This window comes from Streptomyces sp. NPDC058620 (assembly GCF_042717135.1).
Classification (GTDB): Bacteria; Actinomycetota; Actinomycetes; order Streptomycetales; family Streptomycetaceae; genus Streptomyces.
In genome coordinates, this window is record NZ_JBHXQO010000030.1 from 1 (window position 1) to 93,449 (window position 93,449).

Annotated in this window: 80 protein-coding genes and 13 pseudogenes; 50 read left to right on the forward strand and 43 right to left on the reverse strand. The window is 68.3% G+C overall.

The features are described 5' to 3' along the window. The 4 genes from ACFWSK_RS24280 to ACFWSK_RS24295 all read left to right on the forward strand — a co-directional run. A partial coding sequence (locus ACFWSK_RS24280) for a HAMP domain-containing protein (protein WP_383789893.1) occupies positions 1-3,597 on the forward strand: 3,597 nt, incomplete at its 5' end. 91 nt (positions 3,598-3,688) lie between these two features. Continuing rightward, positions 3,689-6,226, forward strand: a complete 2,538-nt coding sequence (locus ACFWSK_RS24285; protein ID WP_383789896.1) for a SpoIIE family protein phosphatase — start codon at positions 3,689-3,691, stop codon at positions 6,224-6,226. A gap of 247 nt (positions 6,227-6,473) precedes the next feature. Continuing rightward, positions 6,474-6,869, forward strand: coding sequence for a DUF2267 domain-containing protein (locus tag ACFWSK_RS24290; protein WP_383789899.1), 396 nt, complete (start codon positions 6,474-6,476; stop codon positions 6,867-6,869). A gap of 669 nt (positions 6,870-7,538) precedes the next feature. Beyond that, positions 7,539-8,117 carry a dihydrofolate reductase family protein gene (locus ACFWSK_RS24295; RefSeq protein WP_383789902.1) on the forward strand — a complete coding sequence of 193 codons (579 nt, stop codon included), beginning with the start codon at positions 7,539-7,541 and terminating at the stop codon, positions 8,115-8,117. A 465-nt stretch (positions 8,118-8,582) separates the two neighbouring features. Here ACFWSK_RS24295 and ACFWSK_RS24300 read toward each other — a convergent pair whose 3' ends face one another. Together ACFWSK_RS24300 and ACFWSK_RS24305 are read right to left on the reverse strand one after the other, a co-directional pair. Further along, positions 8,583-8,945 carry a hypothetical protein gene (locus tag ACFWSK_RS24300; RefSeq protein ID WP_383789905.1) on the reverse strand — a complete coding sequence of 121 codons (363 nt, stop codon included), beginning with the start codon at positions 8,943-8,945 and terminating at the stop codon, positions 8,583-8,585. Further along, complete coding sequence (locus ACFWSK_RS24305) at positions 8,836-9,393, reverse strand: RHS repeat domain-containing protein (RefSeq protein WP_383790094.1); 558 nt, start codon at positions 9,391-9,393, stop codon at positions 8,836-8,838. Before ACFWSK_RS24305 ends, ACFWSK_RS24300 begins: the two co-directional genes overlap by 110 nt. A 654-nt stretch (positions 9,394-10,047) precedes the next feature. Here ACFWSK_RS24305 and ACFWSK_RS24310 point away from each other — a divergent pair. Then, the gene (locus ACFWSK_RS24310; RefSeq protein ID WP_383789908.1) at positions 10,048-10,929 is read left to right on the forward strand and encodes a SigB/SigF/SigG family RNA polymerase sigma factor; all 882 of its coding nucleotides are present in this window, start codon (positions 10,048-10,050) and stop codon (positions 10,927-10,929) included. Between the two features lie 77 nt (positions 10,930-11,006). Here the strand turns inward: ACFWSK_RS24310 and ACFWSK_RS24315 are convergent. Beyond that, positions 11,007-12,976: pseudogene (locus ACFWSK_RS24315) on the reverse strand (amino acid transporter). Positions 12,977-13,393: 417 nt separating this feature from the next. Here ACFWSK_RS24315 and ACFWSK_RS24320 point away from each other — a divergent pair. From ACFWSK_RS24320 to ACFWSK_RS24330, 3 genes are all read left to right on the forward strand, one after another. Then, positions 13,394-13,708 carry a PRC-barrel domain containing protein gene (locus ACFWSK_RS24320; RefSeq protein WP_383789911.1) on the forward strand — a complete coding sequence of 105 codons (315 nt, stop codon included), beginning with the start codon at positions 13,394-13,396 and terminating at the stop codon, positions 13,706-13,708. A gap of 591 nt (positions 13,709-14,299) precedes the next feature. Beyond that, positions 14,300-14,728 (forward strand): ATP-binding protein, encoded by a 429-nt coding sequence (locus ACFWSK_RS24325; protein WP_383789914.1) that lies wholly within the window; start codon positions 14,300-14,302, stop codon positions 14,726-14,728. Between the two features lie 331 nt (positions 14,729-15,059). Then, positions 15,060-15,482 (forward strand): MarR family winged helix-turn-helix transcriptional regulator, encoded by a 423-nt coding sequence (locus ACFWSK_RS24330; RefSeq protein ID WP_383789917.1) that lies wholly within the window; start codon positions 15,060-15,062, stop codon positions 15,480-15,482. 33 nt (positions 15,483-15,515) lie between these two features. On the opposite strand, the gene ACFWSK_RS24335 is transcribed toward ACFWSK_RS24330, so the two are convergent. From ACFWSK_RS24335 to ACFWSK_RS24380, 10 genes and pseudogenes are all read right to left on the reverse strand, one after another. Beyond that, the gene (locus ACFWSK_RS24335; protein ID WP_383789920.1) at positions 15,516-16,712 is read right to left on the reverse strand and encodes a PP2C family protein-serine/threonine phosphatase; all 1,197 of its coding nucleotides are present in this window, start codon (positions 16,710-16,712) and stop codon (positions 15,516-15,518) included. A 611-nt stretch (positions 16,713-17,323) separates the two neighbouring features. Further along, positions 17,324-17,824 carry a MarR family winged helix-turn-helix transcriptional regulator gene (locus ACFWSK_RS24340; RefSeq protein WP_383789922.1) on the reverse strand — a complete coding sequence of 167 codons (501 nt, stop codon included), beginning with the start codon at positions 17,822-17,824 and terminating at the stop codon, positions 17,324-17,326. A gap of 354 nt (positions 17,825-18,178) precedes the next feature. Next, the gene (locus ACFWSK_RS24345) at positions 18,179-19,432 is read right to left on the reverse strand and encodes a PP2C family protein-serine/threonine phosphatase (RefSeq protein ID WP_383789925.1); all 1,254 of its coding nucleotides are present in this window, start codon (positions 19,430-19,432) and stop codon (positions 18,179-18,181) included. Positions 19,433-19,452: 20 nt separating this feature from the next. After that, complete coding sequence (locus tag ACFWSK_RS24350) at positions 19,453-20,469, reverse strand: SpoIIE family protein phosphatase (RefSeq protein ID WP_383789929.1); 1,017 nt, start codon at positions 20,467-20,469, stop codon at positions 19,453-19,455. Next, positions 20,466-20,852 carry an ATP-binding protein gene (locus tag ACFWSK_RS24355; RefSeq protein WP_383789932.1) on the reverse strand — a complete coding sequence of 129 codons (387 nt, stop codon included), beginning with the start codon at positions 20,850-20,852 and terminating at the stop codon, positions 20,466-20,468. The genes ACFWSK_RS24350 and ACFWSK_RS24355 overlap by 4 nt, the downstream gene beginning before the upstream one ends. Positions 20,853-20,937: 85 nt before the next feature. Further along, entirely contained in the window at positions 20,938-21,348 is a 411-nt protein-coding gene (locus ACFWSK_RS24360; RefSeq protein ID WP_383790097.1) for an STAS domain-containing protein, read from the reverse strand. After that, positions 21,348-22,223, reverse strand: coding sequence for an STAS domain-containing protein (locus ACFWSK_RS24365; RefSeq protein WP_383790100.1), 876 nt, complete (start codon positions 22,221-22,223; stop codon positions 21,348-21,350). The genes ACFWSK_RS24360 and ACFWSK_RS24365 overlap by 1 nt, the downstream gene beginning before the upstream one ends. A 689-nt stretch (positions 22,224-22,912) precedes the next feature. Continuing rightward, entirely contained in the window at positions 22,913-24,091 is a 1,179-nt protein-coding gene (locus tag ACFWSK_RS24370; protein ID WP_383789935.1) for a PP2C family protein-serine/threonine phosphatase, read from the reverse strand. 228 nt (positions 24,092-24,319) lie between these two features. Then, positions 24,320-25,153 (reverse strand): annotated as a pseudogene (locus tag ACFWSK_RS24375) (IS630 family transposase); the annotation flags it as partial. Positions 25,154-25,375: 222 nt separating this feature from the next. After that, on the reverse strand, positions 25,376-25,759 hold the full coding sequence (locus ACFWSK_RS24380; protein WP_383789938.1) for a VOC family protein: 384 nt from the start codon (positions 25,757-25,759) through the stop codon (positions 25,376-25,378). Between the two features lie 261 nt (positions 25,760-26,020). On the opposite strand from ACFWSK_RS24380, the gene ACFWSK_RS24385 reads away from it, so the two are divergent. Together ACFWSK_RS24385 and lepB are read left to right on the forward strand one after the other, a co-directional pair. Then, a complete protein-coding gene (locus ACFWSK_RS24385; protein WP_383790103.1) occupies positions 26,021-26,557 on the forward strand; it encodes a sigma factor in 537 nt (178 codons plus the stop codon). Between the two features lie 753 nt (positions 26,558-27,310). Continuing rightward, positions 27,311-27,976 carry a signal peptidase I gene (gene lepB / locus ACFWSK_RS24390; protein WP_383789940.1) on the forward strand — a complete coding sequence of 222 codons (666 nt, stop codon included), beginning with the start codon at positions 27,311-27,313 and terminating at the stop codon, positions 27,974-27,976. A gap of 18 nt (positions 27,977-27,994) precedes the next feature. On the opposite strand, the gene ACFWSK_RS24395 is transcribed toward lepB, so the two are convergent. From ACFWSK_RS24395 to ACFWSK_RS24405, 3 genes are all read right to left on the reverse strand, one after another. Next, positions 27,995-29,194 carry an MFS transporter gene (locus ACFWSK_RS24395; protein WP_383789943.1) on the reverse strand — a complete coding sequence of 400 codons (1,200 nt, stop codon included), beginning with the start codon at positions 29,192-29,194 and terminating at the stop codon, positions 27,995-27,997. Next, the gene (locus tag ACFWSK_RS24400; protein WP_383790105.1) at positions 29,191-29,736 is read right to left on the reverse strand and encodes a Chromate resistance protein ChrB; all 546 of its coding nucleotides are present in this window, start codon (positions 29,734-29,736) and stop codon (positions 29,191-29,193) included. The genes ACFWSK_RS24395 and ACFWSK_RS24400 overlap by 4 nt, the downstream gene beginning before the upstream one ends. Positions 29,737-29,918: 182 nt before the next feature. Beyond that, the gene (locus ACFWSK_RS24405; RefSeq protein WP_383789945.1) at positions 29,919-30,398 is read right to left on the reverse strand and encodes a lamin tail domain-containing protein; all 480 of its coding nucleotides are present in this window, start codon (positions 30,396-30,398) and stop codon (positions 29,919-29,921) included. A gap of 1,107 nt (positions 30,399-31,505) precedes the next feature. Between ACFWSK_RS24405 and ACFWSK_RS24410 the strand changes: the two genes are divergently transcribed. Continuing rightward, positions 31,506-32,138, forward strand: a complete 633-nt coding sequence (locus tag ACFWSK_RS24410) for a DUF2461 family protein (protein WP_383789948.1) — start codon at positions 31,506-31,508, stop codon at positions 32,136-32,138. A 107-nt stretch (positions 32,139-32,245) separates the two neighbouring features. Here ACFWSK_RS24410 and ACFWSK_RS24415 read toward each other — a convergent pair. The 3 genes and pseudogenes from ACFWSK_RS24415 to ACFWSK_RS24425 form a co-directional block, all read right to left on the reverse strand. Then, positions 32,246-32,377 (reverse strand): annotated as a pseudogene (locus ACFWSK_RS24415) (IMP dehydrogenase); the annotation flags it as partial. 286 nt (positions 32,378-32,663) lie between these two features. Beyond that, on the reverse strand, positions 32,664-33,230 hold the full coding sequence (locus tag ACFWSK_RS24420) for a dihydrofolate reductase family protein (protein ID WP_383789950.1): 567 nt from the start codon (positions 33,228-33,230) through the stop codon (positions 32,664-32,666). 464 nt (positions 33,231-33,694) lie between these two features. Then, positions 33,695-33,994 carry a DUF5959 family protein gene (locus tag ACFWSK_RS24425; RefSeq protein ID WP_383789952.1) on the reverse strand — a complete coding sequence of 100 codons (300 nt, stop codon included), beginning with the start codon at positions 33,992-33,994 and terminating at the stop codon, positions 33,695-33,697. Between the two features lie 440 nt (positions 33,995-34,434). Here ACFWSK_RS24425 and ACFWSK_RS24430 point away from each other — a divergent pair, with 440 nt between their 5' ends. Next, positions 34,435-35,688, forward strand: a complete 1,254-nt coding sequence (locus tag ACFWSK_RS24430; RefSeq protein WP_383789955.1) for an IS256 family transposase — start codon at positions 34,435-34,437, stop codon at positions 35,686-35,688. A gap of 199 nt (positions 35,689-35,887) precedes the next feature. Here ACFWSK_RS24430 and ACFWSK_RS24435 read toward each other — a convergent pair whose 3' ends face one another. Further along, complete coding sequence (locus ACFWSK_RS24435) at positions 35,888-36,544, reverse strand: response regulator (RefSeq protein ID WP_383789957.1); 657 nt, start codon at positions 36,542-36,544, stop codon at positions 35,888-35,890. After that, positions 36,541-37,680 (reverse strand): sensor histidine kinase, encoded by a 1,140-nt coding sequence (locus ACFWSK_RS24440; protein WP_383789960.1) that lies wholly within the window; start codon positions 37,678-37,680, stop codon positions 36,541-36,543. The genes ACFWSK_RS24435 and ACFWSK_RS24440 overlap by 4 nt, the downstream gene beginning before the upstream one ends. Positions 37,681-37,842: 162 nt before the next feature. Between ACFWSK_RS24440 and ACFWSK_RS24445 the strand changes: the two genes are divergently transcribed. The 3 genes and pseudogenes from ACFWSK_RS24445 (at position 37,843) to ACFWSK_RS24455 (ending at position 39,730) form a co-directional block, all read left to right on the forward strand. Continuing rightward, on the forward strand, positions 37,843-38,334 hold the full coding sequence (locus tag ACFWSK_RS24445) for a DUF6326 family protein (protein WP_383789963.1): 492 nt from the start codon (positions 37,843-37,845) through the stop codon (positions 38,332-38,334). A 267-nt stretch (positions 38,335-38,601) separates the two neighbouring features. After that, positions 38,602-39,294: pseudogene (locus tag ACFWSK_RS24450) on the forward strand (ABC transporter ATP-binding protein); the annotation flags it as partial. Between the two features lie 10 nt (positions 39,295-39,304). Continuing rightward, entirely contained in the window at positions 39,305-39,730 is a 426-nt protein-coding gene (locus tag ACFWSK_RS24455; RefSeq protein ID WP_383790113.1) for a hypothetical protein, read from the forward strand. A gap of 31 nt (positions 39,731-39,761) precedes the next feature. Here ACFWSK_RS24455 and ACFWSK_RS24460 read toward each other — a convergent pair whose 3' ends face one another. From ACFWSK_RS24460 to ACFWSK_RS24475, 4 genes and pseudogenes are all read right to left on the reverse strand, one after another. Further along, positions 39,762-39,947, reverse strand: a complete 186-nt coding sequence (locus tag ACFWSK_RS24460; RefSeq protein ID WP_383789966.1) for a hypothetical protein — start codon at positions 39,945-39,947, stop codon at positions 39,762-39,764. Then, the gene (locus tag ACFWSK_RS24465; RefSeq protein ID WP_383789969.1) at positions 39,944-40,741 is read right to left on the reverse strand and encodes a hypothetical protein; all 798 of its coding nucleotides are present in this window, start codon (positions 40,739-40,741) and stop codon (positions 39,944-39,946) included. Before ACFWSK_RS24465 ends, ACFWSK_RS24460 begins: the two co-directional genes overlap by 4 nt. Before the next feature lie 138 nt (positions 40,742-40,879). Then, positions 40,880-41,108: pseudogene (locus tag ACFWSK_RS24470) on the reverse strand (hypothetical protein); the annotation flags it as partial. Between the two features lie 45 nt (positions 41,109-41,153). Next, on the reverse strand, positions 41,154-43,304 hold the full coding sequence (locus ACFWSK_RS24475; protein WP_383789972.1) for an MMPL family transporter: 2,151 nt from the start codon (positions 43,302-43,304) through the stop codon (positions 41,154-41,156). A 324-nt stretch (positions 43,305-43,628) separates the two neighbouring features. Here ACFWSK_RS24475 and ACFWSK_RS24480 point away from each other — a divergent pair. Together ACFWSK_RS24480 and ACFWSK_RS24485 are read left to right on the forward strand one after the other, a co-directional pair. Further along, a pseudogene (locus ACFWSK_RS24480) lies at positions 43,629-43,676 on the forward strand (hypothetical protein); the annotation flags it as partial. Between the two features lie 18 nt (positions 43,677-43,694). Beyond that, positions 43,695-43,992, forward strand: a pseudogene (locus tag ACFWSK_RS24485) (hypothetical protein); the annotation flags it as partial. Here ACFWSK_RS24485 and ACFWSK_RS24490 read toward each other — a convergent pair. Further along, positions 43,993-44,649, reverse strand: coding sequence for a TetR/AcrR family transcriptional regulator (locus tag ACFWSK_RS24490; protein ID WP_383789975.1), 657 nt, complete (start codon positions 44,647-44,649; stop codon positions 43,993-43,995). It lies immediately after the preceding pseudogene. On the opposite strand from ACFWSK_RS24490, the gene ACFWSK_RS24495 reads away from it, so the two are divergent. After that, on the forward strand, positions 44,641-45,423 hold the full coding sequence (locus ACFWSK_RS24495; protein ID WP_383789978.1) for a hypothetical protein: 783 nt from the start codon (positions 44,641-44,643) through the stop codon (positions 45,421-45,423). The genes ACFWSK_RS24490 and ACFWSK_RS24495 overlap by 9 nt on opposite strands. Positions 45,424-45,851: 428 nt before the next feature. Beyond that, positions 45,852-46,267, forward strand: a pseudogene (locus ACFWSK_RS24500) (MBL fold metallo-hydrolase); the annotation flags it as partial. Here the strand turns inward: ACFWSK_RS24500 and ACFWSK_RS24505 are convergent. After that, entirely contained in the window at positions 46,206-46,679 is a 474-nt protein-coding gene (locus tag ACFWSK_RS24505) for an Lrp/AsnC family transcriptional regulator (RefSeq protein ID WP_383789981.1), read from the reverse strand. The pseudogene ACFWSK_RS24500 and the gene ACFWSK_RS24505 overlap by 62 nt on opposite strands. 94 nt (positions 46,680-46,773) lie before the next feature. Here ACFWSK_RS24505 and ACFWSK_RS24510 point away from each other — a divergent pair, with 94 nt between their 5' ends. From ACFWSK_RS24510 to ACFWSK_RS24580, 15 genes and pseudogenes are all read left to right on the forward strand, one after another. Beyond that, positions 46,774-47,637 carry an LLM class flavin-dependent oxidoreductase gene (locus ACFWSK_RS24510; protein WP_383789984.1) on the forward strand — a complete coding sequence of 288 codons (864 nt, stop codon included), beginning with the start codon at positions 46,774-46,776 and terminating at the stop codon, positions 47,635-47,637. After that, positions 47,634-48,062 carry a nucleoside deaminase gene (locus ACFWSK_RS24515; protein WP_383789987.1) on the forward strand — a complete coding sequence of 143 codons (429 nt, stop codon included), beginning with the start codon at positions 47,634-47,636 and terminating at the stop codon, positions 48,060-48,062. Before ACFWSK_RS24510 ends, ACFWSK_RS24515 begins: the two co-directional genes overlap by 4 nt. 855 nt (positions 48,063-48,917) lie before the next feature. Next, the gene (locus ACFWSK_RS24520) at positions 48,918-49,487 is read left to right on the forward strand and encodes a winged helix-turn-helix domain-containing protein (RefSeq protein WP_383789990.1); all 570 of its coding nucleotides are present in this window, start codon (positions 48,918-48,920) and stop codon (positions 49,485-49,487) included. Between the two features lie 13 nt (positions 49,488-49,500). After that, on the forward strand, positions 49,501-50,736 hold the full coding sequence (locus ACFWSK_RS24525) for an acyl-CoA dehydrogenase family protein (protein WP_383789993.1): 1,236 nt from the start codon (positions 49,501-49,503) through the stop codon (positions 50,734-50,736). A gap of 219 nt (positions 50,737-50,955) precedes the next feature. Continuing rightward, positions 50,956-51,039 carry a putative leader peptide gene (locus ACFWSK_RS24530; protein WP_383790108.1) on the forward strand — a complete coding sequence of 28 codons (84 nt, stop codon included), beginning with the start codon at positions 50,956-50,958 and terminating at the stop codon, positions 51,037-51,039. 278 nt (positions 51,040-51,317) lie between these two features. After that, a complete protein-coding gene (locus ACFWSK_RS24535; protein WP_383789995.1) occupies positions 51,318-52,388 on the forward strand; it encodes an ABC transporter substrate-binding protein in 1,071 nt (356 codons plus the stop codon). Positions 52,389-52,392: 4 nt separating this feature from the next. Then, positions 52,393-53,283: an ABC transporter ATP-binding protein gene (locus ACFWSK_RS24540; RefSeq protein WP_383789997.1), complete on the forward strand. Its 891-nt coding sequence runs from the start codon at positions 52,393-52,395 to the stop codon at positions 53,281-53,283. Beyond that, positions 53,280-54,230, forward strand: a complete 951-nt coding sequence (locus ACFWSK_RS24545) for an ABC transporter permease (RefSeq protein ID WP_383790000.1) — start codon at positions 53,280-53,282, stop codon at positions 54,228-54,230. Before ACFWSK_RS24540 ends, ACFWSK_RS24545 begins: the two co-directional genes overlap by 4 nt. Before the next feature lie 71 nt (positions 54,231-54,301). Next, entirely contained in the window at positions 54,302-55,657 is a 1,356-nt protein-coding gene (locus ACFWSK_RS24550) for an LLM class flavin-dependent oxidoreductase (protein WP_383790003.1), read from the forward strand. Further along, positions 55,654-57,276 (forward strand): FAD-binding protein, encoded by a 1,623-nt coding sequence (locus ACFWSK_RS24555; protein WP_383790006.1) that lies wholly within the window; start codon positions 55,654-55,656, stop codon positions 57,274-57,276. The genes ACFWSK_RS24550 and ACFWSK_RS24555 overlap by 4 nt, the downstream gene beginning before the upstream one ends. Next, a complete protein-coding gene (locus ACFWSK_RS24560; protein WP_383790009.1) occupies positions 57,273-57,641 on the forward strand; it encodes a 4Fe-4S dicluster domain-containing protein in 369 nt (122 codons plus the stop codon). The genes ACFWSK_RS24555 and ACFWSK_RS24560 overlap by 4 nt, the downstream gene beginning before the upstream one ends. 40 nt (positions 57,642-57,681) lie before the next feature. Next, positions 57,682-58,581 (forward strand): TauD/TfdA dioxygenase family protein, encoded by a 900-nt coding sequence (locus ACFWSK_RS24565; protein ID WP_383790012.1) that lies wholly within the window; start codon positions 57,682-57,684, stop codon positions 58,579-58,581. Between the two features lie 83 nt (positions 58,582-58,664). Then, positions 58,665-59,123 carry an RrF2 family transcriptional regulator gene (locus ACFWSK_RS24570; RefSeq protein ID WP_383790015.1) on the forward strand — a complete coding sequence of 153 codons (459 nt, stop codon included), beginning with the start codon at positions 58,665-58,667 and terminating at the stop codon, positions 59,121-59,123. A 465-nt stretch (positions 59,124-59,588) separates the two neighbouring features. Beyond that, the gene (locus ACFWSK_RS24575) at positions 59,589-60,695 is read left to right on the forward strand and encodes an aliphatic sulfonate ABC transporter substrate-binding protein (protein ID WP_383790018.1); all 1,107 of its coding nucleotides are present in this window, start codon (positions 59,589-59,591) and stop codon (positions 60,693-60,695) included. 38 nt (positions 60,696-60,733) lie between these two features. Beyond that, a pseudogene (locus ACFWSK_RS24580) lies at positions 60,734-61,049 on the forward strand (ATP-binding cassette domain-containing protein); the annotation flags it as partial. A 202-nt stretch (positions 61,050-61,251) separates the two neighbouring features. Here the strand turns inward: ACFWSK_RS24580 and ACFWSK_RS24585 are convergent. Both ACFWSK_RS24585 and ACFWSK_RS24590 read right to left on the reverse strand, forming a co-directional pair. Further along, on the reverse strand, positions 61,252-62,433 hold the full coding sequence (locus ACFWSK_RS24585; RefSeq protein ID WP_383790021.1) for a serine hydrolase domain-containing protein: 1,182 nt from the start codon (positions 62,431-62,433) through the stop codon (positions 61,252-61,254). A 377-nt stretch (positions 62,434-62,810) separates the two neighbouring features. Next, positions 62,811-63,785, reverse strand: a complete 975-nt coding sequence (locus tag ACFWSK_RS24590; protein ID WP_383790023.1) for a helix-turn-helix transcriptional regulator — start codon at positions 63,783-63,785, stop codon at positions 62,811-62,813. Positions 63,786-63,915: 130 nt separating this feature from the next. On the opposite strand from ACFWSK_RS24590, the gene ACFWSK_RS24595 reads away from it, so the two are divergent. Beyond that, complete coding sequence (locus tag ACFWSK_RS24595; protein ID WP_383790026.1) at positions 63,916-64,317, forward strand: RidA family protein; 402 nt, start codon at positions 63,916-63,918, stop codon at positions 64,315-64,317. 243 nt (positions 64,318-64,560) lie between these two features. Here ACFWSK_RS24595 and ACFWSK_RS24600 read toward each other — a convergent pair whose 3' ends face one another. Continuing rightward, positions 64,561-64,887, reverse strand: a complete 327-nt coding sequence (locus tag ACFWSK_RS24600) for an SsgA family sporulation/cell division regulator (protein WP_383790029.1) — start codon at positions 64,885-64,887, stop codon at positions 64,561-64,563. 1 nt (position 64,888) lies between these two features. After that, on the reverse strand, positions 64,889-66,004 hold the full coding sequence (locus ACFWSK_RS24605; RefSeq protein ID WP_383790032.1) for a PP2C family protein-serine/threonine phosphatase: 1,116 nt from the start codon (positions 66,002-66,004) through the stop codon (positions 64,889-64,891). 267 nt (positions 66,005-66,271) lie between these two features. Here ACFWSK_RS24605 and ACFWSK_RS24610 point away from each other — a divergent pair, with 267 nt between their 5' ends. Then, positions 66,272-66,517: a hypothetical protein gene (locus ACFWSK_RS24610; RefSeq protein WP_383790035.1), complete on the forward strand. Its 246-nt coding sequence runs from the start codon at positions 66,272-66,274 to the stop codon at positions 66,515-66,517. 41 nt (positions 66,518-66,558) lie between these two features. On the opposite strand, the pseudogene ACFWSK_RS24615 reads toward ACFWSK_RS24610, so the two are convergent. Continuing rightward, positions 66,559-66,792, reverse strand: a pseudogene (locus tag ACFWSK_RS24615) (hydrolase); the annotation flags it as partial. A gap of 66 nt (positions 66,793-66,858) precedes the next feature. On the opposite strand from ACFWSK_RS24615, the gene ACFWSK_RS24620 reads away from it, so the two are divergent. Together ACFWSK_RS24620 and ACFWSK_RS24625 are read left to right on the forward strand one after the other, a co-directional pair. Then, complete coding sequence (locus ACFWSK_RS24620; RefSeq protein WP_383790037.1) at positions 66,859-67,416, forward strand: TetR/AcrR family transcriptional regulator; 558 nt, start codon at positions 66,859-66,861, stop codon at positions 67,414-67,416. A 71-nt stretch (positions 67,417-67,487) separates the two neighbouring features. Beyond that, positions 67,488-69,167, forward strand: a complete 1,680-nt coding sequence (locus ACFWSK_RS24625) for an alpha/beta fold hydrolase (protein ID WP_383790039.1) — start codon at positions 67,488-67,490, stop codon at positions 69,165-69,167. Positions 69,168-69,241: 74 nt separating this feature from the next. On the opposite strand, the gene ACFWSK_RS24630 is transcribed toward ACFWSK_RS24625, so the two are convergent. After that, positions 69,242-70,447 carry an Ig-like domain-containing protein gene (locus ACFWSK_RS24630; RefSeq protein ID WP_383790042.1) on the reverse strand — a complete coding sequence of 402 codons (1,206 nt, stop codon included), beginning with the start codon at positions 70,445-70,447 and terminating at the stop codon, positions 69,242-69,244. Between the two features lie 180 nt (positions 70,448-70,627). On the opposite strand from ACFWSK_RS24630, the gene ACFWSK_RS24635 reads away from it, so the two are divergent. The 5 genes from ACFWSK_RS24635 to ACFWSK_RS24655 all read left to right on the forward strand — a co-directional run bounded on the left by ACFWSK_RS24635 (position 70,628) and on the right by ACFWSK_RS24655 (position 76,410). Then, positions 70,628-71,803 (forward strand): lipid II:glycine glycyltransferase FemX, encoded by a 1,176-nt coding sequence (locus ACFWSK_RS24635; protein ID WP_383790045.1) that lies wholly within the window; start codon positions 70,628-70,630, stop codon positions 71,801-71,803. Continuing rightward, positions 71,794-73,467 (forward strand): murein biosynthesis integral membrane protein MurJ, encoded by a 1,674-nt coding sequence (gene murJ / locus ACFWSK_RS24640; protein ID WP_383790047.1) that lies wholly within the window; start codon positions 71,794-71,796, stop codon positions 73,465-73,467. The genes ACFWSK_RS24635 and murJ overlap by 10 nt, the downstream gene beginning before the upstream one ends. Before the next feature lie 86 nt (positions 73,468-73,553). Then, a complete protein-coding gene (locus tag ACFWSK_RS24645; RefSeq protein ID WP_383790050.1) occupies positions 73,554-74,225 on the forward strand; it encodes a response regulator in 672 nt (223 codons plus the stop codon). Continuing rightward, entirely contained in the window at positions 74,222-75,751 is a 1,530-nt protein-coding gene (locus ACFWSK_RS24650; RefSeq protein WP_383790052.1) for an ATP-binding protein, read from the forward strand. The genes ACFWSK_RS24645 and ACFWSK_RS24650 overlap by 4 nt, the downstream gene beginning before the upstream one ends. After that, the gene (locus ACFWSK_RS24655) at positions 75,748-76,410 is read left to right on the forward strand and encodes a hypothetical protein (protein ID WP_383790055.1); all 663 of its coding nucleotides are present in this window, start codon (positions 75,748-75,750) and stop codon (positions 76,408-76,410) included. The genes ACFWSK_RS24650 and ACFWSK_RS24655 overlap by 4 nt, the downstream gene beginning before the upstream one ends. A gap of 185 nt (positions 76,411-76,595) precedes the next feature. Here ACFWSK_RS24655 and ACFWSK_RS24660 read toward each other — a convergent pair whose 3' ends face one another. From ACFWSK_RS24660 to eno, 5 genes are all read right to left on the reverse strand, one after another. Then, positions 76,596-76,862 (reverse strand): hypothetical protein, encoded by a 267-nt coding sequence (locus tag ACFWSK_RS24660; RefSeq protein ID WP_383790058.1) that lies wholly within the window; start codon positions 76,860-76,862, stop codon positions 76,596-76,598. Between the two features lie 232 nt (positions 76,863-77,094). Next, a complete protein-coding gene (locus ACFWSK_RS24665; protein ID WP_383790060.1) occupies positions 77,095-77,511 on the reverse strand; it encodes a universal stress protein in 417 nt (138 codons plus the stop codon). 1 nt (position 77,512) lies between these two features. Next, on the reverse strand, positions 77,513-79,012 hold the full coding sequence (locus ACFWSK_RS24670; protein ID WP_383790063.1) for an APC family permease: 1,500 nt from the start codon (positions 79,010-79,012) through the stop codon (positions 77,513-77,515). 118 nt (positions 79,013-79,130) lie between these two features. After that, the gene (locus ACFWSK_RS24675) at positions 79,131-80,351 is read right to left on the reverse strand and encodes a saccharopine dehydrogenase family protein (RefSeq protein ID WP_383790066.1); all 1,221 of its coding nucleotides are present in this window, start codon (positions 80,349-80,351) and stop codon (positions 79,131-79,133) included. Between the two features lie 580 nt (positions 80,352-80,931). Then, positions 80,932-81,978: a phosphopyruvate hydratase gene (gene eno / locus ACFWSK_RS24680; protein ID WP_383790069.1), complete on the reverse strand. Its 1,047-nt coding sequence runs from the start codon at positions 81,976-81,978 to the stop codon at positions 80,932-80,934. On the opposite strand from eno, the gene ACFWSK_RS24685 reads away from it, so the two are divergent. The 5 genes from ACFWSK_RS24685 (at position 81,952) to ACFWSK_RS24705 (ending at position 86,709) form a co-directional block, all read left to right on the forward strand. After that, a complete protein-coding gene (locus ACFWSK_RS24685; protein WP_383790110.1) occupies positions 81,952-82,302 on the forward strand; it encodes a MarR family winged helix-turn-helix transcriptional regulator in 351 nt (116 codons plus the stop codon). The two genes, eno and ACFWSK_RS24685, sit on opposite strands and share 27 nt — an antisense overlap. Before the next feature lie 233 nt (positions 82,303-82,535). Next, positions 82,536-83,519, forward strand: a complete 984-nt coding sequence (locus tag ACFWSK_RS24690; RefSeq protein WP_383790072.1) for a BtrH N-terminal domain-containing protein — start codon at positions 82,536-82,538, stop codon at positions 83,517-83,519. 880 nt (positions 83,520-84,399) lie between these two features. Then, a complete protein-coding gene (locus tag ACFWSK_RS24695; protein ID WP_383790075.1) occupies positions 84,400-85,590 on the forward strand; it encodes a serine/threonine-protein kinase in 1,191 nt (396 codons plus the stop codon). 154 nt (positions 85,591-85,744) lie between these two features. Next, on the forward strand, positions 85,745-86,332 hold the full coding sequence (locus ACFWSK_RS24700; protein WP_383790078.1) for a TetR/AcrR family transcriptional regulator: 588 nt from the start codon (positions 85,745-85,747) through the stop codon (positions 86,330-86,332). Further along, complete coding sequence (locus ACFWSK_RS24705) at positions 86,329-86,709, forward strand: hypothetical protein (RefSeq protein WP_383790080.1); 381 nt, start codon at positions 86,329-86,331, stop codon at positions 86,707-86,709. Before ACFWSK_RS24700 ends, ACFWSK_RS24705 begins: the two co-directional genes overlap by 4 nt. Positions 86,710-87,687: 978 nt before the next feature. Here ACFWSK_RS24705 and ACFWSK_RS24710 read toward each other — a convergent pair. Continuing rightward, positions 87,688-88,203: a M23 family metallopeptidase gene (locus tag ACFWSK_RS24710; protein ID WP_383790083.1), complete on the reverse strand. Its 516-nt coding sequence runs from the start codon at positions 88,201-88,203 to the stop codon at positions 87,688-87,690. 270 nt (positions 88,204-88,473) lie between these two features. Here ACFWSK_RS24710 and ACFWSK_RS24715 point away from each other — a divergent pair, with 270 nt between their 5' ends. Further along, on the forward strand, positions 88,474-88,806 hold the full coding sequence (locus tag ACFWSK_RS24715) for a glyoxalase superfamily protein (protein WP_383790086.1): 333 nt from the start codon (positions 88,474-88,476) through the stop codon (positions 88,804-88,806). Between the two features lie 36 nt (positions 88,807-88,842). Then, a pseudogene (locus ACFWSK_RS24720) lies at positions 88,843-89,030 on the forward strand (IS630 family transposase); the annotation flags it as partial. Here ACFWSK_RS24720 and ACFWSK_RS24725 read toward each other — a convergent pair. The 4 genes and pseudogenes from ACFWSK_RS24725 to ACFWSK_RS24740 form a co-directional block, all read right to left on the reverse strand. Continuing rightward, positions 89,030-89,554, reverse strand: a pseudogene (locus tag ACFWSK_RS24725) (transposase); the annotation flags it as partial. The pseudogenes ACFWSK_RS24720 and ACFWSK_RS24725 overlap by 1 nt on opposite strands. A gap of 35 nt (positions 89,555-89,589) precedes the next feature. Then, a complete protein-coding gene (locus ACFWSK_RS24730; protein WP_383790089.1) occupies positions 89,590-89,988 on the reverse strand; it encodes a DUF2254 family protein in 399 nt (132 codons plus the stop codon). Positions 89,989-90,428: 440 nt separating this feature from the next. Next, positions 90,429-90,558: pseudogene (locus ACFWSK_RS24735) on the reverse strand (cytochrome d ubiquinol oxidase subunit II); the annotation flags it as partial. 255 nt (positions 90,559-90,813) lie between these two features. After that, a complete protein-coding gene (locus tag ACFWSK_RS24740) occupies positions 90,814-91,356 on the reverse strand; it encodes a hypothetical protein (RefSeq protein WP_383790092.1) in 543 nt (180 codons plus the stop codon). Between the last annotated feature and the right edge of the window lie 2,093 nt (positions 91,357-93,449).

Consider the following 93,449-nt stretch of genomic DNA (forward strand, 5'->3'; position numbering starts at 1 on the left):
GTCGACGCGCGCGGTGAGATCCTGGAACTGAAGAACACCATCAACACGATGGTCGACCAGCTCTCCGCCTTCGCCGACGAGGTCACCCGCGTCGCACGCGAGGTCGGCACCGAAGGGCGCCTCGGAGGGCAGGCCGACGTCAAGGGGGTCTCCGGTACCTGGAAGGACCTCACCGAGTCGGTCAACGTCATGGGCGACAACCTGACCGCGCAGGTGCGCTCCATCGCCGAGGTCACGACGGCCGTCGCCCAAGGCGACCTCACACAGAAGATCCGCGTCGACGCGCGGGGCGAGATCCTGGAACTGAAGGAGACCATCAACACGATGGTCGACCAGCTCTCCGCCTTCGCCGACGAGGTCACCCGCGTCGCGCGCGAGGTCGGCACCGAAGGCAACCTGGGAGGGCAGGCCACCGTCCGGGGGGCCTCGGGTACCTGGAAGGACCTCACCGACAACGTCAACGTGATGGCCTCCAATCTCACGGGCCAGGTCCGCTCGATCGCCGACGTGGCCAATGCCGTGGCGCGCGGTGACCTGTCACGGAAGATCACGGTAGAGGCCAAGGGCGAGGTCGCCGCTCTGGCCGAGGTCATCAACACGATGGTGGACACCTTGTCCGCGTTCGCCGACGAGGTGACCCGTGTCGCACGGGAGGTCGGCACAGAGGGACGGCTTGGCGGTCAGGCCCGCGTGCCGAACGTCGCCGGCACATGGAAGGACCTCACCGACAACGTCAATTCCATGGCGAACAACCTGACCGGGCAGGTACGCAACATCGCCCTGGTCACCACTGCTGTAGCCAACGGTGATCTGTCGAAGAAGATCGACGTTGACGCGCAGGGCGAGATCCTGGAACTGAAGACCACCATCAACACGATGGTCGGCCAGTTGTCGTCCTTCGCCGCTGAGGTCACCCGGGTCGCCCGTGAGGTTGGCAGTGACGGCCGCCTGGGCGGTCAGGCGGAGGTCGAGGGCGTTTCCGGTACCTGGAAGCGTCTTACCGAGAACGTGAACGAGCTGGCCGGAAACCTGACCCGCCAGGTGCGTGCCATCGCGGAAGTCGCCAGTGCCGTCGCGGAGGGAGACCTGACGCGGTCGATCACCGTCGATGCCTCGGGCGAAGTCGCGGAGCTCAAGGACAACATCAACTCCATGGTCGGCTCCCTGCGTGAGACAACGCGCGCCAACCAGGAGCAGGACTGGCTGAAGTCCAATCTCGCCCGCATCTCCGGCCTGATGCAGGGGCACCGGGACCTGGATGTCGTCGGTGAGCTGGTCATGGACGAACTCACCCCGCTGGTGTGCGCCCAGTACGGCGGCTTCTACCTCGCAGAGGAGGCCGCGGAGGGTACGGAACTGAGACTCGTCGGGTCGTACGGGCGCCCGCAAGGCAGCGTCGGCCACCTCCGCTTCAAGCTTGGTGAATCCCTCGTCGGCCAAGCCGCCCGCAGCCGCCGCACCATAGCCGCCGAGGGAGTACCGGGCGACTACGTCAGCATTTCCTCCGGGCTCGGCCGGACAACACCCGGCAGCTTGATCGTCCTGCCGATCGTCGTCGACGATCAGGTCCTCGGCGTCATCGAGCTCGCCTCGTTCACCGCCTTCACCCCGGTCCACCGTGACTTCCTCGAGCAGCTGATGGAAATGGTGGGTGTCAACGTCAACACCATCGTTGCCAACGCCCGTACCGACGAGCTCCTCGGCGAATCGCAGCGGCTCGCCGGTGAATTGCAGTCGCGGTCCGAGGAGCTGCAGGTCCAGCAGGAGGAGCTCCAGCGCTCCAACGCGCAGCTGGAGGAGAAGGCCGCCCTTCTTGCGGCCCAGAACAGCGACATCGAGGGCAAGAACCTGGAGATCGAGCAGGCCCGGCAGGAGCTCGAGGAACGTGCCCAGCAACTCTCCCTCGCGTCCAAGTACAAGTCGGAGTTTCTGGCCAACATGAGCCACGAACTGCGGACTCCGCTCAACAGTCTGCTGATTCTGGCCCAGCTGCTCGCGCAGAACCCGAGCCGCAACCTCACCGCCAAGCAGGTCGAGTACGCAGGCATCATCCACTCAGCGGGATCGGACCTGCTCCAGCTGATCAACGACATTCTCGATCTGTCGAAGGTCGAGGCGGGCAAGATGGACATCCATCCGGAGCGCGTCGCACTGCGGCAGCTTCTCGACTACGTCGAGGCCACGTTCCGGCCGATGACCACGCAGAAGAGCCTCGGTTTCACGATTACCACCGCACCCGGTGTGCCGGTCGAACTGCTCACCGATGATTCCCGGCTCCGGCAGATCCTGCGCAATCTGCTCTCCAACGCGGTGAAGTTCACCGAACACGGAAGCGTGGAGCTGCGCATCGAACCGGCAGCCGCTGGTGAGCTTCCTGACCCCGTCCACCGCGGGGGCGCTGTCGTAGCGTTCCGCGTCAAGGACACAGGCATCGGCATCGCCGAGCAGCAGCTCGAAACCATCTTCGGTGCCTTCCAGCAGGCTGACGGCACGACCAGTCGAAAGTACGGGGGCACGGGGCTGGGGCTGTCCATCAGCCGTGAGATCGCGCATCTGCTCGGCGGAGCGCTCACCGCCGAGAGCACGCACGGCCAGGGAAGTTCCTTCACTCTTTATCTGCCCGTCGCCCGTGCTGACTTCCAGGAGCACCCGACCGACGCCGCGGCCGACACCGATGAGGCTACCGAGGAGTCCGAGGCACTGCGGCGCCCGATGGCTACGAAGGCCGAGCATTCGCGGCAGCCACGCCGCCTGCTCGTGATCGAGGAACGCCCGCGCGGGTTGCTCTCCCTCGTTGCCGAGAGCGCGGTGGCCGAACTGGCGGGTGGTCACGACCTCAGCGTCCAAGGGGACATCGAAGTCATCACGGCAGTGGGTCCGCAGGAAGCCGCTGGTGCTCTCGCCACCGAGCCGTTCCACTGCGTGGTCCTGGAGCTTGACATGGCCAAGGCCGAAGCCTTGCAGTTCCTGGATGCTGTGGACGGCGACCCGGCACTCAAGAACGTTCCTGTTCTCGCGCACAACAACCGCCGCCTCGACGCGGCAGACGAACAGGCGCTTCATTCTCGGGCGCAGGACCGGCCGCTGGAGCTGCTTTCGAGTCTGGACGAGCTGCGTGAACGCATCGCCCTGCACCTGTCGGCCGAGCAGCCCGGCGCCGTGGTGCCACTGATGCGGTCCGAGGAGACCCGTCAGCAGATGTCTCCACTCATCGACGCCGGCTTGCATGGCCGCATCGTGCTCGTCGTCGACGACGACGCCCGCAACCTCTACGCACTCAGTGGCATTCTGGAACTGCACGGCATCCAGGTCCTGCATGCCGAGAACGGTCGCAAGGGTATCGAGGCGCTCAGCGAGCACCCCGGTATCGACTTGATCCTGATGGACGTGATGATGCCCGAAATGGACGGTTACGAAGCGACCGCCCAGATCCGGCAGATGCCTGAGCACGCAGGGATGCCCATCATCGCGGTCACGGCGAAGGCGATGCGGGGCGACCGGGAGAAAAGCCTTGCCTCCGGAGCGAGCGACTACGTCACCAAGCCGGTGGACGCCAACGACCTCATCGCCTGTGTCCGCCGATGGCTGAACGATTGATAGACCAAGTCGGCCTGCACTCTGCCACAGGCATTTCCGTGCCCTTTTCGACGGCATCCCACCGCCCACCCACTGAGGAGTCAGCAGCGCCATGAGCACTCCTGAACATGACGGAGATCGCGCCGCGCACGACGCGCTGCCCACGTCCGGCCGCGACACGGGCGAGGGCTTCTCCGTAGCCTCGGTGATCCACACGGCCGACGCAGCTGCGCTGCTGCTACCCCGACTCACGGGGGGCAGCCCGGAGACCGTTTCCGCGAGCGGGCCGGCTGCAGCGTCCGTGCCCGGGAAGGACTCCCCCGTCGGCCGCCTGGCAGCCGCGGTCGAGCGACTTCGGGGGGAGGTGCGGGCGGCGCACGCAGCAGCCGACGGCCGCGCCCTGATCGAACTCGCCAAGGGCATCTTGGTCGAGCGGCTGCAATGCGGTCCGGCGCAGGCGATGCGCCAGCTCGCCGAGCTCGCCGACCAGGCCGGCGTGTCACAGCTGGAACTGGCCGCGGACGTCATCAACGAAGCCGCCCGTGACCGTGTCGCGCACATCGCAGGCGACTTCGTCCGACGGACGAGCGCCGATGACACAGCCCCAGCAGGGAACGGCTACTCCGACGCGGTGCGGCTGCGCACCGCTGAAAGCGCCGTACTGGCTGCCGGGGACACTCAGGTGGTCGCCGAGTCCCTGCTCGATCACGCCCTCGCCCCGCTGGGGGCCACAGCCGTCGCCGTCTGGGCCGCCGGTACGGACTCCTCACTCACACTCTGCGGCCACGCCGGCTTCGGCTCCGACGAGCCGGCACGCTGGCGATACGTACCGCCGGGAGTAGCGACCCTCGCCCGCCGAGCACTCAGCGAGCGCCGCACCATTCAGGTCTCCTCGCTCGCCGAAGCCAGTGTTCCCTCCATCGGGCACACGCAGACCCCCGACGGCGGCCGCGTCGCTCTTCCCGCAGGAACCGGCGGCCGTATCCACGGGGTACTGGAAATCTGCTGGCCTCAGCCGCTCAGCCCCCAGCCGCCGGCAGTGGTGCGCCAGATCGAAGCCCTGGCAGAACTGTGCGCCCACACCCTCGAGAGCCTCCCCGCTTCGGGTGTCCGTGTTTCGGCAGTGCAGGAACTGGCCGATGTCTCCGAACTGATCAATCTGTCCGACGGGCTTTACGACCCGGCGCTGGTCCTCACCCCCCACCTCGATGCGGAAGGTCACCTCAGCGACTTCCTCATTCGTCACGTGAACAGCGACTTCGTGGATCCGGCCGGGCGCCCCCGCAGCGCCGTCAACGGCACGCTGCTCCTGGAGGCCTATCCCATGGCCGCCGGTACCAGCGAACTCTTCGAGAAGGTTGAGCGTGTCTACGCCACCGGAGAGCCCTTCCGTGCGCGCCGGATGACGCTGACCGCACTCGTGGACCAGGTTCCACTCACCTCCGTCGCCGACCTGAGCATCAGTCGGCACGGCGGCGGCGTACTGCTGATCTGGCGCATAGAGGACGAAACCGCCCGGCTGGCCAGCCTGCTGCAGCACGCGCAGCGCCTCGGCCGTATCGGCGGTTTCGAGGAAAACTTCATGACGGGCGAGATCACCTGGAACGGGCAGCTCTTCGCCCTGTACGGGAGGTCGGCCGCTGAACATCCGGTGTCCCTGCAGGAACTCACCGACTATGCGCACCCGGACGATGCTGTCGCCATCGGCCGATTCCTGCAGGCAGTCCTTCACTACCGTCGGCCGACATCGACGGCCTTTCGTCTGTTGCGTCCCGACGGCGTCACCCGGCACATCCGGGTCATTGCCGAACCCGTCCTGGACGCCAACGACGGGCTCCTCGCGGTACGCGGCGCCTACCAGGACATCTCCTCCCAGCACTGGACCGAGGTGGCGCTCGCCGCCACCCGCGACCAACTCGCGCACACCGAACAAGAATCGGCCGAGCGCAGCCGGTTGGCTCTACAACTGCAGCACGCCATCATGCCGCCCGCCCGAGGCCCGCTCGACGCCCCCGGCCTGCAGATCGCCGTACGCTACCGGCCGGCGGAAACCGAGTCACTGGTGGGCGGTGACTGGTACGACGCTGTCGCCCTTCCGTCAAAGCAGATACTGCTGTGCGTCGGTGATATCGCCGGTCACGGAATCGACGCCGCAACCGGCATGGTAGTTCTGCGCAACGCCATGCGAGGTCTCGCCGTGACCGGCGCAGGACCAGGCCAGCTGCTGTCGTGGCTGAACATGGTGGCGCACCACTTGACCGAACACGTCACCGCGACAGCTGTCTGCGGCATCTTCGATCCGGAGACCCGAGTCCTGCGCTGGGCCCGGGCAGGCCACCTGCCGCCCGTACTGGTACGAGGACAGGAAGCCACCAGCCTGCCACTGCTCGGCGGGCTTCTCCTGGGCGTCCTGGCGGAGGCGGAGTACCAGGAGGCCGAAATCCAACTAGAGCCGCACGACACGCTGCTGATGTACACCGACGGCCTCATCGAACGCAGAGACACAGCTGTCCAGGAGTCCCTCACGCAGCTGCTCACCGTGGCCAAGGCACCGGCCCCCACACTCGAACGCCGACTCGACAGCCTGCTGACCCACACCCGTTCGGACACCGATGATGACACCTGTCTCATCGGTATTCAGGTGACGTGACGATTGCCGCAGCTGTAGGTGGAGCTGACTGGCCGGAACAGGGTTGCTTCCCGCCTGCGGACGCGCACCAATGCCGCTCGCCGTCGGTGGCAGTCACGTCGGCGCTGACCGCGAAGACCTCCTGGCAAGCGGGTGATTTCCCCGCCCCGGCCCCGGCGATGTACACGTCTCGGGGCTGAGGCGACCGATCGCGGGCAGGCGATTCCCAGAAGACAAGCACGCCGCACGTCGATGAAGGAGGCCCACCATGGGAAGCGCATGGGACGACTACCTGGCTCAGGTCCGGGACCGCGGCCAGTACACCACCGCACGGGAAGCAGAACGGGCCACCCGCGCGGTCATGACCGCGCTGGGCGCCCACCTGGTGGGCGCCGAACGCACGGAACTGGCCGACCAGCTCCCCGCCCCGTGCCAGCCGCTGCTCCTTGATCCACTGCCGGCCACCACACCGCTCAGCCCTCCGGACTTCGTGGAGGCTGTCGCCCTGCTCATCGAGGGCGCCACATCCCAGACCGCCCTCTGGGACACCGGCGCGGTCCTCAGCACCCTGGCCGACCTCATCGACCAGGACCTGCTGCGCCGCATCCTCATCCAGCTCCCACCCGGCTACGCGCCACTGTTCGGCCGCACCGAACTCGTCTGACGGCGGGCTCAGTGCACATGCCCGGCGCTTGACCTCACGCTCTGGCCGGGCTGTTCGGTCCGCAACGGTGTCAAGGCGGTTCCCTTTCCCGACTGAAGGGAACCGCCTTGACACCCTGCACATCGGAGATCTGTCGGTCGTTCATGCCGCGGGCCCACTGTGCCGGCCATAGATGGGGCCCCAAGCCCACAGCGCGGTGTTCGGGGCCCCGGAGCGCGCAATCCCCAACCCGTGGGTTTGCACGTTCCCCCAACTCAACGGTGGCCGGTGAACCTTCGGGCCAGGGCACCAGCCCGGCGGAGTGAAGCCTGGCCACACGCTGGCAGGGCGGCCGGCTCCAGGTACCTGTCAGCGTCATGGCTCCCTGCCATGCGGCGCGCGAAAGAATTCCTTCCGTACGGAACGGTGGCAGAGGGGACAGCACCCCAGCAGCCTCCCCCCGACGCTGGAATGCGGGCCCGCCTCCACGGTCCGCACCCCGCCCAGCCTCCCTTCCCGCCATCACGAAGGCCGGGATGGGGCTCCACCTGGGCCGCGTTTTGCAAGATCGCCGTCCTTCGTGATGATTCTCGCGCGGTCGGGGAGACCTGATGGGATCCGGCGAGCCGTGATGAGTCCTGCGGCGTCCGGCGGTCATACTGTCGAACCCGCTCCCGAGGAGGACTCCTGATGCGCAGCGTGACCTATTCGATGAGCGCCTCACTCGACAGCTACATCGTCGGGCCGGACGGCGGCTTCGACTGGACGGTCCCCGACGAGGAGGTCTTTCGCTTCTGGATCGACGAGATTCGACAGGTCGGCGTCCATCTGTTGGGACGAAGGCTGTACGAGACGATGCTGTACTGGGAGACCGCCGACCAGGATCCAACGCTCGACGACTCAATGCGCGAGTGGACCGCGCTCTGGAAACCGCTCCCAAAGGTGGTGTTCTCCACCACGCTGTCGGCGGTGCAGGGCAATGCCCGCCTGGCTTCCGGCGGCCTGGCGGAGGAGATCGAGCGGTTGCGAGCCGAGCCGGGGAAGGGCGACATCGCGATCGGTGGCGCGACTCTCGCCGCCGAGGCGGCCGCGTTGGGTCTGATCGACGAGTACCGGGCCATGGTCTACCCGGTGCTGGTTGGCGGTGGCATTCCGTTCTATCCCCAACGCGAGCGCCGGGTAGATCTCGAACTCGTCGAAACCCGCACCTTCAGCTCAAAAGTCGTCTACCTCCGCTACCGCGTGGCGCGCCAGGCTGCCTTGCTTTAGAAGATGCTGATGTGCAGGGTGGGCCGTCCAGAAGTGTCCCCGGCGGCCATCCCGATCGTGAGGTGGCGGGCAATCCGCCCGATGCTGGTCTCGGCGCGGACTGCCAGTCTGTCGAACCGGGGTGACCACGGCGCGGTTGCGCTTCAGCCGGCTGATGCCGGACTCAACTGCGTGCCGGGCCTTGTAGTCCACACGGTCGGAGGCCAGAGGCCGCCCGCCGGCCGTTCCCCGACGTCCGCTGTGGCTGGCCTGATCGACCGGCTCCGGGATCGTGCAGCGGATCCCGCGCCGACGCAGGTACGCACGGTTCGCGCGTGGTGAATACGCCCTGTCACCTGCACTCGCGGCCCGTATCTGTCCCGCTGCCAGCGGCGGAACAGCCCGCAGAGCGTCTGCCCTGGCCCGTAGTCGGCGGGCAGACTCCCTCGCCCGATACCGGGATCATCACGGCATGAGGCAAGACACCTAGGGGCGGGTCGTCGCACGTGCGGCCTGCGCCTGACGGAAGTCCAGGTACGCCAATGCCATGACGAGAACCGGGACGATCGTGCACATCAGCACCAGGCGAAGGCCGCCCTCCGCCAAGGTGACAACGGCAATTACCACCACGGCGGCGCCGACCACTCCGAAAAACTGCCGATAGGAGCGGAAACCACCTGTAGCCAACGCCGCGTTCGCCTCATCGGGCTCATCATCTGCGAACGCGGCACTCACCGGATCACTCACTCCGTCGCGGCGCGCCTGACGCCAGGCCAGGAACCAGCGGGAAAGCAAGTACAGGGCAGTCACACCGAGGAAGAACCACCACCCGGTGGCGGAGTCGGGCAAGCCGCGAGCCGTAGTCATGGACAGCCTCTACCCCCGCATTCGAAAGAAGCACACGATTCCGGACAGCTGAAGAGCCCGGTATACCTGCAACTTCTGAGGGTGTGCACCGGCGGAGGGCATCTGCCCGACCAGCCGGGTCCAACCCTCCGGGTACGAGGCGCCCGTCGTCGTGCACGTACTTTGTCGCGTGCTGCTCGGGGTCGGTCACTGCCGTCGTTCCCACTGCGGAGGAGGCGGTGGCCGAGTCGGAGTAGGTGTAGGTGTAGGTGTAGGTGTAGGTGAGACCTGTGTCCGCGCCGTTGAAGAAGTACCGCAGCATCGAAGTGACGCGGCTCTCAGCGTCGTAGGCGAAGACCGTGACCCGCCTGTCCGGGGTGGTGATCTTCGTCAGTGTGCTTGAGGAGTCGTAAGCGAACTGCGTCCCCTGTGTCAGTGGTCCCGGCCAGATCCCCGGACGCGTTCAGGCCGAAGACAGCGGTGCGGCCGGTGTGGCCCTTCGCCTGCCACGGCGACGCGTTCGTCTTGACCAGGTCCACCCAGCGGCCCGAGCGGGTCTCGGTAGCTTGAATCCCCTGTGCTCGCCGGTCTCGTCGGGCCTTCGACGGCGCGGCCTCGCTCTTGCTGGGCGGCGGTTTCGTAGCGCCGGTCTTGACTGGCGGCACCGAGAGTTTGCGGTCGTCCTTGAACGGGCCACTTAACGGGGTCCCATGTTTCCGCCTAACAACAGTTGCTACCCTACACACGTTGGGGCAGTTTCGAGAGGTTCGGTGAGCAGCTCGTACTGGCCTCCCGGCGGTCGCCATTCCTGTATTGACGGAGTGACAGTGCCTGTTGGGCATGAGGAACGGGCTGGTCCAGTCACACCCCAGGGCGCAGGGAAGTCCACGAGGTGCTCGGCGGGGCGTGCGGCTCGTGCGAGTTCACGTGCCACAGCGTCATCCTGGCGGGGCAGCAAGGTCGTGGCGCTGCCACTGCGGATCCCCGACAGGTAATGGCGCAGATATGGAGTAAATGCACATTTCATGACCTCGGCATGCCCGTGCTCCGGTAGCCGGAGGACGCACGCGCCATCCCAGGTGGCGCACGGTGAGAAGGAAAAGACATGACGGCCATCTCTGCAAGAAACGGTGCGACGAGGGTGGGGGCCATCACGGAACCCGCCGGCGACCCGGCCCGAAGGGGCGATCTTCCCTGGATCGAGGATGCGGGAAACGTTGCCCCGAAAGATGCACGGGCTGTGTCGAAGTTGTTTTTCGATCGGCTGCAGGTCCTCGAAGAGGGCACGCGCGAGTATCAGTACGCGCGTAACACCCTCATCGAGATGAACCTGACACTGGTGAAGTTCGCGGCACGCCGGTTCCGCACTCGGGGCAGCGGCGAGACCGAAGACATCGTCCAGGTCGGTACGATCGGACTGATCAAGGCCATCGACCGCTTCGACCTGTCCCGAGAGGTCGAGTTCGCCACCTTCGCCATCCCCTACATCGTCGGCGAGATCAAGCGGTTCTTCCGAGACACCAGCTGGTCCGTTCACGTGCCGCGCCGACTGCAGGAACTGCGGGTGGATCTCGCAAGGGCCAAGGAAGACCTTGCTGCCGCCCTGGACCACGCCGCCACCGTCAAGGAGCTCGCTGAGCGGCTTGGGCTGAGCGAGGAAGAGGTCATCGAGGGCATGGTGGCCTCCAACGGATACACCGCCGGCTCGCTCGACATGCCCAACGACCTCGGCGACGGGGTCCGCACCATGGCGGACACGCTGGGTGAACCCGACGCCGCGATGGAAATCGTGGAGGACCTTCATGCCCTGGCTCCCCTGCTCGCCCGCCTTGAGGACCGGGAGCGAAGGATTGTCGAGATGCGCTACGGCCGCGAGATGACTCAGGCACAGATCGGCAACGCACTCGGCATCTCCCAGATGCAAGTCTCCCGGCTGCTCAGCCGCATCCTGGCCAAGCTCCGGGCTGGCATGATCACCGACCACTGAGACGGCCATGACCATCCCTTGTTCTTTCGCAGGCGGCTGAACTACGAACGAACAAGGGATGGCCCGCCCGGGACCGGTCAGCCTCCGACGTGGATGCCGGGGCGTCGCTCGGGGTCGGATTCATACTTGCGGATGATCTCGCGGGTAACCGGAGCGGTGTCGCCGCGGCCGAGCAGAAAGTAACGGAACATGTGCGTGAGGGGGCTGCCCTCGGCCCAGGCGAAGTAGCAGTGCGGCTGAACACTTGTGGCGTCCCGCAGGGCGAGCAGGATCGCCGCGATGGCGTTCGGCGCGGCCGGGGCTTCGGCGCGCAGGATTCGATAGCCGTCGACTTCGACACCGCGGACGGTGAGCGTTTCGCTGAAGTCGGAGGGGTCGACGACGTCGATTTCCAGGAACAGGACGTCGGCGGGGCCGGGTACCGGGTTGGTGCCGCGCTGTTCGCGCTCCTTGTCGGTGTACTCCTCCAGGTCGCCGGCCTGGCGGCGGTTGGCGATGATGTTGATGGCGTTGTCGTGGGTGAGGGTGTCGGTGATGAACCGGCGGGCGGCGGGGTCGAAGACGATGCGGTCGGCGCGCAGTTCGGTGGTGCGCGAAACGCGGGAGATCAGTGACACGGCGATGGTGCCGGCGATGAACATGCTGGAGATGGTGATGCCGTCGGGCTTGTCGACGATGTTGTACACCAAGGCGTAGAGCAGGATCACGGTGAGCAGAGCGAAGCCTGTGGCGGTCGCGCGGCGGCGGCGTACGGCCGAGACTGTGACGGCGAATGCGCCGGAGACCATCATGGCCAGGATGCCGGTGGCGTAGGCACCGGCCTGGGCATCGACGTCGGCGTCGAACGCGATGGTGATGACGATGCCCAGGGCCGTGTAGACGAGCACGACGGGGCGTACCGCGCGACCCCACTCGGGGGCCATGCCGTAGTCGGGCAGGTAGCGGGGCACGATGTTGACCAGCCCTGCCATGGCGGATGCGCCCGCGAACCACAGGATCAGAATGGTGCTGATGTCGTAGGCGGTGCCGAAGGCTTCGCCAACGTGTTCGTGGGCCAGCCAGGCCAGCGCGCGCCCGTTGGCCGCTCCGCCGGGCTCGAACTCCTCGTGAGGGATGAGGACGGTGGTGACGAAGCTGGCGGCCAGCAGGTAGACGCTCATGATGAGCGCGGCGGTGGTGAGCAGCCTACGGGTGTTGCGGATACGCGAGCGCAGCCGCTGTTCGGGGGTCTGCCCGTCGGCGGCGACGAGCGGCATCATGCTCACGCCGGTTTCGAATCCGGACAGGCCGAGCACCAGGAGTGGGAACGCCAGCAGGGCAGGCACCATGAGATCCCCGAATCCGGCTCCGCTCTCGACGAGCGCGTCCGTCCACGCGGACCATGCCCCCGGAGTGGTGAGTACATGTGTCTCACCGACAGCGATGATCACCGCGTTGAGGACCAGGAAGACTGCGACCAGGGGGATGGCCACCTTGACCGCTTCGCTGAACCCGAGGAGGAATACCCCCCCCCGAGCACCAGCAGCAACGCGACCGTCAGGGCGACCTCGTGGCCGTGCAGGGCTGCGGGGAAGAAGGGGTTCTCCACTACGTGCACGGAAGCGTCCGCGGTGGACAGGGTGATGGTGATGATCCACGACGTGGCCACGAAGCCGAGGAGGACCAGCACGAACAGCTTGCCCCACCAAAACGGCATCAGGTCTTCCAGCATGGCCACCGACCCAGCCCCGTTCGGGCTCTCCCGGGTCACCCGTCGATACATCGGCAGCATGCCAAAGAGGGTGAGCGCCACGATTAGCAGCGTCGCCAACGGGGAAACCGCGCCGGCCGCCAGCGCGGCGATCGCCGGCACGTAAGCCAGGCTGGAGAAATAGTCCACCCCCGTCAGGCACATCACCTTCCACCAGGGATGCGACTCCGTGTGCCCCTCGCCTGCCGCCGGCCCCACCGGCTGCACCCGATGGCGCAACAACCACCGCGCGAGGCTTCCAGTTGGCTGGGCCCGGCGAGCAGGACTGTCCACCTCTTCCGGCACAGCCGACTGCATCGAGTCCTTCATATGTCCCCCATCAGCCTTTCCGCCTGCTCAACGCACCAGTCGTGCTCAGAGCAACTCCGCCAACCAGCGGGCGTGCAACCACACGGCAGTGCCAGCCCCTCTGAGGCCGTCACGCAGTGAGCGTGAGCTGTACGCGCCCCCGCCTTGTCCCCGTGCTCTGTTTCGCACGCTCCGGACGTAAGTCGCGTATGTCTGACAGGCCAGTTGTTCCGAACCGTCGGAAGGGTCGGGTAGCCATTTGCCCAACCAACGCGGTCCCGCATCTCAGAGGGAGCGTGTGGGACGCGGGCATACGCCCCGGGTACCGGGGCAGGTGCGCGGAACACATGACGCAGCCAATGAGCTGGCAATGACGGGGAGGCTGAAATGACCGATATCTGGGATTACATGCCGGGGCTCGAGCAAATGACAGACGAGAATCTGACCGGCTACCTCGTGGAGGCCGTGGACGGCAGCGTTGGCAGCGTGGACAGGCAGTCACACGTAACCGGCTATGACCACTTGGTCGTCGACACCGGCGTCTGGGTGTTCGGCAAGAGCGTCGTCATTCCTGCCGGCCTGGTGATCTCCATCGACAGAACCGCCCATGTCATCCGAGTCGGTCGCACCAAAGAGGACATCAAGCAGGCACCGGTCTTCGAGCACGACCAGGACACCAGCAGTACGTGCTACCTCGACACGCTCGACGCCTACTACTCCCCCGCCGCCGCCCACGCCTGAGCAGGCAGACGCCCTCTGGCTTGACCGGCACCGGCCGGGGTCGTCTTCACAGCCCCGCATCGACAACCGCCACGTCACCGCCGTGCATCCTTCAGCGTCGCTCAACGGACCGCGCGCCGACGCAGAGGCTGATGGCGGTGAGCAGGAGGCGGCCTCCGCCCCTGTTCGCCGGCGCCATGGCGCGTAGGGTCTCCAAACCATGCTGGCCGATGCCGCCCGGTTCGACCGCACGGGTACGGGCGTTGCACACCCTGAGGGCCTGTCCAGCCTGCGGATGACCAGACCACCTGGTCTACCAGTTCAGCTGGGATGCCGGGAATCGCTCACATGCGTCCGGCTCTGCTACACCACTGCCGTGCCACAACTCGCTCGAGCCTGCATGCGCGGCAGTTCATCTCTGCCGCGCCTCACTTGCTGTTCTGACTACGAGCCAAACACTACCCCGCCAAACAGCAATATCTACTACTGCCTCGGCAGCTTTTCTCCCGCCGGAGACGCCGGGATGCCGCGTTCCCCGTGTGGAAGCTGCTTGAGTGGGCACGCTACCCATTCTGCAAATCGGCATAACCGATCTAGGTGGGGTGTACGTGCATGAACGACACGAAAATCACCAACACGGTTGCCTCGCATCGAACGATGGGCGACAGCACGGCCGACGTCCATCGCGCCCGCGACGTCACCCGCGCATTCACCGACAGCCTCAGCCCCGCGCCACCCGCGGACGTGGCAGACACCCTCGTCCTGGTGGTGTCCGAACTCGTCACCAATGCCCTGCGCCACGGCGGCGGCCGCTACACCCTCGAGCTGTCCGCCAGCCCCGACGAGGTGAGCGCCGCGGTCAGCGACCCCAGTCACACTCTCCCGCGCGAGGTCAGCCCCGACCTCAACGGCGGCAGTGGAGGCTTCGGCTGGCACATGGTCCGCCGCCTGACCGACAGCGTGACCATCACAGCTGGCCCTGGCTCCGGTAAAACGATCAACGCCGTGATAGTCCGGACTCATGGCAACTCGACGAGGTAAGCACGTGCTGCAGAGCGGCAACGGGCGCTATTCCGGCGTGACAACGCGGTGCGTGCGTCGCTGGCGCAGGGGCACAAGGTGGCACGTACGACCTCAGACGAGGGGGGCCAGTCAGCTCAATCGTCTTGCCTGGGTTGCGGCATTCCAGCAAGCATGACGCTTGGGCAGGGATACTTTCGGCAGAGCGGGCAGACGACGAGTATTAGATTCGCCCAATGCGTGCCGCGAGAGAGTCTGCCTCGTGCAGGGGTGTGCATCTGTTCATGGAAGTGACGGCCATATGGACCGCGCGGGACCACCGGAGGACCCCCTGCACGACCAGGCGGTCCAGGTGGCTGAAGCCGCAGAAGCTGTGGTGGCCGCATGGGCACAGGCATCTCACGCCGCAACGCCCCGGCTGTCGGCGCTGCAGTTGGAAGCCCTGCTGATCACGCGGCGCAAGCCGGGTACCAACCTCACGCGGCTGGCCGATGAAGTCGGTGCCGCTCCCCCTGCTGTCAGCAGGCTCTGTGATCGCCTCGAAGCAGCCGGACTGTTGCGCCGCGAACCCGGCCGCACGAGTCGGCGCGAGATCGGACTGGTCCTCACTGCGGCGGGGCACGAACTGATCGATGCTCTACTCGCCCGCAGATACGCACGGTTCGGCGAGGTGCTCAGCCGAATGCCGTCGGCCGAACGTGCGGACCTCCTGACCGGATTGCTGGCCTTCTCGAAGGCCGCCCAGCTCGCCGAACCCGACCAGGCACAGGATTAGCCCGCTTGGTCCGTCAGAGCAGCGGAGAGCCCGTCACGCAAGGTCGGACCTCCCACGCCAGTCCATGCAGACGACGGCGGCGTCGTGGGGGAGGTCGTGACTACCGTGGTACTGCACCAATCCGTCGACTACGGCGCGGGCTGCTTCATGCGTCGATGAGCTGCTTGTGGCAGCAATGGTCTCGCGCAGAGCATCTTCGCCGAAGAACCTGCCGTCCCGCGACTGTGCCTGGTGCACGCCGCTGCTGACGATGACCAGGCGGTCTCCAGGTTCCACGGTCAGTGACTGCTCGTGGTATTCCGATTCTTCGAACATGCCCAGCGGCATCTGCGTTTCCAGTTCGATTCGCTCCACCGCCTCCCGCCGCTGGCGGAAGAGCTGTGGAGAGCCCGCGTCCACCACCTGCACGTGGCCCGTGGCCAGGTCGAAGCGCAGCAGCAGGGTCGCAGAGTAGCGCGCTCCTGCGTACTCGCCATAGATGGCCTGGTCAGCGAGGGATGCCTGGTCGGCGAGAGAGATCCCGGCTCTGCGCGCGTTGCGCAGTGCGCTGACAGTGAGGTTGGTCAGGAGAGCTGCTTGGATTCCTGTTCCTTCGCCGTCGGTCACCGTGATGGTGAGGTGGTCGTCGGTGCTGGTCCAGTCAAAATTGTCGCCGCCGATCGCATGATAGGCGGGCTCGAGGTGGGCACCGAGGGTGTACTCGTCCTGGGTGAAACCCCGGCCGGGCAGCAGCTGCCACTGCATTTCCGCCGCCAGGGTAAGGCGCCTGCGCCTGCGCCCCAGGAGGTACAGGTCGGTGTCTCGCTCGGCGACGAGCAATTCGTGCCCGATTGCCGTGGCGAAGGCCGCCAGTTCCAGCACCCCTGGAGCGCCGAAGGCCGGCTCCGGTAGATGCACGGACAGCACGCCCAGCCGGTCTCCGCGCACGGTGATGGGAAGGTGCACTGTGACCATGCCGGGCTCTGCAGAGACCTCGACGACCGCAGCCTGCGTCGCGAAGGCGCGGCCGGCCGGGTGCTCGCCGCGCACGGGCACCGCTTCTCCCGTTTGCGGCAGGCGGGTCACCGGCTGGAGCAGGGTCAGGCCGTAGTCGGCGAGCAGCAGGCTCACCCAGCGGGCGTCCAGGTAGGTGGCGAGCAGGGAGCGCGCCGTGGACAACAGACGGGTGGGCGGCGCCGTCCTCATGGCGCTTTCGGCAGCGCCGAGCCAACCGCTGGACCGATCAGTCATGATCTCTTCTCTCATCGTCCAGCATCAGACTGCAAGCGGATGGCGAAGGTGTCGGTCACCACAGCGCGTTCACCGCACCCTCCATCCTGTCTCTGCTGGACCCGCATGGCCACCATGAGTAGCGGGGCGGGGAGCGTCAGCCTCTGACCGGAGGCACGGCGGGCGATTCCACGCGGTACGAAACAGTTGCCGGGCAGCAACGATACCGGTCGTCGGAGCCCCGGGGCAGGCGGACCGTACACGCGCGTGCTACTTGATCACCGTCACGTACCAATGCCCTCTGACCAAGACAAGGGCTGAGCCCGGAACGGGGCCGCAGGATCGTCATGCCTTCACCAGATACGGCGGCACCAATCGTCATCTCTGGAGGATGCGGCCCCGGGCGTCGACTTACCCCCACTGCCCCTTGCCTCGCGGGTGATGGTGGCCGCGGAGGCGCGGCCGGCCACCCCCTCGGACAAGCACTCCGACCTGGACCCGGCCATGACCTTGTGGCAATATTCCGCGCGCTCAACGATTGAGGGGCTTGATATCGCTGTTCCGGCACCAGGCAGGCGTGAGCGTGATCTGGGACCGGCCAGGGAAGCCCCAGCAACAGGAATGTGGCAGGTCTAGGCGATGTCCGCGGAGCGCTCTTGCTGAGGTGCCTCGACGGCAAGGCCGAGGTGCGCGGCGGCGGCTTGGAAGGCTTCGAGGCCTTCGGCCAGCGCAGCCAATTTCGACGGGGACATTTCGTGCAGCACCGTCTCGACCTCACGCGCCCGGAACGCCCGGAACTCGGCAAGGACAGCACGCCCCCGACGACTCAGGCGCACCTTGATCTCTCTGCGGCTGGTCGTGCTCGGGTATCGCTCGACGAGTCCGGCCGCTTCCAGGCGGTCGCACAGACGGCTCACGGATGACGGCCGCGTCCCGAGTGCCTCGCCCAACGCGCGTAGGTTGACACCCTCCTGCCCTTCAAGTGTCGTGAGCGCGCGCAGCTGCGAAGGAGAAACAGGACCGGAAGGAGCGGCTTCCTGCCCACGCCCCCAGAGCATCTGAAGGAGCTCCGACACCGCGCATGCGGAGTGAGCCACCTGTCCATCGTCAGCGGAGTGCAGAGTGCGGGCCATTGGACCACTCTCTCACCCGGGAGAGTGGTTTGTCAGCTCCCGCCAATTCACCAGTCGATCGTGCGCGCACGTCATTCCGCAGTCGACCTCGCCGGCATGGCCTTCTGCAGCGATCTTCGTCCCACGTCCCAGTCTGGGGCCGGGTCATCAGGGGACGCCGGCGGCCAAGCCAGTCCAGCCATACGCGGCAGCCGACTGGAAGCCACACCCGGCGCCCCTGGGCGGCCCAACCATACGAAGGGCCCGGCCAACCCTTCCCATGACGTAATGCCTGTGGACGCGTGGAGAAGGCGCCCGGGTCTGTCCTTTCGTTCACCAGGAGGGGCGGCGGGACCGATCTTGAACCGGACTGCATTACGGATCGCTTCTGGTCATACGGATGGCCAGGGCGAGGGTGTCGTCGGGGTGTAGGACGATGGAGCGCATTTCGGCCGCGAGGGAACTGGGGATCTCACGCAGCGGCCTGGCCGCGAGTCGGCGTGCCGCCGCGGTAAGGCGTTTTTCGCCTTCGATGGGGTCTCTGCGGCTTTCGGTGAGGCCGTCGGTATAAAGGATCAGGAGGTCACCTGGGCCGATGTCGGCGTGCAGGACCTGCTCGCTGCCGGGCAAGGGGAAGCCGATGCCCCTGCCCTTCGCTTCAAGGTAAAGGGCCTCCCCGTCGGCGGGCACCAGCAGCGCGGGAGGGTGGCTGCCGCTGGCCAGCTGCAGCTTTCCGGAAGCGGGGTCCAGCCTGGCCAGGAGCACTGTTGCCATGAGGTCGGGTGCCAGGGGCATGAGGATCTCGTGCGTGCGGGCCAGGATCGACTGCAGTGGATGGCCCTCAAGCGCCAGGGTGCGCACGGTATGCGTCACGTCCAGGGCGCTGCGGGTGCTCCCCAGTCCGTGGCCGAGTGCGTCGACGACGGTGATGTGCAAAGTGCCGTCGGGCAGCGTGAACCAGTCGTAGAGGTCGCCGCCGGTGGGCGCGTGAGCATCGGCTGGTTCGTAGTGAACCGCGAGTTCGAGACCATCAACACTAAGCGGCGGTGGCCGCAGCGTGTCTTCAAGTTCCTGAAAGATCAGGCTGTGCGCCCGGCGCAGCTGTTCATCGCGTTCTTCCAGTTGCACGTAAAGCGCGAGGACGCCGGCGTTGGTCTCGGCAAGCTCGTGTTTAAGACGACGATGTTCGACGCCGAGCGCGTCAGTCCGGGCGAAGGCCGCGCGGAGTTCTTCCTCGACAGCCTCGGTCTCCGTCCATGGCGTCCGGTCCGGCCACGGATCACGTCGGCTGCTGACGTCGTCCGGAAGACTGCTGGACAACAGCCGACCTGGCGGTAGCGGGATCGTGAATCTCCAGGTCACAGAGCCGGGGGACAGTTTCGTGGCGGGCAACGGCAGACCTGACGCGGTGAGGGGGCCAGGTACCTGCGGGCACCGCAAGGTGACAGCAAGGACATAGGAGTCCGCGTCCGCTCCCGCTTCTTGGCCGGTCTCCAGGATGACGGTACGGCCGGCCTGTAGTTGGCCTTCGACCAGGTCGGCGACGGACAACACAAGGCGGGCTCTCACATCTGCCGGCAGCCGGTATGCGCGCGCGAGGCGACGCACGGCACGGAGCAGCGGCGGCATGGAATGAAAAGGGTGGCCTGTCATCGCGATTCCTGGTGTGCCCTGACGGCCAGCACGGTGGCGTCGTCTCGGCCGGAACGGTGACCGTGAGCGAGAGCCACGGTCAGCAGAGGTGGCGGCAGGCGCAGCATGGAGGGTGAAGGAGAGTGCGCCCATATGGCGTTGATGCCGTCACTATGGAGTACGGCGGCCGTGTGGGGGGTGAGCGGGATGCTGTGGGTCTGCGGGGTGGGCATCTTCCAGCCGACTATCCCTGGCTGGCCGGTCAGACGGTGGCCCACACCGCGAGGGGAAAATGCCAGGGCGCGGACGTTGCCTATCCCGCAGTACTGGGCTTGGTCGGTGGACAGGCGCAGTATGCCGACCGCTGCTCCCCTGGAGTGGCGCAGTGCTCGGTGCAGCACTGCCATGAGCTGGGGCAGCGGTTGGTCCGCCGCGGAGTGGAAGGCCCGAAGCGCGATCTGCGCAACTTCCGCAGCCTGTGGCCCGTGTCCGAGCCCGAGCCCGTCGACGACGATCGCGGTGCGGATCCTGTCGTTCTCCACGATCGCGCCGGTGTCACCGCACTCTTGTTCACCCTCGGCCGCCAGGCACAGGAACCCCACGTCCTGCCCCGGGTACGGCTGGCCGGGCAGGGCGAGGCGGGCGGAAACCAGAGTGCCGACGCCGGCCTCGGTGCGGATGATGAGATCGGTCGCGATCCGGCTCACCGCCCCCAGGCCTGCGCCCAGCGTGCCGGTAGTGGTGTATCCGTCGGTGAGGCAGCGTTGCAGTTCGGACATGCCCGGGCCACGGTCTGCCGTAAGGATCTCCAGGCCGGCGCCCAGCCGGAACGGCTGTACATACAGGGCTCCGTCCTTGGCGTGCTTGGCGAGATTGCTGGCGAGTTCGGAAGCGATGACTGCGGCCTGATCGGGCATCGCTCCCGGCAGACGGCACTGCTCGGCGCACGAACGGGCCACGTCCGCGGCCAACTGGACAGCACTGTGGTGATCGATACGCACGAAGGCGGTCGGCCCGATGGCCGTCCGCGTCACCTGTGCGCCCAGCGCGTAGCGATCACTGTCGTCCCGGAGCCCAACTGACTGTGGACCTCGAAGTCGTCCATCAGGCGACGCGCGCCGCCCAGGCCATGGCCGAGTCCCGCCCCGGTGGTGAATCCGTCGATCAGCGCCGACTCGAGATCGGAGATGCCCGGCCCCTCATCGCTTATGGTCAGCCGCACACCCTGTATGCCATCACGGTGCGGGTGCTCGATCACCAGGGTGCCACCCCCGCCGTGGATGTAGGCGTTGCGTGCCAGCTCACTGGCGGCCGTCACCACCCGGGTCTGGTCGACGAGGCCGAAGCCGGCAGCGAGGGTGGCGGCCCGTACCGCATGGCGAACCGCAAGCAGGTCTTCCTCGGTGGTCAGTGCCACCTCAGTAGTGGGTACTGTGACGGTGCCGCCGAGCGTGGCGCAGCCCCCGAGAGGGGCAGGAGTAGTGGCGCCGGGGGTGGTTGTCCTAGCGAGTTGCGTCATGTCGGGCCCCTTCCGGGGGCTGCGAACTTTGATGCCAGCCCAGGGCAGCCATGCCCTGTTCAGCATTGAGAGCCGATTCCACACCGACGAGTTCAATCCCGAGTTCGACCAGTGTGATAGCAACGGCCGGCCGCATTCCGGCCACGATCACGCGTGCGCCCAGCAGTCTGGCCATCATGGTCAGTTCCATGAGCGTACGTGCCACGAACGAGTCGATGATCTCCAGTCGGGAGATGTCGATCAGGACGCCGCGTGCACGGTCGGCCGAGACGCGCTCCGTGAGCTCGTGGGTGAAGACGAGGGCGGCCTTGTCGTCCAGCTCGTTAAGCAGCCCGGTGACCAGGACGTTCCCCAGTCGCAGGATGGGAACGCCCGTTGAAAGTGCCCCGTTCATCACGAAGTCATCGCATCGGACAACGGCAGGGTGCCGGTGGTGAGTTTGATGGCCTCGGACAGGGCATCGGCGAGGGTCGCGCGGGTCATGATGGTGGACAGATCGATGCCCAGCTGGGCGATGGTCTGAGCGATCGGCGGCCGGATGCCGCTGATGATGCAGTCCGCGCCCATCAGCCGGACGGCGTTGACGGTCTGCATCAGGTGCTGCGCCACCGCGGTGTCCACCGTCGGTACGCCCGTGATGTCGACGATGACGACCTTGGCCTCCTGGACCTGGATGGCCTGGAGCAAGTTTTCCATCACCACCTGCGTGCGCGCGGTATCGAGTGTGCCGATGAGCGGCACACCGAGAACCTGTCGCCAGAGTTGGACGACGGGGGTCGAAAGCTCCAGCAGTTGCCGGCTCTGCCTGCGGATGATCTCCTCGCGCCCTTCGACGTAGGTGTCGAAGCACAGAGCACCTGCCGCGTCCAGGAGCTGGTTGATCAGCAGTGCCGCAGAGAAGAGCTCTCCGCTGTTCTGCGTGCTCTCCTGCACGGCTTCCAGCAGCGCCTCCTTCAGAGCGAGCACTGCCAGTGATGTGGCCGTCGGGGACTCGCCGCTCCTGGCTCTGCGCAAGGAGAGTTCGGTGACCGTGCGGTTGAGATCGGCATGGGAGGCAACGAGGCACTCAACCGGCAGAGGACTCTCGAGGCCGGCGGCGACAGCAGCGACCAACGCGTCGGCCTCCTCGCGCAGTTCAGTCTCTCGTATACCGGCACTCAGAGCGGCCTGCTGCACCTGAAGCTGCACCCACCGGTCCGCTATCTCATCGATACGGCCCTCCAGGGCGCTAACAACACACTTACGCGCCGCCACCTCGCTACTGCTCACCCGGACTCCCCCGCGCACCGCCGACGGCAACGCCCGGCCGGGTGTCCCACTCAGTTCGATTGTTGCCATGCGGCAAATATAACCATGCGGCACACGTCTATGGGAAGCGAATGCGGGCCTCGCGGCGAACGACCCGGCGGCGCATTGCCTCAAACGGCTGGTCAGGGCGCGCCCGCGCCGAGGGGCGCCGGTGCACCCCGAGACTCTCGCGGCTTGCCCCGCGACCAAGCGGGCTCGGGAATGGAAGGCACCTCAGTGGCGAAGAGCCTCCACGTGAGCCCGATGCGCGGTGGATGGTCACGGCGGGGGGCGTGCCTCCGCCCGTCGGGCACCGGCAAGTGACAAAGGCCGGTCGTTCGCCGGCGGAACCGCGACGGCTGCACAGCGGGTGATGGCCGGCAGGGGCTCAGTGCTGGCATGGCTCAGCGGTAGGTGCCGGTGAAGCTCGGGTTGAACGTCCCCCTCATGAGCACAGTTCGGCACAACAGGAGCTCACTGGGGACACAGCCTCACCCGGGCGCCACCGGCACCTCCTACGGTGAAGTGGGAATTCCCGGGGTATGGCGTCGGAGCCCCCAATGCGCCGTGGCGAAGAAGATCAATGGAGGAAACCACCTCACCCCTGCCCAGGACAGGATCGCAGGCCAGCCCTCCGTCACCCACGGGAAACGACGCATCGGGCCATACAGTTAGTTCGACGGCGGGTCGGTGCGTCCGAACCAGTCCAGGCACAGGATCAGCGCGTCGTCTTCAGCGTCAGCGTCACGGTGAGAAGCCAGTTCCTGCAGAAGTGCCCGCGGCACCGCAGCAGCCGGCAACAGGCCGACAGACTGGATGGCGCGCGCCAGAGCACGCTCCCCATACGCCTCGCCAGCCCCGGAGAGAGCGCTGTACACGCCGTCGCTGACGAAGATCAGGCGGTCGCCGGGCAGTGCCTGGAAATCCTGGGCCGCATACGCGGTCTCGTCGAACATCCCCAACGGGAGCTGCGCCTCGAAGTCGACGTGCTCCACGACCTTCTCTCTTTGCCTCCACAGTTGAGGTGATCCGGCATCCACCACCTGCCCGCGCCCGGTGGCCAGTTCGAGGGACAGGAGCAGGGTGGAAACGTATTCCTCTCCGCGGTGCTGCGCATAGATGGCCTGGTCGGCCAGCGCAGCCTGGTCGGCGATGTCGATACCGGCCCTGCGGGCGTTACGCAGGGCGTTGACGGCCAGGTTGGTGAGCAGGGATGCCTGAATCCCGTCACCCATGCCGTTAGTGACGCTGAGGGTGAGGCTCTCGGCCGTGCTTGACCAGTCGAAGTTGTCGCCGTGGATGTCGTAGGCAGGCTCAAGCTGTGCACCGATTGCGTACTCGGGGCGCGCGCAAGCCCTGGCGGGCAGCAGCTGCCACTGCATCTCTGACGCCAGGGTGAGGCGGCTGGCACGGCGTGCCTGCAGATACAGGTCGGTGTCGCGCTCGGCGACGACGATTTCGTGCCCGAGTACTTCAGCGAGCTCGGTCAGTTCCTCAACGGTGTCAGGAGTGCATCTGTGTTTGGGTAGACGCACGGTCAGAATCCCGAGCCTGTCTCCCCGGACAGTTACGGGCAGATGCAGATCGACGGACCCGCCTTGAGTCACGTACTGCCCGAATGGCTCCTGACTGCCGAACGCGCGGCCTTCGGGGCTGGATTGCACCGACAACGGTTGCGCCGCATGAGGCAAGGCCGTCAGCGGCTGCAGGCAGGTGAGGCTGTAGTCGGCCATCAGCAGGTCGACGTCACGGGCTTCGTAGTACTCGATCAGGGCGGCCCGCATCGCGTCGAAGAGTGCATGGGGTGCAGCCGACCGTACAGCTCGCCCGGCAGCCAGAAGGTTCGTCACGATAAGACCATTTCGTAGAAAAAGTGGATGAATTGCATAGCTTAGGCAGGCGCCCTGCCAAGGAGGGCGGAGCGCTTACCCCTATGCCCCCAGTTGCCCCCCACAGGGGCCCTCTACGACTACAGGAGCCGCATCAAAATATTGCCGCATGGCAAATATCGACTCTACCGAGGCGCCGGCGCACACCAGGCAGGCAGGTATCCGCGCCACGCGGCCCACCCCTAGCCAGTGACCTGAGTCACAGATTCGCGGACAGTAGGAGGCGACCTTGTCGAGGATTTCGTCGGCGGTCTTGGTCCAGAGGAAGGGGCGGGGGTTGTCGTTCCAGTCCGCGAGCCAGCTACGGATGTCTCGTTCGAGGGCCTGGAAGTGAAGGCGGTGGATCGAGCCGATCACCTTTCCGGCGGCGGCGAACAGGGTGGTGGTGCCGGCACGGACGTAGTCGTGGCTGCGGCGTTCGGGAACGCCGGGCATCATCGGCAGCACGGGTTGGGACCGCACCAGGGCCTGGATCTGCGACTTCCCGTCCACGCAGAGAACCAGAGCCCTTTCCGGCGGACGCAGGTAGAGACGCACGATGTCGCGCACCTTGTCGATGAAGTACGGGGCCGTGGACACCTTGAACGTCTGTGAGCGGTGCGGGGCCAGGCGAACGTCCGCCAGATCCGGGAGATGGCCGCCTGTGACATGCCCGTGACGGCCGCCATCGACCTGGTCGACCAACGGGTGGCGTGCCTCGGCGGCTCCTCCAGCGGCTTGACGATGACCCGCTCCACATCCGCGTCGGTAATCTTCCACGGGGCGCCCGGCCGCGGTTTCGTCGAACAGGTCGTCCAGGCCGCGATCGATGGAACGCCGCCGCCAGGTACGAACTGCGTCCGCGGCAACATCCAGCCGCCGTGACACCTCCAGAATCGAATGCCCCTCGGCGCACTCCAGAACGATCCGCGAACGCTGAGCCAGAGCCTGGGCCGTCGTACGACGACGCACCCAACCCTCCAGCACAGCCCGCTGCGCATCAGTCAACGACAAGGGCGCAATCATCGGACCTGGACGGCTCATACCCAAGCAACGACGAACCTTCGACTCAGGTCACTAGTTCGATCACTGGCGCATTCAAGCAGCGCGCAACCTGCGTGCCCAGCCCTCCGAATGCTCGCCACCAGGGCGTGCATCGAAAGCGGATGCTCGCCGTCCGCTACGAAGCGACCGTGCTCGTTGCGGGCATGAACGAGTGGCTGTGCCCAGCTGTCATACGAAACCGGCCAGGACGGCGCGTTAGCGTCACGAGTTCGTAGCGGCTCGGTCGGACTCACTGCGCAGAACGCAGAATTCGTTGCCTTCGGGATCAGCAAGGATTGCCCAGCCTGCACCATCGGGATTCCGGTGATCGGAGACAAAGGTGGCACCGAGGCCCAGCAGCCGGGCCACCTCCTGATCACGCGAGGTCTCAGGGCGCAAACACAGATGGATCCGGTTCTTGATCGTCTTGGCCTCGGGCACCTGGTTGAAGTACAGAACCGGGCCCTCCGCCAGCAACACCTGAGTCTCCCCGGCGCCCGGTGCATCCTCCGGATGCAGCGGACTGCCAGTCACACTGCTCCAGAACCGAGCCAGCTCGTAGGCATCCGCACAGTCAATCGCCACGTTCTGCAATATCGAGACCATGCGCGCAAGCCTTCCTGATCTCCGCGCCAGACGCCACCGAGTGCGCTCATTCTTCGGTACACAGCGCAGGCCCCCTGGCAGCACTTTCGATACGGGTCCAACAGACCAGTCGGTCGCCGCACATGCCTGTGTCGTGCGCTCCGGGGCGTTGGTCGGCCAGTGGGGGAATGGATCTTGGGAATGGGAGGGCACGCTCAGCGCGTCTGGCGCTGAGCGTGGCGGCTGCCCGGGCCCCAGGACGGTGATGAGGCCGCTTTCTTGGTGCTGTACCGGTTGGTCCAGCCGGGCCTGCTCGGCTACCTGCGCGGGACCGTGGATGAGGGGGCCGAGGACGTCGCCGCCGCTGCCTGGCCGGAGATCGCCCGCGACTTGCCACAGTTTCGTGGCGACGCGCACGGATTCCGCGGCTGGACGACGAGCATCGCTCGGCGCCACGCGCGCGGCCGCTTCCGCCGCCGCGGCGCACCTCACCGCTCGACAGGACGTCCGTCGACGCCTCCGACCGGGGACCACATCGCCCACAACAAACTGGGAGCCACACTGCCCGCCGAAGCGGCCCCGTTCGCCCGGCCGCCCCGGGCCGAGGCCGAGACGGTCCTCCCGCGCCATGTCGTGCGTCTGGACGAGTCCGCGGTCGCCTGGGTGATGCACAGGCCCAGCGCCGTCGTACGGGTCCTGGCCCGCCGTGGGGTGAGGAGCCTGGACCGGCTGCTCGGACCCGATGATGGGAGACATGATGTCGCGCGGACGCCGGGGGAACCGAGAGGAACTCCCGCCGGAGCGAAGACGAGCCGTTGAGCGGCGACGCCCGCCAACGCGGGGCCCGCCCCACGCCCCGGCCATACGACTGGTGACGGCCCGTCCGGCCCGGACAGCACGGCCGAGCGGATCGGTGAGGCTCTGCGGCACCAGCCCGTGGACGACAGTGCCGGGCAGGCCGCCCTTGCTGCGTTCCGAAGCGCACGCACGGCGAGCGACGGGGCCCCGCGTATTCGACGCAGGGACGACTGGCGCCCGAGGACCCGGAAGCAGCGCTGGGCGCGCGGCGGCGCACTCACCCTCGTGACGAGCATGCTGCTGGGCGGCATCGCCGTAGCCTCCATCGGCGCGGTGAACAGCGGGCGGCACCACACTCCCCAGCCCCGCACCGGCCATGGCCCGCTTCGGCCGCCCACGCCCACGCCCGGCGAACAGGGCTCTCCTTCCACCAGCCCCGGTTCCACCAGGTCCGCCACGGCACCCACCGCACCTTCCTCATACTCCGGTGCGCCAAAGGCCATTGAGGCACACTGCCGCACCTACGAGAACGTCAAGGGCCGCGGCCGCGCCCTGGACGCCACCCCATGGCAGCGCCGTCCCGAGGCGGGCCTGTGCACCCATCCAGGTGCGCGATCTTCCAAAGTGGTGCTCCCGGGTTCCTGCTCCTGCACTTGACTGGACCAAAGACTGCACCGACCTGTGAGGCCTTGGGAGTGAGGTGCGTTTCCGTCTCGGGACCGCTTAGCCTCTGCTGGTCCGCCCGGCCTCGGGCGGTTCGATGGAGGGGTGTTCATGCAGCAGCGGGGAGTGGGCAGCGGGCTGAAAGCCGCTGCCTGGGTACTGGTGCCATTTGGGCTGGTCCTGGCACTGGGGGGCATCGGGTACTTCTTCACGAATTACCAAGGGGTCGCCGTCATGAGCGAGGCGATGGAGCCCACGTACCGTTCGGGCGAGCGGCTGGTCATCGAGCGCATCGACGCGGGCGAGATACGCAGGGGTGATGTCGTACTCGTCCATGTGCCCGATCGCTTTCAGGGCGGACCCGTCCTGCAGCGGGTCATCGGGGTGGGCGGCGATTACGTGGTGTGCGACGGAGATCGGATCACGGTGAACGGGAAGCCGGTCGACGAACCGTATGTGATGCGCGGCGAAGTGAACCCGGGGACCGGACCGTACGACGTGCAGGTGCCGGACGGACGGTTGTTCCTGCTGGGCGACCACCGGGGAAACTCGAACGACTCGCGGTTCTTCCTCGACGAGCAGTCTGGCAGCGTCGCCGCCTCCGGGGTGCTCGGTCGAGTGCAGAAGGGTTACACCGTGCCAGCGGTGTTGGTGGCGCTCGGGGTCCTCGGGATCGTGCTGACCCTGGTCGGGATCGGCCTGGGGATCGGGGGGTACGCGGCCGGGCGGCGTGCCCGGCGGCAGCTCGCGGCTGTGCCGCCGTGGCCCGTGACCTGAGACCGTGTCCTACATGGTCTAAGCCTGTGCATCTCCTGCGTGCACGGGTGCCTCACGGCGCCCGCCGGCGAGGGCGAAGGCGGGGATGACGGCCAGGAGGAGAGCGAGGGCTGCGAAGCCGTAGGTGAGGGTCGTGAGGGTGGCGACCGCTGCGACCAGGAGTGGGCCGCCGACGTCGCCGAGTTCGCGGCCGAGTTCAGCGGATCCCATCGTCTGGCCGAGGCGTTCCTGGGGGGTGGCGGCGGCCAGGGCGGCGAAGCCGAGCGGGGTGATCAGGCCCGTTCCCGCACCGATCAGGGCCGCTCCGGTCAGGATGCCGAGCAGGCCGGGAAGCATCGCGCAGCCCAGGCCGACGGCGGTGGTCAGGAGTCCGGCCGCCAGACCGGTCCGGGTCGTCACACGTCCGGCGTCCAGGGCCCGCCCGGCGGCCGGCTGGACGACGGCGGCGCATGCGGCGAGGACGGAGACGGCGGCGCCGGTGGCCACCGTGCCAAGTCCGGCGGTGGCGCCGGAGACGGGCAGGAAGCCGACGCCGACAGAGAGCGCGGCGGTCGCTCCGGCGAGGGCCGCGGTCGGGGCGAGGAAGGAGCGGGAGGTGAGTCGCCGCGCCAGGTCGATCACGGTCTGGCGCTTGCGGGGCAGCGGAGGCACGGCGGGTACGGCGAAGGCGGCCCAGGCCGCGACCGTCACGCCGAGCGCCGCCATGACCGCGAAGAGCAGTTGCAGTCCGCCCGCCCAGACCAGCACACCGCCCAGCAGCGGGCCGAGAGTATATCCGATGGACTTGTAGAAGCCGTAGCTGCCGAACGCCCGGCCGTGCTTGGCGGCCGGGTTGAGCCGGGCGACCAGCGCGGAGGCCGAGGGCGAGAAGGCGGAGGCGGCGGCGCCCTGGCCGAGGCGAGCGGCCCAAAGCCAGCCGGGGCTGTCCGCGATGGCGTAGAGCGCGGAGGCGGCAGCGAAGGCGATAAGTCCACCGATCATGACGGGGCGGGCGCCGACCCGGTCGGCGAGGGTGCCGAAAAGGGGCTTGAGCAGAACCTCGGCCCCGTCGTACAGGGCGAGCAGCCCGCCGAGCACCAGCAAGGAGGTGACCGCGTCGTCGGAGAAGCCGCCGAGGTTGGCGGCGATGCCGTGGGCGCCGAAAGCGGTGGTGAATCCGGCCGCGTACAGGGGCCACATCTGCCTTGCGGGTGCGGGATGGCCCGTCGTGGTGGTCATGCGTTGTCACCCTCGCTCTGGTGCAGGACGTTGAAAACCCGCTCCGCGTAGTCCTCGCAGGCTGCTGTGCACTGCTTCAGCCGCTCAGTGGCCTCGGCCGCCTCCGGAGCCCCGAACACGTCCCGCGCTGTCAGGTCCCGGTGCCAGCGGCGCAGCCGCTCCATGCTCTGCTCCTCTTCCTCCAGCTCGGCCAGGGTGAACTTTGCGACGCTGATTTCCTTGGCGATCTCCGCCTCGAACTTGCCGCAGTCCGCGAGGAACTCCGTCCAGTCCTCGGACCGCGCCGCGGTGAACAGTGCCTCGAAGCGAGCTGCGTCCTCGGGCCCGCGTCCGGACGCTTGCAGCGTCACGACCTGTCCTTCAGCGCGCTCGGTAAGCCTCACCGCCCTCCGCACCCCGTCGGCGAAGACCTGCACATCGGGCACCGCCCAGATCCCCTGACCCAGCGACAGGGCGCCGACCTTGCGCAGCTCCCGCCAGACCGCTACCCGGTGTTTCGAGGGCTCCGCAGGCAGCTTGATCACCAGGACAAGCCACTGCATTCCCGATTGGTTGTTCGTCACGCATGGGAATGTAGCAGGCGTTACATCGACCCGGGGCGGCCCGGTGCCCTGCCGTCCAAAACCGGCCGGAGCCTGCCCCTGTCGCCACGCCAAGGGGCGGCGCGCCGTTGGCGTGCCGCCCCGTTGTGTCGGGTGCCCGTGGTCAGGTGCGGGCGGTGTGGTCAGCGGTGGTGGTGTCGGCCGCGGCCCCAGGACTCGGTGTCGACCTCGTCGCGGTGGTCGTTGCGCAGGGTCGCGGTGTCGGAGTGGTTGTCCCACACGTAGTGGCGGCGGTCCTGGTAAAGGTCGGTGTGGGTGTCGCGGCCGACACCGGTGTGGATACGGACCGTTGCGCGGCCGGCGAGGCGGACGTTGTCGAAGCGGTAGCGGTTTCCGTCACGGTCGCGCAGGGTCCAGCCGTCCAGGTTCACCGCGCGCCGGTGGTTGTTGGTGATCTCGATCCACTCGCGGTTCAGCGACCGGTTCGAGCCATTCTCGGGGCCGGGGCTGTCGGCCTGGACGGCGCTGATCTCGACGCTCGAGCGACGCTGATGCCGGTCCCCGTCACGGTCGTAGGCCATGGCCGGCAGGGCGGCGGCGGAAACGATGGCGCCGGCCGCGAGAACGGTCGCGGCCAGACGGCGGGCGGAAGAAGCAGACATAGGTGATGTCCCCTCAAAACGTATGCACCACCAGCCAGAACAAGGCCGGGGCGCGGTGCGGGTCTCGGCCCCTGTCGGTACCGAGGACCCAAACTCTGGACCGCCGACACCGGCCCGTGGGGGACGCCTGACTCCGCGTTACCAATTGCGGACATTTACGTAACCTACACATGTACAGCACATCAGTGGACAGATAAGCGTGACCCTGACATTCCCTGACAGCTACACCCACCCGTTGAACCATCAACGGAAAGCGGTTACGCGCTCCCCCGCACCAACCCACACGCCACCCAACGCGCCACCACGCCAACAGAGCCTGATCTTGGTAACAACCACTCCGCACGCTTCCTCGCACACCCGCACGCACACCGCAAAAACGCCCGAAGAAGGATGGGCTCCCGCGTCGACCAAGAGGGAGCGAGCGCAGGAGGTAGAGCGCACAGGAGGTAGAGCCAGCCCTGGCCGGCGCCTGCCCTCCAATCCCGCGCGCATACGGAACCACTGGGCGGGAGACAGGCAGCGCCGTCCACCACATCCCCTCCGTACGGACCTCTCCTCGCTCGTACGGATGGCGTGCACGATCGAAAAGCCGGCGTGGCGATGGCGGCGCAAGAAGCGGCATGAAGATCGATACTCAGCACATTCGTGAGTCCGGCCTGGCGGTTCTCGGCATCACCGGTGGCGACGAGGCAACCACCCGCGCCGTGGGCCGAGCTGGAGTTGTGGTGGGCAACGTCCGGCATCGCCCAAAACGCAGCCCGCAGAGCGGTACAGCACCCGCGGCCCCGGCCAGTTAGCCGTCTTTAGCCGTGCAAGGGCACAAACTCTGCCCCGCCCGCCTTGACCCAGCCGCCCCGCACCCCAGCGGACCGACACCCACCCCGACGGCTCAACCGTCTGGGCTGCCTGCGGCCACTCCCCTGCACAATCTGACCGCCCGCTTCATATCGACGGCACCCTCCGAGTTCCTCGACGAACTCGCCACCGCGCACGGCGCATCGAACTGGCCGACGAGCCCCGCCGCAGCACCTCCCACCTTGTCTGGGGTTACGCCTTCCTGCGGTCATACTCTCCGCGCGCGGAGTATGGGTGAGCTATCCTGCGCGCATGCGCGGACAGTTCACTGGCTGGCCGGAGCAAGCCATGGACGTGTTGTGGCAGCTCCAGGGCGAACCGACCCACGCGACCCGCCAGCGCTACCGCGCGGACCGCGAACGCCTGGTCCGGCAGCCGATGATCGCCCTGCTCAGCGAAGTCGCGGACACCGACCCCCGGTACGAGGACTTCTCCGTCTGGCACTACCGCACCGACTCCTGGTGGTGGCAGCACCAGGGTGCGGTGATCCGGCTCGGCCGCAAGATCGAGATCGGTCTCCGGTTCTCCCTGGACGGCCTGCGGATCCAGGGCGCCTGGTGGTACCCCGATCCCGGCCAGGTGGACATGTTCCGCAAAGCCGTGGCCTCCGAGGGGAGCGGCCGCGAACTGTCCGCCATCGTCGAGGACGTGCGGAAGAAGGGCTACGACATCTCCGGGGACGTGATGAAACGCCCCCCGCGCGGCTATCCGACGGACCATTCCCGTACGAACCTGCTGCGCCACCGTTCGCTGATCGCCGCCCGTCCCCTCGGCTGCGAGGAGTGGCTGCACACCCCCGAGGCGGTCGACCGGGTCCTCTCGGCCGCCGCCGACCTGGACGCCCTGCTGATGTGGCTGGTCCGCCACGTGAAGCGCGCCACCTGACATCACGAGGGCACCACCCGGCACAGGAGAACCCCACCCGTGCCGCCGACCCCACGCGCTCAGAAGGTAATGCGCACCTTCAGCACCGACCGGTCGTCCATCGCCCGCTAGCCGTCCGGCGCCTCGGCCAGGGGGACGGCACGGTCGAAGACGGGCCCCGGATCGAGGGCCCCGGAGAGCACATCCGGCAGAAGTTCGGGAATGCGGGCGTGGACCGGGGCGATGCCCCCGCGCGCAGCGCGATGCGGTCGAACATCCGACGGCAGAACGACCTCTGCGCGTCCCGCCGTCCGGCACACACAGCCGACGATCTGCCCATCCGGAGCGGCAGGAGTAAACCTGGCGGGGGTGCACCGAGAGCCGAGATAACCGCAGATGAAGCAGCATGAGACACCGCGAGAAGTCGCAAGTCACAGCCTCGATGTATGCAGCGAAGCGCGAGACCCTACATCGTAATCTCACGGGCCGTGTCGTACCGGTGTCGTATACGACATCGCCGTGAGACTAGCGCGTGGGTGCTGCTGCTCAGCGCCTCGTCTCGTACCTGGTCAGGACCACGCCGCCGGGGAACGTCCGCGTCTCCACCAGGTTCAGGTTCACCCAGCTGTCCAGCGCGGTGAAGAACGGCGTGCCGCTGCCTACCAGGACCGGATGGGCGGCGATCGCGTACTCGTCGATCAGCCCGGCGCGCATGGCCGCCCCGGCGAGCGTTGCGCCGCCGATGTTCATTAGGCCGCCGTCCTCGGCCTTGAGCCGGGTGATCTCGGCGATCGCGTCGCCGGTGACCAGGCGGGTGTTCCAGTCGACCTTGTCGATCGTCGAGGAGAACACCACCTTCGGCGTGTCCCGCCAGTTCCGCGCGAACTCGATCTCCGCCGGGGTGGCGTTGGGCTGCTGGTCGCCGGTCGGCCAGTAGGAGCTCATCGTCTCCCACAGCTTGCGCCCATACAGCGACAGGCCGCTCGCCTGCTCGTGGTCGAGCCACCACTGGAACAGCTCGTGGTTCGGCGGTCCGCTCCAGCCGATGTCGTCGCCGGCCGCGGCGATGTAGCCGTCCAGGGTCAGGTTCATGCCGTAGATCAGTTTCCGCATGGCCCAGCCTTCCGTCCGTGGGTGTGGGACGTATAGACCAGCGCGGCGCGGGAAACTCATCGGTGCGCGATCTGGTCTTGTTGGTAGTCCTCGTGCTTGAGGCTCAGCGTGGTGTACTCGGCCGACTTGGGCAAGCCGCCTGATCTCGCCCTCGCCCTCGCCCTCGCCCTCGCCCTCGCCAGGAAATGCCACGGGTTTGAGACGAATCACGGGTGACAAGGCCGTGAGACAGCCAAGAACGCCCAGGTCACGCAAGATCGACGGGCACGAGCGGCGAGACCCTACAGATCTCTAGGAGGCGCCTGTTCGACCGGCCCTGGCCTGCGCGCTCATCTGCTGGCGGGGGCTGACGGCAGTTCAGCGCCGCCACTCGTAGGCGCCAGGGGAAGTCTCCACGGCCTCCTGAGGCCAGGACGCTCGGCCGTGCTTGAGCCCTTCATCGTGCTCATCGGTCCATCCGTCGGCTACACATAGCGGGACGCGGACCGATGTCCCCGATCGGCCACGTCCTCCACCACAACCTCCGCAACCCCATCCTGCCCGGACGATTCGAATCGGATCTCGGCATTCCGTCCGTCGTCCATCCACGCGGCGCTCCGACCTGCGGCGAGCGCGCTTAGAACCTGGGACCGGCTGTCCAAATCGTCCGGCGCCAGACACACTTCCAAATGTCCCCCGGCAGGACATGAACCGTGAGACTGCTCTGCCCATCGGCCAGGTGAACGAGATCCACCTTGCTGCCCTCGACCATCCCCGCTCCCCACTCGCTTCGACTGCCGACATCATGCACGCACTGCAGTGCTCGGCCCGATACGAGGCATCGCGATAGGAGTTCCAAGGGTTATCGCTGGCGGGGGCTCTGCTGCCATGAGGGGCTTTGCTGCTGCGGGGGGGTTCTGCTGGTGTGCCGGCAGAACCTCGGACACCTCACGCATGGTCGGCGGTGGCAGTGCCTGGGCGTACGCCTGTGAATCGAATGTGTGAGCCTGGCGGCCAGCGCCGCGATCTCCGCCTCGCGCCCGGCGTACGGGTGACCGGCGTCGGCCCGCCGTGGGCCCTGGCCAGGCAGCAGTTCGCCACCCTCGTCGAAACGGAGCAATGCTCAAGACCTGTGGATCGGGCTCGGGAGGCGTACCTTCCCGAGTGATCGATTGATGGTCATCGAGTAGGCCTACGTTGCACCGTCGGTCGGGAAGGCACGCCCGTGCTCACGGTAGTCAACGCCGACGGCACCACGCCAAACGGCTCCCTGATCGACGAGATCGTCCGGGAGGGCGCGCGGCGGATGCTGGCCGCCGCGCTGGAGGCCGAGGTCAACGCCTACATAGCCGAGTTGGCCGGTCAGCGGGACGAGAAGGGGCACCGCATGGTGGTCCGCAACGGCCACCACCAGCCGCGGAAGGTCACCACATCCGCCGGCGTGGTCGAGGTCAGGGCCCCACGCGTCAACGACCGCCGCGTCGACGAAGTCACCGGGGAGCGCAGGCGATTCTCCTCGGCGATCCTGCCGCCCTGGTGCCGCAAGTCACCGAAGATCAGCGAGGTGCTGCCGCTGCTCTACCTGCACGGCCTGTCCTCGGGTGACTTCGTGCCCGCACTGGAGCAGTTCCTCGGCTCCTCCGCCGGCCTGTCCCCGGCCACCGTCACCCGGCTCACGCAACAGTGGCAGGCCGACCACGCCGCCTTCAGCGAGCGCGACCTGTCCACCACCGACTACGTCTACGTGTGGGCCGACGGCATCCACCTGCGCATACGCCTCGACCAGACCAAGGCGTCCGTCCTGGTGCTGATGGGCGTGCGGGCCGACGGCACCAAGGAACTGATCGCGATGAGCGACGGCTACCGCGAATCGACCGAGTCCTGGGCCGGCCTGCTGCGGGACTGCGCCCGCCGGGGCATGCGCGCCCCCGTCCTCGCCGTCGGTGACGGCGCGCTGGGCTTCTGGAACGCGCTCAGCGAGGTCTTCCCCGAAACCCGCCACCAGAGGTGCTGGGTGCACAAAACCGCCAACGCCCTCGACAGCCTCCCGAAGTCCGCCCAGCCGGCCGCGAAGAAGGCCCTGCAGGACATCTACAACGCCGAGGACCGCGAGCACGCCGAGGCCGCGGTGAGCGTGCTCGCCAGGCAGTACGGGGCGAAGTTCCCCAGGGCGGTCAGGAAGATCGTCGACGACCAGGCCGAGCTGCTGGCCTTCTACGACTTCCCCGCCAAGCACTGGATCCACCTGCGGACCACGAACCCGATCGAGTCGACCTTCGCGACCGTCCGGCTGCGGACGAAGGTCACCAAGGGCGCGGGCTCCCGCGCGGCTGCCCTGGCGATGGTCTTCAAGCTCGTCGAGTCCGCCCAGGCCCGCTGGCGGGCCGTGAACGCACCCCACCTCGTCGCCCTGGTCCGCGCCGGCGCCCGGTTCGAGCGCGGCCACCTTATCGAGCGTCCCGAGACCCTCGCGGCATGAACGAACTCAACCGATCCACAGGATTTGACAATTACTCCTCACTTTCGGCGGAACGCCGATCATCAGATCAGTGGCTGGTCGACTCTAGGTGCGTCGCCTGAGCTCACTGCCGATACCAAGGACGACTGTCAAGCGCAGGCCGCCGCCCTGCAGCCACCCGGCCGGGAACCAGTCGTCGTGCATGCTCGTCAGGTTCGGTTCAGTTCCCGACCCGGCCGGTGTCGTACGCCCACATCGCGATCTCGACCCTGTTTCGGGCGCCGATTTTGGTCAGCAGGCTGGCGACGTGGGTCTTGGCGGTCGTCAAGCCGATGAATAGCTCGGCGGCGATCTCGGCGTTCGTGCGGCCACGGGCGACCAGCGTCAGTACCTCCTCCTCGCGTTCGGTGAGCGGCTCGATCGGTTGGGTCCGTCGGCTCGACGGTTCCCTGGCGGCGAGGGTGGCTAGCAGCCGCCGGGTGATGTTCGGCGCGATCAGGGCATCGCCGACGGCGGCGGCATGGACGGCCTGGACGAGCAGCGCCGGCCCGGCGTCTTTGAGCAGAAAGCCTCGGGCGCCGGCCCGGAGCGCGCCCTGGACGTACTCGTCGAGGTCGAATGTCGTGATCACCACTACCGCGATCGGGTCCGGTACGCCCCGCCCTGCGAGGAGCTCGGTCACCTCGATGCCGTCAAGCCCGGGCATCTGGATGTCGACCAGGCACACGTCGGGGCGGAGCCGATGCGCCAGCTCGACGGCGGCGTGGCCGTCGGCGGCCTGGCCGACGACCTCGATGTCGGGCTGCGCGTCAAGGATCATCGACAGGCCGGTGCGCACCAGATCTTGGTCGTCGGCCACCAGCACGCGCACCGTCATCGGCGTACTTTCGTCGGCAGTTCGGCGTCGACCGTCCACCCGCCCTCGGGCGCCGGCCCGGCACGCAGCGTGCCGCCGAGCAGCTGCACGCGCTCGGTCATCCCCAGCAGCCCGAAGCCGTGGTTCACCGACCGTGCCGGGTCGATCTGTCCGTCGTCGGTCACGCGTAGTCGCAGCCTTCCCGCGCCCCCGACGACCCGGATCTCCACACGCGAGGCGTTGCGGGCGTGCCGCAGGGCGTTGGTCAGCGCCTCTTGCGCCAGCCGGTAGACCGCCGCGTCGACCTGGGGCGGAAGTTCGTCCAGGTCATCTGGCAACTCTACGTCGACGACCGGGACCGGGGCGCGTCGGGCGAGGGACACCAGGTCGGCAATGCCGGGCTGGGGGGCGTACTCCGCCGGCGCTCCGTCGCGCAGCACCCGGACCATCGCCCGCATCTCCGCGAGTGTCCGCGACGCTTCCCCTTCGATGACCGCCAGCGCCTCGAGCGCCGCTTCAGGTCGCTGCCCGGCCATCGCCCGGCCCGCCTGCGCCTGCACAGCGATCGCCGAGACGTGGTGGGCGACCATGTCGTGCAGCTCGCGCGCGAGGCCGACCCGCTCCTCGCTGCGGCTCTGGTCCAACGCCCGGCGCCAGCTCTCGGCGCGGTAGCGGAACGCCGCTCCGTCCGCCGCCGCCGCCAGGATGGCGAACCCGCCGATGACGTCGGCCGGCCCGGTGTAGTCAGCGACCGTACCGATTCCCGCAGCGACCGCCACCACCGCCAGGCCGATCACGATCTCGCGCCCTGAGCCCCAGCGGGCCAGCGCGTAGACGAGCACCAGGATGTAGATCATCGTGTCGAGGCCCACGCTCGGGGCCCCGCCCAGCAGGCTGGCCAGTCCCAACGCCATCACGGTGCCGAAGGCCACCACGACACAGGCCAACGGGTGGGTACGCCGCCACAGCAGCACCGGCGCAAGTCCGACCGCCACGATCGTCGCGAACGGCCGCCAGGCGACGTCGTCCCGGAGGACTCCCTCGAGCAGCGCCGTCACCATCAACACCCCGACCAGCACCCAGTCGCGCGACACCCGTTCGGGAGCGTCCGTGGCGCGGGGCTCGGCCCACAGCGAGCTCAGGGCGTTGGTAGTCACACACCCAGCCTAGGGACCGCCGAGGCGTCGGGGACCGACCGAAAGAACGAGAAGCCGCTCCTCCCAACGGCCGAGGCGGGTCCGGCCTCGACGCTGATGTGCCCGCCGCCGGGCTCGGCGATCGTGGACCTACCGATTCTCACCACAACAACGGAGCCTACGATGAGAACACGTCAACCCACCGCCACCGCACTGGAAGACCCGCGGATCCCGGTGAGAGCCAAGCTCGCCGCGGCGTGGACAAGCTTCATGTTCCTGTACGTCTACGTGGACATTCTCGCCTTCTTCAAGCCCGGCGTCATCGATGACATCGAGGTTGGCGTCGTCTGGGAGTTCGACATCAGCCAGACGTTGTTGACCGCCTTCCTCGCGCTCATGGCGATCCCGATCCTCATGGTCGTGCTGTCGATGACGCTGCCCGCCCGGGCGAACCGCATCACGAACCTCATCGTGGCCTCGGTACAGGTCCCCTTCGTGGCATTCAACGCGGTGGGCGAGTCCTGGACGTACTTCTACGGCCTTGGCGTCGCACTGGAAGTGATCGTTCTCGCCCTCATCCTGCGGTACGCCTGGACCTGGCCCCGCACCACACCGTCGGCGACCATGGCGACCAGCCCGGACCGTGAAACCGTTCGCGCCCAGCAGCAAGCGTGAACCCAAGAGCAGTCCCCGTCCTGTTCGGAGCCATCTGCCTCGGTGCCGCGGTGTGGGCCTCCTGGCGGTGGGACACCAACTACCACTGGGACGTCGCGTAGGGGCCTTCCAAGGCCCCTACCGGCAGGTCAGGTCATCGGACGCGCACACAGGCCCACCGCATCGTCGACACCGACCCCAAGCGCGGCAACGTCACTGGCACCCGCCACGACGAGCCGACGTATCAGGTCCGCCAGTCCCCACCGAACACCCAGTAGGTCCCCGGTCATGATCCAGGCACACCAGCTCACCATGCGCTACGGCGACAAGACCGCCGTGCACACCCTCAGCTTCACCATCGCGCCCGGCACCGTCACCGGGTTCCTCGGTCCCAACGGTGCCGGCGAGTCCACGACCATGCGGTTGATCACGGGACTGGACCGGCCGACTTCGGGCACCGTCACGGTCAACGGCAAGCCCTACGGGCAGCACCGTTCCCCGCTGCGGGAGGTCAGCGCCCTGCTCGACGCCAAGGCCGTGCACCCCGGCCGCAGCACCCGCTCGCACCTGCGCACGATGGCCGCCACCCACAACATCAAGACCTCCCGCGTCAGCGAGGTCATCGAGATGACCGGCCTGGCGGGGGCCGCGACCAAGCGCGTCGGCGGGTTCTCCCCCGGCATGAGCCAACGCCTGGGCATCGCCGCCGCACTCTTGGGTGACCCCCGAACGCTCATCCTCGACGAGCCGGTCAACGGGCTCGACCCCGAGGGCGTGCAGTGGGTTCGCCAGCTGGTGCGCGACCTGGCCGCCGAGGGACGGACCGTGTTCCTGTCCTCGCACCTGATGAGCGAGATGTCCCAGACCGCCGACCAGCTCCTCGCGATCGGCCGCGGTCACATCATCGCCGCCGGCTCGGTCCAACAGGTCATCGACTCCGTCGCCAGCGGCGCTGTGCGGGTGCGCTCCCCGCGCGTCGGCGGACCCGTTGGTGGACGCGCTGAACACGTGGATCGGGACGGCGTTCGCGCCGGAGAACCTTGATCGGACCGTTCAGGCGCTGGTCGAGTCGCAGGGTGGTGCACGGGAGACCGGCGACCATGACCAGGCGCGGCAGCGACGGGACGAAGCTCAAGCCAAGCTCCGGTGGTTCCAAGCGGCGATCGCTGCGGGGATCGACCCGGCAGCACTGGTCGACGTGATCAACGAGGCCGAGGCGGTTCGAGCGGCGGCGCAAGCCGAACTCGACAACACTCCGGTGCCGAACCTCGTCACGGCCGCCGAGGTGTACGCCATGGTCGATTCCCTCGACGACATCCCGGTCGTGAACGCACCCCACCTCGTCGCCCTGGTCCGCGCCGGCGCCCGGTTCGAACGCGGCCACCTTATCGAGCGTCCCGAGACCCTCGCGGCATGAACGAGCTCAGCCGATCCACAGGATTTGACAATTACTCGTCGAAACGAGCGGTGTACCGCAGGCTGGAGTTGCTCCAGCGCTCAGGCTCGATGGCGGCGCCGATCGGCGGGGTGAAGTCCGCCCTGTGCGTGACCCACGGCGTCTGAGGGGACCGCCAGGACATGCTCGTCAGCTCCACCTCGATGCCCGGCGAGTCAAGGTATGTCAGCCAGGTCATCCGGGCAGGTCGTGCCGCGGAATGTCCTGCCCGGATAGCAGCCACACCCGGAACGCGAGGTGTGTGACCTCTTTCCCGAGGGCCGGATCGCGTACCTCCTCCTGAGCCATGTCCTCGAACGCAGCGTGCTGCGTGGTGTTCCAGCCAGCGTCGTACGGAAGGGCGCAGTGCCCAATCTGCTCGAGCAGCATCTCGGCCCGCTCACCGCAGTCGCGCCGCCCGTCGTGTACCAGCCGATGCAGCCGCGGCGGCAGCACCACCCGGAGCCCGCCGTGCAGTTCCTGTACGGCCGGGTCGGGCCCCTGCGCGGCGGCCTCACGGAAGGCAGGCGCCCATTCCAACGCCTCCTGCTCCAGCCGTTCCCCGTACCGATACTCAGCCGCCCGGTGCCCGTCCAGGCCGAAGCGTTCGTTCTGGTACGCGTTCTTCCTACGCTGCGCGGCCACCTGGAGGGCGTCGAAGTACGGCGCCCACTCCCCCGGGGGTCGATTATGAACGTTCCGCTCCGGCGCGGGATCGGTGTACCGGTCCCACCACCGAACGCCGTCCGGCTGCCGGCCGCCGTGATCGATCCACGCCGTCGGATGCGCTGAATTCAGCGCGTCCATCATCACCGAGGCGAAGTTCCGGCGCTGGAACTCCGGCTCCACCTCCAGCCCCCACACAGACGCGGCCTGCCCGTCGGGATGGACCAGGAAGTCGATCCGGCCGGCCATCTGACCGTTGACCAGTGCCATCACCCGCCGGGGCGTCCAAGCCCCGGGGATCTTGACCTTCCAATCGGCCAGCCACACGGCGACGCCAGCCTCGTCAAGTCGTGCCTCGGCCCCCGCAACGTCCGGCTACTTCCCCGCAGGGGGCAGCCCTACCGGTGAGACGACGCGGCTGCTCGCCCTCCGGACGCCGGCGCGGTGGTGTACCGCTTCGCGATAGACGTGGCCCACCCTGCGCATGCTCGTGGTGAGCGTGGAATAGAGGGTGTCCTGCACGACGAGCAGCGCGGTCAGCGGCGACGCGGTGAGCGGAGCCGGTTCGCTGCTCAGCATGAGGGCCACCGACGTAGGCGATCACTGCGGCGAACTTCGACCGGATCGTCTGTACGACCACCGGCTCGTTGTGCCGCCGGACGAGATCAACGAACGGGTCGGTGACGTCGGGCACTCTGCGAATCCTCTGGGGCCTACGGGCGCAAGGGGCGACGGCGAACTAGGAATCCGTGGCCGACGCCGCTGGCCTCGCCGTCGCGGCGCCGTCCTCGCGGGCGAGCCGGTGCGGCCACCAGACCTTCGGACCGATGTCCAGGAACAGGGACGTGACGAGGATGGACCGCACGACGAAGGTGTCCAGCAGCACGCCAAGCGCCACCGCGAAGCCGATCTCCGCGAGACCCACGATCGGCAGGGTTCCGAGCGCCGCGAAGGTGCCCGCCAGGACGAGCCCCGCCGAGGTGATCACCGCCCCGGTGGCCGCGAGACCGGTCACCACTCCGGCCCGTGTGCCCTGGTGGAAGGCTTCCTCGCGGATACGGGTGGAGAGGAAGATGTTGTAGTCGATCCCGAGTGCCACCAGGAACACGAACACGAACAGCGGGAAGTCCGTCGACTCGCCCGCGTAGTCGAAGACGTACCGGAAGAAGAGCGCGCTGATGCCGAGCGCGGCGGCGAAGGACAGCACAACCGTCGCGATCAGCAGCAGGGGAGCCACCACCGCGCGCAGCACCAGTGCGAGGACGCACAGCACCACCAGCAGCACCAGAGGGATGATCAGGATGTTGTCGTGCCGCGTGGCGGTGTCCATGTCCAGCAGGGCCGCCGTGCCACCGCCCACCTGCGCGTCGGCGCCCGGCACCGCATGCACGGCGTCCCGGACGCGCTCCACGGTGTCCTTGGCCGCCTCGCTGTCCGCGGGGTCGGTCATCGTCGCCTCGAAGAGCACCTGACCGTCGTGCACCGGCTTCGAGCCGAGAGGTACGCCGATGGATCCGGGCACCACGCCCTGGGTCGACGCGACCGCCCTGCGCACCTGGGCGTTGCGGTCCGCGTCGGCGATGATCACTAGCGGGTTGCCGCTTCCAGCCGGGAAGTAGCGGTCCTGGACCTCCTGGCCGACGATCGAGTCCGGCTTGTCGGTGAAGGAGTCGGCGTTGCTCAGCCCCGCGGCACGCAGTTGCGTCAGCCCCAGGGACAGGGCGGCGAGCACCAGCGCCGTGGCCACCCAGATCGCGCGGGGACGGTGCGCGATCCGCGCCCCCATCCGCGCCCAGACGCCGTGCTCGGTGGGCTCGGCGGAACCGAAGTGGGGGACGGCCGGCCAGAAAACCCTGCGGTCGAAGATGACCAGAAGGGCCGGGAGGAGGGTGATCATGGCGACCAGGGCCACGGCCACGCCGATCGCGGCGACGGGGCCCAGGCCCTTCGTGGAGTTCATCTCGGCGGTCAGCAGGACGAGCATGCCGAGCACCACGGTCCCGCTGCTCGCCAGGATGGCGGGGCCGGCGCGGTGCAGCGCCCGGGCCATGGCCTCGTGACGGTTCTCGTGTCGGCGCAACTCCTCGCGGTAGCGGGCCACCAGGAGCAGGGCGTAGTCGGTGCCCGCGCCGAAGACGAGCACGGTGAGGATGCCGGCGCTCTGGCCGTTGACGGTCAGACCGGTGTGCGTCGCGAGCAGATAGATGACGGCCTGCGCGCTGAAGAGCGCGGCGACGGCCGCGAGCACCGGCAGGATGAGCAGGGTCGGGCTGCGGTAGGTGATCAGGAGCATCACGACCACTACGCCGAGCGCGGCGAACAGCAGGGTCGAGTCGATGCCCTCGAAGGCGTCGGCGGAGTCGGCCGTGACACCGCCGGGCCCGGTGATGTGGACGGCGAGGCCGTTGCCGCCGGTGCCCACGACGTCCCGGATGGAGTCGACGGCGGGCCCGATGCGCTCCCACCCGTCCTCGTCCATGGTGACGGGAACGAAGACCTGGGCCGCCTGGGGCGGGATGGTCCTGTTGTAGACAGGGCCCCGGGTCTCCCAGCCTCTGACGCCGTCCGCCCGCAGCGTCTTCAGCTGCAGGGTGTCCGCGGCGATCTGTGCGCGGTCCTTCGTGGTCAGCCCGTCCTCACGGGCGTACACGACGATCGCCGTGATGATCTCGGGTCGGAAACCCTTCGAGGTCTCCAGTACCTGGGTGGACTCGGCGCTGCTCGGCAGCCAGGAGGTGGCGTCGTTGTCCTGTGCGCCGGTGAGCTTCTGGGCGAGGGGCGCCGCGACGACGAAGACGATCAGCCACAGGGCCACGACCAGCCATTTGGTGCGTGGGCCGCAGATCAGCCAGGCCACGCCGTTCCGTCGAGGCCGCTGTACGTCCGGCATACCATTCCCCATCGCTTCGTCATGAGTGGCATGGCTGCCCTCGGGACGGCGGCCGTCGACGTCGCCCTCGCGCGGCAGCGAAAAGCCCCGGCCGCCCGCGGGCCCGGCCCGTGCGGGAGACAGTAAGTGGCGCTGTGCCAGGCGGGCCCGCGACATGCCGTCCGCGCCGCCCCGGGCCCCGGTTGGGCTATGAGGCGGGGGTCGGTGAAGGTCTTGGTCCAGCTTGACCGCCCTCCGCGTGTGCGGGCGAGGCCGCCGCGCGGCCGTCAGCAGGGGCCACCATGTCGGAGTACCGCCCGACCGCACGTTGGAGACGAGAACTGGATGACGACCGAGGATCGCGGCGCCGCAGGCCCGTACACCGAGTACGACGGCCTGCCCGTCCTGCACGTCCGCCTCACGGCAGTCCGGTTGGGACGCTCGCGCGGCGGCCTGACCAGCAAGGTCCACCTCGCCTCCGATATCCACTGCCGCCCGCTCTCTCCTTCGTCCTGACCGAGAGGCAGGCGGCCGACAGCCCCCACTTCATCCCGGTCCTGGACGAGATCAAGGTCCGCGGCCCCGTCGGTCGCCCAAGGCGTGGCGCGGTCTGGCCACGCGCTACGGCAAGACACCCGAGAGCTACCTTGCCGGGCTCCACCTGCCCGGGGCGAAGATCTGGCTTCGCAGCCTCCGCCCCACTACGTGATCACGACTGGTGCGGGCCGTGGAAGGCTGATGTGCCGCCGTGGGGGCCCCGTCCATGGACCAGGGGCAGGAAGACCTCGTCGACGATCTCGGCGAGGACGGCGTCGGGCACGGTTGGGACTCCGAGCATCACGTACTCGTTGCGCAGCAGCGCCATGGGCGCGTACGCGACTCGCGGGTGCAGTGCCTCGGGCGCGGCGTCTCCGCGGGCGGCCGCCCGGCCGAGCATGGTCAGCCAGGCTGCCTCGTGCGCGCTCTCCGCCGCCGGGTCGCGCAGTTCGGCCAGGAGCTCCGGAGTGCTGCCGGCCGCCGCGATCAGGCCGCGCAGGATCTCCCCGTACGGTGATGACCAGGTGCTGTTCGCGCGCCGCAGCATCTCCAGGGTGTCGCCGCGCAGCGAGCCGGTGTCCGGCAGCACAGTCTCAGTCGCGGCCAGCCGGCGGTACGCCGCGACGCCGAGCGCGACGCGGTTGGGCCAGCGCCGGTACAGCGTGTTTTTGTTCGTCCCGGCCCGCCGGGCCACCTCGTCCATCGTCAGGGCCGGTGCGCCGGACTCCTTCAGCACCTCGGCAGCCGCTTGCAGGATGGCCTCCTCCAGTTCGGCCCCGCGTCGCCGCGTCGCCGATGTCTGCCGCAGTTCCTTCCCGGCTTGTGCCACCGGCCGTCCTCTCTGCGCCGTGAAGGCGCTGAGGTCGTCTTCCTTACCGGCTCGGAGATCTCCCTCTTCACCATCGGTATGCTCCCCGGCGACACCTATGAGGAACGCGCCGCCGTCCTCGCCAACCCGCAGCAATCACGGGCCGCACTGCCCGGGCTCCCCGCCCAGGCCAACGCTTTCCTCGGCAAGGCGGTCGCTGCGGTGCGCGCCCGGTTCGGGTACGCCTCACTTCCGTTCGAGGGTGTGGACTGGGCGCCGTTCGACATAGTTGCCACCGACGCCGGCTACCGAGACGCGCAGACCGCCGACCGGCTCGCCGAGGGTTTGCGGGCATTGACCGCACACGGCAAGCCGGCCGCCGTCACGGAGTTCGGCTGTACCACCTACCGAGGGGCCGCCGATGCCGGCGGCCGGGGAGACGCCGTCGTCGCGTGGGACGACCGCGCCCGTCCGGTGCGGTTCACCAGCCCCGTGGCCCGTGATGAACAGGAACAAGCCGACTACCTGCGTGAACTCATAGACGCCCTCGACGAGTCCGCCATCGACGCGGCCTTTGTCAACACCTTCGCCCGCTACGACCTCCCGCACGCGGGCGCCGACGACGACCGTGACTTCGACAAAGCGTCCTTCGGCGTGGTCAAGGTCCTCGACGGCGGCCGCACCGGAATCGCGTACCCGAGCCTGCCCTGGGAGCCCAAAGCCGCTTTTCACGCGCTCGTGAAGTATGGCCGCAGCCGGATCCGCACAAGCTCCGACCCAGTTGCAGGAGGGTGAAGGTCGGGTGGCTGCCGTCCGTGACGGCAACCACCCGACTGCTTGATCGCGGCTGAAGACAGGCCCTAACTAGTGCTGCTCAGGTCCAGAGCTGCTGGAGCGACCGTCCGTGCTCCCGGACGCGGGCGGAGACGATGGCCGGCGGAGAGCGGCCATCAGATACGCCGCAGCCGTAAGGAGCGGCCCTGAGCAGGCGGCCGCCAGGCCCAGCGTTTTGATGGTCTGCCGTGCCGTACTCACTGTGGGCCGACAGGTCGGGTCACACTCCCACTCGGTCGCCCAACCCGTCCTCGCAGCAGTGAGCGCGGCACACCCTGTGAGGAAGAGTGCGATCCCGAACCAGAACATTCTGCGAGCGGCGCGCTCTTACCCTCGCGAGTATCTGTCGACCATTCCAATACGGTGCCACTCATGATGCTTTGTCGGCAACGGCGCGGGAGGCGCGCCATGGCCCCGGGACCCGTGAGGAGCTCGAGCCGATCACCGGCCAGGTCGTCGGTTTCGTTCTGACCGGGAGGGCCTGCTCAAGGTCTACGTCAGCGGCGACAACGCAACGCTCGACCTGGTCAAGGAGATCGCCGAACGCTTCGGCACGGTGGACACCGCCATCCTGTTCGCCGGGGCCCCTGCTTTCCCCTGCTCTTCGGCGGCGCGCTGATCGTCCTCGACAGCGCGCAGGCCGCCGACGCCGCCAAAGCACTCGGCGCCCGCCGGGTGGCCCCCCGTCCACTACGACAGCTGGGCCCACTTCACCGAGGGCCGAGACGAACTCGTCGCCGTCTTCACCGACGCCGGCTGGCTGGCCGAGGGGCTCGCGGACCGCGGAGCGGGAGCGTCCGGCTGAGGACGAGGTTGGTGGTAGTGCTGCCGAACTCGGCCAGCTCGTCGACGATCTCCTCCAGGTGTGCCATCGATGTGGTCGCCACCTTCATGACGTAGCAGTCGTCTCCGGTGGTGCGCAGGCACTCCAGGATCTCCGGGCGCTCCCCGAGCAGCCGGCGCAGCGGCTCATGCCGGGTCCCCGGCCCCGGGTACTTGAGCCGGACCACCGCCATCACCGGGTACCCGGTCCGCTCCAGGTCCACCTCCGCCCGGTACCTCGTGATCACCCCGGCCGCCTCAAGGCGTCGCACCCGCTCCGTCGTCGCCGAGGTGCTCAGGTTCACCCGCCGCGCCAGCTCCGTGAACGCGATCCGTCCGTCCCGCTGGACTTCATCCAGGATCGCCCAGTCCGTCGCGTCAAGACTCTCGGTCATCCGGCCAGATTACCGGTAGATCCACGGAGGAACCGCGCCAGTACAGGCAGGAATCCCTTCTGTCGGCCCTTCCGGCCTGGCTAGGCTCGGCATCATGAAGATCGGCGTCAACGTCCTCAACTTCGGCCCCGGAACCGACCCGGGAGTCCTGCGAAACTGGGCTCGGACCGTGGAAGGCCTGGGCTTCGACCTACTGATGATCTCGGACCACGTAGCCATCACGCCCGACGTCGCCGAGCGCTATCCCGCACCCTTCTACGAGCCGTTCACCACCTTGTCCTGGCTCGCCGGCCTCACCACTCGTATCCGGCTCGGCACGACGGTCCTCATCGCTCCCTACCGGCACCCGCTGCTCACCGCACGGATGGCGGCCAACCTGGACGAACTGAGCGGGGGCCGGCTGGTCCTCGGCGTGGGAGTGGGCTGGGCACGGCAGGAGTTCGCCGCCCTCGGCATCCCGTTCGAGCAGCGCGGACGGCTGACCGACGACCACCTGCGGGACATGCGGGCCGCCTGGAAAGACACCGCCTCATACGGAGACCGCGAGATCCCGGTGTGGGTCGGCGGCAACAGCGACGCGGGACTACGCCGGGCCGTACGCCTCGGAGACGCATGGCACCCGCTGCGCCCCACCTCGCCGTGGTTGCGCGAAGCCGCGGTCAGACTGAAGGCGTACGCGGACGAGCAACACCTCCCCGTCCCCGCCCTGGCCCCCCGGATCGCCCTCAAACCCACCAAGGAGCCGGTCAGCGGACCTGACCGGCTCGCCGGTGAGGGCACCATCGACCAGATCATGGACGACCTCGACCAACTGCGGCTGCTGGGCGCCGAGACCGTCGTCCTCGACACGTACAACGGCGACCCCCGCGAGACCCACCACCCGCAGGCGGCCTGGCAGGCCCTCGCCACCGTGGCCGCGCACTTCCATGCGCCCGGCACCAGAATGGAGCAGTCATGACCACACCAGAAGACCAAGTCCTCCTCCGTCAGGCCATCGAGCTCGCGGCCAAGGCACGAGCGAACGGCAACCCGCCGTTCGGATCGCTGCTGGCGGGACCGGACGGGACGGTCCTGGCCGAGGAACACAACACGACCCGCACCGACAACGACGTCACCGCGCACCCGGAACTGAAGCTGGCGAGGTGGGCCGCGCGGGAGCTGGACGCGGACACGGCGGCGGGCACCACGATGTACACAAGTTGCGAGCCGTGTGGGATGTGCGAGGCGGTCATCCAATGGGCGGGGCTGCGGCGGGTGGTGTTCGCGCTGTCGAGCGAACAGCTCCTGGACATCAGGCCAGGCAGCCGACGACCGCCCGTGCCGAAGGACGGCCCCGCGCTGCTCGACGAGGTGCGAGCCGTGTTCGAGGGGTACTACCGCTGACCGTCGGGCACGAGAGAGACGGGCCCCTCCAGAGTGAAACGCACTTGCCCCCCGGCCGGCATCCACGGACGGCCGGGATCAGGCGGTGAGCGCGCTGATATCGGCGAGCGCGATCATGGCGGGTGCCGCCGAGCCGCATGAGGCGGGCGATGTCCGCGTGAAGCGCGCGGCCGAGATGGCGACCTTGTAGTCGCTCGCGAAAGAGCGTCTTCGAACGGCTGCCGATCGCGGCGAGTATGTCTACCTTTTGGAAGACGGACTGAGCTTCGAGGGCGTCGTCGGCTGGAGTGAAGTCGTGGCGCGGGGGTTCACGAACGTGGAGTACGAGGTCTCCTGCCATGACTGTGCAGCGGGCCCTCATTGGCCTCGGCGAGCGTGGGTTCCTCTCGACCAGCGGTGATTACCCGATGTCGGACGATCACGTGGAGACGCTCGTAGCGTCGGTGGCGACGGCGGCAGCCGGCGAGCCAGGAGCCTTCGTCCACTCGGAGAAACGCCGATGAGCCGTCGCCCCCGACGGGCCGAACGAAGCAGTGGGCAACCCAACTCGTCCGGCACCAGCCGCTCAACGATCCCCGCCGTGTTGCGTTCCCTACATTTCCCATCGATTCACTAGGAAAGCATTGACGGCCCGCCCAGCGGTGCGCAGGATGATGCACATGGCCCACACACAGCAGCGACTCGTTCGTCGTCGGCATGTCGACTTTGGTCACGTCGTCAGCGCCGCCTGCTGTCGCGTGTAGGGCACGCCGCTCACACGTTGCGCGTGCCGCTCCGCTCCTTCTCTCATCACAGGTGATCGGCAAACCCACCAGTGCGCCTGATGGCGCGACGTACTCCTGAAGGACGACCGCCATGACCACGGCACTTCCGGCCCAGGCCACTCCATCGGGTTCGCCACTCCCCGACATGCGCCATCTCCGCCTCGTGGGCGACACCTGGCGGTTCGGCGACGAGGGAAACGGTTCCTCTCCCCTCATCGGCTACCTCGTGCTCGTCCCCGAGGGCACCGATCCCGCCCAGATCTTCGCGAAGAACGTGACGCGACCGGAGATCCGACCGGTCACCTATACGGACGCGTCTCCCGTGCAGCAGACGGGAGGCGGTGCCGTCCGCATCGATCCCGCGCGACATGTCGCAGAACTGAACGGACGCGAACTCGATCTCACTTACCTGGAGTTCGGGCTGCTGGCCCATCTCGTTCGGCATCCTCACCAGGTGCACTCGCGCGAACAACTGATGGTCGACATCTGGGGCTACGACCACATCGGCGACGGCCGCACCGTCGACGTCCACATCGCGCGCCTGCGCCGCAAGCTGGGCAGGGCTCACCGGCACCGCATCGTCACCGTACGGCGCGTGGGCTACACGTACGTGCCCGACCAGCAGGAGAGCACCAACACCGCACCTTGCCGCCGTCCTTGAGGAGACCACCACCATGGGCGTTGCCACTGCGCCGTCCGGCCCCGCCCCGGAATCCGACCGGAGCGGGCCCGGCCGCGCGCACTGGCTGCGCGTGGGCCGCGAAACTGCTGACGACCTGGCCACTGACGCGGTGACCAGGGAGCAAGCGGGCAAGGCCCCCTTCGACGAGGTGGCCCGACTGCGTGAAGCGGGGCTGCTGACCCTCCTCATACCGGCCGAGCTCGGGGGAGGCGGCGCGGACTGGCCCACGGCCTACGCGGTCGTCCGCGAGATCGCCGCCGCCGACGGCGCGATCGGTCAGCTGCTCGGCTGTCACTACTTTCTGTCGTCGAGCGCCCGGTTCTTCGCCGGGCCCGCCCTCGCCGCTCAGGTCGAGCGGCAGTCCGCGGCGGAGCAGTGGTGCTGGGGTGGTGGCTTCGCCCATCAGGAACTGCCTCTGACGCTGGTCAGGAAGGCCGGTGGCTATGTGCTCGACGGTCGCCAGAGCTACGCCACCGGGATTCTGGTCGCCGACCACCTCGCCGTGCGAGCCGAGCTGGCCGACACCGGCGAACCACTCGCCGTCGTCGTCCATTCCGCCCGGCACGGCGTGAGGATCGACGGCGACGTCGACACCTTCGGCCAGCGGCTCGCGGCCGGCGGGAGCGTGGAGTTCGACGCCGTACCGGTCGCCTCCCACGACGTACTCGGCTCCCTGTCCGCGGACGAGGACGTTCTGTCACCCCTGGCTGCTCTGACATCGCCGGTCGGGCGGCTTCTCTCGGTCCAGGTCCTTCTCGGCATCGCTGAGGGAGTGCTCGCCGAAGCCCGCGAGTACAGCCGGGTGGGCCACTCGCCCTGGCACCCGGCCTGGCCGGACGGCTCGCCCCAGGACCCGCAGGTGCTGACCGTCTACGGCGAACTCACCGTCCTGACCCGCTCCGCGTCCGCGCTCGCCGATCAAGCACGGGAAGCCGTGCACGGCGGGCTGGCACGCGGCGAAGACCTCACCTACGACGAGTACGCGGAGATCTCCGTCCTCGTGGCCATGGCCGAGGCCGCCGCTTCCAGGGCTGCGCAGGAGTCCACCTCCCGCGCCCTCGACATCATCGGCTCCCGCTCCGCGTCCTCGCGTCTGGGCTTCGACCGCTTCTGGCGCAATGCCAGGACCCACACGTTGTACGAGCCCGCCGCCCACCGGCTCCGCGACGTCGGGGACTACTTCCTCAACGGTGCGCACCCTCCGTTCGTCCTGCCTGTCCGGCCTTGAGGACCCGAAACTCCGGATCTGCGACAAGGGGACTGCTCCGAATAACGAATTGGCTCGGCATCTCCCGGCCGGACTCGGCGTGATCGGGATTCGCCACGCAACCTGACATCAAGGCAATTGTGAACGCCTTACTTCGCTTGCATGTCGGGCTGTTCAGGATATGAGACATAGGCGCACGCGGCGTTGACGTGGCCAGATATCGCTGCAACTCTCTTGGCTGTGAGCAACTTCGAGAACCTCGCCGCGCGCCTGCACGTCGATCTGCGACGTCAGGCCAGCGCCATCTGTGCCGTCGGCCACTGAACCCGCTGACGGGCGCTGCTCTCTCCCGCTCCATTTCTAAGTCTGCTGCTACGACCCTGCCACTTCTGTCGTAGATCACTGATTTCTCGCAGGCATTCCTGCCGAGGTCTCTTTCCCCATTCTGTGTCCGCCTTGCCGCGCTCAACTGCCGAGGCACGCTTTCGGCTGGGGCTTCCTCATGCCAAGGAACCCCCTACAGACGTCGCTTCTCGCCATTTCAGGAAGCACGTCCGCCGATTCCACTTCAGTCCCCCCAATCGTTTGAACAGGACCTTTCCATGGCCAGTACGGCATCGACCCGACGTCAGTTCCTCTCTCTGCTCGGACTTTCGGCGGTGGCCGTGAGCTGCGGGACCACCGCGATCGGAGCCAACTCCGGCAAGGGCCAGACCAGGACGCTCCGGTACCAAGGCTGGGCCGGCCAGGTCACGTTGCCGGAGCTGGCCGAGGATCTCGGCTATCTGGAGGACGTGAAGCTGAAGTGGGTCGGCAACACCATCAGCGGGCCGCAGGACATCCAGTCCGCGGCCACGGGCCAGATCGACTTCGGCGGAGCCTTCAACGGCGCGGTCGTCAAACTGGCCGCGAACAACGCCCCCATCAAGGCCGTCATCAGCTACTACGGCGCCGACAAATACGCCTACAACGGCTTCTACGTCCTCAGCGACGGCCCGATCCGCTCGGCCCGGGACCTGGTCGGCAAGAAGGTCGGGATGAACACCCTCGGAGCCCACTCGGAGGCCATGCTCGACATCTATCTGCAGCGAGGCGGCCTGTCCCGGGCGGACATCGGCAAGGTCGAGCCACTCGTGGTGCCTCCGGTCAACACCGAGCAGGCGCTACGTCAGAAGCAGATCGATGTGGCTGTGCTCGGCGGCATCCTGCGCGACAAGGCCCTGGCCACCGGGGGTATCCGCCCGCTATTCACCGACTATCAACTCCTCGGCGCGTTCAGCGCCGGCACGTACGTGATGACGGACCGCTTCCTGAAGCAAAGCCCCGACACTGCCCGGATCTTCGTCACCGCCGTGGGGCGGGCCATCGAGTGGTCCCGTTCCACTCCGCGTGCAGAGGTCATCTCCCGGATGACGGACATCGTGAAGAAGCGCGGCCGCAATGAGGACACCGACCCGCTGAAGTACTGGCGGTCCTACGGCGTCGCCGAGACGGCGGGCCGGATCACCGGCAAGGAACTCCAGTTGTGGATCGACTGGCTGGCCGACCGCGGTGACGTCCAGAAGGGCCAAGTCACCCTGTCCGACCTCTACACCAATGAGTTCAATGCCGCCGGCAAGGGCGGTGCGGAGGCTTCCTCAGCGGTCTCCTCCACTTCGACGAGCGGGAGCTGATCCCATGCCGGAATCCACGAAGGAATCCACGAAGGAATCCACCACACCCAAGATCGTGTTCGAGCGCGTGCGGAAGGACTTCGCCGTCAAGGGCCGGCCCGGGAAGGGCCGAGCGGGCACGGACCGCGCGGGGGCTCGGCAAACGACTCAGTTCACCGCCCTCGACGACATCGATCTGGAGATAGCGGCCGGTGAGTTCATCGTCCTGGTCGGTCCCAGCGGCTGCGGAAAGTCGACACTGCTGGATCTGCTCGGCGGCCTCACCCAGGCCACCGGTGGACGGATCCTGTTGGACGGAAAGCTCGTCACCGGCCCGGGCCTGGACCGGGGCATCGTGTTCCAGCAGTACGCGTTGCTGCCGTGGCGCACGGCTCAGGGCAATGTCGAGTTCGGCCTGGAGGCGACCGGTGTCCCACGACGTCACCGTGGAGCGCGGGCCAAGGAGTTCCTGGACCTGGTTGGTCTGTCCGGGTTCGAGGAGCGCCATCCGCACGAGCTGTCGGGCGGGATGCGACAGCGGGTGGCGATTGCCCGCAGCCTCGCCTACGACCCCGATGTCCTGCTCATGGACGAGCCGTTCGCCGCGCTGGACGCCCAGACCCGGGAGTCGCTGCAGGACGAACTGCTGCGCATCTGGCAGCGCACCGGCAAGACCGTCGTCTTCATCACGCACAGCATCGACGAGGCAGTCTACCTGGGACAGCGCGTCGCCGTCATGACATCGAGGCCGGGCCGCATCAAGCAGATCGTGCCGGTTGCCTTCGACTCCCGTACGGCGACGGACGACCTCCGCTCCAGTCCCGAGTTCGCACGACACCGGCACGAGCTCTGGTCGCTGCTGCACGACGAGGTGGCCAAGGCCCAGAAGTTGGAGAAGGAGGAGGCTTCCGTATGAGTCCCATAACCAGCACGGCCACCGAGAAGACCACGGATCCGGGCCCGGTGAGCCCCGCCGAGCCTCTCCTGTCCCCTTCCTCCGCTACGTCTGCCGCGTCCCCGCCATATGACACACCACCGACGGGAGTGCGCCATGTCACCGCCACGGCGGCCCGGGTGCGCCGGGCGGTCCGCCGACTGCCGCACCTGCTGGCCAAGGGGGCGACCAAGTCCGCGGCGATCGTAGCGCTGCTGCTGCTGTGGGAGACCGCACCGCGACTCGGCCTGGTCGACCGGATCTTCCTGCCGCCGTTCAGCGAGGTCGCCCGTGCCTGGTGGGGGCTGGCCCTCGACGGTCAGCTCGCCGACAACGCGGTCGCCAGCCTGGTCCGCTCGTTCAGCGGATTCGGACTCGCGGTGGCCGTCGCCGTGCCGCTCGGCCTTCTGATCGGCTGGTACCGGCCGGTCGCCGACCTCCTCGGACCGCTCCTTGAGGTGTTCCGCAACACCGCGGCGCTGGCCCTGCTGCCGGTGTTCGTACTGCTGCTGGGGATCGGCGAGACCTCGAAGATCTCCATCGTGGTGTACGCGTGCACCTGGCCGATCCTGCTCAACACCATCAGCGCGGTCCGCAACGTCGATCCGACCCTGCTGAAGCTGGCGAAGTCGATGGACCTGTCCGCACCCCGGCTGTTCCAGAAGGTCATCCTGCCCTCCTCGGTGCCGGTGATGTTCACCGGCATCCGGCTGGCGGGAGCGGTGTCGATCCTGGTGCTGGTCGCCGCCGAGATGATCGGCGCCAAGGCGGGCCTCGGCTATCTGATCAACGCCTCGCAGTACAACTTCGCGATCCCGCAGATGTACGCGGGCATCATCACGATCTCCGCCATCGGCGTGACCTTCAACCAGCTCCTGGTCGCCGTCGAGCGGCGGCTCAGTTCCTGGCGCCTACCGGTCGGCGGCTGACTGAGCCGCCCTCTCATCCCCTGTGTCTTCCCTCTCCCGGTCGTCTCGCTGCCCTTGATCCGAGGAACCTCATGACCGCGACCCGCCCCCGTCGGCTCCACCTCAACGCCTTCCTCATGAACGCCGGCCACCACGACGCCGCCTGGCGCCACCCCCGCACCCAGCCCGAACGGGTCACCGATCTGCGCTACTTCCAGCACCTCGCGCGGACCGCCGAGCGCGGTCTGCTCGACTCGGTCTTCCTCGCCGACGGCCTCGCCCTGTGGGGCAAGGTCCGGCACAACGCCCTCGGCGGCTTCGAGCCCCTCACCCTGCTGTCCGCCCTGGCGGCAGTCACCGAGCACATCGGCCTGATCGCCACCGTCTCCACCACCTTCAACGAGCCCTTCCACACGGCCCGCAAGTTCGCCTCCCTGGACCACATCAGCGGTGGCCGGGCCGGCTGGAACATCGTCACCTCCGGCACCGTGAACGAGGCCCGCAACTTCGGGCAGGAGGAGCACCTGGAGCACGGGCTGCGCTACGAGCGGGCACGGGAGTTCGTCGAGGTCGCCACCAAGCTGTGGGACAGCTGGGAGGACGAGGCGATCGTGCTCGACCGTGAACGCGGCGTCTATGCCGACATTGACAAAGTGCGGGAGATCAACCACCGCGGAGAGTACTTCGGGGTGCAAGGCCCCCTGAACGTACCGCGCACCCCTCAGGGATACCCACTGCTGGTGCAGGCCGGTTCGTCGGAGGACGGCAAGGAGTTCGCCGCCCAGTACGCCGAGGCCGTCTTCACCGCGCAGCAGACCCTCGCCGACGGCCAAGCCTTCTACAAGGACCTCAAGTCCCGGATCGCCCGTTACGGCCGCGCCGAGGACCAGTTGCTGGTGCTTCCCGGCATCGCGCCCGTCATCGGGTCGACCGAGGCCGAGGCCCGCGCGCTGGAGCAGGAGTTGACGGATCTTCAGGTGCCCGAGTACGGGCTCGCTCAGCTGTCCGGGATGCTGGGCACCGATCTGAGCGGGCTGCCGCTGGATGGGCCGCTTCCCGAGCTGCCCGAGGAGCGGGACATCAACGGCAACAAGAGCCGCTTCACGCTCGTCGCCGAACTCGCCCGCCGCGACGGCCTCACCCTGCGCGAGCTCATCGCCCGCCTCGGCGCGGGACGCGGCCACCGCGTCTTCGTCGGCACCCCCGAGCAGATAGCCGACCAGCTTGAGGAGTGGTTCACCCAGGGTGCCGCCGACGGCTTCAACATCATGCCGCCCCATCTGCCGGGCGGCCTGGAGGACTTCGTCGACCACGTCGTCCCGATCCTGCAGCGGCGCGGCCTCTTCCGCACCGAGTACACCGGCCGCACCCTGCGCGAGAACTACGGCCTGGCCCGCCCCGCCAACCGGCTGGTCGCGGCGGCCGCAGCGGAAGGACGGCCCGCATGACCGGGCTGGACCTCACTACGGACGTCCTGGTGGTCGGTGGCGGCCCCGCCGCCACCTGGGCCGCGCTCAAGGCGGCCCAGGACGGAGCGGACGTGGTCCTCGCCGACAAGGGCTACTGCGGCACCAGCGGCGCCACCGCCTCCGCCGGCACCGGCGTCTGGTACGTCCCCCCGGAGCCCGCTGCGCGGGAGGCCGCCATGGCGAGCCGGGAGGCACTGGGCGGATTCCTGGCCGACCGACGCTGGATGGCCCGGGTGCTGGACCAGACGTACGCGGGAATGAACGAACTGGCGGCGGCCGGCCGCTACCCCTTCCCCACGGGGCCGGACGGAAAGCAGCTCAGGAACGGCCTGCAGGGACCGGAGTACATGCGCAGGATGCGGATCCGCGTCCAGCGGGCCGGGGCCCGCGTCCTCGACCAGAGTCCGGTCACCGAACTGCTCACCGACCCCTCCGGAGCGGTCGCCGGGGCCAGGGGCCACCGGCGCCAGGCCGGGCAGCCCTACCGGGTGCGCGCCGGGGCGGTCGTCCTGGCCACCGGCGGCTGCGCGTTCCTCAGCGGCGCGCTCGGCTGCAACGTCAACACCGGCGACGGCGCGCTGTTCGCCGCCGAGGTGGGCGCGGAGCTGTCCGGGATGGAGTTCTCCAACGCGTATGGCATCGCACCCGAGGGAACCTCCGTCACCAAGACCGCGTTCTACTCCTTCGCGACCTTCTACCGCGAGGACGGCACGGTCCTTGAGGGAGCGGCCAGCCAGGGCGGCCGGTCCGTCATCGCTCGTACGCTGCTCGACGAGAAGGTGTACTGCCGCCTGGACCGGGCGGGCTCCGCCGCCCGGCAGGCTATGCGGCTGGCCCAGCCGAACTTCTTCCTCACCTTCGACCGGCTCGGCATCGACCCCTTCACCCAGCGCTTCGCCGTCACGCTCCTCGCCGAGGGCACTGTGCGCGGCACCGGCGGCATCCGCATCACCGGTGACGACTGCTCCACCACCGTGCCCGGGCTGTACGCGGCCGGGGACGCGGCGACGCGTGAGCTGATCTGCGGCGGCTTCACCGGCGGCGGCAGCCACAACGCCGCCTGGGCCATCTCCTCCGGCATCTGGGCCGGCCGGGGCGCGGCCCGCCACGCCCGCTCACTCGGCGCCCGCGCCGGTACTGGGCGCCTGATGGCAGCGGGTGGAGCCGGGCTCCGGCCCACCGGGACACCCGGTCCGGCCGGCGACTTCCGCGAAGTCGTCGCCGCGGTTCAGGGCGAGGTGCTGCCGTACGAGACGAACTACCTGCGTCAAGGCGACCGGCTCGCCGCGGCCCTGGAGGTGCTCGACAGCCTCTGGAAGGAGTCGCGCGCCTCACTGCACGCCGGGGGCGCAGACACCGTACGGACCCGGCAGGCCGCGGCGATGACGGCGCACGCCCGCTGGATGTACGCGTCAGCTCTCGCGCGCACCGAGACCCGAGGCATGGCCAAACGACTCGACTTCCCGGCGCAGGATCCCGGGCAGCGCCACCGCATCGTGACGGGCGGCCTCGACCAGGTGTGGACCCGCACCGAGCCCCTGACGACCGCGCCCACCGCATCGACGGCACCGGCCGCACCCCTGGAGGTGGCTTCGTGATCGAACTTGTCTCGGCGGAACGCTGCATCACCTGCGACAAGTGCATCAAGGTCTGCCCGACCAACGTCTTCGACCGCGGCGAGGACGGCGTCCCGGTGCTCGCCCGCCGCGACGACTGCCAGACCTGCTTCCAGTGCGAGGCGAACTGCCCGGCCGACGCGCTCTACGTCGCACCCCTGACCCGCCCACTGCCCGACGACCCCACCGCCCGGGACGAGGAGCACCTGGACCTCACCGGACTGCTCGGCAGTTACCGCCGGCACATCGGCTGGGGACGAGGCCGCACCCCCGGAGCCCTGCGGGCCGTCGGCCCTCCCCTCGGACCACCAGGGTCCAGGGGAACCTCCCTGCCCATCACTTCCTGATGACCTCCGTACTGATCACCTCCTGAAAGGAACACCCACCATGACCACCAGCACCGGCTTCGACATCCGCAGGATCGGCGGCCGTATCGGCGCCGACATCCTCGGCGTGGATCTCTCCACCGACCTCGACCCCGCCTTCGTCACCGAGATCAACTCCGCGCTCCTGGAACACAAGGCGCTCGTCTTCCGCGACCAGAACCTCGACGACGCGGGCCAGCTCCGCTTCGCCTCCCTCTTCGGTGACCTCACCACCGCGCACCCGACCGTCCCCGCCGTCGACGGCCAGCCCAACGTCCTGCCCGTAGACGGCGACGAGGGCATCCGCGCCAACCACTGGCACACCGATGTCACCTTCGTCCGTACTCCCCCGAAGGCTTCCACGCTGCGCAGCATCGTGGTCCCGCCGTACGGCGGCAACACGCTCATCGCCAACGCGGCCGCCGCCTACCGGGACCTTCCCGAGCCGCTGCGCGAGCTGGCCGACAAGCTCTGGGCCGTACACACCAACGACTACGACTACGCCGCCCCGAAGAACGAGAAGGCGGCCGAGCACCGCAGGCGGTTCGTCTCCCGGGCGTACCGCACCGCCCATCCCGTCGTCCGCGTCCACCCCGAGACCGGGGAGCGCGGGCTGTTCATCGGCGGCTTCGCACAGAGCATCGTCGGCCTCGGCCCCTCCGACTCGCGAGATCTGCTGCGTATCTTCCAGTCCTACGTCACCCGCCCCGAGAACATCGTGCGCGTGGCCTGGACACCGGGCGACCTCGTCCTCTTCGACAACCGCATCACCCAGCACTACGCCCCCGACGACTACGGCGACCTGCCGCGCCTGCTGCACCGGGTGACCGTCGCGGGCGACGTCCCCGCCGGTGTCGACGGCACCCTCAGCCGCGTTGTCGAGGGTGACGACGCCTCGCACTACACCCCCGCCGCGGCCTGAGCCCCGGGGCCGCAGGGCAGGAGCACCGTGCCCTGCGGCCCCCGACCCGGACACCGACCGAGCTATGCGGGATAATGGGGCGCATGCGGATCTCAGCCAGGGCGGACTACGCGGTACGCGCCGCGCTGCAACTCGCCGCGTCCCGGGAGGACGGTCCACTGAAGGCCGAGGCCATCGCCGACGCTCAGGACATTCCGCACAAGTTTCTCGAAGGCATCCTGAACGACATGCGCCGGGGCGGTCTCGTGCTCAGCCAGCGCGGCGGCAACGGCGGCTACCGGTTGGCCAAGCCCGCCGAGTCGATCAGCATCGCCGACGTCATCCGCGTCGTGGACGGCCCGCTGGTGTCGGTGCGCGGGGTCCGCCCCCCGGAGCTGTCCTACACCGGTCCCGCCGAGTCTCTGCTCCCCCTCTGGATCGCGCTGCGATCCAACGTGCGCGAGATCCTCGAGGGCGTGTCGCTCGCCGAGGTCGCATCGGCCCAACTTCCCTCCGACGTATCCGCGTTGACCAAAGCCCCCAGGGCCTGGGTGAACCCCTGACACGTCGGACCAACTGCCGCCCGTCCCACAGGTTGAGATAGCGGCGTCCACCATACGAACCACCCCTTGGGGCAGACGACACCTTCTGCCACGATCCCTATCAACCAGGTAGGGAAACTAGGGATCCACGGGGGTGGCCATGGGAACGTTCAGCCGCGCAGCCCGGTCACTGCCCCTGCTGACCCGGCGTCGTCACATCGACCTCGGCCACACGGCCAGCGCCATCTGTCGGCTCTGACGCCGCCGAAGCCGACTTCCTTCCCGTCAGCGCAGCTTCCCCGCCCTCGCACCACTTTCGGCGGATCGGACACCCTCGGCCGACCACGCCCCCACGTTCCACTCCGCAGCCCGTGACAGCATGCCTGCCGCCGGTGGCCAGGAGCGGGGTGTCGGTGCGCGCCGAGAAGCAGAACTCATCGCATTTCCGTACCTCCTTGATCACCCATCGCCAGAAGGGACACCTCCGTGTCTTCCGCAAGACCGCTCACCGCCCTGCGCACCATCGCCGTCACAGCCGCGCTTCCTCTCCTGCTCACCGCGTGCGGCTACGGTTCCGAGTCCACTGATGACGGCAAGCAGACCGGGGTCGCGGCGGACACCGAGAAGCTCTCCGTCGACGAAGTGAGGATCGGCTACTTCCCCAACCTCACGCACGCCACCGCTCTGGTGGGCATCCAGGAGGGCCTGCTCCAGAAGGAGCTCGGCGGCACCACGATCAAGGCGTCCACCTTCAACGCCGGCCCCTCCGAGATCGAGGCGCTGAACGCCGACTCCATCGACATCGGCTGGATCGGCCCCTCCCCCTCCATCAACGGCTACACCAAGTCCGACGGCAAGAACCTGCGCATCATCAGCGGTTCCGCGTCCGGCGGTGTGAAGCTTGTCGTCAACCCGGACAAGATCAAGTCCCTGGACGACCTCAAGGGTAAGAAGATCGCCACGCCGCAGCTCGGCAACACCCAGGACGTCGCGTTCCTCAACTGGATCGCGGAGAAGGGCTGGAAGGTCGACGCGCAGAGCGGCAAGGGCGACGTCTCCGTTGTCCGCACGGACAACAAGACCACCCCCGACGCCTACAAGTCCGGCTCCATCGACGGCGCATGGGTACCGGAACCGACCGCGTCCAAGCTGGTCACCGAGGGCGCGAAGGTACTGCTCGACGAGTCCGACCTGTGGCCCGACAAGAAGTTCGTGATCACGAACATCATCGTGTCGCAGAAGTTCCTCAAGGAGCACCCGGACGTCGTCGAGGCGGTGCTGCGCGGATCGGTGAAGACCAACGAGTGGATCAACGCCAACCCGGAGGAGGCTAAGGCTTCCGCCAACGCGGCACTGAAGGAACTGTCGGGCAAGGCTCTGCCCGCCGAGGTCATTGACCCGGCCTGGGAGTCCATCACCTTCCTCGACGACCCGCTGGCCGCCACCCTCGACAGTCAGGCGGAGCACGCGGTGAAGGCCGCTCTGCTGGAGGAGCCCAACCTCAAGGGCATCTACGACCTCGCACCCCTCAACAAGATCCTCAAGGCCGAGGGCAAGGACGAGGTCGACGACGCCGGTCTCGGCACTGAGTAACGACCACCCGGCCCAATGAGCCCCAGGGGGTGACGATCATGGCCACCACGATCGTCAGGGCTGCCGCGGACGACACGGCGGTGACACGCGCCGCCCGGATCGAGCACGTCTCGAAGTCCTTCCCCGCGCCAGACATGCCCGGCGGACAGCAGCTCATGCTGGACGGCATCACGCTCGATGTCGCGCCGGGTGAGTTCGTCACCCTCCTGGGGCCTCATCAGGAGGCGGTAAATCCCACCCGTCAACCTGGTCGCGGGGCTGGACCTGCCGTCCGCCGGCTCGGTCGGAACGGACGGCCGGCCCGCCCTGATGTTCCAGGAGTACGCGCTCTTCCCATGGCTGACCGCGGGACGGATGGAGTAGACGTGTGGCGAGAGCTGATCTCCGGCTCCGGCTTCGACGGTGCGGAGCTGCGGGAACCCGCATCAGACGAGCAACGGTGGGAACCGTATTCGGCCCTCGGGCAGACCCTTCCCGAACAGTTACGCAACCTGCTGCTCGAGTCCGACGGCGTCGCCGTCGAGCCGCGCAAGCAGCTGCCGCCGCCGACGTCCGCTCACGGAGTGCCCGGCCCCCCGGCGCACAGAGCGTGGTCGATCAGGACGCCGGCCGCGTTCTCCTGTTCCAGTATGTGCTCCAGGGTGTCGCCGCGTGCCTCGGACATGGAGACCACGGCGCTTCGTCTGCCGTCTTCGGTGACGCCATTGAGAGTGATGTAGCCGCCGTCCCCGCCCTCGTGGCTCCAGTAGGTTCCTCCGCAGCTCAAGGGGCGTTCGACCAGGCCGAGCCCGTATCGGCCGCCGGGCCACAGCTGTTGGACCTCCGCGCTCACGGGAACGGTCTGTTTCATCTCGGTCAGCTGCCGCGGCGGTAACAGGCGGCCTGCGAGCAGCGCGCGGAAGAAGTCGTTCTCGTCCTGTGTGGTAGTGACCCACGAAAGGTTCTGGTGATCCACCGGTATCTGGTCGGTGACGTCCACCACGGAACCGGGGCCGAAGAGTTGGTAGGCCCGGGCGTGCGGCTCGGGCAGCGTGGACGAGGTACCCATCCACAGGGTCCGGTCGAGGCCGAGCGGGCGCAGGATGCGGTCCTCGATCTCCTGGTGGGCGGATTGACCGGTGACATTCTCGATGATCATGTCGAGCAGGACGTAACCGGTGTTGGAGTACCCCCAGCCCTTGCCGGGCCGGAAGTCCGGCGCGTGGGCCATGGCGCGGGCAATCAGCCGCTCAGGGCTGTGGACGTCGTGGCGCTGCCGGTAGTACTCCTCCGGAGTGGTGTATCCGGGCAGGTCGTCGTGGATGCCGCTGGTGTGCTGGAGCAGTTGGCGGATGGTGATCCGGCTGCCGTTGTTGCCCTTGCCCCGCACCACTTTTGGCAGCCAGTGGTCGACGGTGTCGTCCAGGGACAGCTCGCCCTCGGCCTCTAGTTGGAGGACCACGGTGGCGACGAGCGTCTTGGACGTGCTGGCCATGCGGAAGTAGCCGTCGGAAGGGACCGGGCGGCCGGTGTTCAGATCGGCGGTGCCGCTGGTGGCAACCGACTGCCGGCCGTCAGGCTCGATCACTCGGGCCTGCACACCGCTGATACCGAGGGCGTGGATCGCCTCGGTGTCCTGGCGTAACTGATTCATGGGGGAGGGACCGGCGGGCTGGGCTACAGCGGTGGTCACGTCAGCGGCTAGCAGCGCAGCGACACCGATCCCCAGGGCGAGATGCTTGCGCAGAGTCGAGATCATGGCCGAACGCTAATTCTCCCCCCGACGGACCGCGATCCGGTGCACCTCAGGATCGGAACGGGGGATATCCCCCCAGCGAGGGCGCCGAACTCACCGCTGAGCGGCGTGGGGCGCCTTCCGAAATCGGCATGCGCTGGGCATGAGGGGCCGTGATCACAGTCAGCTGCGTTGCCGCCGTGGCGCTCGCGCTCAACTACCCGATCGGCCGGGCTCCTCCCCTGGGAGCGATTGGGCGGGCGGCATTCCCACAGTGCGTGCGTTGTCGACGCACTTTCAAGGCCCTCACATATGAGCCCTCGACCGCCGCGTCTTCCAGGCCCAAAGGCCGGCCGCCGAAGCTCGATGATCAGTTGGCCAGATGGGTTGGCCTCTCACTCTCAGGATGAATCCCCGTAGCGGGTGGCAATCGCGGCGGCGCGGTTGCGTAGGGAGGCGCGCAATGCCTGCGGGGCCAGGGCTTCCGCGTCCGTACTGAGCTGCCACAGCGCCCATTCGGCGTGTCGTGAATCTTGGAAGGTCACCTCCAGCCGCAGCCAGCCGTCCGCGTCGGGTTCTTCTCCGCGGACAGCCAGCGCGGTGTCCAGCAGGTCCTCCCGCCGCGCCGGGTTCACCCGTACCAGCACGGTGAGGTGGTCGCCGCCGGAGAGGAACTGCGCGGAGCGTTCCCGCCAGATCCGGTCCAGATCGACCCGGTTCGGTCGCTGTGCCGTTTCGGGGAGTTCCTCGGCGGCCAACACCCTCGACAGCCGGTAGGTGCGGTCCGCGCCAGATCTCGTGGCCAGCAAGTAGCCCCGGTCGCGTACGGCGACCAGGCCGATCGGGTCCACCGTGCGCCACTGTGGTGCCTGCCCTGTGGCCGCGTAGTGAATGCGCAGCTTGTGTCCGGCGAGCACCGCGCGCCTGACCTCGGTCATCGTGGCGTCGGGTACCTCCTCACTGACCAGCCGACGTGAGAGCAGGTCGGTCTCCGGCTCGACGAGAAATCGCTGGGCCGCGTCGCTCGCGGAGGCCCGGTGGTTTTCGGGCAGCGCGTCGACCACCTTTCGCATGGCCGAAGCGAGCGCCGAGCCGAGGCCGGACACCTGCTTGCCGCGCCCCGATCCGGCGGTCAGCAAGGCAAGGGCCTCGTCGTGGTTCAGTCCGGTGAGCTCGGTCCGGAAACCGGGCAACAACGCGAAACCGCCGTGCCTGCCGCGTTCGGCGTAGACCGGGACGCCGGCCGAGGACAACGCCTCGATGTCGCGCAGCACGGTGCGGGTGGATACCTCCAGCTCGCGGGCCAGCGTGTCCGCTGTCAGCCGGCCGCGCTGGCGCAGCAGCAGCACGAGGGAGACCAACCGGTCGGCACGCATACGAGAACGCTAACGGAATACATGACTGAGGGTGTCGTGATTCGTTGGGACGCTCGTTGACGCGACGTCAGAGCCGGCGGCTACCGAGCCGATGGACGTACGTACTCCCGACGAATCGAATGGAGCTGACATGGCAGTTGAACGAACGGCGGTCAACCCGGTGACGTGGTCGGTGGAGATGGGATTCAACCAGGGTGAGGTCGTCTCCGGGCACACACGGACCCTGTACATCTCGGGGCAGACCGCGATGAGCGGCGACGGCAAGCCCCAGCATGACGGTGATATTGCAGCGCAGTTGACGCTGAGCATCGACAACTTGGAGGCCGTGCTCGGCGAGGCCGGCATGTCTCTCGCGAACCTCGTCCGGCTCAACGTCTACACGACCGACGTCGATCGGCTCTTCCAGCACTACGGCGTGCTGGCGGCACGGTTGGGCGCCGCCGAGGTGGCGCCGACTACCACGATGCTCGGGGTGACGCGACTGGCGATCCCCGGCCAGATGGTCGAGCTTGAGGGGACCGCCGTCGCGTAGTGCGACCTCGCCGCCCCTGCTACTCGTGCCGGTCCAACCGGCACGAGTAGCAGGCACATGCGTGATTACCCGTGCCCGGAATGGTGACAACCGGCGTCCACGGACTCGACGGCGAGCCCTTCCTGCAACGACTGCGACGCGCAGACGTCCGCCTGCTGTTCGACGTACACAGCTGAGTGGACGGCTGCAGCGCTGCGCACGGCCCGGGCGTCCGTCAGGGTACGACCGGGGCGGTCGCCTCCGTCAGGCTCTTCTGCCTGTGAGCTCACTGATGGAGCGGTCGAGATCCACGTGAAGGCATTCCTCTCCATCGGGCACCAGCCCGAAGGTCTGCTGGAGGAACGTGGCAACCTCCGACATTGCCATTTCGATCACCGCTGTGCCGGCGGGGTTCCGCAAGACGACACGTATGGAGTGCGGATGGGGGTGGTGCCGGGGCATGACCAGCACGTCACCGGACCCGGTCGGCCGTCGCAGCCCCTCGGTCAGCAGCTCGCGAGCGAACACCCAGTCGACGGGTCTCATCGTCGGCGCGCCGAGGGAAAGGCGGATGGCATAGGGGTCCGCCATGTCAGGCCCGGGGCCTGGCGGGGCGCTCTACGACGATCATGGCGGCGTCGTCGTTCAGATGTCCGCCGACGTGGTGGAGCAGGTCGCGCCGGAAGCGGCCGAGGAAGGCGTCGGGGTCGTTCTCGGTCCAGCCGCCGATGCGCTCGGTGAGCGGGTAGAAGGCACCGGTGGAGTCGCGGGCCTCCGTGACGCCGTCCGTGTACAGCAGCAAGAGGTCTCCCGGCTCGAACAGGAAGCTGTCGACGTGGTAGCGGGGACGCGCCAGTTCGCCCAAGCCCAGCGGAGGCGCGGGCCGAAGGGCGTCCATCGTCGTCGGACGGCCGTTGCGCAGAAGGACCGGCGGCGGGTGCCCGCAGGAGATCATCTCGACCCGGCCCTCCTGGTCGGGGATGTCCAGGATGGTGGCGGTGATGAACGTTTCTCCGGAGCGGTCCGTCTCGCCCGGCTCCGCCAGGTCCCAGCACACGCTTCGGTCGAGATAGGTCACCAGCTCGGCCAGGCTCGCCTGGCGGTGGGCCGCGCCGCGGAACGCGCCGAGCAGCAAGGCCGCGTCATGGACGGCGGTCATCCCCTTGCCCCGCACGTCACCGACGATCAGCCGGGTGCCGGAGGCGGTACGTACCGCGGCGTAGAGATCCCCGCCGATCTGAGCCTCGGCCTCGGCGGCGAGGTAGAGGGAGGCGACGCGCAGCGGACCGAGCTGCTTGGGAAGCGGCGGCAGGACGACACGCTGGGCGGCCTCGGACACGTACCGCACCTGCGTCAGCTCTTTGGCGCGCCGCTCCCGTAGTACACAGAAGATCACGAGGCTCGTGCCGACCAGCACCAGGGCGATGATCTGTGCCTGGTGGTTGGCCGAGAGCAACTCGTCAGGATCGCGCAGCACCCCGATGGTCGTCTGCGCGAGCACCGCCAGCGCAGCGACCAGCCCCACCGCCCAGGGCCCACCGAAGGACGCCGTGATGGCCGGGGCCGCGACCAGCAGCGGACCCAGATGAATGTCGGGCGGCGCAAGAACGTCGATCACGGACACCGCAACGATCCACGCGACCGGGACGGCGACCCACGCATGAACCGCTCGCACCCACCGACGAAGTCCTGCGAGGCGCTGCGACATGACTCCTCTCTACACCGCCCCTGCCCGGCTCGCACCGGCAGCGACGGTCAGTGCGCACGCCTGCCGGGGGCATCGCCGACTCATCCTGGCACCTGCGTGCCAGGGGGCTGCGCCGGACCGTCGGTCGCGTCACGCACCCGCGAACTCCCCCACCGCCGCCCCTCACGGCTGGGGACTCCGCGCCAGACCCCCACATGGTGGGCCCTCGGCGCTCAATCCCGCGATCGAAGATGCACCAGAATTCGAACAAGTGCTCTAATTGGAGGCATGGAGCACTTCCCTTTCCCCGACGATCTTGTGCAGGCGCAGCGGGCGTGGCTCGCGACGTACCGGGAGCTCGCCACCCCCCGCCCGTACCGCAACACCGCGCTGCGCCGCCAGCTGCTGGCCTTGTCCGACCGGGTGTGGCGCCATCCGTTCTGGTCCACCCCGGCAGGCCGGACACCGGCGGCCCGGGTGGAGCTCCGGCGTGTTGCCCGCCGCCAGGAGCAACGTGGGCGGAGCGCGGCATGAGCCGCCCGGAGACGCTGCTCGTCCGGCAGTGGGTGGGGGCGCGCGCGGCTGCAGGTGGCGTTGCCCCCCAGGTGAACGTGCCGGTGCACCAGTACCGGTTCTCCCACGCAGACGGCGTTTCCTGCGGAACCGCGTGGAACATCAGGGGGAACTTGAGGCCGGCGGGGTGGGCTGGTGTTGATGTCGCCGTTGAGCAGGACGAAGCTGTGATGGCCGGGGCCGTTGACGTACAGCGTCGGGTTTCAGCCGGACATCATCGTCGCGCGGTTGGAGCCGGACGGGCGGAAGTTTGGTACAAAAAAGCAGTTGAAAGAATATGTAGACCGGTCTAGTTTGGCGTCATGGGACAGAAGGGCGCTGAGACGCGGAACCGGCTGCTGGATGCGACACAGGAGTTGGTCGAGACCGGAGGATACTCCGGCGCAGGGCTCAACCAAGTGATCGCGGCCAGTGGCGCGCCCCGTGGCTCGCTCTACTTCCACTTCCCCGGCGGCAAGGACCAGTTGGTCGGCGAGTCCGTTCGGCGAGCCGGAGACGTGATCGGCGATGCCCTGGGGGGTCTGGCCGACTCCAGCCCCTCGGTGGAGGAGTTCGTCGACGGGCTGCTGCGGCACCTGGGCGACCGACTGCAGGAGTCCGGCTGGCGCAAGGGGTGCCCGGTGGCCACCGTGGCACTGGAGACTGCCGCCACCAACGATCCACTGCAGGAGGCGTGCTCCGAGGTGTACACCTCGTGGGAGGCGGCCCTGCGCGCACAACTGGCGGGCCGCCCGGACGCCGATGACCTCGCGGTCACGGTCCTGGCCCTGGTGGAGGGGGCACTCCTGCTGGCCCGTGCGCACCGCAGCAGGAAGCCGCTGGACAGCGTCGCCCGCCAGATCGGCGCCCTGTTGAGCTGATACGGCCCGCCGACACCGGCGGGCCCTTTTGCGGCCCAGAAAATATGTAGACCGATCTATTAAGGAGTTCCATGGATGCGATCGTCTTCGGCGCGACAGGCTTCATCGGCCGCTCTCTTGTCGCCGAGTTGCTCACCCGGGGTCAGCGAGTGGCGGCAGCCGTACGCAACGACACCCTCACCCCGTGGCTGGCCTCCCAGGGCGTTGACACCGGCGGGCTTGAAATCGTCACCGCTGACATCACGCAACCACTGTCGGGACTCCCCGAGGTATGCGACGTCTACAACACCGCCGCCCGCTTCGCCTTCGGCCTCGGCGTGCAGGAGGCACGGGCGACCAACGTCACCGGTGCGCTCAACGTGCTCGAGTGGGCCGCCGCGCTGCCCGCGCTTCGGCGGCTGGTCCACATCAGCGGATACCGGGTGAGCGCGGCCGACGGCCACCCCGACTACGCAGAGCTGGGAGCGTACGAGGCGTCGAAGGTGGAAGGTGATCTCGCAGTGCGCGCCCGGGCCCGCGCGTTGCAGGTCCCGCTGAACATCGTCAACCCCTGCACTGTGATCGGCCGGGGCCAGTACATCGGCCTGGCCTCTCTCGTCGAAGACCTGTGGAACGGGCGGCTCCCAGCGCTGCCCGGCGGCCCCGACACCTTCCTGCCGATTGCCACGATCGACTACCTCGTGCGGTTCCTGGCAGAGGTTCCCGCATCGCCCGCGGGTGAGCACTATTGGGTGCTTGACGACACCACTGCCCTCCTGCCCGAGCTGATCCGTACGATCGCCGACCACACCGGTGTGCCGGCACCTCGCCGGACCGTTCCCGTCGGCCTGCTGCGGCGCCTGCCCCGCAAGCTGACCGGTGCCGATCCCGAGACGCTGTCATTCCTGTCGGCCGACCGCTACCCGACTGCCTCCGCCCGCGCCCTGGCCGCGAGCGCCGGCTTGGAGATGCCTCCGGCCGCTGACGCCCTGCGCACGTGGGCCGACGAACTGGTGGCCGCCCGTTTCGGCGCCGCATCGCCCTGGCTGAGCCCATACGGCTTCCGCACCGTGGCGGGCAGCCGTACCTGGGTGACCGGCGAGCGGCATCAGCCCGACCACGTCCTGCTGCACGGACTGCCGATGAACGCCGACCTCTGGGCGCCCCTCGCCGGCCACCTCCCCGGCCCGGTCCTCGCCCCCGACCTGCCGGGCCTGGGGCGTTCGGCCGCCACAACCCAGCCGGTGGAGACGTGGCTGGCCGACCTGCTGAGCCCGGTACGGACCCGCCCTGTGCTGGTCGCGCACTCGATGGCCTGCGGGCCCGCACTGCGCTTCGCTGTCGATCATCCGGACCGCATCAGCAGTCTCGTCCTCGTATCCCCGTCGTTCCTGCAGGCACCCGCCCCACGGCTCGCCCGCTCGGGCCTGGCCATACCGATGATGCGTCGTATGTCCGCCACCCGGCTGGCTCGTACGCTCGGCGTCCCCGAAGGGCCAGAGGTACAGAGCGCCACAGCGGACCTGCGGCGTCGCGGGGTGGCGCGCCGGGTGGCCACAGCTGTTCGCGCGGACGTCGCCGAGCGTCAGCAGTCGCGGGCGCTGCTGGACCGGGTGCGCGTCCCGGTCCAGATCGTCGTGGGCTCGGCAGACCCGCTGATCGCGGCCGTCGACCACCCGGTGAGCGAGATCGCTGGGGCCGGGCACTACCCCCAGCTGACACATCCCTGCCAAGTTGCCCGCCACCTCGGCGGTTGCGGACCAGGCTGGTGAAGGCTCGGCCTCGCGGGCCCGTCCCCCCGAATCCAGGGGGACGGGCCGGCCCGGCCAGGTGCCGGACGAGGTGATCAGCGCAGGGCGCTCATCGCCTGCCACCGGTTCCACGGCACATTCCAGTTACCGAAACCGTTGCCCGGTGCGACTGTGCCCTTCGTGTCGCGGCCCGTGATCTCGAACGGGTCGCCCGGGCGGACCTGGCCGTAGAACCAGGCGGCGTCGGCATCGCTCATACCGAGGCAGCCGGAGCTCATGTTGGCCTTGCCGAACCACTGGTGATTCCAGGGCGCGGCGTGCGCGTACATGCCGGACCAGGTGAGCCGCATCGAGTGGTTGACCATCTTGTCGTAGGAGTCGCCGAGACCGACGGTCTCCGAATTCATGTTGCTCCTGCCTTCCTTGGCCATCAGCACCGCGGTGCCCCGCCAGGAACGCTTGTCGCCACCGGGTGTACCGCCGGAGACCGGGATCGTGCGGACCGTCCTGCCGTCCCGTTCGAAGGTCAGCAGCTTGCGGTCCAGGTCGACTTCCGCGACCTGGCTCGCGCCGATGGTGAACGTGGTCGAGTAGTCGCGGACGAACCAGCCGCCGTCTCCGGAGTCGGTGCCGTTCAGCTCGGCTTCGAGGGTGACCTTCGTACCGGGCTTCCAGTACTCCTTCGGCCGCCAGTCGACCCGGTCCCGGCCGGACCAGTCCTTCATCCAGCCCCAGGAACCCTCGGTCCGGTCGGAGGTGGTGATCTTCAGCTGCTTCTCGACCTCGGCCCTGTCGGTGACCGGATGGTCAAAGACGAGGGAGACCGGCTGTGCGATTCCGACGGTCGTGTTCGCTCCCGGCCGCCAGTCGACCTTGTTGACCTTGTCGGCCCGGGCTGTCGTGAACACGGACGTGGTCGTGCTCCTGGTGCCGGCCTCCGCCGCGGTGGTCGCAGTCACCGTGTACGAGGTGCCGGGTGCCGACTTGCGCCGGGACACCCAGCTCGCCCCGTCCGCGGAGACCGTGCCGCGCAGCGCGTGGCCGTCGGCGTCGGCGACGGTGACCGAGGTGAGCGTGCCGCCCGCCGCGGTGACCTTCACCGTCTCGCCGGCCCTGACTCCTCGGCCCTCGGGCACCACGGTCACGGTCGCGGGGCGCCCTCGTGCTGCCTCCGTGCTGCCGTGGCCGGCGCTCCGGGCCGCGGCGTCGGAGCCGGATTCCGGCGAACAGGCGGCGAGCGGTGCCAGGAGCACCGCGACCGCCGCGATGCGCACCCGTATATGGCTCAACGGAGCCTCCATCCATGGTCGATTCGTGGGGACACGGCGACAGTAGGGCGGCAGAACCGCAGGTGAGAGGGAATGCGGCCATGTGACGGCGACTGCAGGGAAACGGTCGTCGTCCGGTCACATACGGCGCGCGGGGTGGTCACGGACGGCTGTGAGCATCGGCGGTATTCCGCCCAGAGAGAGGCACACACCGTGTCAGAGCTGCTCGTGACGGCCGACCGCCGCGGCCATGAACTACCGCTGGGCCCCGTCACGCCCGCCGTGTACCGCGCGTTCCTGGCATCCGGCGAAGGGGAGGCACTGGGCCCCGGATTCCTCCAGTGCCCGTCCTGGGCGCAGGTCAAGGACGGCTGGCGCTCGCAGCTCGTGGGCTGGGGGCCGGAGCCGGGGTCCGGCAAGCTGTCCGGTGCTGCGCTCGTCCTGCTGCGTCAACTGCCCGGCACCCGCAAGTACTTCGCCTACCTGCCGGAGGGGCCCGTCGCCGACTGGACGGACCCCCGCATCGACTGCTGGCTCCGCCCGTTGTTGCGGCACTTGCGTGCGGCGGGCGCCTTCGCCGTACGGATCGGGCCCTCGCCTGCGTACCGCCGCTGGGACGCGGCGCGGGTCAAGTCGGCGACGGGGCCGGGCCGGAGGGTTTCCGACGTCCTCGCGAGCCAGGTCGACCCGTTGGGCACGGCGGTCGCCGAGCGGCTGCACGCCCGGGGGTGGCAGCGGTGCGGCGGTGCGGAGGACGGGGACGCGCAGCCGCGCCACGTCTTCCGGGTGCCGCTCATCGGGCGCGGACCGGACGACCTGTGGTCCGGGCTCAACCAGGAGTGGCGACGCAATGTCCGCCGTGCCGAGAAGTCCGGGGTCGAGGTCGTCGTCGGTGGTGCGGCGGACCTGCCCGAGTTCCACCGCCTGCTGCGGATCACCGAGGAGCGCGACGGCTTCCGGCTGGGCAGGTCGTTGGAGTACTACGAGCGCCAGTACGCGGCGCTCAACGCGGAGGAGCCCGGCCGGATGAAGCTGTACCTGGCCCGTCACGGGGGCGAGACACTCGCCGCGCACACCATGGTCCACGTGGGCCGCCGGGTCTGGTACCAGACGGGCGCTTCCGCCGGCCACCGCCGCGAGGTGCGCCCCTCCAACCTGCTGCAGTGGCGCATGCTGCTCGACGCCCAGGCGCTGGGCGCCGACGTCTACGACATGCGCGGGGTACCCTCGACGCTCGATCCCGACGACCGTTCCCACGGGCTGCTGCGCTGGAAGCTCGGCACCGGAGGCGAGGTCGTCGAGACGCTGGGGGAATGGGAGAGACCGTTGGACGGCACGGCCAACCATGCGCTTTACCGCGCGTTCCAGGCATATCTGGCATGCCGGTGAGCACGTCGGCCACTACGACACCCGCCTCCGACGGGACGGCGCCGTCCCGTACGCCGTCCGTCATGCGCAGCGGCGCGATCATGGCCGCCGGGTCGGTCGTCTCCCGGGCGACCGGGTTCGCACGGTCCGCCGTGGTCGCAGCCGCACTCGGACTCGGGCTGGCCGCGGACGGGTACGCCGTCGGCAACTCCGTCCCCACCATCGTCTACATGCTGCTCCTCGGTGGCGCCCTCAACGCCGTCTTCGTACCCGAACTCGTCAAGGCCGCCAAGCAGCACGAGGACGGCGGGGCGGCCTACACCGACCGGCTGCTCACCGTCTGCACCCTTGCTCTGGTGGTGATCACCGGGGCGGCGGTGTGGGGCGCGCCCGCGATCGTCGGCGCGTACACCGACTACACGGGCGGGCAGGCCACCATGACGGTCGCCTTCGCGCGCTACTGCCTGCCACAGATCTTCTTCCTCGGGCTGTTCACCCTGCTCGGCCAAGTGCTCAACGCGCGTGGCCGGTTCGGCGCGATGATGTGGACGCCCGTCCTCAACAACGTCGTCGTCATCGCCGTATTCGGCCTCTACCTCGCGACCGGCGACGGCGGGTCGCTCACCGCGGCCGAGACCGCGCTGCTCGGCTGGGGCACCACCGCAGGCATCGCCGTCCAGGCCCTGGCTCTGGTACCCGCCCTGCGCACGGCCCGCTTCTGCTTCCGTCCCCGCTTCGACTGGCGCGGCAGCGGGCTCACCCGACCGCTGCGGTCCGCCGGCTGGCTGGTGCTCCTGGTGCTCACCAACCAGGCGGCGTACTGGGTCACGACCCGGCTGGCCACGGCGGCGGGACTGCGCGCGCAAGCGGCCGGTATCGACGGCGGCGCCGGTTTCAGCGCGTACAACAACGCCTATCTTTTGTGGGCCGTGCCCCACGGCATCATCACGGTGTCGCTGGTGACCGCACTGATGCCCCGGATGAGCGCGGCCGCCGCCGACGGCGACACGATGGGGATACGGCGTGACCTCTCGTACGCCCTGCGCACCACTGCGGCGGCCGTCGTCCCCGCGGCGTGCGTGCTGTTCGCCCTTGCACAGCCCGCGATGACGCTCGTCTTCCGGTACGGCCAGACGGATGCGGGCGACATCGCCGTCATGGCGGGCACGCTGATGGCGTTCGCGCCGGGGTTGATCGCCTTCTCGGGGCAGTACGTCCTCTCCCGCACCTTCTACGCCCTGTCCGACACACGCACCCCGTTCCTCCTCAACCTGGTGATCGCCGGCCTGAACGCGGGCCTGTCCGTGACCGCTTACGCAGTGCTCCCGGCGCGCTGGGCGGTGACCGGCATCGCCGGGGCGTACTCGCTGGCGCTGTTCGCGGGCTGGGCCGCCACCGCCCTCGTACTGAACCGCAGCCTTGCGGCGCGGGACGCGCACGCGCCCGGACTGTGGCGTTCCGCCACTGTCGCCGCGCAGGCCCGGCTCATGCTCGCCGCCGTCCCCGCGACGCTGCTCGGATACGCCACCGCGCGCTGGGCGGCCTTCGGCGGGGCGGCCGCCGCCACCGGGGCCGGGGCGCTGGCGATCGGCGCCGTGTTCCTCCTGCTGGCCCGCCCCCTGCGGCTGACCGAGATCGCGGCGCTCGTCACGCATGCGGCCGCCCGTCTCCGCCGCAGGCCGTGACCGGCCCTCACCACCACCCGTCTCCGCCGCAGGCCGTGACCAGCCCTCACCACCACCCGTCTCCGGCTTCCAGGGATACTCTGCCCATGCCACGCGTGCTCCTCATCGAAGACGACCCCGCCGTACGCGAAGGGGTCGAGCTCGGACTCCGCCGCCGCGGCCACGAGGTGCGGACCGCAGCCACCGGCGAAGCCGGGCTCGCCGCGCTCGGCGAGTTCCGGCCCGACCTGCTCCTGCTCGATCTGATGCTCCCGGGCATGAACGGGGTACAGGTCTGCCGCCGGGTGCGGGCGGACAGCCAGCTGCCGATCATCATGCTCACCGCTCGCGGCGACGACTTCGACGTCGTCGTCGGCCTGGAGGCAGGTGCCGACGACTACATCATCAAACCCGCTCGCACCGAGGTAATCGAGGCCCGCATCCGTGCCGTACTGCGCAGGATCGAGGAGCCCGGTGGCGGCCGGCCCGCTGTGGAGTTCCACGGCGACCTCGCCGGGCTCACTGTCGCCAAGAAGGGTGAGCGCGTCGCGCTCGCCCCCTCCGAGATGAAGCTGCTCCTGCACCTGTCGGCCGCGCCCGAGCAGGTGTTCAGCCGTCAGCAACTGCTGGAGCACGTGTGGGAGCACAACTACCACGGCGACGCGCGCCTCGTGGACACCTGCGTACGACGGCTGCGCAACAAGATCGAGGACACACCGGGGACCCCACGCTACATACAGACCCTGCGGGGCTTCGGCTACCGCTTCGGACCGCTGTGACCGCCACCGGCGCCCGCCTCTCCCGCGCCGCGACCCGTGCTCCGCGCGCCGACCACCCGCACCGGACATCACCCTTCGGACTGCGTACCCGCCTCGTCCTCGCGTTCCTGCTGGTCGCCGCGGTCAGCGCCGGGACTACCGCCGCGCTCACCTACCGTGAGGCGCGCAACGCCGTTCTCGCCGGTGCCCAGGACACCGCGGTGACGTCCTTCCGCGAGCAGGCCGAGACCCTGGCCCCCGCACTGCCGGTGGACCCCGACATGCTCCGGGAGTCGCTGTTCGTCATCGCGAGCAAGGCGAAACCGCACCCCTGGGTCGTCTTCGCAGAGTACGGTTCGCTGCGCGTATCCTCCGGCACCCGCCCCACCTCCTCGGTGGTCACCGCCGAGCTGCGACGCATCACCCTTTCCACACCGCACGGCGGTTTCCAGAGAGTCGTCAGCGACGGCGTTCCTTACCTCACCATCGGCATCCCCGTCGTCACCAGGACCAGCGTGAGCGGCAGCAGTAGTGTGCCCACCGGGCTCCTCCTGTTCGCGGTGATGCGGATGACGGACGAACAGGACGATGTCGACGCCCTGCTCACCGCTGCCCGCAACGGTGCGCTGCCCGGGCTCGTCGTCGCCCTCGTGCCCGCGCTGATCGCGGCGCGCAGTGTGCTGCGGCCCGTCCGCGCACTGAACAAGGCGGCCCGTTCCATGGGCAGCGGCCGCCTCGACACCCGTATCCGCGTCAGAGGCAGCGACGAACTCGCTGACCTGGCCAGTACGTTCAACGAGTCGGCCGGCCAGCTGGAACGGTCCGTCGACGAGCTCCAGCAGGCCGAGGCACGCGCCCGCCGGTTCGCCTCCGACGTCGCGCACGAACTGCGCACCCCCCTCGCCGGCATGCTCGCCGTCACCGAGGTCCTCGACGAGGACGCCGACGGCCTCGACGCCGACACCGCGCGGGCCGTCCGGCTGATCAGCGCGGAGACCGGCAAGCTCGCCGTGCTCGTCGAGGACCTGATGGAAATCTCCCGCTTCGACGCCCGCGCAGCCGAGCTGAACACCGACGAGGTCGACGCCGCGGAAACCGTACGCAAGACGCTCCACCACCGGCACTGGGAGGACCGCGTCCGCACGGAGCTGCGCGAGGGGATCCGGATCCGCCTCGACCCGCGCCGGTTCGACATCGTGGTCGCCAACCTGGTCGGCAACGCGCTACGCCATGGCAGCGAGCCCGTCACCGTACGGCTGGACACGGGTTCGGCCGCGGACGGAGCGGACGTGCTGGTCACCCAGGTCACCGACAACGGCCCCGGCATCCGGCCCGAAGTGCTCCCGCACATCTTCGACCGGTTCTACAAAGCCGACGCGGCCCGTACCCGCTCGGCGGGCAGCGGTCTCGGACTCGCGATCACGCAGGAGAACGTGCGGCTGCACGGTGGCACCGTCCGAGCCGCGAACGGGCCCGAAGCCGGCGCGGTCTTCACGGTCGAGATACCGCTGCGCACTCGCCCCGGCAAGGAGGAGGAACCGGAATGAGGCCGTGTCTTCGTCCCGCCGCAGCCCTGGCGGCGCTGACGGCACTCACCGCGTGCGGCATTCAGGAAACGGACGTCATAGGGGCGAGTGGCCCGGCAACCGTCGACGTACTCCCGGCACGGCAGGTCCGCATGCTGCTCTTCTTCCTCTCCCCCGACGGCACCCTGGTGCCGGTACCGCGGATCGTGGGCGACGGGGACGCGGCGGGTTTCGGCGGGGAGTACGCCGCCGAAACCGACGACAAGACCGGCTCGGCTGCCCCCTCCGCACGGCCGCCGACCGAGAAGACCGTGGCCGCGCTGGTGGCGGGCCCTCAGGAGGCGGAGCGCCGGGCCGGGTTGCGCAACGATCCGTCCCTGACCGCTCGGGCTGCCGATGTCCGCATCTCGCTCGCCGGGGACATGGCAAACGTCGTTGTAGCGGCCCCCCTGCGCGGCCTGGCCGGGCCGGCCAGACGTCAGCTCGTCTGCACCATCGCGTATGCGGAGAGCCCGGACGGCAGGGTCATGGTGACACTGCGAGGTACGGACGGTGCGCTGGCGCCCGAGCGTTGCGACCCTTGGCCGACTCCGACTCCGACTCCGACTCCGACTCCGACGCAGTCCCGGACGCCACCGAAGACGCGAACGCCGGGCGTTGCCGGGGCGGATCCGGGCTGATACGCGGGGGGCTCCTCACGCGCATGTCTGAGCCACGGACCCGCCCCCCGGGCAATCGACTTCCGATCGCAGCGCGGACGCCACAGTCAGCCGGATCTCCCCCGCTCAAGCCGGTTGCGGTGCCCCACCGATTCGGTGGGGCACCGCAACCGGCCGATAAGCACCGGCGTACTCAGTCTCAGGCGCTAGGCCAGCAGAGCGCCGAGGATCATGCCGCCAATCAGGCCGACAGCGCTGACAACAAGGGCGGGCACGGCGAGCCGCTCGTGCCGGACGGTCTTCGCGATGATGGCCAGTATCAGGCCGATCACACCGAAGACGATCGGCAGGAAGAGAAGCGAAATCACGCCCAGCACCATCGCGATGATGCTCAGCACGTTGCCGTTCGCCGTGCGCTGCGGTGCACCGTGGGGCTGCTGCCCGGTCGGTCGGTCGCCATACTGCGTCGTCATCTGCCTCTCCTTCGAGTGATCGCCCAAAGACCCGATCCCGACATGGACCGGCTCACCGCACTTGTGCCCCCAAGTTCCCTGGACACACAGCAACTTTTGAGCCCACCCAGTTGGAAGAGGCACCGAAGTCGGCCCCAGGCGCCTGCAGAGAAGTGCACGTCGGTCCGTGGAGGCACCTGGGGTGTGGTGAACGATGTGTAGGCAGTACGACCCGACCAGGGCGTCGGGCAGTTCATTCCTCGGTCGGCACGCAGAGCACCGGCACGGTCGACAGATGCAGCAGCTTGTGCGGGGTGGAGCCGAGCAGCGCCCCGCGCATCGGGCTCTCGCCCCAGCTGCCCACGACGATGACTCTCGCTCCGTGGCGTGCGGCGGCATCGATCAGCGCCTGTGCCGGATTCTTGTCGATGACCTCGACGGTGGCCGGTACGCCTGCCTCGTCGGCCGCCGCGACGGCGCGCTCCAGTCCCGTACGCCCGGCCTGGCGGATCGCCTCGTAGTGAGACGTGTACTCCTCGCCGGAGGGGCCGGGGGGCGCCGCTCCGTAAACCAGGACGAGCCGCTCATCGAATGCCGCGGCCACCTCGACCGCGATGCGCAGGGCGCGTGCGGCTCCGGGTGACTCGTCGTACCCGAGGACCACCGACATCTCAGGACTCCTTGCCGTGCACGAGGTCGGGATCGACCACACTCCTGCGCTCGGTCCAGAAAGCGGCCGACCGGAGCCGCCACACGACCATGAGCACCACACCGACGATGCTGATGCAGATGGCGATGACGAGAGGAGGGCCGAGCCCGAACCACGAGGTTCCGCTGTAGGAGTTCGCCGGGTCCGACATATCCATCACCGACCGCACGAGCAGCCAGGTAAGCAGCCCGGCGCCGACCAGCGGGCCGAGGCCGATGAGGAGGAAGTTGCGGACGCTCTCGGTCAGATGGTGGCGGTAGTAGACGGCGCAGGCCACACCCGTGAGCGCGTAATAGAAGGCGATGAGCAGGGACAGTGCCGTCAGCGAGTCGAAGAGGGCGTTCTGGCTGATCTGGTTCACGACGAGATACCAGGCGCTGGCGATGCCGGCCACCCACCACGTGCTCACGTCGGGGGTCCGGAACCGCGGGTGGATGCGCGCGAAGTGCGTCGGCAGCGCGTGGCGGCGGGCCATCGACAGCGCCGTACGCGACGCCGGGATGATGGTGGTCTGCGTCGAGGCCAGGGCGGAGGTCGAGACCGCGAGCAGCACGATCCAGTCCCAACCGCCCATCACCTCACCGGCGAGAAGGGCGAAGATGAACTCCTCCTCCTCGGCGTTGTCGGCCAGGAACGCCGTTCCGGCGAAGGCTACGACCGCGAAGCCGACGGACAGGTAGGTCACCAGCAGAATGACGGTCGACCACACACCGGCCCTGCCGGGAGCGCTGGCGGAGTCCTTGACTTCTTCGGTGAGATTGACGGCCGACTCCCAGCCCCAGTAGACGAAAACGCCCAGCAATAGCCCGCCTGTGAGGGCCGCGCCGCCCGCCCCGAAGGGGTTGAGCCACTCGGCCGAGGGTTTGATGGAATCGAACGACGTCGTACCGGCGTAGACGCGGTAGAGAGCCACGATCACGAAGACCAGCAGGAAGGCGACCTGCGCCAGGATGAGAACGTTCTGCACCTTGGCCGACAGCTCCGTCCCGATGACGCAGAGGCCCGTCATCACGAGGATCAGGACCACGGCGAGTAGCTGGCGCACGAATTCGTTCTCCGCCCAGCTGTCGAGGCCCAAGGCCAGCAGGCCGAAACTGACGGCGACGTCCGCCAGGGACCCGATGACCAGAACCCCGGTCATCGCGATGGCCCAGCCGCCGAGCCACCCGGTCCACGGGCCCATCGCGCGAGTGACCCACGAGAAGGTCGTGCCGCAGTCCTGATCGACCTTGTTCAGGTAGTAGAACGCGGAGGCGATCAACAGCATCGGCACGAACGAGGCGAAGAGCACCCCCGGGGCGTAGATACCGACGAGCGCCACGATCGGGCCGATGACGGCCGCCACGGAATAGGCCGGGGACGTGGAGTTCAGTCCGATGACCAGCGCGTCGACGAAGCCGATCGAGTTCGGCTTCAAGCTCGCCGGTGGTGTCCGACGGGCAAGGTCGTCTGCCTCTGCCATGCTCCCTCGCTCCGGTCACTGGTTTACAGAAACGAGCGAAATATATCCACTCCATGCTATTTGGGTGCATTCGGGCGCGCATGTCAGCCGGAAGCACCCGGATGCCGTCCGAGCACGGTCACTGCTCGCGCATGCCCCATGGTGCGCCGTACTCCGTCAGCAGATCGAGGAACGGCCGGGGCGGCATGGCCTCGGGGCCCAGCACTCCGCTGCCGCTCCAGGTGCCGCACGCCATGAGTTCGAGGGCGGCGACGGGGTTGATCGCGGTCTGCCAGACCACGGCCTGGGAGCCGTACTCCCGCATGGACCACTCGTTGTCGACCACGTGGTACAGGTAGACCTCTCTCGGCCTGCCGTCCTTGATTCCCTTCACCCAGGTGCCCGCGCACGTCTTCCCGTGCATCCGCTCGCCGAGTCCGGCCGGGTCGGGCAGACAAGCGGCGACGACATCGCGGGGGGAGACTGCGACCCGGCCCGACCCGCTGTTCACATGGACGGGGTCCGTGCGGTCGAGGCCCAGTTTGTGGAGCGTCCGGAGCACCCCGATGAACTCGTCGCCGAGACCGTACTTGAACGTGACCCGCCGGGCCTTCAGCCATCGAGGTACCAGAAGCACTTCCTCGTGCTCGACATTGACGCACTCCACCGGCCCGATGCCTTCGGGGAAGTCGAAGACCTCCGGCTCGCTGAAGGGGGCAGTGGTGAACCAGCCCCGCCCCTCCTCGTACACGACCGGTGGGTTCAGACACTCCTCGATGGTCGTCCAGATACTGAAGGACGGGGCGAACCCGTAGCCCTCAACGACCAGATCGGCGCCGTCGCGGATGCCGATCTCCTCGATCTCGTCGAAGAGCTCGTCGGAGGCGTACCGGGCGAACACGTCCGAGAGGCCGGGCTCCACCCCCATACCCACCAGTGCGAGGCGGCCCGCCTCCTCCCACTCGGCGGCCCGTTCGAACTGCGCGTCCCCGAGCTTGACTCCGCACTCCTCGTACGGACGGGACGGGTGCGGCCGGGACAGGGACATCGCCATGTCGAGGTAGTGCGCACCGTGGGCCAGCGCCGCCTCGAACAGGGGCAGTACGAAACGGGGGTCGGTGGCGTTGAGCAGTACGTCGCAGCGGTGTTCTGCGAGGGCGGCGCGTACGGCCGCCGGGGCCGAGGCGTCCAGTCGGGCGGCGGTGAACCGGTGCCCGTGCTCCCCGAGAGCCTCGACAGCGGTCTCCGACCGCCCGAGGTCGTAGTCGGCAACCGTCATGTGGTCGAAGAACTGCCGACGGGCAGCGATCCTGGTGATCGCCGTGCCAACGCCTCCCGCTCCGATCAAGAGGACACGCATGGGTGCACCACTCCTTCGCCCTGCTGCTACGGCAGTGGGCGCGCCACTGCCGTCCGGTGGGGCGAGGACGGTAACAGCCGGACGGCCCGGCGGCGGGCAACCGTTCGGGCGATGTCCCCGGTCCGGGCGCGCCCGTGTTCCGAAGAGTGGTTCAGTCGGCCCGGTCGCATACCGGGTGCCCCGCCCGGCGTGACCGGTGAGCGACTACCGCGCACAGGCCGCATACCGCGGATGCGCCGTGCGGTAGTGAATCCGTTCCCGGTCCCGTGCCCCGCCCGCGACGGGGACCCGGTAGCGACGGGGCCAGGGCGTCCCCCGGGCCAGCCACAGCCGGCCTCCCGCATTCGCGGGGTGCCGATCTACGGAACACCGTCCGATGACGACCACGTCTGAGCTCCGGGTCGCCGTAGGTCCCGCGACGGATACCAGCGCGGTGCGTGCAAGCACTGGAACACCTGCGGGAACAGGACGGCGGTCACGCGCCACCCGGGACAGAACCGAGCAGCGCGTCCCAGGTCACCCGGGGGTGAACAGCCCAGGAGGATCTGTCACCCGCGTCGTCTCCACCTCTGTCCGCTGTTCACGCCCGACGCAGTGCGGAGCGGCCCGCGAAGCGCGCCGAGTCTCCCAACTCCTCTTCGATCCGTATCAGTTGGTTGTACTTGGCCGTGCGGTCGGAGCGGGAGAGCGAACCGGTCTTGATCTGACCGCAGCCGGTCGCCACCGCCAGATCCGCGATGGTGGTGTCCTCCGTCTCGCCCGAGCGGTGCGAGATGACAGCCGTCCAGCCCGCCTGGTGGGCCGTGGCCACTGCGGCCAGCGCCTCGGTCAGGGTCCCGATCTGGTTGACCTTGACCAGGACCGAGTTGCCGACGCCGGTGCGGATACCCTCGCGCAGCAGCGTCTCGTTGGTGCAGAACACGTCGTCGCCGGTGAGCTGACAGCGGTCGCCGACGCGGGCGGTCAGCTCGCGCCAGCCGTCCAGGTCGTTCTCCGCCATCGGGTCCTCGATGGAGACGACCGGGTAGGTGTCGATGAGCTTGGACAGGTAGTCGGCGTGCTCGGAGGGGGTGCGGCACACCCCTTCGCCCGCGTAGTCGTACACCCCGTCGCGGAAGAACTCCGACGACGCCGGGTCCATGACCAGGCCGATGTCCGTGCCGGGGCGGTAGCCGGTGCGCTCGATGGCGGTCATCACGAAGTCGAGCGCCTCCTCAGCGGTACGCAGCGCGGGCGCGAAGCCACCCTCGTCGCCGACGCCCGTGGAGTGCCCGGCGGCCAGCAGATCGCGGCGCAGGGTGTGGAAGACCTCGCTGCCCATGCGGACGGCCTCGGCGAAGGTGTCCGCACCCACGGGCGCGATCATGAACTCCTGGAAATCCAGCGGATTGTCGGCGTGGGCGCCGCCGTTGACGATGTTCATCATCGGCAGCGGCAGGAGGTGGGCGTCGGCGCCCCCGAGGTAGCGGTAGAGGGGCTGGCGGTGGGCCGCCGCGGCGGCCTTGGCAGCGGCGAGGGAGACGCCCAGGATCGCGTTGGCGCCGAGCCGAGACTTCGTGGCGGTGCCGTCGAGGGCGACCAGCGCGGCGTCGAGGCCCGCCTGGTCCGCGGCGTCCCGGCCGCGCACGGACGCCGCGATCTCCCCGCACTCGACCGCAACGGCGCCATGACCACCAGCGACCTCGCCGCCGATCAGCGCGTACGCCCCCAGTCGATGGCCCGGGCGGTGGGGCTGCTCATGGAGCAGAACCTGATCACGCGCCGGGCGCACCCCACGGATGGCCGCAAGTCGCTGGTCGAGTTGTCGGACGCGGGCCGGGCCGCGCTCGAAGCGGAGCGCGGCCGCAGGGCGGGATGGCTTGCGCATGCCATCGAGGCTGAACTCACGGATGAGGAACGGTCGTTGCTGGCACGGAGCGCCGCCCTGCTGGAGCGGCTCGCCACACGCTAGTTGTCCGACAGGCGACGTTCACCCCGTCGCGGCGCCCGGCACGCGCCCCCAATCTCTCGGTTTCGCTCGCGCAGGGATGTACCCTCTGCGCCGCACCGGCCGAAAGCCCAAGTACGTCCAGTTCGAGCACTTCCGGCCGCCAAGGCCCGCCCGGCGGATCAGGCCCGGGAGGCGGTGGTCTGGCACGGCCCATCTGCGGCGCTGTCGTCCGGTGAGAGCGGAGAATGAGCGGCATGACCATGGTGAAACACATCAATGTCCGCGGTATGCAGCACTGCGAGACGACGGCGCTGGGTGTGCTGCTGCGGCATGAGGGACTCGACTGGTCCGAGCCCATGCTGTTCGGGCTTGGCTCCGGACTGTCCTTCATCTACTGGGACAGCAAAGGCATGGGCTTTCCCTTCCTGGGAGGCCGGGTCAAGCCGTTCGAGCTCACCAGGAACCTGGCCACCGCACTCGGGCTCGAGCTGCTGGTCGGGGAGACCACGTCCCCGCGCAAGGCATGGCAGAACGTGGCGGCGCCCATCGACGCAGGTCGCCCGGTCGGCCTCCAGCTCGACAGCTACCACCTGGACTACTTCAGCACCAAGGTGCACTTCGGCGGGCACGTCGTGGCCATGTACGGCTACGACGAACAGGACGCCTACCTGGTGGACACCGACCCGCAGGGCGGAGCCGTGTCGACCAGCCTCACCGGCCTGGCCAAGGCCAGGGCCGAGCGCGGCCCCATGACCGCCAAGCACCGCTCCTTCACCATCACAGCGCCCAGTAGCCTGGCGTCACCGCAGGACCGGATCATCCCCGCGATCAAGACCTGCGCCGATGCCTTCCTGAACCCGCCCATCGCGAACCTGGGCCACCGGGGCATCGAGAAGACCGCCAAGCAAGTGCCGAAGTGGCTGCAGCGCAGCGACAATCCGCAGGAGGACCTGCAACAGGCCGCCCTTCTCATGGAGAGGGCCGGCACCGGAGGCGCCTTGTTCCGCAATCTCTACCGGGACTTCCTCGCCGAGTGTGCCCAGCTGATCGAAAGCAGACACCTGCGCACCGGCCACAGCCTGTATACCGAGGCCGCCACCCTCTGGACACAGGTGGCGGCACTCATCGCGGCAGCAGGCGAATCCGGCGACGCGAAGAACCTCACGCAGGCCGGCTCCATCCTCCACGAGCTGTCGCGCATCGAACGCGATGCGATGCAGGCACTCAGCAGGCTCTAGGGGCCCTGTGCGGCGGGTCGTGTGCGGAGCCGGAGTCGGATCGAGGCAACGGTGACGGTGCCGTGGAAGACATGGGCGCGCTCGTCGAATCTCGTGGCGACGGCCCGGGGTTTGAGTGGGTTTCAGCCCCGTTTCGGACAAGCTCGTAGCGCGGTCGCCCACCTGGCTGTCCGGGCCGCCACGTGACCACATGGCACGGTGAAAGGCCCGACCGAGGGGTTCAGCTACACCGGGCAGTGCAGGGAGCTATGGACATACGTGCAGGCGACTGCGAAATCTGAAAGCCAGGGGCTCTCAACTCGTCAACGAAGCCAACCGGCCGTCTGTCGTGCCCTTCACCGGTGAAGATTCGGCGCCATGCATGCCTGGAGTTCTGTAGGTCAGGGCAGCGGGGCCCCGGCGCTCGCCGTCGTCCAGGCCGCTATGACGAAGTTCGACACGGACGACGGCTGCTTGAGAAGGCGCCGGGTCGTGCTGGAGCAGATGAAGGCGCTCATGGAGCCGACCCGCACCCTACGGAAGGGCGATGAGTGCGGAGAAGTCCGTGGGTACGGAACTCTGGAGAGCCGCGCAGGCGCTGATCGGCACGATGGCGGAGGGCATCACGGCAGGTGAGGATAGAGGCACCCCGCCCGGCGTGACGAGACGGCCGGATATTCTCGGTTCTGCTCGAAGGTGGTCGACGCGCATCCCGTTGAAGAAGCGGCATACAACTGTCAGCGCTGCGGCCAAGGACAACCGAAGGCGGGGGCGAAGTTTCTTGCTCCCCACCTGTTCAAGAAGCAGCCCAGAAGGCTTGGACTCTGGGGTTATCCCCACGTAATGGGGAGCACTGCCAGTCAGACTGAAGAACCAAGGCACACGAGGGGGCATACGGCGCATGGGCTACGGGGCAGACGGTGAGGGCCTGCCGGAGCATATCGGCGGATACACCGTGGAGCGGGAGTTGGGGGCCGGTGGCATGGGCACCGTCTATCTGGCGCGCTCGCGAGGCGGACGTGCGGTGGCCGTGAAGGTAGCTCGCCCGGAGCTCGCGGCCGACCCGCACTTCCGGGAGCGGTTCCGCGCCGAGGTTGCGGCCGCGCGCAGCGTGGGCGGCTTCCACACAGCCCCTGTGGTGGACGCGGACACGGCGGCGGCCGCCCCCTGGCTGGCTACGGCGTACGTTCCCGGGCCGACGCTGGCCGCGCTGCTCGAGGCCGAGGGGCCGATGGACGAGGCACAGCTGCGGCAGCTGGGTGCTGCACTCGCTGAGGCACTGGAGGCCATTCACGGCTGCAGCCTGGTGCACCGTGACTTGAAGCCCGGAAATGTCATCATGGCCGCGGACGGCCCGCGGGTCCTGGACTTCGGTATCGCGAGGGCGCTGGAGTCGACGCGCCTGACAGCCACGGGCATGGCCTTCGGAACGCCGGGGTTCTTGGCGCCCGAACAGGCGCAGGGGCAGGAAGTGGGCGGCGCTGCTGATGTGTTCGCGCTGGGTGCTGTGCTCGTAGCGGCAGCGGGTGGCAGCGCGTTCGGGGCGGGCACTCCGATGGGCATGATGTATCGGTCGGTGCATGAGCCACCGGATCTGACCGCTGTGCCGGACGGCCTGCGCCCGGTGGTGGCATCGTGTCTGGCGAAGGACCCGGATCAACGGCCGACGCCAGGACAGCTGTTGGACCTGATCGCGCCGGCCCCCGCGAGATACTCCCCCACCGTGGCCGTTCCCCCTCCACCTTCCTATGCACCGCGCAGCGCTGTGCCTCTGCACCAGGCCCCGACCGAATCCGCTCCTGTGGGCCACGTGTCGGGTGACCCCAACCTCGCTTTCGTGGCGGTCACTTCGGAGAGTTCCCTCCTGATCGACGCAATGGGCGTCACGCTCGACTCGAAGTCCGGGGGTCTGCAGTTCACCTGGGCCGAGATCGGCGCCGTCGAATACGCGGCCGAGGGTCCCAAACATCTGATGGTCACCGTTCGCCTCTGTGACGGCACCACCCACAGATGCCTGCTTGCCGCTCGCAGGCGGGCCCGCCTCCAGGAGTGGCTGGAGGATCTGCCATTGATCTTGGAGTGCTTCGCGTAGCCGCCGCACCACAGGTCCTTTGCGTGCAGACGGCACCATCTCCCCGGCGGCGCACTCGGCAGCGACGCAGCTGCGGAGCCACGCCGCGGGATGCTGTCCCTCGCAGCCGACCGGGGTTGCTTATCAAACGGGTCGACCCGTATCGTAAATCAGTATGAGCTCGTTTCCGTCCTCCAGGGGACGTCCCAGGGATCCTCGCTCGCACGAGGCAATCGTCAGCGCGGCCACAGAGCTGGTGATCGAGGTCGGCTACGCCGCGACATCGATCGGGGCGGTGGCTGCCCGTGCCGGTGTCGGCAAGGACACGGTCTACCGACGGTGGCGGGGCAAGCCGGAGTTGGTCTTCGAGGCCGTGTTCACGACCACCGACCACGCTCCGACCCCAGACACCGGAACGCTGGAAGGGGACCTGACCGAGCTACTGCGGGGCCTCGTCGACGAGTTCCACGCACCGGCCGCCGCAGCGGCGCTCCCGGGGCTGCTCGCCGACTTCGCCGCCGATCCGGTGCTGAAGGCGCGCATCCGCAGCGACTTCCTGGCCCCCTCGAAGGAGCGGCTGCTGATCGTCTTCGAGCGTGCCGTGGCGCGCGGGGAGATCGCGGCCGACACACCCGTGGATCTAGTCCTGGACACGCTGGCAGGAGCCGTGTTCTTCCACGTCGGTCTGGTCGGGGAACACCCCGACCTTCAACTGGCCGGCCGACTGGCTGACGTCATAGCCAAAGGAATCGAGATCCGATGAACGGCTGGCTTCTCGCAGCGGGCATCACCGCGTTGGGTGTGGCCGCAACGCACATCGTCGGCGGGCACCGGGATGTGGTGCGCCCGCTGCTGTCCTGCGGACTCGCAGACGAACCCAAGCGCGTCCTTCATGCCGTGTGGCACATGGTGAGCGTCGACCTGGTGCTCTCCGCAGCCGCCTTGGTCTACCTCGCGCTGGCGGACGATACGTCAGCGACCGGCCTGATGGCGTGGTTCGTGGCTGCGCACTTCGTTGCGTACGCAGTCGCTTTCCTGGTCGTCACGCTGTCGGTCGGCTGGCCGAAGCCGCTGCTCCGGCTGCCGCAGTGGATTCTTCTCCTGCCGGTCGCGGTCCTGACAGTGGCGGGTGCCGCGTAGCAACAGCCCCGGAGAGATACAGCCGGGGTGCCCGCGGGGCAGAGGTCCGCCTTCGATCGGGCGAAGGCGAGGCCGCTCCGTGCCGGGGAGAGCCAGCGCGGCCTCTGATCTGCGCACCTCTCCCAAGGGTCCGGAGTGCCGTGGGAGAGGACCAGGCCGTACGTCGCATCATCCGTACACCGCATGCGCGGCCAACCGGCTTCTCGACGGCCGGAACACACATGCTCGCGCACCGTGCAGCCCTCACCCCTGTCCACCACCGAATCCGTGCACAAACGCAGTTCCGCAGGCACACCTCATGGCTCCGGTCCGGGGAAGACTGGGCGTCGAGCGGTCCTTCGCCCGGCACCACCCAGTTCAAGCGACTCCGCACCCGATACGAGATAGGCGCCGTCCTCCATCGGGGTCTGGTCAACTCGCTTGCAGCATCATCTGCTTGAAACGGCTCCGAGCCAGATTATGAAACGATCAGTGGGTGGCCGAAGGCCCTGTAGACAGCGGCCTGGGCGTTCTCGATTCTGGCCTCGGTGCCGGTGCACTGACCACCCGCCCAGGGCGCTCCGTGCGGCCAAGCTCACCAGGCCAACCCGCTCCTCGCTGTCATCGGACGAAAGGCCCCGACGCCAGGTCGTAAGAGGCCAGTCAGCGGTCGGTGAACTGGCTTCCCCATGCAGAAGTCAATCTCGACCCGGCTCGTCAGCGAACCTGGTCTCAGCTTGGCGTCCTGGCCTGTCCTGCTTCGTCGTCGCTCATTGCCGTGTAGACGCTCACCATCGATACCACACCGCTATGGGAGGTGTTCGTGGCCAGCATCGTCTTCTTCGGCCGACAACGCACACTCGCCGGGTCGTCCGGGAATGCCGGGCCGGCGTGTCAGGAGCGCGTTCCCGCGATCTGGGCATACGTCAGACGTGCGGGTGGGGCGCACCCCGCCACTCCGGTCGCTCGTCACGCCGGGGGGCGGGGGCGATGCCGGTATCAGGCCCGCGTGTTGACGCTCACCGGCCATGAGCCGGTGGGCGGCGTCCAGCCCTGAAGCGTGGCCGGGACACCGACGCGGGTGTTGCAGTTGATCACCTGGAAGTGCAGATGCGCGCCGTTCGCCGCCCCGGTGGCTCCCGACCAGCCGATGATCCGGCCCTGCGGGACCCAGTCGCCCGTGTTGTAGAGCGCCCGGTTGAGGTGCGCGTAGTGGGTGCACTGGCCGTTCGAGTGGCGGATGATGACCTCGATGCCGTTCTGCCAGTACGGCGACCAGTCCGAGATGACAACCGTGCCGCCCTGCGCGGCGGAAACCTCGTAGTTCGCCGGCAGTCCGAAGTCCCAGGCGTACTCGTTGTACGGGCCTGTGTGCGAGTACGTACCCTCGGGCCCTTGGGTGACGAGGTAGGACTCACCCGACGGGTAGGGAAGTTCGTAGTAGTAGTCAACGGCCGCGGCCGGAGGGGCTGCTATGAGGCCGATTCCTGCGACTGTGAGTGCTGAGCTCGCCATGGCGCCGAATCTGAGGAGAAATCGTCTCGCGTTGCGCACTGCGCCTCCCAATGAGGGTCTGATCCAGACGGGACAACACTGGCACCAACTGCCACATTCAACAAGGTTGTTGCTGAAACTTGCAGCAAGTTCTGCCGCGGGCGGGTGCGGGCGACTGAAGGTGGGCAAACTGCCTACGCCCCTGCCCTTCCGGTGCGATGGATGTCTGCGGTGCCCCATGGCTGCCGCATCAGGCAACGTTCCCCCTGGGCGGTCTGCGACGATGGCGCCATGGACGAGGAAGTCATTCCCATTTTTCGCGTCGAGGACGCTGCGGCGGCGCTCGCCTGGTACGAGCGACTGGGCTTCGCCAAGCAGTGGGAACACCGCTTCGAACCGGGACTTCCCGCGTTCGTCGAGGTCGCCCGGGGCGGGGTGCGGTTGTTCTTGTCGGAGCACAAGGGAGATGCCCGCCCTGACACGTTGGTCTACCTCCGCGTTCGTGATGTCGAGGCCATCGCCTCCGAGTTCGGAGTGCAGGCGAAGGACGCTCCGTGGGCGCGTGAGATTGAGCTGCACGACCCTGACGGCAACCGGCTTCGGATCGGCACGCCGACGGAATGACACTCGCCGGCAGCGCGCGGCAGGGAAGCTGTGCTGGTGGCTGAGCGAGTACGCATCCGCGAGATCGATGACGACGAGGGTCAGCGCCTGCTGCGGATCATCCGCCGGGGCAGCGGGTCGGTGGTGACGTGGCGGCGGGCGCAGATGGTGCTGCTGTCCGCGCAGGCATGCCTGTGGCGAAGATTGCCTCGGTGACGTTTACCAGCGTGGACTTGGTCCGGGACACACAGGAGTGGGCCTGGCCGAGCCGGACCTTCGGGTGCACCCCGTCGGCCCGCACATGGACGAAGTCCCGGTCCGACAGGTCTCGGCTCTGGAACGCGGCATGGTCCTCGCCCCACTGCTTCGTCAGCCGAGTCACAGTTGCAGGCGACAACACGGCGGCCGAGAGGTAGAGCAGCGGCAGCACGTCGCTCACCTTGGGCGACTTGCGGCACCACGGCGCCAGGATCTTGGAAGAGAACCGCTTGCGCTCGCCCGGTGGCCTCGTCGACACGGCGGTCGTTCACCCGCGGCGCGGTCACCTCCACCGGGCCGGCCGCGATGGCCACGGCCCGGGGCCGGTGGCGGCCGTTGCGGACCACCAGGCGATGCCCCCGCTCGTCCGTCTCCGCCGCCAACTCGGCTATGTACTGATTGACTTCCGCCTCCAGCGCGGCGGCCAGCATCCGCCGGGCCCTTCGCGGACGATCTCGTCGATCAGGGAGCCGGACTGGGTCGAACCGTCGGCATTCACTACGCTGAGCACGGGCGTGCCTTCCCGAACGCGCTACGAACGCGGGCCTACTCGGTGACCATCACAGGATCATTCGGGAAGTTACGCCCTCCACGTTCCTCCCGGAACCGATCCACAAGTCCCGAGCATTGGGCCCCGGCCGCGCCCGGGTGCGGCGCGGCTCCGCGGATCGCCGTGACCCCGCTGCCGAAGACGTCTTCTCCCATGCGGGAGACCAGGTCTGCGATGGACACCCGTTTCAGACTGTGCGTGAACCGGTTCAGATGGATGAGCAGGAGTACGAGGCTGATGGCAACCGCTCCGCAGACCAGGGTGACCCCGGGGTCGGGCAAGGAGTCGTCCTCAATGCTGCGCAGCAGGGAGAAAGCGAACGCGAAGGTCCCGGTGAACGTCGCCAGCACCGCTTTCTGCAGACGGTCGCGGTAGCGCAGAGTCCGCGGTACCACAGACCCATGTATCGGGGACAGGGTCCCGGTTGCCTGTTGGACGACGCAGTACGCCGAAGGTGACGACGGACCCCAGCAACGCCACCATCGCCCCGACAATGGCGGTGAGAACGCCGCTCGCCGTACTGGCGGAGTAGTGCCAGCCACTCGGCGGCCAGCCCGTTCCGTCGGCTGCAAGGGCCCACTCGGCGAGAACGCCGCCCAGGACGGGACCGAACAGGGGCACGGCCTACTGGCTTGCCTTGATGTACCACCACAGTCTGCATCTGCCGCCCACGAGGTCACCGTCTTCAGCTCACCCCACCATTGCCCGGAGAAGCCCAGTGCTCATGGGCGCGCGGAGCTCCCGGCTCCGTCTGCGGGACCGCTGTCTCCTCACGGTAGGACCGTTCACGGACAGGCGCAGCGGCAATGAGGCAGCCGTCGCCGCGTCAATCCGCCCGGGGGCGCTTGCCTCGCTCGGCCCCGCCCGCCGTGAGATCCCAGAATCCGGCACCGTAGTCGGTGCCGCCCGCGAGCGTACGAGGTGACCGCGAGGAGAAGTGTCACGGCGATGACATCGGCGGTCACAGGCGGCCGTCCCGAGGTGACCGGATTCAGCCCGGATACCGAGGTTGTGGGGGCCCGGGCGGCGACAGGCGAACCCCATCGCGCCCGATGGCGTGGACGGGTGCCGCACGCGGCGCGGGGCCGCCCGGGGCAAGTCCGTCTGACACGCCTCCGGAAGTCGGTGTCGTCCGCCTCCGCGTCCCAGCTCACCTCTGCGCTCCAGACCGGGTCCACTTGCGCGCGGCGGCCAGGTCGTCAGCTTCGGCCTTGATCCGGTCACTTCCAGACGGCGACCACTTCACTCTTGCTGCCCTTGACCCACGTCACGTCGGACGGCGCCGCGCTGTCGCCCTGGTCGGCGAGATAGATGGAGCATGCTTCGTAAGTCTCGCCTGTGGCTGCCTTGTTGAAATCCGCGTAGGAGTGATCGTCGGTGCACTTGTCGAACTTCGGCGCCTCGGACTGGCTCAGTTCGCCGTCCTCGCCGATGGTGGGGGACGGGAAGCCGGGCATGATGTTCAGCGGAGTGAGCTGCCCTTCGTCGCCGGCCACGTCGAAGTCGGGTCCCTTGACGGAGCCGTCTTTGGTCTTGGTGACGCGGTAGTGGAGGTAGTACGGCGTCCGCCCGGCGAACCGCGCGGCGTCCTCCAGCGCGGCCAGGTCCTCTGTACTCCCGGCGTCCACTCGCAGCACCGTCACGTCGATGTCGTCGCCGGTGGCCTTCTCCCCGTACCCGAGCTCCTGACCGGATCCGGAGCAGGCGGTGAGGAGGGAGGCGGAAACGGCGAGCAGGACGGCGAACTGCGGTCGATTCTTCACGGGTGATTCCTCTCGGGGGGCACGATTACTTACGGGTGCCTCCCAACTCCGCTGAGGAGAAGGCAGGCTGGAGGTGGGTGCCGGGTGATCATTCGTACGTCGACCCGGGACGGAACGTAGGGCGCCGGGCGCCGGGCACCTTGCCCGACGCCGCCTCCGACTCGGCGGCGCCCCCGGGCACGACGGGAGGCCGGCCCGACGCAGTGCCCCTGTCGTCACTCCTGACAGGGCGATGACCAGACCGACCATCACGGCCACGGCGAGCGCCGCAGCGCCACAGTTCAGCAAGCCCTCTCTTCTCGTACTGATCTCGCCTGCGTGACCTGCGGAAAACCAGTCCCGCGCGCCGAGCCGGGGGCGATGGTGACCGTGGCCCCGGCACAACGTCACCAACCCTTTCCTGAGGCACTGCAATGGCGATGAAATCCTGCTGAAGCAGAGGAATCGTCGGGCAGTGGGACCGTCCTCATGCCGTCAGGACGGGGACTTCAGCCTTCGGTGCCCGCATGACGCCGACGCACGACGAGGAGCAGGCCCGCGGGCGGCGGCAGCTGCGCCGGCCGTCAGCTCGATGGTGCAGTTCGTACCGCAGCGGGCCAGGGAACCGTTGCTGTTAGCCGTCAGGATCTCGTTTCCGGTGGAGTCGATCGAACCCGTGGTGCCGGTGGAAGCAGCCTCGGCGACCTCAGCCCGCCGAGTACGAGACCGCACTCGTAGCCTGACCACCACACCAATGGTGTCCGTCAAAGCGGAACAAGCTCACTCAAAGAAGTTCCACGAGGAACTCGCCCCGGGACACTCGCGTCAGCGGACTCGCCCCATCCCAGTCCCGCTGAAGCTTGAAGCCGGTCAGGCGTAACGCCACGCGAACCATCAGCCGCCGCAGATCAGTCCATCCCGACCATTGCCGAAGAGGAAGACACCAAGATCGCACGTGTCTGCAACGCATTAGGAGAAAGCTTCCTGCATCGCTCAAGATGCACATATGTGTACCTCTACCTGGAGCAGCCCGGCACACTGATGAGTCACAGCACGGATCGCCCCGCCCTCAACGTCCCGCCGTCAGTCAACCAAGAAGGCAGGCCACGCCGAACCCGCAGCGCTGCAGAGAATCCGGTCCCCCGAAGCCCGACCATGCTGCCGCGGCCCACGCCCGCACCCAGCAGCGGACACGTTTCGACGCACCTTGACGAGCGCCCCCAACAGCCTCCTGCCGCGTCTCCCGATCGCGGCCGCGCCCCGAACAGGCCGTCTTTCCGGTCAGCCGCGACCCCGGAGGACGCCTTCGACGGTCTATACGTTTACGCCGCGCCAGGGCTTGTTCACCAGATCCGCCTGCTCACCGGAAACCGCGGATTCGCCTTTGAAGCCGTCGAGCACGCCTTCCACCATGCCTGGGAGCACTGGCCCGAGGTCGCCTGCAACCCCGACCCTGTCGGATGGGTGCGCGCTCAGGCATATGAATACGCGCTATCTCCGTGGCACCGATTCCGTCCCGTGCCCAGACGCGCCGAACCTGGGCCGACCGATCCGATCCTGAAGGCCCTGCTCCAATTGCCGGCGACTCACCGCCGAATCTCCCTGCTCTGCGACGGCCTGGGGCTGAGTGTCGCTCAGGCAGCCGCCGAAACAGAAGCAAGCATTACAGTCGCCGCAAATCGGCTGCGCCACGCACGCCTTGCCATCGGTCAACGCGTTTCCGAGCTCGACGACGACTCTGAAGAGTTGCGTCGTACGCTGAGCACACTTGTGGCCCAGGGAGCCTCCGCGACGCTGCCCAACGCCCGGTCCACCCGGGCCGGCAGCGAACGACGTATCCGCATCCTCACCCATGCCGTCTGCGCTCTCGCGGCAACCTTCGTTGCCGTCATCACACTCTCGGCGGTCACCGCACCAACGCGGCATGAGCCACACCATCCACGAGGCAACGACACCAGCAGAGTCCCGACACACGTAGATGACAGCCACTCGGGGTCCCGATGAGTGCCGGACTAGACCCAATACCGGTGACTTTGAGTTGTGTTGGTCGTTGGATGTGTTGTGCCAAGGCCTGGGCAGGTGAAGTCGTCGGGTGAGCGGTTGTCGGACCGGAT

What these genes read in the sequence shown, in the direction of transcription:
- ACFWSK_RS24285 (WP_383789896.1), top strand. Translation starts at nt 3,689, where the DNA reads ATGAGCACTCCTGAACATGACGGAGATCGCGCCGCGCACGACGCGCTG.
- ACFWSK_RS24290 (WP_383789899.1), top strand. Translation starts at nt 6,474, where the DNA reads ATGGGAAGCGCATGGGACGACTACCTGGCTCAGGTCCGGGACCGCGGC.
- ACFWSK_RS24295 (WP_383789902.1), top strand. Translation starts at nt 7,539, where the DNA reads ATGCGCAGCGTGACCTATTCGATGAGCGCCTCACTCGACAGCTACATC.
- ACFWSK_RS24310 (WP_383789908.1), top strand. Translation starts at nt 10,048, where the DNA reads ATGACGGCCATCTCTGCAAGAAACGGTGCGACGAGGGTGGGGGCCATC.
- ACFWSK_RS24320 (WP_383789911.1), top strand. Translation starts at nt 13,394, where the DNA reads ATGACAGACGAGAATCTGACCGGCTACCTCGTGGAGGCCGTGGACGGC.
- ACFWSK_RS24325 (WP_383789914.1), top strand. Translation starts at nt 14,300, where the DNA reads ATGAACGACACGAAAATCACCAACACGGTTGCCTCGCATCGAACGATG.
- ACFWSK_RS24335 (WP_383789920.1), bottom strand. Translation starts at nt 16,712, where the DNA reads ATGACTGATCGGTCCAGCGGTTGGCTCGGCGCTGCCGAAAGCGCCATG.
- ACFWSK_RS24340 (WP_383789922.1), bottom strand. Translation starts at nt 17,824, where the DNA reads ATGGCCCGCACTCTGCACTCCGCTGACGATGGACAGGTGGCTCACTCC.
- ACFWSK_RS24345 (WP_383789925.1), bottom strand. Translation starts at nt 19,432, where the DNA reads ATGCCGCCGCTGCTCCGTGCCGTGCGTCGCCTCGCGCGCGCATACCGG.
- ACFWSK_RS24360 (WP_383790097.1), bottom strand. Translation starts at nt 21,348, where the DNA reads ATGAACGGGGCACTTTCAACGGGCGTTCCCATCCTGCGACTGGGGAAC.
- ACFWSK_RS24380 (WP_383789938.1), bottom strand. Translation starts at nt 25,759, where the DNA reads ATGGTCTCGATATTGCAGAACGTGGCGATTGACTGTGCGGATGCCTAC.
- lepB (WP_383789940.1), top strand. Translation starts at nt 27,311, where the DNA reads ATGCAGCAGCGGGGAGTGGGCAGCGGGCTGAAAGCCGCTGCCTGGGTA.
- ACFWSK_RS24395 (WP_383789943.1), bottom strand. Translation starts at nt 29,194, where the DNA reads ATGACCACCACGACGGGCCATCCCGCACCCGCAAGGCAGATGTGGCCC.
- ACFWSK_RS24400 (WP_383790105.1), bottom strand. Translation starts at nt 29,736, where the DNA reads ATGCAGTGGCTTGTCCTGGTGATCAAGCTGCCTGCGGAGCCCTCGAAA.
- ACFWSK_RS24405 (WP_383789945.1), bottom strand. Translation starts at nt 30,398, where the DNA reads ATGTCTGCTTCTTCCGCCCGCCGTCTGGCCGCGACCGTTCTCGCGGCC.
- ACFWSK_RS24410 (WP_383789948.1), top strand. Translation starts at nt 31,506, where the DNA reads ATGCGCGGACAGTTCACTGGCTGGCCGGAGCAAGCCATGGACGTGTTG.
- ACFWSK_RS24420 (WP_383789950.1), bottom strand. Translation starts at nt 33,230, where the DNA reads ATGCGGAAACTGATCTACGGCATGAACCTGACCCTGGACGGCTACATC.
- ACFWSK_RS24435 (WP_383789957.1), bottom strand. Translation starts at nt 36,544, where the DNA reads ATGACGGTGCGCGTGCTGGTGGCCGACGACCAAGATCTGGTGCGCACC.
- ACFWSK_RS24445 (WP_383789963.1), top strand. Translation starts at nt 37,843, where the DNA reads ATGAGAACACGTCAACCCACCGCCACCGCACTGGAAGACCCGCGGATC.
- ACFWSK_RS24460 (WP_383789966.1), bottom strand. Translation starts at nt 39,947, where the DNA reads ATGACCTGGCTGACATACCTTGACTCGCCGGGCATCGAGGTGGAGCTG.
- ACFWSK_RS24475 (WP_383789972.1), bottom strand. Translation starts at nt 43,304, where the DNA reads ATGCCGGACGTACAGCGGCCTCGACGGAACGGCGTGGCCTGGCTGATC.
- ACFWSK_RS24505 (WP_383789981.1), bottom strand. Translation starts at nt 46,679, where the DNA reads ATGACCGAGAGTCTTGACGCGACGGACTGGGCGATCCTGGATGAAGTC.
- ACFWSK_RS24510 (WP_383789984.1), top strand. Translation starts at nt 46,774, where the DNA reads ATGAAGATCGGCGTCAACGTCCTCAACTTCGGCCCCGGAACCGACCCG.
- ACFWSK_RS24515 (WP_383789987.1), top strand. Translation starts at nt 47,634, where the DNA reads ATGACCACACCAGAAGACCAAGTCCTCCTCCGTCAGGCCATCGAGCTC.
- ACFWSK_RS24520 (WP_383789990.1), top strand. Translation starts at nt 48,918, where the DNA reads ATGACCACGGCACTTCCGGCCCAGGCCACTCCATCGGGTTCGCCACTC.
- ACFWSK_RS24525 (WP_383789993.1), top strand. Translation starts at nt 49,501, where the DNA reads ATGGGCGTTGCCACTGCGCCGTCCGGCCCCGCCCCGGAATCCGACCGG.
- ACFWSK_RS24535 (WP_383789995.1), top strand. Translation starts at nt 51,318, where the DNA reads ATGGCCAGTACGGCATCGACCCGACGTCAGTTCCTCTCTCTGCTCGGA.
- ACFWSK_RS24540 (WP_383789997.1), top strand. Translation starts at nt 52,393, where the DNA reads ATGCCGGAATCCACGAAGGAATCCACGAAGGAATCCACCACACCCAAG.
- ACFWSK_RS24545 (WP_383790000.1), top strand. Translation starts at nt 53,280, where the DNA reads ATGAGTCCCATAACCAGCACGGCCACCGAGAAGACCACGGATCCGGGC.
- ACFWSK_RS24550 (WP_383790003.1), top strand. Translation starts at nt 54,302, where the DNA reads ATGACCGCGACCCGCCCCCGTCGGCTCCACCTCAACGCCTTCCTCATG.
- ACFWSK_RS24555 (WP_383790006.1), top strand. Translation starts at nt 55,654, where the DNA reads ATGACCGGGCTGGACCTCACTACGGACGTCCTGGTGGTCGGTGGCGGC.
- ACFWSK_RS24565 (WP_383790012.1), top strand. Translation starts at nt 57,682, where the DNA reads ATGACCACCAGCACCGGCTTCGACATCCGCAGGATCGGCGGCCGTATC.
- ACFWSK_RS24570 (WP_383790015.1), top strand. Translation starts at nt 58,665, where the DNA reads ATGCGGATCTCAGCCAGGGCGGACTACGCGGTACGCGCCGCGCTGCAA.
- ACFWSK_RS24585 (WP_383790021.1), bottom strand. Translation starts at nt 62,433, where the DNA reads ATGATCTCGACTCTGCGCAAGCATCTCGCCCTGGGGATCGGTGTCGCT.
- ACFWSK_RS24590 (WP_383790023.1), bottom strand. Translation starts at nt 63,785, where the DNA reads ATGCGTGCCGACCGGTTGGTCTCCCTCGTGCTGCTGCTGCGCCAGCGC.
- ACFWSK_RS24595 (WP_383790026.1), top strand. Translation starts at nt 63,916, where the DNA reads ATGGCAGTTGAACGAACGGCGGTCAACCCGGTGACGTGGTCGGTGGAG.
- ACFWSK_RS24600 (WP_383790029.1), bottom strand. Translation starts at nt 64,887, where the DNA reads ATGGCGGACCCCTATGCCATCCGCCTTTCCCTCGGCGCGCCGACGATG.
- ACFWSK_RS24605 (WP_383790032.1), bottom strand. Translation starts at nt 66,004, where the DNA reads ATGTCGCAGCGCCTCGCAGGACTTCGTCGGTGGGTGCGAGCGGTTCAT.
- ACFWSK_RS24610 (WP_383790035.1), top strand. Translation starts at nt 66,272, where the DNA reads ATGGAGCACTTCCCTTTCCCCGACGATCTTGTGCAGGCGCAGCGGGCG.
- ACFWSK_RS24620 (WP_383790037.1), top strand. Translation starts at nt 66,859, where the DNA reads ATGGGACAGAAGGGCGCTGAGACGCGGAACCGGCTGCTGGATGCGACA.
- ACFWSK_RS24625 (WP_383790039.1), top strand. Translation starts at nt 67,488, where the DNA reads ATGGATGCGATCGTCTTCGGCGCGACAGGCTTCATCGGCCGCTCTCTT.
- ACFWSK_RS24630 (WP_383790042.1), bottom strand. Translation starts at nt 70,447, where the DNA reads ATGGAGGCTCCGTTGAGCCATATACGGGTGCGCATCGCGGCGGTCGCG.
- murJ (WP_383790047.1), top strand. Translation starts at nt 71,794, where the DNA reads ATGCCGGTGAGCACGTCGGCCACTACGACACCCGCCTCCGACGGGACG.
- ACFWSK_RS24645 (WP_383790050.1), top strand. Translation starts at nt 73,554, where the DNA reads ATGCCACGCGTGCTCCTCATCGAAGACGACCCCGCCGTACGCGAAGGG.
- ACFWSK_RS24655 (WP_383790055.1), top strand. Translation starts at nt 75,748, where the DNA reads ATGAGGCCGTGTCTTCGTCCCGCCGCAGCCCTGGCGGCGCTGACGGCA.
- ACFWSK_RS24660 (WP_383790058.1), bottom strand. Translation starts at nt 76,862, where the DNA reads ATGACGACGCAGTATGGCGACCGACCGACCGGGCAGCAGCCCCACGGT.
- ACFWSK_RS24665 (WP_383790060.1), bottom strand. Translation starts at nt 77,511, where the DNA reads ATGTCGGTGGTCCTCGGGTACGACGAGTCACCCGGAGCCGCACGCGCC.
- ACFWSK_RS24670 (WP_383790063.1), bottom strand. Translation starts at nt 79,012, where the DNA reads ATGGCAGAGGCAGACGACCTTGCCCGTCGGACACCACCGGCGAGCTTG.
- ACFWSK_RS24675 (WP_383790066.1), bottom strand. Translation starts at nt 80,351, where the DNA reads ATGCGTGTCCTCTTGATCGGAGCGGGAGGCGTTGGCACGGCGATCACC.
- ACFWSK_RS24690 (WP_383790072.1), top strand. Translation starts at nt 82,536, where the DNA reads ATGACCATGGTGAAACACATCAATGTCCGCGGTATGCAGCACTGCGAG.
- ACFWSK_RS24695 (WP_383790075.1), top strand. Translation starts at nt 84,400, where the DNA reads ATGGGCTACGGGGCAGACGGTGAGGGCCTGCCGGAGCATATCGGCGGA.
- ACFWSK_RS24700 (WP_383790078.1), top strand. Translation starts at nt 85,745, where the DNA reads ATGAGCTCGTTTCCGTCCTCCAGGGGACGTCCCAGGGATCCTCGCTCG.
- ACFWSK_RS24705 (WP_383790080.1), top strand. Translation starts at nt 86,329, where the DNA reads ATGAACGGCTGGCTTCTCGCAGCGGGCATCACCGCGTTGGGTGTGGCC.
- ACFWSK_RS24710 (WP_383790083.1), bottom strand. Translation starts at nt 88,203, where the DNA reads ATGGCGAGCTCAGCACTCACAGTCGCAGGAATCGGCCTCATAGCAGCC.
- ACFWSK_RS24715 (WP_383790086.1), top strand. Translation starts at nt 88,474, where the DNA reads ATGGACGAGGAAGTCATTCCCATTTTTCGCGTCGAGGACGCTGCGGCG.